The organism is Sediminibacterium sp. FW305-C-269, assembly GCF_058231045.1.
Map to the genome: position 1 here is coordinate 528548 of NZ_JBIQXQ010000003.1, position 115343 is coordinate 643890.

At 46.9% G+C, this 115343-nt stretch carries 103 protein-coding genes, 1 tRNA gene and 1 other RNA gene (2 of these 105 running past the window's edge); 60 read left to right on the forward strand and 45 right to left on the reverse strand.

The window, feature by feature from the left end:
* A protein-coding gene (locus tag ACH3Y6_RS12240; protein ID WP_490835901.1) for an L-fucose dehydrogenase crosses the window boundary here: on the forward strand, positions 1-385 show its end. The gene continues 404 nt to the left of window position 1, outside the view; the window shows 385 of its 789 coding nt (coding positions 405-789); the start codon falls outside the window, past its left edge; it ends in the stop codon at positions 383-385.
* Positions 386-457: 72 nt separating this feature from the next.
* Entirely contained in the window at positions 458-817 is a 360-nt protein-coding gene (locus ACH3Y6_RS12245; RefSeq protein ID WP_490835902.1) for a hypothetical protein, read from the forward strand.
* Positions 818-820: 3 nt separating this feature from the next.
* Here ACH3Y6_RS12245 and ACH3Y6_RS12250 read toward each other — a convergent pair whose 3' ends face one another.
* The 3 genes from ACH3Y6_RS12250 to ACH3Y6_RS12260 are packed head-to-tail and all read right to left on the reverse strand — an operon-like array spanning position 821 to position 2183.
* Positions 821-1198, reverse strand: coding sequence for a DoxX family protein (locus tag ACH3Y6_RS12250; protein ID WP_490835903.1), 378 nt, complete (start codon positions 1196-1198; stop codon positions 821-823).
* Complete coding sequence (locus ACH3Y6_RS12255) at positions 1195-1758, reverse strand: dihydrofolate reductase family protein (RefSeq protein WP_490835904.1); 564 nt, start codon at positions 1756-1758, stop codon at positions 1195-1197. The genes ACH3Y6_RS12250 and ACH3Y6_RS12255 overlap by 4 nt, the downstream gene beginning before the upstream one ends.
* Positions 1746-2183 (reverse strand): VOC family protein, encoded by a 438-nt coding sequence (locus tag ACH3Y6_RS12260; RefSeq protein WP_490835905.1) that lies wholly within the window; start codon positions 2181-2183, stop codon positions 1746-1748. The genes ACH3Y6_RS12255 and ACH3Y6_RS12260 overlap by 13 nt, the downstream gene beginning before the upstream one ends.
* A 122-nt stretch (positions 2184-2305) precedes the next feature.
* On the opposite strand from ACH3Y6_RS12260, the gene ACH3Y6_RS12265 reads away from it, so the two are divergent.
* Positions 2306-3286: a GlxA family transcriptional regulator gene (locus ACH3Y6_RS12265; RefSeq protein WP_490835906.1), complete on the forward strand. Its 981-nt coding sequence runs from the start codon at positions 2306-2308 to the stop codon at positions 3284-3286.
* On the opposite strand, the gene ACH3Y6_RS12270 is transcribed toward ACH3Y6_RS12265, so the two are convergent.
* Positions 3283-4131, reverse strand: a complete 849-nt coding sequence (locus ACH3Y6_RS12270) for a diacylglycerol/lipid kinase family protein (RefSeq protein WP_490835907.1) — start codon at positions 4129-4131, stop codon at positions 3283-3285. The two genes, ACH3Y6_RS12265 and ACH3Y6_RS12270, sit on opposite strands and share 4 nt — an antisense overlap.
* 68 nt (positions 4132-4199) lie before the next feature.
* Positions 4200-4370: a hypothetical protein gene (locus tag ACH3Y6_RS12275; RefSeq protein ID WP_490835908.1), complete on the reverse strand. Its 171-nt coding sequence runs from the start codon at positions 4368-4370 to the stop codon at positions 4200-4202.
* A 140-nt stretch (positions 4371-4510) separates the two neighbouring features.
* On the opposite strand from ACH3Y6_RS12275, the gene ACH3Y6_RS12280 reads away from it, so the two are divergent.
* Together ACH3Y6_RS12280 and ACH3Y6_RS12285 are read left to right on the forward strand one after the other, a co-directional pair.
* Entirely contained in the window at positions 4511-5167 is a 657-nt protein-coding gene (locus ACH3Y6_RS12280; protein WP_490835909.1) for a GDSL-type esterase/lipase family protein, read from the forward strand.
* An 89-nt stretch (positions 5168-5256) separates the two neighbouring features.
* Positions 5257-6456 carry an NAD(P)/FAD-dependent oxidoreductase gene (locus ACH3Y6_RS12285; RefSeq protein ID WP_490835910.1) on the forward strand — a complete coding sequence of 400 codons (1200 nt, stop codon included), beginning with the start codon at positions 5257-5259 and terminating at the stop codon, positions 6454-6456.
* Positions 6457-6927: 471 nt separating this feature from the next.
* Here ACH3Y6_RS12285 and ACH3Y6_RS12290 read toward each other — a convergent pair whose 3' ends face one another.
* Positions 6928-8430: a glycoside hydrolase family 10-like protein gene (locus tag ACH3Y6_RS12290; protein ID WP_490835911.1), complete on the reverse strand. Its 1503-nt coding sequence runs from the start codon at positions 8428-8430 to the stop codon at positions 6928-6930.
* Positions 8431-8655: 225 nt separating this feature from the next.
* On the opposite strand from ACH3Y6_RS12290, the gene ACH3Y6_RS12295 reads away from it, so the two are divergent.
* Positions 8656-9105, forward strand: coding sequence for a hypothetical protein (locus tag ACH3Y6_RS12295; RefSeq protein ID WP_490835912.1), 450 nt, complete (start codon positions 8656-8658; stop codon positions 9103-9105).
* Positions 9106-9122: 17 nt separating this feature from the next.
* Here the strand turns inward: ACH3Y6_RS12295 and ACH3Y6_RS12300 are convergent, their stop codons facing one another.
* Together ACH3Y6_RS12300 and ACH3Y6_RS12305 are read right to left on the reverse strand one after the other, a co-directional pair.
* Positions 9123-9311 (reverse strand): DUF6132 family protein, encoded by a 189-nt coding sequence (locus ACH3Y6_RS12300; protein WP_490835913.1) that lies wholly within the window; start codon positions 9309-9311, stop codon positions 9123-9125.
* A gap of 41 nt (positions 9312-9352) precedes the next feature.
* Complete coding sequence (locus ACH3Y6_RS12305; RefSeq protein ID WP_490835914.1) at positions 9353-9622, reverse strand: heavy-metal-associated domain-containing protein; 270 nt, start codon at positions 9620-9622, stop codon at positions 9353-9355.
* A 182-nt stretch (positions 9623-9804) separates the two neighbouring features.
* Here ACH3Y6_RS12305 and ACH3Y6_RS12310 point away from each other — a divergent pair, with 182 nt between their 5' ends.
* The 10 genes from ACH3Y6_RS12310 to ACH3Y6_RS12355 all read left to right on the forward strand — a co-directional run bounded on the left by ACH3Y6_RS12310 (position 9805) and on the right by ACH3Y6_RS12355 (position 24901).
* Positions 9805-10395: a hypothetical protein gene (locus ACH3Y6_RS12310; protein WP_490835915.1), complete on the forward strand. Its 591-nt coding sequence runs from the start codon at positions 9805-9807 to the stop codon at positions 10393-10395.
* A 638-nt stretch (positions 10396-11033) separates the two neighbouring features.
* Positions 11034-11474: a hypothetical protein gene (locus ACH3Y6_RS12315; RefSeq protein WP_490835916.1), complete on the forward strand. Its 441-nt coding sequence runs from the start codon at positions 11034-11036 to the stop codon at positions 11472-11474.
* Positions 11458-11982 (forward strand): T9SS type A sorting domain-containing protein, encoded by a 525-nt coding sequence (locus tag ACH3Y6_RS12320; protein ID WP_490835917.1) that lies wholly within the window; start codon positions 11458-11460, stop codon positions 11980-11982. Before ACH3Y6_RS12315 ends, ACH3Y6_RS12320 begins: the two co-directional genes overlap by 17 nt.
* Position 11983: 1 nt before the next feature.
* On the forward strand, positions 11984-15490 hold the full coding sequence (locus tag ACH3Y6_RS12325) for a WD40 repeat domain-containing protein (RefSeq protein ID WP_490835918.1): 3507 nt from the start codon (positions 11984-11986) through the stop codon (positions 15488-15490).
* 114 nt (positions 15491-15604) lie between these two features.
* On the forward strand, positions 15605-16189 hold the full coding sequence (locus tag ACH3Y6_RS12330; RefSeq protein WP_490835919.1) for an RNA polymerase sigma factor: 585 nt from the start codon (positions 15605-15607) through the stop codon (positions 16187-16189).
* Positions 16190-16257: 68 nt separating this feature from the next.
* The gene (locus tag ACH3Y6_RS12335; RefSeq protein WP_490835920.1) at positions 16258-17451 is read left to right on the forward strand and encodes a FecR family protein; all 1194 of its coding nucleotides are present in this window, start codon (positions 16258-16260) and stop codon (positions 17449-17451) included.
* Between the two features lie 259 nt (positions 17452-17710).
* Positions 17711-20992, forward strand: a complete 3282-nt coding sequence (locus tag ACH3Y6_RS12340; RefSeq protein WP_490835921.1) for a TonB-dependent receptor — start codon at positions 17711-17713, stop codon at positions 20990-20992.
* A 21-nt stretch (positions 20993-21013) separates the two neighbouring features.
* Positions 21014-22561: a RagB/SusD family nutrient uptake outer membrane protein gene (locus tag ACH3Y6_RS12345; RefSeq protein ID WP_490835922.1), complete on the forward strand. Its 1548-nt coding sequence runs from the start codon at positions 21014-21016 to the stop codon at positions 22559-22561.
* Between the two features lie 23 nt (positions 22562-22584).
* Positions 22585-23478, forward strand: a complete 894-nt coding sequence (locus ACH3Y6_RS12350; protein WP_490835923.1) for a LamG-like jellyroll fold domain-containing protein — start codon at positions 22585-22587, stop codon at positions 23476-23478.
* Positions 23479-23554: 76 nt separating this feature from the next.
* Complete coding sequence (locus ACH3Y6_RS12355; RefSeq protein ID WP_490835924.1) at positions 23555-24901, forward strand: glucoamylase family protein; 1347 nt, start codon at positions 23555-23557, stop codon at positions 24899-24901.
* 278 nt (positions 24902-25179) lie between these two features.
* Here the strand turns inward: ACH3Y6_RS12355 and ACH3Y6_RS12360 are convergent, their stop codons facing one another.
* Positions 25180-25515, reverse strand: a complete 336-nt coding sequence (locus tag ACH3Y6_RS12360; RefSeq protein WP_490835925.1) for a carboxypeptidase-like regulatory domain-containing protein — start codon at positions 25513-25515, stop codon at positions 25180-25182.
* 170 nt (positions 25516-25685) lie between these two features.
* On the opposite strand from ACH3Y6_RS12360, the gene ACH3Y6_RS12365 reads away from it, so the two are divergent.
* The gene (locus tag ACH3Y6_RS12365) at positions 25686-27236 is read left to right on the forward strand and encodes a S53 family peptidase (RefSeq protein WP_490835926.1); all 1551 of its coding nucleotides are present in this window, start codon (positions 25686-25688) and stop codon (positions 27234-27236) included.
* Positions 27237-27248: 12 nt separating this feature from the next.
* Here the strand turns inward: ACH3Y6_RS12365 and ACH3Y6_RS12370 are convergent, their stop codons facing one another.
* Together ACH3Y6_RS12370 and ACH3Y6_RS12375 are read right to left on the reverse strand one after the other, a co-directional pair.
* Positions 27249-29498 (reverse strand): bifunctional alpha,alpha-trehalose-phosphate synthase (UDP-forming)/trehalose-phosphatase, encoded by a 2250-nt coding sequence (locus tag ACH3Y6_RS12370; protein ID WP_490835927.1) that lies wholly within the window; start codon positions 29496-29498, stop codon positions 27249-27251.
* A gap of 15 nt (positions 29499-29513) precedes the next feature.
* On the reverse strand, positions 29514-30314 hold the full coding sequence (locus ACH3Y6_RS12375; protein WP_490835928.1) for a DUF4382 domain-containing protein: 801 nt from the start codon (positions 30312-30314) through the stop codon (positions 29514-29516).
* Between the two features lie 550 nt (positions 30315-30864).
* Between ACH3Y6_RS12375 and ACH3Y6_RS12380 the strand changes: the two genes are divergently transcribed.
* From ACH3Y6_RS12380 to ACH3Y6_RS12400, 5 genes are all read left to right on the forward strand, one after another.
* Complete coding sequence (locus ACH3Y6_RS12380) at positions 30865-31335, forward strand: hypothetical protein (protein WP_490835929.1); 471 nt, start codon at positions 30865-30867, stop codon at positions 31333-31335.
* Positions 31332-31850 carry a hypothetical protein gene (locus ACH3Y6_RS12385; protein WP_490835930.1) on the forward strand — a complete coding sequence of 173 codons (519 nt, stop codon included), beginning with the start codon at positions 31332-31334 and terminating at the stop codon, positions 31848-31850. The genes ACH3Y6_RS12380 and ACH3Y6_RS12385 overlap by 4 nt, the downstream gene beginning before the upstream one ends.
* 384 nt (positions 31851-32234) lie before the next feature.
* The gene (locus ACH3Y6_RS12390) at positions 32235-32786 is read left to right on the forward strand and encodes a hypothetical protein (protein ID WP_490835931.1); all 552 of its coding nucleotides are present in this window, start codon (positions 32235-32237) and stop codon (positions 32784-32786) included.
* 370 nt (positions 32787-33156) lie between these two features.
* Positions 33157-34953 carry a restriction endonuclease gene (locus ACH3Y6_RS12395; RefSeq protein WP_490835932.1) on the forward strand — a complete coding sequence of 599 codons (1797 nt, stop codon included), beginning with the start codon at positions 33157-33159 and terminating at the stop codon, positions 34951-34953.
* Positions 34954-34995: 42 nt separating this feature from the next.
* A complete protein-coding gene (locus ACH3Y6_RS12400) occupies positions 34996-35280 on the forward strand; it encodes a hypothetical protein (RefSeq protein WP_490835933.1) in 285 nt (94 codons plus the stop codon).
* Between the two features lie 76 nt (positions 35281-35356).
* Here ACH3Y6_RS12400 and ACH3Y6_RS12405 read toward each other — a convergent pair.
* Both ACH3Y6_RS12405 and hscB read right to left on the reverse strand, forming a co-directional pair.
* A tRNA-Leu gene (locus ACH3Y6_RS12405) sits at positions 35357-35440 on the reverse strand.
* Positions 35441-35566: 126 nt separating this feature from the next.
* The gene (hscB, locus tag ACH3Y6_RS12410) at positions 35567-36067 is read right to left on the reverse strand and encodes a Fe-S protein assembly co-chaperone HscB (RefSeq protein ID WP_490835934.1); all 501 of its coding nucleotides are present in this window, start codon (positions 36065-36067) and stop codon (positions 35567-35569) included.
* 179 nt (positions 36068-36246) lie between these two features.
* Here hscB and ACH3Y6_RS12415 point away from each other — a divergent pair, with 179 nt between their 5' ends.
* Complete coding sequence (locus ACH3Y6_RS12415) at positions 36247-37443, forward strand: NAD(P)-dependent oxidoreductase (RefSeq protein WP_490835935.1); 1197 nt, start codon at positions 36247-36249, stop codon at positions 37441-37443.
* A gap of 56 nt (positions 37444-37499) precedes the next feature.
* On the opposite strand, the gene ACH3Y6_RS12420 is transcribed toward ACH3Y6_RS12415, so the two are convergent.
* The 5 genes from ACH3Y6_RS12420 to ACH3Y6_RS12440 form a co-directional block, all read right to left on the reverse strand.
* Complete coding sequence (locus ACH3Y6_RS12420) at positions 37500-38216, reverse strand: tRNA1(Val) (adenine(37)-N6)-methyltransferase (RefSeq protein ID WP_490835936.1); 717 nt, start codon at positions 38214-38216, stop codon at positions 37500-37502.
* Between the two features lie 121 nt (positions 38217-38337).
* Positions 38338-39102: a succinate dehydrogenase/fumarate reductase iron-sulfur subunit gene (locus tag ACH3Y6_RS12425; protein WP_490835937.1), complete on the reverse strand. Its 765-nt coding sequence runs from the start codon at positions 39100-39102 to the stop codon at positions 38338-38340.
* 49 nt (positions 39103-39151) lie between these two features.
* On the reverse strand, positions 39152-39499 hold the full coding sequence (locus tag ACH3Y6_RS12430; RefSeq protein ID WP_490835938.1) for a four helix bundle protein: 348 nt from the start codon (positions 39497-39499) through the stop codon (positions 39152-39154).
* Positions 39500-39584: 85 nt separating this feature from the next.
* Complete coding sequence (locus ACH3Y6_RS12435) at positions 39585-41558, reverse strand: fumarate reductase/succinate dehydrogenase flavoprotein subunit (protein ID WP_490835939.1); 1974 nt, start codon at positions 41556-41558, stop codon at positions 39585-39587.
* A gap of 109 nt (positions 41559-41667) precedes the next feature.
* A complete protein-coding gene (locus tag ACH3Y6_RS12440) occupies positions 41668-42336 on the reverse strand; it encodes a succinate dehydrogenase cytochrome b subunit (protein WP_490835940.1) in 669 nt (222 codons plus the stop codon).
* A 270-nt stretch (positions 42337-42606) separates the two neighbouring features.
* Between ACH3Y6_RS12440 and ACH3Y6_RS12445 the strand changes: the two genes are divergently transcribed.
* Both ACH3Y6_RS12445 and tsaD read left to right on the forward strand, forming a co-directional pair.
* The gene (locus ACH3Y6_RS12445) at positions 42607-43854 is read left to right on the forward strand and encodes an ABC transporter permease (RefSeq protein ID WP_490835941.1); all 1248 of its coding nucleotides are present in this window, start codon (positions 42607-42609) and stop codon (positions 43852-43854) included.
* Between the two features lie 197 nt (positions 43855-44051).
* On the forward strand, positions 44052-45065 hold the full coding sequence (tsaD, locus tag ACH3Y6_RS12450) for a tRNA (adenosine(37)-N6)-threonylcarbamoyltransferase complex transferase subunit TsaD (protein ID WP_490835942.1): 1014 nt from the start codon (positions 44052-44054) through the stop codon (positions 45063-45065).
* Positions 45066-45148: 83 nt separating this feature from the next.
* Here the strand turns inward: tsaD and ACH3Y6_RS12455 are convergent, their stop codons facing one another.
* Positions 45149-45988, reverse strand: coding sequence for a metallophosphoesterase family protein (locus tag ACH3Y6_RS12455; RefSeq protein ID WP_490835943.1), 840 nt, complete (start codon positions 45986-45988; stop codon positions 45149-45151).
* 133 nt (positions 45989-46121) lie between these two features.
* Between ACH3Y6_RS12455 and ACH3Y6_RS12460 the strand changes: the two genes are divergently transcribed.
* The 5 genes from ACH3Y6_RS12460 to ftsY all read left to right on the forward strand — a co-directional run bounded on the left by ACH3Y6_RS12460 (position 46122) and on the right by ftsY (position 49720).
* A complete protein-coding gene (locus tag ACH3Y6_RS12460; RefSeq protein ID WP_490835944.1) occupies positions 46122-47747 on the forward strand; it encodes an ABC-F family ATP-binding cassette domain-containing protein in 1626 nt (541 codons plus the stop codon).
* Between the two features lie 270 nt (positions 47748-48017).
* Positions 48018-48254, forward strand: coding sequence for a 50S ribosomal protein L28 (gene rpmB, locus ACH3Y6_RS12465; protein WP_490835945.1), 237 nt, complete (start codon positions 48018-48020; stop codon positions 48252-48254).
* A 29-nt stretch (positions 48255-48283) separates the two neighbouring features.
* Positions 48284-48466 (forward strand): 50S ribosomal protein L33, encoded by a 183-nt coding sequence (gene rpmG, locus ACH3Y6_RS12470; RefSeq protein ID WP_161818574.1) that lies wholly within the window; start codon positions 48284-48286, stop codon positions 48464-48466.
* 2 nt (positions 48467-48468) lie between these two features.
* Positions 48469-48642: a DUF4295 domain-containing protein gene (locus ACH3Y6_RS12475; RefSeq protein WP_490835946.1), complete on the forward strand. Its 174-nt coding sequence runs from the start codon at positions 48469-48471 to the stop codon at positions 48640-48642.
* A 115-nt stretch (positions 48643-48757) separates the two neighbouring features.
* Positions 48758-49720, forward strand: coding sequence for a signal recognition particle-docking protein FtsY (ftsY, locus tag ACH3Y6_RS12480; RefSeq protein WP_490835947.1), 963 nt, complete (start codon positions 48758-48760; stop codon positions 49718-49720).
* Between the two features lie 87 nt (positions 49721-49807).
* Here ftsY and ACH3Y6_RS12485 read toward each other — a convergent pair whose 3' ends face one another.
* A complete protein-coding gene (locus tag ACH3Y6_RS12485) occupies positions 49808-50284 on the reverse strand; it encodes a hypothetical protein (RefSeq protein WP_490835948.1) in 477 nt (158 codons plus the stop codon).
* A gap of 114 nt (positions 50285-50398) precedes the next feature.
* Here ACH3Y6_RS12485 and ACH3Y6_RS12490 point away from each other — a divergent pair, with 114 nt between their 5' ends.
* From ACH3Y6_RS12490 to prfB, 5 genes are all read left to right on the forward strand, one after another.
* Positions 50399-51364, forward strand: a complete 966-nt coding sequence (locus tag ACH3Y6_RS12490; RefSeq protein ID WP_490835949.1) for a polyprenyl synthetase family protein — start codon at positions 50399-50401, stop codon at positions 51362-51364.
* A gap of 187 nt (positions 51365-51551) precedes the next feature.
* Positions 51552-53252, forward strand: a complete 1701-nt coding sequence (locus ACH3Y6_RS12495) for an amino acid permease (RefSeq protein WP_490835950.1) — start codon at positions 51552-51554, stop codon at positions 53250-53252.
* 135 nt (positions 53253-53387) lie between these two features.
* Positions 53388-54413, forward strand: a complete 1026-nt coding sequence (locus ACH3Y6_RS12500; protein ID WP_490835951.1) for a Smr/MutS family protein — start codon at positions 53388-53390, stop codon at positions 54411-54413.
* Positions 54414-54479: 66 nt separating this feature from the next.
* Positions 54480-54854: RNase P RNA component class A (gene rnpB, locus ACH3Y6_RS12505), an RNA gene on the forward strand.
* Positions 54855-54945: 91 nt separating this feature from the next.
* Positions 54946-56035 (forward strand): peptide chain release factor 2 gene (gene prfB / locus ACH3Y6_RS12510; protein WP_490835952.1). Its coding sequence is split into 2 segments (ribosomal slippage): positions 54946-55005 and positions 55007-56035, totalling 1089 coding nucleotides; the frame shifts between segments, so codons are not numbered across the junction.
* Between the two features lie 228 nt (positions 56036-56263).
* Here the strand turns inward: prfB and ACH3Y6_RS12515 are convergent.
* Positions 56264-57001, reverse strand: coding sequence for a hypothetical protein (locus ACH3Y6_RS12515; RefSeq protein ID WP_490835953.1), 738 nt, complete (start codon positions 56999-57001; stop codon positions 56264-56266).
* A gap of 183 nt (positions 57002-57184) precedes the next feature.
* On the opposite strand from ACH3Y6_RS12515, the gene ACH3Y6_RS12520 reads away from it, so the two are divergent.
* The 13 genes from ACH3Y6_RS12520 to ACH3Y6_RS12580 all read left to right on the forward strand — a co-directional run bounded on the left by ACH3Y6_RS12520 (position 57185) and on the right by ACH3Y6_RS12580 (position 77286).
* Positions 57185-57523: a hypothetical protein gene (locus tag ACH3Y6_RS12520; protein ID WP_490835954.1), complete on the forward strand. Its 339-nt coding sequence runs from the start codon at positions 57185-57187 to the stop codon at positions 57521-57523.
* 41 nt (positions 57524-57564) lie between these two features.
* Positions 57565-58956, forward strand: coding sequence for a TolC family protein (locus tag ACH3Y6_RS12525; RefSeq protein WP_490835955.1), 1392 nt, complete (start codon positions 57565-57567; stop codon positions 58954-58956).
* Between the two features lie 21 nt (positions 58957-58977).
* Positions 58978-62175, forward strand: a complete 3198-nt coding sequence (locus tag ACH3Y6_RS12530) for an efflux RND transporter permease subunit (RefSeq protein WP_490835956.1) — start codon at positions 58978-58980, stop codon at positions 62173-62175.
* A gap of 10 nt (positions 62176-62185) precedes the next feature.
* On the forward strand, positions 62186-63253 hold the full coding sequence (locus tag ACH3Y6_RS12535) for an efflux RND transporter periplasmic adaptor subunit (protein ID WP_490835957.1): 1068 nt from the start codon (positions 62186-62188) through the stop codon (positions 63251-63253).
* Between the two features lie 126 nt (positions 63254-63379).
* Entirely contained in the window at positions 63380-63961 is a 582-nt protein-coding gene (locus ACH3Y6_RS12540) for a helix-turn-helix domain-containing protein (RefSeq protein ID WP_490835958.1), read from the forward strand.
* A gap of 168 nt (positions 63962-64129) precedes the next feature.
* Complete coding sequence (locus tag ACH3Y6_RS12545) at positions 64130-67348, forward strand: SusC/RagA family TonB-linked outer membrane protein (RefSeq protein ID WP_490835959.1); 3219 nt, start codon at positions 64130-64132, stop codon at positions 67346-67348.
* Positions 67349-67368: 20 nt separating this feature from the next.
* Positions 67369-68928, forward strand: a complete 1560-nt coding sequence (locus ACH3Y6_RS12550; protein ID WP_490835960.1) for a SusD/RagB family nutrient-binding outer membrane lipoprotein — start codon at positions 67369-67371, stop codon at positions 68926-68928.
* 135 nt (positions 68929-69063) lie between these two features.
* Positions 69064-71103 (forward strand): TonB-dependent receptor plug domain-containing protein, encoded by a 2040-nt coding sequence (locus tag ACH3Y6_RS12555; protein ID WP_490835961.1) that lies wholly within the window; start codon positions 69064-69066, stop codon positions 71101-71103.
* A gap of 9 nt (positions 71104-71112) precedes the next feature.
* Entirely contained in the window at positions 71113-71712 is a 600-nt protein-coding gene (locus ACH3Y6_RS12560; RefSeq protein ID WP_490835962.1) for a phosphonate degradation HD-domain oxygenase, read from the forward strand.
* Entirely contained in the window at positions 71709-72395 is a 687-nt protein-coding gene (locus ACH3Y6_RS12565; protein WP_490835963.1) for an HAD family hydrolase, read from the forward strand. Before ACH3Y6_RS12560 ends, ACH3Y6_RS12565 begins: the two co-directional genes overlap by 4 nt.
* A gap of 3 nt (positions 72396-72398) precedes the next feature.
* Positions 72399-73682: a DUF5690 family protein gene (locus ACH3Y6_RS12570; RefSeq protein ID WP_490835964.1), complete on the forward strand. Its 1284-nt coding sequence runs from the start codon at positions 72399-72401 to the stop codon at positions 73680-73682.
* Between the two features lie 6 nt (positions 73683-73688).
* A complete protein-coding gene (locus ACH3Y6_RS12575; RefSeq protein WP_490835965.1) occupies positions 73689-74816 on the forward strand; it encodes a TIGR03364 family FAD-dependent oxidoreductase in 1128 nt (375 codons plus the stop codon).
* A gap of 34 nt (positions 74817-74850) precedes the next feature.
* Positions 74851-77286: a beta-propeller fold lactonase family protein gene (locus ACH3Y6_RS12580; protein ID WP_490835966.1), complete on the forward strand. Its 2436-nt coding sequence runs from the start codon at positions 74851-74853 to the stop codon at positions 77284-77286.
* Between the two features lie 114 nt (positions 77287-77400).
* On the opposite strand, the gene ACH3Y6_RS12585 is transcribed toward ACH3Y6_RS12580, so the two are convergent.
* Positions 77401-78177 (reverse strand): glycosyltransferase family 2 protein, encoded by a 777-nt coding sequence (locus tag ACH3Y6_RS12585; RefSeq protein ID WP_490835967.1) that lies wholly within the window; start codon positions 78175-78177, stop codon positions 77401-77403.
* Between the two features lie 154 nt (positions 78178-78331).
* Between ACH3Y6_RS12585 and ACH3Y6_RS12590 the strand changes: the two genes are divergently transcribed.
* Positions 78332-79456 carry a hypothetical protein gene (locus ACH3Y6_RS12590; RefSeq protein ID WP_490835968.1) on the forward strand — a complete coding sequence of 375 codons (1125 nt, stop codon included), beginning with the start codon at positions 78332-78334 and terminating at the stop codon, positions 79454-79456.
* 2 nt (positions 79457-79458) lie between these two features.
* Positions 79459-79944: a DedA family protein gene (locus ACH3Y6_RS12595; protein ID WP_490835969.1), complete on the forward strand. Its 486-nt coding sequence runs from the start codon at positions 79459-79461 to the stop codon at positions 79942-79944.
* Positions 79945-80020: 76 nt separating this feature from the next.
* On the opposite strand, the gene ACH3Y6_RS12600 is transcribed toward ACH3Y6_RS12595, so the two are convergent.
* Both ACH3Y6_RS12600 and ACH3Y6_RS12605 read right to left on the reverse strand, forming a co-directional pair.
* Positions 80021-81508 (reverse strand): dihydrolipoamide acetyltransferase family protein, encoded by a 1488-nt coding sequence (locus ACH3Y6_RS12600; RefSeq protein WP_490835970.1) that lies wholly within the window; start codon positions 81506-81508, stop codon positions 80021-80023.
* 131 nt (positions 81509-81639) lie between these two features.
* The gene (locus ACH3Y6_RS12605; protein WP_490835971.1) at positions 81640-82896 is read right to left on the reverse strand and encodes a competence/damage-inducible protein A; all 1257 of its coding nucleotides are present in this window, start codon (positions 82894-82896) and stop codon (positions 81640-81642) included.
* 42 nt (positions 82897-82938) lie between these two features.
* Here ACH3Y6_RS12605 and dacB point away from each other — a divergent pair, with 42 nt between their 5' ends.
* Entirely contained in the window at positions 82939-84330 is a 1392-nt protein-coding gene (dacB, locus tag ACH3Y6_RS12610; RefSeq protein WP_490835972.1) for a D-alanyl-D-alanine carboxypeptidase/D-alanyl-D-alanine endopeptidase, read from the forward strand.
* Positions 84331-84399: 69 nt separating this feature from the next.
* Positions 84400-84828 carry a DUF6526 family protein gene (locus ACH3Y6_RS12615; RefSeq protein WP_490835973.1) on the forward strand — a complete coding sequence of 143 codons (429 nt, stop codon included), beginning with the start codon at positions 84400-84402 and terminating at the stop codon, positions 84826-84828.
* On the opposite strand, the gene ACH3Y6_RS12620 is transcribed toward ACH3Y6_RS12615, so the two are convergent.
* On the reverse strand, positions 84825-85238 hold the full coding sequence (locus tag ACH3Y6_RS12620) for an acyl-CoA thioesterase (protein WP_490835974.1): 414 nt from the start codon (positions 85236-85238) through the stop codon (positions 84825-84827). The genes ACH3Y6_RS12615 and ACH3Y6_RS12620 overlap by 4 nt on opposite strands.
* A gap of 235 nt (positions 85239-85473) precedes the next feature.
* Between ACH3Y6_RS12620 and ACH3Y6_RS12625 the strand changes: the two genes are divergently transcribed.
* The 4 genes from ACH3Y6_RS12625 to ACH3Y6_RS12640 are packed head-to-tail and all read left to right on the forward strand — an operon-like array spanning position 85474 to position 91812.
* The gene (locus ACH3Y6_RS12625; protein ID WP_490835975.1) at positions 85474-88515 is read left to right on the forward strand and encodes a tetratricopeptide repeat protein; all 3042 of its coding nucleotides are present in this window, start codon (positions 85474-85476) and stop codon (positions 88513-88515) included.
* 13 nt (positions 88516-88528) lie between these two features.
* The gene (locus ACH3Y6_RS12630) at positions 88529-90349 is read left to right on the forward strand and encodes a hypothetical protein (protein ID WP_490835976.1); all 1821 of its coding nucleotides are present in this window, start codon (positions 88529-88531) and stop codon (positions 90347-90349) included.
* A 12-nt stretch (positions 90350-90361) separates the two neighbouring features.
* Positions 90362-90874, forward strand: a complete 513-nt coding sequence (locus ACH3Y6_RS12635; protein WP_490835977.1) for a hypothetical protein — start codon at positions 90362-90364, stop codon at positions 90872-90874.
* 38 nt (positions 90875-90912) lie between these two features.
* The gene (locus tag ACH3Y6_RS12640; protein ID WP_490835978.1) at positions 90913-91812 is read left to right on the forward strand and encodes a class I SAM-dependent methyltransferase; all 900 of its coding nucleotides are present in this window, start codon (positions 90913-90915) and stop codon (positions 91810-91812) included.
* A gap of 34 nt (positions 91813-91846) precedes the next feature.
* On the opposite strand, the gene ACH3Y6_RS12645 is transcribed toward ACH3Y6_RS12640, so the two are convergent.
* From ACH3Y6_RS12645 to ychF, 3 genes are read right to left on the reverse strand one after another with little or no spacing between them, the layout of a single operon-like run.
* Positions 91847-92656 (reverse strand): glutaminyl-peptide cyclotransferase, encoded by an 810-nt coding sequence (locus ACH3Y6_RS12645; protein ID WP_490835979.1) that lies wholly within the window; start codon positions 92654-92656, stop codon positions 91847-91849.
* 45 nt (positions 92657-92701) lie between these two features.
* The gene (locus ACH3Y6_RS12650) at positions 92702-93844 is read right to left on the reverse strand and encodes an NAD(P)/FAD-dependent oxidoreductase (protein WP_490835980.1); all 1143 of its coding nucleotides are present in this window, start codon (positions 93842-93844) and stop codon (positions 92702-92704) included.
* A gap of 52 nt (positions 93845-93896) precedes the next feature.
* Positions 93897-95000: a redox-regulated ATPase YchF gene (gene ychF / locus ACH3Y6_RS12655; protein ID WP_490835981.1), complete on the reverse strand. Its 1104-nt coding sequence runs from the start codon at positions 94998-95000 to the stop codon at positions 93897-93899.
* A gap of 259 nt (positions 95001-95259) precedes the next feature.
* Here ychF and ACH3Y6_RS12660 point away from each other — a divergent pair, with 259 nt between their 5' ends.
* A complete protein-coding gene (locus ACH3Y6_RS12660; RefSeq protein ID WP_490835982.1) occupies positions 95260-96519 on the forward strand; it encodes a nucleoside recognition domain-containing protein in 1260 nt (419 codons plus the stop codon).
* 584 nt (positions 96520-97103) lie between these two features.
* On the opposite strand, the gene ACH3Y6_RS12665 is transcribed toward ACH3Y6_RS12660, so the two are convergent.
* The 7 genes from ACH3Y6_RS12665 to pruA all read right to left on the reverse strand — a co-directional run bounded on the left by ACH3Y6_RS12665 (position 97104) and on the right by pruA (position 103176).
* Positions 97104-97823: an SIR2 family NAD-dependent protein deacylase gene (locus ACH3Y6_RS12665; RefSeq protein ID WP_490835983.1), complete on the reverse strand. Its 720-nt coding sequence runs from the start codon at positions 97821-97823 to the stop codon at positions 97104-97106.
* Between the two features lie 99 nt (positions 97824-97922).
* Positions 97923-98333 carry an EVE domain-containing protein gene (locus tag ACH3Y6_RS12670; RefSeq protein WP_490835984.1) on the reverse strand — a complete coding sequence of 137 codons (411 nt, stop codon included), beginning with the start codon at positions 98331-98333 and terminating at the stop codon, positions 97923-97925.
* A 137-nt stretch (positions 98334-98470) separates the two neighbouring features.
* Positions 98471-99190 (reverse strand): (Fe-S)-binding protein, encoded by a 720-nt coding sequence (locus tag ACH3Y6_RS12675; RefSeq protein ID WP_490835985.1) that lies wholly within the window; start codon positions 99188-99190, stop codon positions 98471-98473.
* A 13-nt stretch (positions 99191-99203) separates the two neighbouring features.
* Positions 99204-99686 carry a 6,7-dimethyl-8-ribityllumazine synthase gene (gene ribH, locus ACH3Y6_RS12680; RefSeq protein WP_490835986.1) on the reverse strand — a complete coding sequence of 161 codons (483 nt, stop codon included), beginning with the start codon at positions 99684-99686 and terminating at the stop codon, positions 99204-99206.
* A 9-nt stretch (positions 99687-99695) separates the two neighbouring features.
* Positions 99696-100364: a tetratricopeptide repeat protein gene (locus tag ACH3Y6_RS12685; RefSeq protein WP_490835987.1), complete on the reverse strand. Its 669-nt coding sequence runs from the start codon at positions 100362-100364 to the stop codon at positions 99696-99698.
* Positions 100365-100404: 40 nt separating this feature from the next.
* Positions 100405-101400 (reverse strand): pyruvate dehydrogenase (acetyl-transferring) E1 component subunit alpha, encoded by a 996-nt coding sequence (pdhA, locus tag ACH3Y6_RS12690; protein ID WP_490835988.1) that lies wholly within the window; start codon positions 101398-101400, stop codon positions 100405-100407.
* Between the two features lie 144 nt (positions 101401-101544).
* Positions 101545-103176 carry an L-glutamate gamma-semialdehyde dehydrogenase gene (pruA, locus tag ACH3Y6_RS12695; protein ID WP_490835989.1) on the reverse strand — a complete coding sequence of 544 codons (1632 nt, stop codon included), beginning with the start codon at positions 103174-103176 and terminating at the stop codon, positions 101545-101547.
* Positions 103177-103263: 87 nt separating this feature from the next.
* On the opposite strand from pruA, the gene ACH3Y6_RS12700 reads away from it, so the two are divergent.
* Both ACH3Y6_RS12700 and tpiA read left to right on the forward strand, forming a co-directional pair.
* A complete protein-coding gene (locus ACH3Y6_RS12700; RefSeq protein WP_490835990.1) occupies positions 103264-104484 on the forward strand; it encodes a putative sugar nucleotidyl transferase in 1221 nt (406 codons plus the stop codon).
* Positions 104485-104511: 27 nt separating this feature from the next.
* Positions 104512-105276, forward strand: coding sequence for a triose-phosphate isomerase (gene tpiA, locus ACH3Y6_RS12705; protein WP_490835991.1), 765 nt, complete (start codon positions 104512-104514; stop codon positions 105274-105276).
* Between the two features lie 11 nt (positions 105277-105287).
* Here the strand turns inward: tpiA and ACH3Y6_RS12710 are convergent, their stop codons facing one another.
* Positions 105288-106388, reverse strand: a complete 1101-nt coding sequence (locus ACH3Y6_RS12710) for an L-threonylcarbamoyladenylate synthase (protein WP_490835992.1) — start codon at positions 106386-106388, stop codon at positions 105288-105290.
* 51 nt (positions 106389-106439) lie between these two features.
* On the opposite strand from ACH3Y6_RS12710, the gene lepA reads away from it, so the two are divergent.
* Positions 106440-108224 (forward strand): translation elongation factor 4, encoded by a 1785-nt coding sequence (gene lepA / locus ACH3Y6_RS12715; protein WP_490835993.1) that lies wholly within the window; start codon positions 106440-106442, stop codon positions 108222-108224.
* A 101-nt stretch (positions 108225-108325) separates the two neighbouring features.
* Here lepA and ACH3Y6_RS12720 read toward each other — a convergent pair whose 3' ends face one another.
* The 9 genes from ACH3Y6_RS12720 to ACH3Y6_RS12760 all read right to left on the reverse strand — a co-directional run.
* Entirely contained in the window at positions 108326-109264 is a 939-nt protein-coding gene (locus ACH3Y6_RS12720) for a hypothetical protein (protein WP_490835994.1), read from the reverse strand.
* Positions 109265-109336: 72 nt separating this feature from the next.
* Positions 109337-109891 carry a D-glycero-alpha-D-manno-heptose-1,7-bisphosphate 7-phosphatase gene (locus ACH3Y6_RS12725; RefSeq protein WP_490835995.1) on the reverse strand — a complete coding sequence of 185 codons (555 nt, stop codon included), beginning with the start codon at positions 109889-109891 and terminating at the stop codon, positions 109337-109339.
* A gap of 1 nt (position 109892) precedes the next feature.
* Positions 109893-110591, reverse strand: coding sequence for a nucleotidyltransferase family protein (locus ACH3Y6_RS12730; RefSeq protein WP_490835996.1), 699 nt, complete (start codon positions 110589-110591; stop codon positions 109893-109895).
* Positions 110591-111166, reverse strand: a complete 576-nt coding sequence (gene gmhA / locus ACH3Y6_RS12735; RefSeq protein WP_490835997.1) for a D-sedoheptulose 7-phosphate isomerase — start codon at positions 111164-111166, stop codon at positions 110591-110593. Before gmhA ends, ACH3Y6_RS12730 begins: the two co-directional genes overlap by 1 nt.
* A 22-nt stretch (positions 111167-111188) precedes the next feature.
* Entirely contained in the window at positions 111189-112214 is a 1026-nt protein-coding gene (locus tag ACH3Y6_RS12740) for a GHMP family kinase ATP-binding protein (RefSeq protein ID WP_490835998.1), read from the reverse strand.
* 31 nt (positions 112215-112245) lie between these two features.
* Positions 112246-113379, reverse strand: coding sequence for a glycosyltransferase (locus tag ACH3Y6_RS12745; RefSeq protein ID WP_490835999.1), 1134 nt, complete (start codon positions 113377-113379; stop codon positions 112246-112248).
* A 92-nt stretch (positions 113380-113471) separates the two neighbouring features.
* On the reverse strand, positions 113472-114416 hold the full coding sequence (locus ACH3Y6_RS12750; protein ID WP_490836000.1) for a glycosyltransferase family 2 protein: 945 nt from the start codon (positions 114414-114416) through the stop codon (positions 113472-113474).
* Between the two features lie 9 nt (positions 114417-114425).
* Positions 114426-114962 carry a DUF4199 domain-containing protein gene (locus ACH3Y6_RS12755; RefSeq protein ID WP_490836001.1) on the reverse strand — a complete coding sequence of 179 codons (537 nt, stop codon included), beginning with the start codon at positions 114960-114962 and terminating at the stop codon, positions 114426-114428.
* 6 nt (positions 114963-114968) lie between these two features.
* Positions 114969-115343 carry the end of a dihydroorotase gene (locus ACH3Y6_RS12760; protein ID WP_490836002.1) on the reverse strand. Its footprint extends 894 nt past the window's final position, so the window shows 375 of its 1269 coding nt (coding positions 895-1269); the start codon falls outside the window, past its right edge; its stop codon occupies positions 114969-114971.

Consider the following 115343-nt stretch of genomic DNA (forward strand, 5'->3'; position numbering starts at 1 on the left):
TGCCATCGTGAATATCACCTCCAAAACGGCGGAAACGGGTCAGGGAAATACATCGGCGTATGCTGCTGCCAATGGAGGAAGAAATGCACTTACCCGTGAATGGGCCGTTGAATTGCTCAAATACGGAATCCGGGTGAACGCCGTGGTAGTAGCCGAAAGCTGGACGCCGGCTTATGAAACCTGGATCAATACTTTACGTGAACCCGAAAAGAAACTGGCAGAAATACGTGCCAGAATACCATTAGAGAACCGCATGACAACGCCGGAAGAGATTGCTAATACGGTTGCTTTCCTGCTCTCGCCCAGGTCAAGCCATACAACGGGGCAGCTGATCCATGTAGATGGAGGATATGTGCATCTTGACCGTGCATTGGCGAATGCCTGATCCTGTTGACCTGTATTCTTAGTTTGCGTAATGCAGTTCTTTGGTTATTATTGTAAGCGAAATTCAATACCAATGGGAGAAATCAGGATCGTAGTAGTAGATTCCGGATCTGTCTACATAGAAAAACTGAACAAAAGATTATACCAGGAAGTTGAATACGCGCATTATTACCATGAAATCATTCAACTTCCTGATGGCAAACAAAGGTCGCTGCACCTGTTCCGCGATACCCGCAATCCGGAATTCCTGCCTGTTCTCCTGAGAAGTTATGAGACCCTGGAAGGAACTTCCTTGTACGCTGGCCGGGTAGTAGCTATCAAAAAATATTATATCCATGGACAATCAGGTCCCGAAGGACGCTTGAAGATCCACGCGGATAACAAACATCTTTACGATATTACGGCCGATGCATTGGAACAGTTAGGTATGTAACCGTCATTTGCCTCCGGCGGCCTGTAACCTTTTGTGGTAAGTGATATACGACGTCATCAACACCGCCCATACAGCTATCGGGAACAGCGTAAGTCCACTGAATCCATCCGTTGCCCAGTGCGAAACAAAAGCCGAGATAAAAGTGAAACTCAGTCCTGCATAGGCCCATTCTTTCAATCTCGGCGGAAAAGCCGGGATGATAAGTACCAGTGTACCACTCACTTTAAAAATGGTCAGCATCACCCGAAAATAATCCGGATATCCCAGGTGTCGTATACCGTCGATGGCCAGTTGGGTGTGCGATGTAAGTGCTGGCATAACACCTTCAAACAGAAAGATCAGCGTGGTACAGATCCAGTAGGTTAGGTTGGTAGCTTTCATATTTTTTGTTTGGGTGAGTAATGGTGGACAACGATACCGCAGGTAAATGCAACAGATTGCTTTATTACCAGTGCTGTTTTGTCAGTGAATATGCGCATGCCGTTACCAATGGCCGTAGGGTTGATGAAGAGATAAAGATCATCAATCAGTTGTTCCTGTATCAATGCGGCAGCCAGTGCGGCACCGCCGTAGGTAATGATATCCTGCCCTTCCTGTTGTTTGATGGTCATAATCTCATCTTTCAGTTCTCTTTTGACCAAACGCGTATTGGCCCAGGGATTTTCTTCCAGACTTCGGGTGAACACAACTTTAGGTGTATTGACCATTTTTTGTGCAAATGCATCATTGGTATCCGGATTCTCCAGCGCAGCTGTCCAGTGGGGAATAAAGCCCATAGCCAGGTTCTTGCCTAACACAATGGTATCAACAGGTTCAGTAAGCTGGCTCACGAATGTTTTGATCCCGTCATCCCAGTTCCATTCCATCCAATCCATTTCGCCATTGGGGCCGGCCACAAATCCGTCAATACTCAGCTGCATTTGTAATTTTAGTTTTCGCATATAGGTGGTAAATGTTTGGTTTGATCGTATTGTAATAACCAACGGTTCCCGAATTTATCGGTTAATCCTCCAAATAACGTGCCCCAGTAGGTATTTTTCAGTGGGTGTGTGGCCTGTCCGCCGGTGGCCAATCTCTCATAACTGCACCGGATTTCTTCTTCACTGCTGCAGTCCAGGCAAATGGAAATGGCGTTGCCATGTATCAGTCCCTCCTCACTGACCATATCCGATCCCAGTAAGATCCATCCATCTTTGATCAGGGCCGCCTGCAGGATACAGGTTTTCATCTTCTCCGGAAAACCTTCTGCCATGGGTGATTCACCGAGGGTTTGCAAAGTCAGTTGACCTCCCAGCGCCTGCTGGTAAAAACGCATGGCTTCCAGGCAGTTACCGTTAAAACTCAAATAAGATTGTAGTTGTGTCATGTATGTTTGCACAGATTCTATGCATCCGATACAAAACTGTTATTAGTTTTTGATCTGTGCAAGGTGCGATGAAGACAATTAAGAGGGTTGATTACGACAAAGCTTTTTTCTACATTTAGCCTATGAAAAACGTATCCATCCTTGTGCCTGAAACAGCCGTTATCGAAGCTGTTGCGGATCCTAACTACATGTTCAAAGCTGTGAATCAGTTCCTGGTGGCCGCTGGCAGGGAACCTTTATTCCAGGTGCAACTGGTGGGATTGACGAGAGATGTCAGGCTGGATAATAGCCGTTATTCTGTACATACTGATAAACTGTTGCATGAAGTAGACAAGACCGATCTGATTTTCATCCCTGCGATCAGTGGCGATATTGTTAGGGCACTGGAGTTGAATAGAGAAATGATTCCCTGGATCGTTGCACAATACCGGTCAGGTGCAGAAGTGGCTTCCCTGTGCATTGGTGCGTTTTTACTGGCTGCTACGGGTTTGCTGAACGGGAAGAAATGCTCCACACACTGGAATGCAGCTAATGAGTTCAGGAATCTGTTCCCCGAAGTGGAGCTGGTTGAAGGCAGTATCATAACCGAAGAACAACGGATCTACTCCAGCGGCGGAGCCAATTCTTACTGGCGGCTGTTGTTGTATCTGGTTGAAAAATATACAGACCGGGATACGGCTATCCTGGCATCCAAATATTTTGCAGTGGATATTGACCGGGAAAGCCAGCGCAGTTTTATGATGTTCCGTGGGCAAAAGGAACATGCCGATACAGCCATTCTGCAGGCACAGCTTTTTATTGAAGAGCATTATCAGGGCCGCATCACGGTGGATGAACTGGCCGATCGCTATGCCATGGGACGCCGCAGTTTTGAGCGGAGGTTCAAGAAAGCCACCAGTAATACGGTGGTGGAATATATGCAGCGGATTAAGATAGAAGCGGCCAAACGCAGTTTTGAAAGTAGCCGCAAAAATATCAACGAAGTGATGTACGATGTTGGGTATACCGATACCAAAGCGTTCCGTACCGTTTTTAAAAAGATCACAGGTTTAACACCAATAGAATACCGGAACAAATACAATAAGCAGGTGGTATTGAATTAATACCGGAACCGGAATTTTCCGGGAAGCACTTCTATTGTCAACGCTTTTGCCGAGTGCAGATCACCGTCTGCCTGTATGTCAATCATTTCGTTGCAGCTGATGTGAAAGCTGTTTCCCTGGCGGTGTGTTACAAATGGCAGATGGAGGTGTTTCCCTTTCTGGATCACGGGCAGGTATCGCAGTCTTTTGAGCAGTGGTAGCGGATTGCAGAGTACCATGTCTAACTTCCCATCTTCAATAGACGCTTCCGGTGCCACAAAAAAGCCGCCACCTGCGCGGGATGAATTTACCACCATCACCAGCAAATAGGGACCTCGCCATTGTTCGGCCCCTGACTGTATGGTGAATCTTTTTTCCCGGAACCTCAAGATCTTTGTAATTACGGCAAGCAGGTAGCCGAGTTTTCCGCCCAGCATCCGTATGGAACCCATGGAACGAACGATCTCTCCGTCAAAACCCAATCCAAGGCAGTTGATGAACAGATGCTCATTGAACCTGCCGGCATCTACGCATCTTGGTGTAGCTTGCAATACCTGGGCTAATTGTTCGGCGTTTGTTTTGTTCCCATATAATTTCCAGGCAAAATCATTGCCCGTACCACTTTTGAAAATTGCCAGCGCTTTATCACAGTCGGGATATCGGTTGATGAAGTAGTTAATGGTTCCGTCACCACCGATCAGCCAGATATCTGAAAAACCGGTTAGTGCCACAGGCCACTGGTCTCTGTAGATAGTAGCCGGGATCTGTCTTTTCTGCAGCTCATTGTGCAGCCAGGCCGACAGGGCAGCGGATTTCCCCTTGCCCGCTCTGGGGTTTTCGAATATGGCAACAGCAGTTATGGACAATATTCAGTGAACTTGAGAAAAACAAGTTACTGAATATCGGAACGTAACACACCCTGAATTTTGTGCAATCAGATTTTATCACGGTTCCTTTCCTGGTTGGTATGGACTTCCTTTACAGAATCGGCTTCATCAGGTTTCATGGTTTCTCTGTCTTTTTTGTTTTGTCGTACCAGGAAAAGGATCAGTGCCAGCACCACTACTGCGGTTATGCTGATGACGAGAATTTGATTTTGTTCCATATAGCTGGTTTGAGGGATGGCCGTATAGGTTTTCTTAAAGTTATTCAGGAAAATACTGCAATGGTGTTAAGTTTTTATCAATTTCGGCCAGTCTTTGTATGTAACAGATTCCGTAATTTGCCGTATAATCTGATCTGTCTATGCGTTTCATTCCTGTATTGCTTTTATGTGTATCTCTGTTTACCCGTGTTGGTGCCCAAACCCATCCTGATTTCTGGAATGATGTACAGGTTATCAAACAATACGATAAGATCTATGCACCCCCTAAAAATCCCATCCTGTTTACAGGTAGTTCCTCTATCCGTTTGTGGGGCAACCTGGCAGAACAGTTCCGGGGATATACCGTTCTGAACCGTGGTATCGGAGGGGCGGTGACCCGTGATATTGACCGATATGTAGAAGATATCATACTGCCGTATAAACCCCGGCAGATTGTATTGTATATTGGAGAGAATGATATCCTGACAGCTCCGAATGGAGACACTGTTTTTATGGCGTTTCAGAAACTGTTCCAACATGTCCGCACTGTTTTGCCGGATGTTCCGGTGGCGTATATCTCCATCAAACCCAGTCCTTCACGTGCGCAATTCCTTCCGGTTGTTACCAGGGCTAATGAACTTATCAGGGAGTATCTCGCTACGCAAAGCGGAACTGGGTTTATTGATATCTATCCGCTGATGCTTGATAAAAAGGGCAATATGCGACCGGAACTGTTCCGTGAGGATAAGCTGCACATGAAGCAGGAGGGATATGATATCTGGTATAAGAAGATCAGGCCTTTCCTGGTAAAACAGTAAATAATTCAGGCATACAGGATACGTAACATATGTTACACAGGGGGTACTAAAGCTGTACCAACTTTGGGGTACAAACAAACACCTCATGTATGAAAATCCTCGTTGTCGGAGGTAATTTCGCAGGCTTTACCGCAGCGATCCTCCTCAAAAACAAACTCAAAGAAAACGCCGAAGTAACCTTACTAGACAGGAACGAAAAATTTCTGTTCGTCCCTTCTTTGATCTGGGTGCCCTTTAAACGCCGGGAAGTGAATGAGATCAGTGTAGACAGGCGGAATGTACTTGACCGGAAAGGAGTGAAGTTCGTTCAGACCGTTGCACTCCGTGTAGATCCCGATGAAAAGATCGTATATACCGAAAAAGGGGAAATGCCCTATGATGAACTGGTGATCGCAACGGGCCCGAAAGTGAATTTTGATGTCGCTCCTGGTATACGTGAACATGCCTGTTATATCGGTACTCCCACCGGAGCCATGGATGCCCGCGAAAAACTGGAAGAATTTAAAAAAGATCCCGGCCCGATCGTGATCGGTGCTACACAGGAAGCGGGCTGTATGGGTGCTGCATACGAGTTCCTATTCAATATGGAAAAATGGCTGCGCGAGCAGGATATCCGTAAAAAAGTAGATCTGTACTGGGTAACTCCCGAAACCTATCTGGGCCATTTCGGTATAGATGGCATGCCTTTGGGCGAGTCTATGCTGAAAGGATTCATGAAAATGTTCCATATCCATTACCGCACCAATGTGGCTATCAAGGAAGTAACGAAAGAGGGTGTATACCTGAGTAACGGCGAGTTCATTGCCAGCAAATTCAAGATGCTGATGCCACCTTTCCGCGGTGTTGATTTTGTTACCAGCTCCCCCAAACTGGAGGCATTGCCCAATGGATTCATCGATGTATTACCCAGTTATCGTCACAAAAAATATCCCAACGTATGGGTAGCCGGATTAGCGGTTCAGGTAGCCCCGCCTTTTGAAAAAGGGGCCGTGCCTTTTGCCGTGCCGAAAACAGGGTACCCCAGTGACGAAACCGGTAAGATCGTGGCAGAGAACATCGTACGTACTATTAAAGGTGAGACCAAGCTGAAAGAAAAAACATGGGGCGAAATACCCGGCGTGTGTATCATGGACGCAGGAAAAAAAGAAGTGATCATCTTATCCAATCACCTGTTCAAACCCCGCAGCATCGCTATCATGTTGCCCAATATTATCTGGGACTTTGGTAAAGTGCTGCTCGAAAAATATTTTCTATGGAAACTCCGTAATGGTTATGCGCAGCTGCCATAATCGAATGGCATTCATAAAAGTGTGGTGTAGGTTTGGGCCCATCCCTGGTTGGGATGGGCTTTTGTTGTTTAGTGCCACTAATTATGAAACAATCATATAGACATTAAAAATATAGATAGGGTATGTAACAAATGTTACACAACATAAAAATGTATTTCAGGAAATTTGCTTAACGATTCTCTGCTTATCATCAACCTTATTTACCGGCATGCTTCACCTGCGTCCCAGTAGAATGTGACCTGGTAGCTTATTGTGCCATAAAGAGACTTTCTATACAGCCCCCCAAACCGTGATGGGAAAGCGCAGTTCTCTGAACGGGTATAGAGAGTAGGTGTAGGTTTGGCCCATCCCTTAACCGGGGTGGGCTTTTTTGTATGGGCTTTGCAGGACTTGTGTAAAATAACCGCGCCCTGGTGTCTTTGCATCAGTGTTGCAGGCAAAGAAGCCAAGGCGTAGTCAGGAATAAAACTTTTATTGAGGGATCTCAGTTTCTATTTTTTCACTTTCGTTGCCTAACCGGTCAACCGCAGTTACCGCGATCTTGACGAGCTTGGTATCTTTGTTGTTCCTGTCTTTAATGGAAGTTGTGATCGTTGTGCCGTGTTCTGTCCGGTTTAGTATCTGGTAGGTCCAGCTGTTGCCATATTGTTTATACACTACCCAGCGAAATACTTTATCAGCATGCGGGTGTGTGAAACTAACCTGTATGCCATCTGTGCTCTTGCTGGTTTGTACGGCAGGGGCTTCAGGTTGTTTATTGCCCAGCCAGCGTGAGGCCGGCACCAGCGCATCCTTCTTGTATGGGCCTTCCAGCAAGGCTTTGGAAAGATTGCTGCTGCGGATCACAGACGACAGGCTCCAATGTACGGCACCGGCACTGTTAGGTAACATGCCCCGGGTAATCATGATCTGGCTCAATGTTTCATTGGTACCCTTTATGCTGCTGTCGCCCACATTCATGCCGGGCCATAAATGACGTTTTTTGGTGTTCTCTTTTTCCCACCAACCCAGCAGTATCGGGAAACTCAGCGAGATGCGGTTAATGGGCCAGTACAGCTGAGGGGTAAAATAATCCACCCATCCTTTATTCAGCCAGCGTTTGGCATCGGCATACAGGGTATTGTACTGGTCAAAACCCTCTACAATGGACGGGTAACCCGGGCGCCAGGTACCGAATGGACTGATGCCGAACTTCACATATTTCTTTTCGGCTTTGATCTCTTTGTACAACCGTTCTATCAGCGTATTCACAGCTGCCCGGCGCCAATCGCCACGGGAAAGTGTACCACCTTTCTGCTGGTAAGCTGCCCAGCTTTCCTGGTCAGGAAAATCTTCTCCGCCATTGTATTCAGGGTAAGGATAAAAATAATCATCCAGGTGTACACCATCGATATCATAGCGTTTTACCAGGTCGCGCACTACGGCCGCTGTTTTATCCTGTGTTTCTTTTCTGGCAGGATCCATCCAGTAGTAATTCTGTTTCAGTTTTACCACCAGTTCAGGATTGGTTTTTACAATAGAACCGTCACTGATATTCTTACTGGTAGGGTGATAGGCGCGGTAGGGGTTTAACCAGACATGCATTTCAAGGCCACGGTCGTGAGCGGCTTCGGTCCAGAACTGCAGGGGATCGTAATAGGGGTCAGGAGCTTTGCCCTGTTCGCCTGTAAGATAATAGGACCAGGGTTCCAGTTTACTATCGTACAAAGCGTCTGCCATAGGGCGCACCTGGAAAATGACTGCATTAAAATGGTGTTCTTTTAAGAAATCGAGTTGTGCAATCGCTTCCTTCTGTTGTTCGGAAGTACTTAACCCTGGTTTGCTTGGCCAGTTGATATTGGCAACGGTAGCGATCCAGGCAGCACGGAACTCTTTTTCTACTGCCGGCGGACCTGTCTGGATCTGCGCTACAGCAGATTGCAGCGAGGATACTACAAGTAAACAGTAAATAATTGCGCTTAAGGGTCTTTTCATAAGTACTAATTGAGGGTAACTAAAGTAGTTAAACCCTGTATCATTCCGTAAAAAAATACCTGGATTGTTATGAATGGAGGAGTATAAAACAGGGTGGGCTGTTCTCATAAAACACCGGCAGGATCCCTTATATGCGGGATTGAATCTTAAAAGTTAATTAAATTACTCTTTTTGCATATCTGTTCCTGTCAGGCACTCGTTACTACAGGTCAAGATTTATGTAAAATGTATTTGTTTTCTTCTTTAGTCCGTTCCTGGCAATGGTGTACGCTGGCAGGTATATTATTTGTACCGCTTTCCTGCAATAAAGCGTATACGATTACTCCCGATCCTTTGGCTACTAATATTATTGCTTTAACGGGAAGTGAAGGGGCCTATTCCAAATGGCGTTTGAACAAAATCGCTATTGAACAGGTAACACAACCTGCGAATACCATCAATAAGGATTATTATAAGTCTTACCAGCTCAATGGAAGTTTTGAAGATGGTGACGGACTGCGCGGCAAATGGAGTCTGGTAGCCAAAGATTCCTTGCGTGAAATAGTGACCAATACACAATCGGGTGCCTATGCCATTCAGCAATTCCATATCAACAAACTGACCCGGACAGAATTGTCACTTAGTTATTTTGTGAATGCGAAGGAAGTGAGTATCTCATTTACGGCTGAGAGATAAGGGTTGTTTCCCGACAATCATTTTTTAAACAGCCCAAAGCTGAGTGCCCCCATCATAGCGCCATATAAAGTGCTGTTGAGTGGCCGGGATGTGATCAGGCAGGTACCTGAACTGCACCCGATCTGTTGCCAGTACACATAACCGGCAATGGCACCTGCCACTGCGCCGATAAGGTAAAGTTTATTGATGAGGATCCATTTTTTCATGATGATGGGAATGCTTGGAAAATATTGATTAAAGATCGGGCTTATTTTTGGGTTAGTTCCTGGAGTTTACAGCTGATATAGGTTTTTGCCTTATCCAGGAAACTGTTCTTTCCTTTTTCGGGATAACCCAGTTGCGCCAGTTTGCTGGTAATGGCATCCCTGTCAATAGCAATGCCGCTTACAGCTACTTTTTGGGTTTTGATATCTGCGTCAACGGAAACCACACCTTCCATTTGCAGAAGGTTTTCTCGGATATTGTTTACGCAACCCATGCATTTTACATTTTCCACGTTTAGCAGGTAAGAGTTCATATACCGGTTTTCAGTAAAGTTACACAGATACCAGTGCATACTCTGTAACAAAGGTTACAAACCCCAACACCCAACCGTAATTGAGTTTCCTGAATATGAGGCATCGTGCCATTTCCCTGGTTCTGCCGTAACCCGCATACTGATTTTATCCGGTGACGTTCAAAGGTTATCTTGCATGTGTTATGTGGATGTACCTATTGGTATTTATTGCTACTTTTTTGGTAGACCTGGTGCCGTTTATCGGGCCACCGGCCTGGACGGTTATGGTGTTTTGCCAGATGCAGTTCGGGTTAAATATCTGGCTGGTACTGGTTACGGGTGTTATTGGCTCTACCTTGGGACGCTTTGCGCTCAGCCAGTATATGCCCTGGTTATCAGATAGGTATATCAAAGCAGATAAAAATGAAGACCTCAAATTCATTGGCCAGAAACTCTCCCAAAAGGGCTGGCAGATTCAGTTGTTTGTACTGGTGTATACATTAACCCCCATGTCGTCCACTCCCGTGTTTACTGCTGCAGGTATGGCCAGGATCCCGCCTATCAAAATCATTCCTGCTTTTTTTGTGGGTAAGTTCATCAGTGATATGGTGATGGTATTGGCGGGCGATTATGTAGTGCAGAATTCAAAAGCCATTTTCGCCGGCTTGCTTACCTGGAAAAGTCTGCTCACCCTGTTGCCCGGTGTATTAATCATCTTTGTTCCCTTGTTCATCGACTGGCGTGTATTGCTGGAACAAAAGAAGTTCCGGCTTAACTTTCGTATCTGGAAATAAACGGGTTATTTGTGATGGGTACCGGGTACGACTGGTCATGGGTTTTTATTTCATAAATTGACTTTTCTTTCCATTTATTTATCCCCGTACTGTGAATAACTGTCTGATTTTTTCACTTTTTTATCATGTGAAACAGCTTTTTTATCAATGTTTTATAACGGTTTTTTGCCCGGTGAAAAGAACTGACGCATGTAGTAATATTATGCCTTACGAGTAGTTTTTATCAATGATAATTTTGATGATTTTTTGTTGTTTTCCCACACTAATGCGATTGATTATACTACATTTTATAGACATCGGGCAATACGGGGATCGAACGGTTTTGTCTGTGATAAATCTTATCCAGTCGGTATTTGACCCGGTAAGCTGTGCCCGGAACTCTCTTTTTTTTTAAGCGGGTAGTAGGTATTCAGGAATTTGTGAAGGAAATTCTACGGCGCTGAGTAGCGACAGTAGCTGTTGCGTCTGTCTGAGATAGAGGTGGATTCGTTAGCATTTTCCGGAAATGTTGCTGGTGAATTTTTATATGAGAATTCGAGGGTATACTTGTGTCCCCAAAATCCAATATCACAAACTGTCCAAAGTACCCATGGAAAGTTTGTTGATATGAACTATCTGCAAACAAATTTCCTAAGACTATGAACAAAAACTTTTCCCCGGGTTTTCGTAAGGCAGCCGTGACCCTTCTTGTGACGGTAAGCAGCTACGCCAGTTGTACCAAAGGGTACGATCCCGGAAATCTGTTCAGCGACAGGATCGCCACGTTGACCGGTCAACCCGGCTCTGTGAATTGGGTACTTACTACCATTTTCGTAAACAATGCTGCTGATACTTCAGCAAAAGGTACGCGGAAGCTGTATCGTCCCGATGGAACTTTCGTGGATGATCTTGGCTTCACCGGTTACTGGACCCTGTATTCGAGGGATTCATTGATCGAGAGCACCCGTTCGTGTGTGAATACTGCTGCACCTTATTTTACTAATCATTTCCGTATTGAACGTTTGGATCAGGGCCGGTTACGACTGACCACCACTCATGCGGATAAAACCATCCGGTTCGAATATGTATCAAACAGGTAAACGTGCATGTTATGTACTGATTACCTGTTTGCTGCTGAATGTTCCTGTTGTTGCCCAGATAAAAACTCACTATCATTTTGGCTTTATCGGAGCAACCGGAGACACATCTGTCAAACTCAGCGAACCGGTAATCATCCAGTACAGTAAATGTTTTGAGATCACCAATGGGTTATCCAAATTCATAGCTCCCAAACCGGGGCCCTTTGCCATTAGCTGTAAGGAAGTGTCACCCAAGATGGAGTTACAGGTCTATGCCTATCCCAACCCTGCCGTCCATCAACTGACGATCCGTTCGTTGGTGAATTTTCCGGAAAAGGGGCTGGTACAGTATACGATCTCTTTAACGGATCTGATGGGTAATCCCATTAAAACTGTAAGGACAGATCTGGCATCAATCAACCGCGGACTGGTTATTGATGTCCGTGGGTTTCCGCTGGGATATTGTATTGTTACGTTGTATGCTAATAAGGAAAAGATACAGTCATTCAAGATTCTAAAAGCATTCTAAGATGATGAAACGGGCAAGCCATATAGCAATATTGTTGTTTGTTCTGGTACTGACGGGGGGAGATGTTGTTGCGCAGATTGTACAAACCCCCAACGGTATTTTGTTCCAGGCATCTATTACGGATGGGAATGGTAATTCAGCTTCCGGAAGGAAAGTGTATATACAGGATGCCATTGTACAAAAAACGCCTAATGGCAAAGTGGTGTACAATGAAACTTTCCAGGTAACTGCATCGGAGCAGGGTTTGGTCACTATCGTGATCGGGCAGGGCACACGTGTTTCAGGTGCAGCTTCCATTGCCGATATCGACTGGTCAGCAGGACCGTATTATTTCAGCGTGAAAGCTGCTGTGGCACCAACATCTTCCGCCATAGGCTGGGACCCCTCGCAGAATTATGCAGACCTGGGGACTTCTCCTTTCTGGGCGGTTCCCTACGCCTTATTTGCTGCGAAAACAGAGGGGATGGACAAGAAACTGAACATTACGGATACAGCTGCTATGCTGAAACCGTATGCGGACAACAGGAATGTTGTTTTTGCAACGGGTATTAACGGACTGGTACCTGCGCCCGGTTCGGTCAGAGGCCGTTACCTGGCAGACAATGGTCAATGGCTGCCTTATCTGGATACCGTTTTGTTACAGAGCAGGATCAACCGGAAACTTGATGCGGCAGATACGGCATCATTGAGCAACCGGATATTTGCCGCACAACAATCCTTGAAAGCGCATCTGGAAGAAACAACTTCCGGTCTGGCAGTCCAGATCAATGCCAAACTGAATACCAGCGATACGGCAAGCCTGAATACAAATATCCGTGAAAAACTGAACCTGACTGATACGGCTTCTATGTTAAGTGGTTATGCTAAATCTGTTCAATCTGTAAAATATTCGGATACTTCATTGATGTTGTCAAACCGGTTGAAGGTGTCCGATACGGCTTCAATGCTGAGTGGTTATGCTAAATCTGTTCAGTCTGTAAAATATTCGGATACTTTATTGATGTTGTCGAATCGTTTGAAGGTATCAGACACGGCTTCGATGCTGAGTGGTTACGCAAAGACTGGTCAGTCAATAAAATATGCTGATACAGCTTTGATGTTAAGTGGTTACGCTAAATCTGTTCAATCCGTAAAATATTCAGATACTTCATTGATGTTGTCAAACCGTTTGAAGGTATCAGATACGGCTTCGATGCTGAGCGGTTATGCTAAATCTGTTCAATCTGTAAAGTATTCAGATACTTCATTGATGTTGTCGAATCGTTTGAAGATATCCGATACGGCTTCAATGCTGAGTGGTTACGCAAAGACTGGTCAGTCAATAAAATATGCTGATACAGCTTTGATGTTAAGTGGTTACGCTAAATCTGTTCAATCCGTAAAATATTCAGATACTTCATTGATGTTGTCAAACCGTTTGAAGGTATCAGATACGGCTTCGATGCTGAGCGGTTATGCTAAATCTGTTCAATCTGTAAAGTATTCAGATACTTCGTTGATGTTGTCAAACCGTTTGAAGATATCCGATACAGCTTCAATGCTGAGTGGTTACGCGAAGACTGGTCAGTCAATAAAATATGCTGATACAGCTTTGATGTTAAGTGGTTATGCTAAATCTGTTCAATCTGTAAAATATTCGGATACTTCATGGATGTTGTCAAGTCGTTTGAAGGTGTCAGATACGGCTTCAATGCTGAGTGGTTATGCGAAGACCGGTCAGTCAATGAAATATGCTGATACAGTTATGATGTTGAGTGGGTATACTAAATCTGTTCAATCTGTAAAATATTCAGATACTTCATTGATGTTGTCGAATCGTTTGAAGATATCCGATACGGCTTCGATGCTGAGTGGTTATGCGAAGGCTGGCCAAACAATAAAATATGCTGATACAGCTTTGATGTTAAGTGGTTATGCTAAAACCGGTCTGTCTGTAAAATATGCTGATACCGCCTCAATGCTGTCGAATCGTTTGAAGGTGTCTGATACGGCTTCCATGTTGAGTGGTTATGTTAGGAATAGTCAATCAATGAAATATGCAGATACTGCTTTAATGTTAAGTGGGTATGCTAAAACCGGTCTGTCTGTAAAGTATGCAGATACTTCGTTGATGTTGTCGAATCGTTTAAAGGTATCCGATACGACTTCGATGCTGAGTGGTTACGCAAAGACCGTTCAGTCAATGAAATATGCTGATACTGCTTTAATGTTAAGTGGTTATGCTAAAACCGATCAGTCTGTAAAATATGCTGATACTGTCTCAATGCTGTCGAACCGTTTAAAGGTATCCGATACGACTTCGATGTTGAGTGGTTACGCAAGGAATGGCCAGTCAATGAAATATGCAGATACTGCTTTGATGTTAAGCAGTTATGCTAAATCTGCTCTGTCTGTAAAATATGCTGATACTGCGTTGATGTTGTCGAATCGTTTAAAGGTCTCCGATACGACTTCGATGCTGAGTGGTTACGCAAGGAATGGCCAATCAATGAAATATGCTGATACTGCTTTGATGTTAAGCAGTTATGCTAAATCTGCTCTGTCTGTAAAATATGCTGATACTGCGTTGATGTTGTCAAATCGTTTAAAGGTATCCGATACGACTTCGATGCTGAGTGGTTACGCAAAGACCGTTCAGTCAATGAAATATGCTGATACTGCTTTAATGTTAAGTGGTTATGCTAAAACCGATCAGTCTGTAAAATATGCTGATACTGCGTTGATACTGTCGAATCGTTTGAAGGTATCCGATACGACTTCGATGCTGAGTGGTTACGCAAAGACCGTTCAGTCAATGAAATATGCTGATACTGCTTTAATGTTAAGTGGTTATGCCAAAATCAGTCAGTCAGTGAAATACGCGGATACCGCGGCCATGTTACAGGCCAAAGCCCCAATATTTTCTCCTGCTTTTGCGGGATCACCCACTGCACCAACACCCGGAGCAGGTTCCAACAATTCCCAGTTAGCTACCACCGCTTATGCAGATGCTGCTGTAGCTGCAGCCACACCTGCGGGCACTTCCCTTACCGGTTCTACACTTGCTGCCAATATCACTAAGTCCTCTCTAACATCCCTGGGTACATTGAACGCCTTGTCTGTATCCGGAGAGGCAACGGTTACAGGGACCCTTCTGGCTGAAGGGGGACTGAACACTTCGGCTTCTCCGTCAGCCATGGGGATCGGTTATACATCTAATGGGGCAGTGGCCATGCAGAACACCAGTAAGTCCAGATCGATCACCATCAATGCCTATTCTGGTCGTATTACTACCGACAATGCCAGAATGAATGTAGGTGCAAATGTTTCTTTTGTTGTCAATAATTCGGTTGTCAAGGACAAGGATGTACCTTTTGTTGCAATTGCTTCCGGCGGTGGACCAGGCCGATACCAGGTTCAGGTAGATGCTGTTGCCAATGGTTCTTTTACCATTACCATCTATAATACCAGTGGTAATAATATTTCGGACAACCTGGTACTGAACTTTGTCATTTTCAGGGGCGATTAATCTTGCCGTACAAATAAGGGGGATATTAAACCTGTTATGTAACCGCTGTGAACGTATTTTTGCATATTGTTCTGAAATGACTACTTTTATTAAGGACTCAGAACAGTCGATGTTATGCGCCATTTACAGGATTATGAGGATGATTGTTTGATTCCCCTTATTATAGAAGGAGACAGGACCGCATTTGAAGAAGTCTACCATCGTTACCATATTCCCCTTTTTCAGAATATTCTTCGTTTGACCAAGGACAGTTCCGCTGCTGAAGACCTGGTTCAGGACTGTTTTATCAGTTTCTGGCAAAAAAGGGATCGTATCCGTAAAGGTAAATCCCTGGCAGGCTGGTTATTTGTGATCAGTTACCATCATTCCGTGAACTGGTTGAAACGCAGACTGGTAGATGCCAAAGCCCGGCAGAACCTGTCCCTGTCAGTGGTAGATGCTGATCCGCTGCCGGATTATGACCGACAGATGGAACTACTGGAACAGGCCATACAGTTGTTATCTCCACAGAAAAGACGGGTTTTTGAATTGTGTAAACTCCGGGGACGTACTTACCAGGAAACTGCCCGTGAAATGAATATTTCTGGTCATACTGTGAAAGAATACCTTTCCGGTGCCATGCAGGTAGTGCGGGAGTACGCTGTTTCTCACCCCGAATATACCATGCTGCTTCCCCTGATCTGGATGCTGTTTTCCTGAAAAAAAATTATTTCTTACCCCCCCCGATAGGGTAGTGTGTTTGTATTTATGAGACAAACGCTTGCCCGGTGCCGACCAAACGCTTTCAACCTGAAGAGTTATTGAACAGGTCTTCTCTAACCGAAGAGGAGCTTCGCCTGTTATTACAATACCTGCAACAAGCAGATTCTCCCATCCTTCGAAATCTGTTACTCGAAAAATTTGCAGACGATATTTCTGCAGCCGGTTCTGTGGAATTACCCGGGAATCTATCTGCAAAAATGCTGGAAAACATCAGGCTGGCGACCGATCCGGAGCAGGCGCCTGTTCAAAGCCGTTTTTGGCGGCCTGCAAAAGTGGCGGCTGCAGCCGTTATCCTATTGCTGGCATCTGCTGTTTTCTGGTTTCTCCGTCCTGACAAACAACCTGAGCCTTCGCTGGCGGCACTACAGAGCCATAGGACAGATGTGGCCGCACCATCCGGTAGCAGGGCAACCATTACTCTGGCCAATGGACAGCAGATCGTGATCGACAGTAACCAGAGTGGTACACTTGCCAGTGAAGGGGCTGTACAGATCGAGCGGGCTGCTGATGGAACCATTGCTTATCATGGTTCTGCCACAGAAACCGTATATAATACCCTGTTCAATCCAAGAGGAAGCAAACCCGTATCGCTCACCCTGAGTGATGGCAGTAGGGTATGGCTGAACAGTGAAAGTTCGCTCAAGTATCCCACTGCATTCAACGGAAAGGTTCGACCAGTGGAAATAACTGGTGAAGCTTATTTTGAAGTGGCCAGGAATCCTGCGATGCCTTTCCGCGTTTCCGTTGCGGGTAAAGGAACTGTGGAAGTGTTGGGCACACATTTCAATATCAACAGCTACGGGGATGAAACACATACGCATGTGACCTTACTGGAGGGAAGTGTACGTGTTGAATTGCCTGAAAGTCAGCCTGTGGTGATCCAGCCCGGGCAACAGGCATTTTATGCCAATGGCCTTCAGCAGGGCGCTGGTATCTCGGTAAGGAACGGGGTAGACCTGGCAGCCGTGATGGCCTGGAAGAATGGGTATTTCAATTTCGATCATGCTGATCTGTACCAGGTTATGCGACAACTGGCCAGGTGGTACAATATTCAGGTGAAATATGAGGGGAAAATACCCCATAGGGTCTTTGGTGGTGATATGCAGCGGGACCTGAACCTGTCTGAAGTGCTGAAACTGCTGGAAAAGAACAATGTGCATTTCAGGATCGAGAACGAACAGCTTTTTGTAAGACCTTAAAAAACAACTATGATATAAACAAGACGAATCATACGGTATAAAAAAGCCGCCCCGACTGCAATCAGGACGGCCATTCAGATTACCGGTGAATTTACTGTCGAGGCAAATCTTTCCATAACCCAAACATTGCTAATGTATGAAAATTAATGCGGAAAACCGGTGTTCAGCGCCGGTGGCAAGGGCTGCAACCGCCCCTGTATCTGCCCGGCTGGGAATTCCGGATTCCCCCGTCGGCGAACGATCTAAAATTTTACTTATCATGAAACTGACAACCCTGCTGCTTTTAGCGGCTGTTCTCCAGGTGTCGGCCAGAACAACTGCCCAAACGGTATCTATTTCCGGCAAGGAAATGCCCTTGGTGAAAGTGTTTGAAAGTATCAAATCTCAAACAGGTTTCGTGTTTTTCTACGATGCGGTATTGCTGCAGCAGGGAAAACCTGTGAGCCTGAAAGTAAAGAACCAGCCTCTGACGGATGTGCTGCAGCAGGTATTCAGCGATCAGCCATTGTCATGGAGCATCGTGAACAAGACGATTACCATTACCCCCAGACCCATCGAGGCAGCACCTGCAGAGAAAGCAGTGGAAGCCGTTATGGCCAATGTGGTAAAGGGTAAAGTAGTAGACGCAAATGGTTCGCCCCTGGCTGGTGCCAGTGTGCTGATCAAAGGAACCAATAAAGGCGTGAAAGCAGAAGCCGATGGAAGTTTTTCTATTGACGTGACTGCTGATGCTACCCTGGTGATCTCTTATGTTGGCTATGAGACCAGCGAGATAAAAGTGGGTAACCAGAATAATCTTACCATACGACTGAAACAAGCTGTGGTATTGATAGACCAGGCCGTTGTAGTGGTTGGTTATGGTACCCAGCGTAAAAAAGACCTTACCGGAACCATTTCTACCGTAAAAGGGGAAGCGGTAGCTAAAATGCCGGGTACTAACCCCGTGTCTTCCTTGCAGGGTAAAGTGGCCGGTCTCACCATTGCCAACTCCGGAAGGGCAGGAGCCAGTCCGGTGGTTCGTATCCGTGGTATCAACAGTACCAACAGTGCCAACCCGGTATATGTGGTGGATGGTATTTTACATGATAATATCGATTTTCTGAATCCTTCTGATATTGAAACCATCGACGTATTGCGTGATCCTTCCTCCATCGCCATCTACGGTCTTCGTGGCGCCAATGGTGTGATCGCTATCACTTCCAAGAAAGCCAACAGGGGAGAAACCCGTGTGAACTTTCAGAGTACTGTGGGTATCCAGAAAGTGAACGATCGCATCAAAGTTGCTGATGCAGCAGGTTTTAAAAAATTATACAATGCCCAGCTGGCCAATTTGGGTGCTGCGGCATTTGACTATACCAACTATACGGCCAATACCGACTGGCAGAGCCTGATCCTGCGTGATGCGGTGATGACATCCAACAACCTCAGCATCGCCAATAATGCTGAAAAGAGCAGTACATATCTGAATGTGGGGTATACCAACCAGGACGGTGTGCTGCGTAACGATAACTACAAACGTTATCTCGCCCGCCTGAACGAGGAGATCCGTTTCTCAGATAAGATCAAGGTTGGCGCTGAAGTAACCGGTTATCACTGGATCAGCAATCCGCCATCTGCTTCTATCAGTAATGCATTATGGGCTGCTCCCATAGTGGATGTGCAGAAAGACCAGAGTACCTATTACAGCATGCCCTCTTTCCAGCGTGCGCAGGTGGGTAACCCTGTGGCTGCCCTGAACAGGGGTAACGGAACCAGTATTGACAAAGGTTTCCGCGTGATCGGTAATATCTACGGTGAGATCAAGTTTGCCAAATATTTTACCTGGCGTTCAACGTTTTATGCTGACCTTGGTTTCAATACCGGAAGAGGTTTCAACAGGCTGCCTTATACATTCATCAACCTGGGTGAAGGGGCAACGCCCACAACAACCACTTACGATAATTCTGTAAGGACTTCAGTTTCACAAAACCAGAGCGAATCCAAGCGTTACCAGCAGGATCATACCCTGAATTTTACCAAAAATTTCAATGGTAAACATTCACTGACCGCACTGGCCGGTTTTACATCTATCTATAGTTACAGTTCTTATATCAATGGAACCAGAAGGGATACTTCTGTGAACATCAACGATAGTCCGGATTTCTGGTATCTCGGTGTTTCCAATGCCAATAACCCCGGCAATTTTGATGGCGGTGGTGGCGAAAGTTCCATTGCCGGTTATTTTGGAAGGGTAAGTTATTCATACCTCGGCAAATACCTGTTGAATGCAACCGTAAGAAGAGACGGAAGTTCCAAATTCGCTCCCAGAAACCGCTGGGGTACTTTTGGTAGCGTAGGATTGGGCTGGATCGCCAGCGACGAAAGTTTCTTCCGTAAGATCAAGGGTATTGATTTCCTGAAGATCCGTGGTGCATGGGGTTTGACGGGTAATGCCAACGGTTTTGCCGATAACCTGTATAAACCCGGTATTTCCAATGCTTCTACTGCTGTGTTTGGAGATAACGTGTACAGCTCTATACAGGCCGCTTATATTCCTGATCCCAACCTGCACTGGGAAACCGTGAAAGGTATCGATCTCGGATTTGACCTGCGTACACTGAACAACCGTATGAATGTTGAGTTTACCTGGTATAACAGAACCACTTCTGATATCCTTACCGCAGTGGCACTGCCCAACGACAGCAGAAGCTACTTCACCAACCTCGGACAGATCACCAACAAAGGGATCGAAGTATCACTTGGATGGAACGATAAAATAGGCAAGGACCTTACCTATGGCGCATCAGTGAACTTCAGTTACAACCAGAACGTGGTGAACTCCATCGGTAATAACTTCAATTTCTCCATCATCGGAAACGGTGGCGCCAACCTGACCACTACCGGACAGTCTATCGGTTATTTCTATGGCTACAGGCAGGTAGGTATCTACCAGTCTTCTGCTGATATGGCCAAAACAGCCACCTTCTCCAACTCACTGCCGGGCGATATCGCTTATGCAGATGTGAATGGAGATGGTATCATTTCACCTGCTGATCGTGGTTATATCGGTACACCATTTCCTCCCTACAGCTTTGGTGGAAATTTCACACTGGGCTACAAAGGTTTTGATGTGGAACTGGATGTGCAGGGAATGGCTGGTCATAAGATCTATGCGCAACGCCGCACTTCCACTTTTGCGGTGCTGAACTATGAAGTGAACCGTTTGAATGCCTACACTACCCCCGGTTCTTCCAATATCGAACCCATTCTGGACAATACCAGGGGTAATAACTTCCTGATGAGTACCTATTACCTGGAGCCGGGTGATTATTTCCGTATCCGCAATTTCCAGATCGGGTACACATTCAGCCAGGGATTCCTGTCTAAAGCAGGTATTAAAAAAGCAAGGGTGTTTGTTAACGGCCAGAACCTGAAAACATGGAGTAAGGTAACCGGTTATTCACCGGAGCCCATCATTGGTTCTATCCTGGGTGGTGGAGCTGACAATGGTTCTTATCCTGTACCGGCCGTGTATTCTTTCGGTCTTAACCTGACTTTTTAAACCTGTCAAAACATGTATACAATGAAAAAGATAAATACATTCTTACCTGCGGTGCTGCTGCTGGCCTTTGTGTCTGTGCTGTTGACGCTGACAGGTTGTAAAAAAGACTTCCTGGATACACAACGCCAGGGAGCATATGATGCAGATAACTATCCTTACCCCGGAGGTTCCGGTCCTTATGACCAGTTCATTTTCGGTGCTTATAATGATCTCAGAAGTTTTAACGTACACAGCCAGGCTTTCATCACGGCTACCAGCATCCGAAGTGATGATGCGGATAAAGGCAGTACACCGGCAGATGGTGGTGCCAACGCCATTGATATGGATAATTTTCCGGTTACGCCCAGTAATGGTTTTGCCAATACTTTGTGGCTGGGCTATTATAGCCTGATCAACAAGTGTAACACAACCATCAAGGAAGTGAATACCAATACTACGATTACGGCCACAGACGCTGTTAAAGCGCAGACGATCGGTGAAGCAAAATTCCTGAGAGGGTATGCTTATTTCATGATGGTCCGTTTGTTCGCAAATGTTCCGATTATTGATACCGTATTCGATAATCCCGCTGCACAGAATAACGTACCGCAAAGTACCGCGGCACAGGTATATGCGTTCATTGAAAAGGACCTGACCTATGCGGCCGGCAACTTACCATTGGTATGGGACAGCAAATTCGTAGGTCGTGCCACCAGTGGTGCAGCCAATGGTTTGCTTGCCAAAGTGTACCTGACCCAGCAGAAATGGGCGCTGGCGATGAATGCAGCTAACCTGGTGATAAAATCAGGCCAGTATGACCTGTCTACCTCTTTCGACAAGGTATTCCGTGAAGAAGGGGAGAACAGTAAGGAATCTGTATTTGAAGTGCAGGCAACTGCCAATGCCTCTTTTCCAACCAGCAATGGGGTACAGTATGCGCAGATACAGGGTGTGAGAGGATCCGGAGTGTTTGACCTGGGATGGGGCTGGAATACGCCCAGCACACAGCTGGAAGCGGCTTTCGAGGCCAATGACCCCCGCAAGAACCGTACGATCCTGTATACCAGTACGGCTACTACTACGTACCAGACTTTGTATGGTGAAACACTGCCGGTAGGTTTACCCAATCCGCGTTACAATAACAAAGTGTACACCAATCCGGCACTGCGTGCTTCTATTGGTAACCGTTTTGGTTACTGGATGAACATCCGTATCCTGCGTTATGCAGATGTGGTACTGATGTATGCCGAAGCAGCCAATGAACTGGGTGGAACGGATAATATCACAGCCGCCAGAACCGCACTGAACTCTGTACGTCTGCGTGCAAGGAATGGGGTGGCTGGTATCTTACCCGATGTTACCACTATCGACCAGGCAACATTACGCGATGCTATCCGCCGCGAGCGCCGTTCTGAACTGGCTATGGAGCACGACCGATTCTTTGATATTGTTCGCTGGGGAGTTGCACAAACAGTGCTGAATGCTGCTGGTAAGAACAATTTCATCAACAGCAGGGATGTATTACTGCCGATACCGCAAACGCAGATCGACCTGAGTGCGGGTGTGCTGAAGCAGAATCCCGGTTATTAATCATTGACCATTAACCTACTAACATGAAATACGATCACAAACATATACCACTACGGGAAAGCATGATGGTCATGTTCTTCCTCGTTATACTGGCAGCATCCTGCACCAAGGATGGTAACCCCAATAACCTGCCTTCTGTAAGCACAGCTGCTTATGATGGCAAGATTGACGGGTACAGCAGCTCCAATGAAGTGTTCCCCGAGAACCTGATTGCCTATTGGAGTTTTGATGATACCAAGAACGAACTGGTGAGTGGCACAGCACCCGGTTCATCCGCTAATGACAGTTATGTGGCGGATGGCGTAAGGGGTAAGGCGCTTAGTCTGGCTGCCGGTTACCTGTATTTTCCCACACAGTTCCAGCGTTTCAAAACCGATTCGCTGAAAAGCTTTACCATCAGTGCCTGGATCAGGATCCTGAACAACGGTTCTAAAAAAACCATGCTGTTCCAGTTGGCGCGTCCGGGTATTTTCACGGGTAATATCAATTTTATCCTGAACACCAATGCGAATCCTGCTACCAATACCAACCTGGTGATACAACCCACTTTCACCACCGTGGGTGGCGGTACACAGGATAACCTGAACAATGCACTGTATCCAACCATCGGTGTCACCAAGTGGACGCATGTATTGCTTACCTATGATGGAAGCAGCGGCGTATTCAATATCTGGGCCGACGGTGTGAAAATAGGTGGATATCCCAACAGGGGTACCGGTAACAACCTCTTCAAATCTTACGAGCCGAGCGAGATCATCATCGGTACCAACTACAATGGTATTCCCGGTAAAACGGTCAGTACCGATGTGAGCTTTGCGCCCATGACCGGGCAGATCGATGAAGTGCGTATATTCAATAAAAGCCTGGGTGATGCTTATATCAAAGCATTGTACAACCTGGGTAAAGCCAACAAATAATCCGGAGCAGAGGCATAACTTTTGGAGTTATGCCTCTGCTTTTAGGGAGTCTTACTAATACGATAACCGTACATGTATGCAACATAAATCCTTTATTCCTGTATTTGTTTGGGTATTGCTGGCACCATTGCTGCTGCAGGCCCAAACGGTAAAACTATCGGCTGAAGATGAAAAGATCTTTACCGATGTACAACACGCCACTTTCCAGTATTTCTGGGATGGGGCAGAACCCAATAGCGGACTGGCCAGGGAACGTTTTCATACAGATAATATGTACCCGCAGAACGATAAGAACACCGTAACCAGTGGTGGCGGTGGTTTTGGTGTGATGGCGATCCTGGTAGGTATGGAAAGAAAATTCATCACGCACGAAGCCGGGGTGAAACGCCTGGAAAAGATCGTACACTTCCTGGAAACCGCAGACCGCTTTCATGGCGCCTGGCCGCACTGGTGGAATGGCGAAACGGGTAAAGTGAAGCCTTTCAGTAAAAAAGACAATGGGGGAGACCTGGTGGAAACTTCTTTTATGATCCAGGGACTGCTTTGCGCAAGGCAATACCTGCAACAGGGAAATGCCTCGGAGAAAGCACTGGCTGCCAGGATCGATACGCTTTGGAAGCAGGTAGAGTTCAACTGGTATACACAGGGTAAAAATATATTGTACTGGCACTGGAGCCCGGAATACAACTGGGATATGAATTTTGGTGTAACCGGTTACAATGAATGTCTCATCATGTACGTGCTGGCCGCCTCGTCACCCACCCATGGCGTGGATCCGAAAGTATACCATGAAGGATGGGCACAGAACGGAAAGATCAAACTGAGTAACACAGGGGAAGCTGATGCACTGCAGTTGCGCCATCACGGCGATACGGTCAATGGAGGACCTTTGTTCTGGTCGCATTACTCTTATCTGGGACTTGATCCGCGTGGATTGAAAGACAGGTACGCCGATTACTGGAAAGAAAATACCAACCATGCCTTACGCAACTACCGCTGGTGTGTGGAGAACCCGAATCATTTCAAAGGGTATGGGCCCGATAGCTGGGGACTCACTTCCAGTTATTCGTTAAGGGGGTATTCAGGACATGCACCTGCTGCCAAGAGAGATCTTGGTGTGATAGCTCCTACTGCGGCACTGTCATCCTTCCCTTATACGCCCAAAGAGTCGATGCAGGCCATGAAACATTGGTACAAAGACCGCAAAGACCAATTATTCGGTGTGTATGGTTTTTATGATGCATTTAGTGAAACGGAGAACTGGTATACGCCCCGTTACCTGGCCATTGACCAGGGACCAATCGTGGTCATGATGGAAAATTACCGCACTGGGCTGCTCTGGAAATTATTCATGAGTTGTCCGGAAGTCAAAAATGGGCTACAGAAACTGGGTTTCTCCAGTCCATATCTCACAAAGAAATAAGGCAGGTACACAACAAGCCATAATGGCCCGGTTAGTAAGCACGGGTTCCATTATATCAGACCGAATGAACCGCATGGGTTGTTTGAAAAAGGTATAGCAATCATTATTGAACACCAGGTCATTCGCACGGCGTCTCTTCGGGGGCGCCGTTTTTTGTTGATGCGCCTCGTGAAGGCCGGAAGTGGCGGGAGGCTTTGGCCTTGGGATAGTGGCAGCTATTTTTTGCCGAAAGAACTCCCTGGCCACATGTGATCCGGCTGTTTGTTGTCATCACGCTTCTAATAGACCTTCATTGATTCCAGCCTGATAATACCTACATCGGTTGTAGTGCCATCCGTTACCTGTACACCGGATTTGGAAGTAGACCGGTAAGGCGGAACTGCTTCAATGGAAAGGTTGTACTCGCCCGGTTTTACATTGCCGATCTCGAAAGATCCGTTTACTACGTTCACGCTGAACGTGTCACTGACAGAGATTGCCTGCACTTTGGCTGCGCCATTGGAGGGCTCTATCTGCCCCTTGATTTTACCGGTGGTGACATCTGTAAAACGAAGCGACAAAACGCCTGCTGTGATGAGGAGAAGGGTCATCATGCCCCATGGAGTTTTTTTCATGATACTGGATTTAGGGTAAAAAATGAAAGAAGCAGAAATAGCCGCAAGTATTATGCCTGTAAGGGAACGTGGCGATTAATCTTTTGTGAATACGCTCGAAAAAAACTTAGCAATCCTTAAACGTTTTTCTGCACAATACTTGCAGGTGATTGTTTTCTAAAATCCAGCTTATGTCAATACCCGATTTCTCTGCAGAACCTTTTCTGGCTGTGCCTGCCAGCGCCTGTAAAATACCCCAGGCTGTAAGACTGAACACGCTTGACAAACAAACACCTATGGAAGTGAGTTTGCTGCTCTGCCATAAACTGGTTCCTGTAGCGCATGCACATTCAGTGATCAGCCGGGAGTCTTATGCAAAGAGACATGGTGCTTCGGAAGAACATATTGCCCGGGTTACAGCATTTGCACATCAGTTCCATTTATCCGTGTCGGCCATATTGCCCGAACAGCGACTCGTAAAACTGCAGGGAAAGATCGTTGACTTTGAAAGGGCGTTCCGGGTATCGCTTTCGCATTACCGGGATTCACGGGGACATGTTTTTTCTGCCAGGTCGGGCGAACTCTACCTGCCTGCATCCTTTCTCGGTTTTGTGGAAGGAGTGTTTGGTCTGGATAACCGACCCATTGCCACACCTAAATTTCTGGTAGCCAAAAAACAGGGGCGTTTTGTGAACCATGAAGCTTCTCCCTATAGTTTCTTTCCGGATCAATTACCTGAGATCTATGGTTTTCCTGCTACAGTAACTGGCGCCAAACAATGCATTGCCATCATTGAACTTGGTGGTGGATACCGCATTGCAGACCTGCGTAGGTATTTTAAAAGCATTGGGCTGCCCGTTCCCGCGGTTAGCGCCGTATCGGTGGATGGTGGCTTCAACGATCCGTCCACGGCCGACAGTGCTGATGTGGAAGTAATGCTGGATATTGAAGTGGCGGGAGCTGTGGCACCTGGTGCAGCTATTGCAGTATATTTTGCGCCGAATACAGAAAAAGGTTTCCTGTCTGCGATCAGTGCGGCTGTTCACGACCAGGTAAACCAACCTTCCATTATTTCCATCAGTTGGGGTTCTGCGGAGCGTAACTGGAGCAAACAGGCATTGCAGGGGTACGACTCCGTTTTTCAAACGGCTGCTTTACTGGGTGTTACGGTTTGTGCGGCATCGGGCGATACAGGTTCCGCCGATGGAGAAATGGATGGCCTGGTGCATGTTGATTTTCCTGCGTCAAGTCCGCATGTCCTGGCATGCGGGGGAACTAGCCTTACCGTATTGGGGACCTCTATTGCCAATGAAGTGGTATGGCATACGAATGACCGCGCCGCTACGGGTGGTGGTGTCAGTGATTTTTTTGCCTTGCCCGATTATCAGCAAAAAGTGGGTGTGCCTGCCTCATTGAATACCGGACATAAAGGACGGGGTATACCCGATGTGGCCGCCAATGCTGATCCGGAAACCGGCTACCGGGTATTGGTGGATGGACAGCAACTTGTGATTGGAGGAACCAGTGCCGTATCACCTTTACTGGCCGGACTGTTTGCAAGGCTTAATGAATTGAAAGGGAAGAAGCTGGGATTCGTACATCCCAAATTGTACAACGGCACCTATCGTTACCGGGACATCACTGTGGGCGACAATATCACCACCTATAACCGGAAGGGTTATGAAGCACAGCCAGGTTGGGATGCCTGTTCCGGACTGGGTGTACTGTCGGGGCTGAAATGAATGATCAGCTACCTATCTTTTCAGTTTGATGAAAGAGGGGTAGGGAAGGTATTTCATCACGGTATCCAACATGCGGGTCAGTATAAAACGTGCCGGTAAGAAGTTGAGCAAAGCTTTTGCATCGTCAATGGCTTCCACGCAAAAACCGGCAGCTGTGCGGTTGGTACCAACCTTGATGGAGATACCTCTTTTACCGATCGCTTTGAACATATCTTCGTCCGTAGCATCATCACCAATGGCAAGGATAAAATCATAAGATTCGTTGGAGAGATAGGGCTCAATGGCTTTTCCCTTATTTACTTCTGTGCTTTTCACTTCCACCACTTTGTTGCCGGCAAGAATGTTCAGCGGCATGTCGGCCACAAAATAACGAAGATGGCTGATGAGTTCATTGGCCCTGTATTCGCCCAGTTCTTTTTCGGCATTCCGGTAATGCCAGGCTAGTGAATGTGATTTTTCTTCCACCAGTGATCCGCTGGTTCTGCCTGTGTAACTGTGTAATATGGGCAATAGTTCCTGTTTCCAGTCGGTTTCTATTTTTGCGGTTTCTTCCCAATCGCCGTTCTCTTTTTTCTGCCACATACCATGTTCTGCGATCATGTGTACCGGTAAATGCCCCAGCCATTTTTCCAGCGTGCTGTGTTGCCTGCCGCTGATGATGGCTACGGTATTTTTTTTATCGGCGCAGAGCTCTTCCAGAATGGCCAGTAAGGCTGCATCGGGAAATGCTGCCATCAGGTTGCTGTAAAACCTGACGAGTGTACCATCGTAATCCAGCAGGATCAGTCTTTTTTTGGATTTGATGTACCGGTTGCGGATGTATGCCTGTGTAAATACGCCGATCTGCCTGGCGGGTCTTTGCTCGGGTTTGTTGGTTACGTCCAGCAAACGTTTCATGAAGATGTCGACCCAGTGATGCACATTATACCTGGACACCAGTTCGCGCATCTGTTTCATGCGTCGGTACTGTTCATCGGGCGACATATGCAGCGCCGTAACCATGGCCTCACAGATCTCAACACTGTTATTAGGGTTTACGATCAGTGCGTCTACCAGCTCTTTGGAGGCGCCAGCCATCTCGCTCAGTATCAGTACGCCATCGTGGTTCACCCTGCTGGCCACGAATTCTTTACAAACCAGGTTCATCCCGTCACGTACCGGTGTTACCAGGCAGATATCCGCCTGCTGGTACAGGGCCGACAAATGTTCCAGCGGGAAAGAGCGGTAAAAATAATTCACCGGCACCCAGCGGTTGGTGCTGAACCTGGCGTTGATGTTGCCGGTGAGTTTATCAATCTCGTTCCTGAGTTCTTTGTACAAAGGAACCATATCCCTTGAGGGTACCACGATCATGTATAGGCTTACCTGTTCCCGGTATTCGGGATGTTGCTGCAACAGCAGATCGAAAGCCTGTAAACGTTGCAGGATACCTTTGCTGTAATCCAATCTGTCAATGGACAGGATGATGCGGATGCCATTGAAATCTTTTCGAAGCTGGCTGAGGTGTTCCTGAACAGAGAGGTGATTGGTGAGTGCTACCAGTTTTTCATCGTCAATACCCATCGGAAATGCTTCGGCCACGATATTCCTTTCCTGGTAACGGATGGTGCTGAAAGTGGACTGCGTATTCAGTAAACGGCTGCAGGCTGATAAAAAATGCCTGGCATCATCGTACGTGTGAAAGCCCACCAGGTTAGCGCCCAGGATACCTTCCAGCAGTTCCGTCCGCCAGGGCAGCAGACGAAACAGCTCGAAGGATGGAAAAGGGATATGCTGGAAAAAGCCGATGATGGCGGCCGGTTTTTCTTTGCGTACCAGGTTGGCCAGTAACAGTAACTGGTAATCATGTATCCAGATGATATCACCCGGCTGGTACAGTTCAAGTAGGGCGGCACAGAATTTTTGATTTACGGCTACATAGGTATCCCAGTACTGGGTATCGTACCTGGCATAAGTTGCCATATAATGAAATACAGGCCAAAGCACTTCGTTCGAGAAGCCTTCGTAATACTGGCTGATCTCGGTAGCAGTCAGGTATACCGGGTATAGTTTTTTTTCTGCCAGCAACTGGTCTATCTCTTTCTGTTCGGCTTCATCTGCTGCACAAATGCCCGGCCATCCCAGCCATAGGGTGTTGTGTTGTGTATAAATGGCTCCCAGTCCCGTAGCAAGCCCGCCCTCACTGGTTTGCAAAGTGAAGGCGGGTGATTCTCCTGTGATCTTAACCGGTAAACGATTCGATACAATAAGAATACGGGGCATAGGCTACGGTATTTTTTACTGCAAGCTGATTTTTCCGATATCTGTTGTTACACCGTTGGTAACGGTGATGTTTGTTAACGTGGTATCCTTATAGCCACCTGCTGCAGCATGTATGGCCACTTTGTATGCGGAACCTGCGGCAATACCCTGCAATAAGAAACGGCCGGTTAAGGTATCCGCCTGTGTGGTAGCCAGGGTATCGGCCTGGTTGGCGATGGCGTACACCCATGCTTTGGATGCGGCAGGATCCACCAATCCTTTGATAGCGCCCGTAGTAGATTCGGTAAAGATGCGGATCACGGGTTTGAGGATATAATTTCCGTTACCCGTTTTCACGATCGATCTGGCTCCATCAAAGTCCATAGTGAAATGGTAATTGATACCAGCCGACAAGGTAGTGTTGATCAGCAATTTTAAACCGCTCTGTTGTGCAGAAGGCGTTTGCAGGGGAAAACTTACGCCATCTACCACCACACTGTTGTTGCTGCCGAGTACCAGCCTCAATTGGCTGACCGGACCGGCAGGTACTGAAAGGCTACCGAGCATGGTGTCAGCACCGTTCCTGTAATCAAGCAGGTTGTAAACGCCGGGTCTTACGAGGTTGATGGATTGCCAGCCGCTATCCGATCCGTCTGCGGTCAGTTTTACCTGTACGTCTTTGATGTCGATGTTCACTGCGTCAAAAAGCCCCGGGGCATCGGTCAGGTGTACATGGATATTGGCTTTGCCGCCGTTTTGTTCGGTAGTGGCGGTCTTCATACAGCTTACCATTGCGACAATAACACCGGTTGTCAGCAAGAGAATTAGCTTCTTCATGGGATATTGGTTTGATGAACCCTATCAAAAACAAATTGTATGCCGTAATGCCGCTCAACAGCCATACAGTTTTTCCCCTTTGTGAATTAGCATTTTATTAATAGGGAAATCTTGTATCGGTAAAAGATTCTTCTACAGGAGGTTGTAGCCATTTGAGGGAATCGGCCCGTTATATCCTGCTATCTTTTTGTGTACGGACCGGTATTTCCGGCCATAGCCGGTCAACCGGATGCCTATCGGAGCAGACCCGAATGAGGATCGGGTCGGACCTGGATCTGGGTAGGATGGGAGTCGGAGGGAGATCGGATAGTCACCGGTTAGTGATTGGATAGCGGACCCTATAACTTAGCTATAAGTTAACTATAAGTTAGCTATAACGTCAGTTCCTTGTAAGGTATCCAGCTGCTGGAAAGTTTTGTGCCATGCTGCATCTGGTAAGATATGATCTGTAAGAAAGCTGCATATGTGGGAAAGGATCCTTATGAATAAAACGCGATTTCCTCCTGTTTTGTAAGGGTTCTTTACAAAATTAGTAAAGTTTTTTGTATATTTGAAAATGATCATTACAGAAAGAGTTTCTGGTAATCCCAAAGATGTTTCCATTGAGTTGGCATCTGAGGAGGATTTCAAACTGCTTACTGTCAGACAGCATGCTTTTAACTGGAAAAAATATAAAGGTGCTGCTGTTTATAAGTTACAATTGGTGGGATCGGATGATATAATCGGTGTAATGTTATTGGAATTCTTTCCTGATGAACAGCGAATTGAAATTGCCCTGTTAGCTGTTTCTGCAGAAAACAAGGGATCCGGAAAGCAGTTTGAAGGAATTGCAGGATGTTTGATCGCATATGCATGTCGCATGGCAGTGCTTCAATATGGTGCCTTAGCCTGTGTATCCTTAACACCTAAGACCAGGCTAAAACCGCACTATATCAAAAAGTATGGTATGCTTGATGCCGGCAGACAGGTATATCTTGATAGCAAACCCCTGATAAATGTAATTAAACAATATTTCCCATGAAACGAAGTACAAAAGGCTTGAGTGATGCGCAAAAAGCGGAAGCTTATATTTATCCGGTAAAGCTAACTGCCTCACAAAAAACAGCAGCGGCTTCCCAGCTGGCAGCAGCGAGAAAAAAAAGCCAGGCAGCCATGTCGGCTACAGATCAGCTTATGGCTCAATTGATGCAACTGCGGTTTCAGCTTGAGGAATATATCAAAGGCGGAGAATTTCACACCGGCAAAACTTTCGGCTACTTCTTAAAAGAATATCTTTCCCTGGGTAACAAGAAGCGAAGAGCATTTGCCGCGGAAATAAATATCCACGAAACGCTATTGAGTCAACTGATCAGTGACCGGCGTGAACCCAGTGAAAGTATCATTATCAGACTGGAACTCCATTCCAACAGGTCTATCCCTGCGGTGTATTGGTATAGGGTCGTAGAAAAAAGAAGAGAATATCTTTTGGTGAATAACCGGCAGCTTCGCAAGCAGGAGGAAAAACATGTAAAACACCGGCTTGAAGTTGCGTTATAACAGGCAGGACTTTGTCTGAAGTTCACTATCAACAAAGGGTATGGCGTTTTGTAGCTGTTTGTTGTATTCCGAAGAATCGAACCTGCACTCCCTTGCGATAACCAGATTTTGAGTCTCATTTACGCATTGATAACCAATGCGCCGCGCGTCTAAAATGACCGCCAAACATGGGCTTTCAATTGCACCCCCCAATTTGTACTCTGGAAGTTCAATGCTCTTAAGTAAAATACACATGATGCTAATAACTTTTAACTTACCTAATGTTTTGATTGTTAATGAATTACTTTTTGTAAATTAAGAGTTGCGTAAAGCATACTGAAATTGGCTGATTTGCGCAACTAATTAAGGATGAGTGCGTATATTTAAGAGTTAGCCGCAATAAGTATGAAACTATCAATCCTATTTTTTGCATTCCTAATTATGCAATCATGCAGCGAGCCGTCAGCTACTCCCACTTTGGCATATTCAAAAAAAGACACAGTCTTAGTTAGCCCCGGAAAGCAGCAAATATTAGTAGACACCGTTGATTATGAAACGGCAACTAAGGCATTTTACCTTGTTGAAATAGCAGAGGGTTACGATTTCGATTCTCTGAATACTATCGCACAAGAAACAGCACTTTTCTTGGGAAGTAAAGTTAATATGCTCGGTCGGCTTTATAAGTCTGGAAAAGGAATAGTTGTTCCTGAAGATTCTGAAGATGAAATGTATCGAGGCGCATATTATCCTAGAAGACCGTTTGATGAACAAAATTTTGTAAGTGTTGAAATGAAACATGCGTATGAAGAAGATTACTCTGATACTATGAAAATGATTGTCTTCAGCAATATATTTGACTCAAAGAAATCGGCCGACAGCATGTGCACGTTACTAAAGTCGAAATTTGCTACTACTCAAGTCATTAAACGAGATCTATTTCTAGGTTGCATGCATTAATACTGCGGCCAACATTGCACAGGCAAGAGTTGGGCTTTAGTCTTTGGCCCATCGGCTGTAGGTTTTCTGATCAGACTTCAGTAATTTGGCTTTAGCTAATCGAGTCTTTAGTGGCCAAGCCAGCGACAGGAACAACTCTCCCCAACCTTCGCCAGTGCGACAACGTTGTGTAAGTCTTCAAAATCAAGTAAGGCTACACTTAAAGAAACTTATTGATAACCAACACTCAAGCCCGCATTTTGTTCCTTAGGCAATGAAATGTGGGCTTGCATTTATAAATCATATTTGTATATTTAGTATATATTTAAAATTGTATCAACTTTCTCATTTATAGTTGATGTCAAATTTGTGTGTACCAAAACTAAATTCCATGGACGAATCCTTTGAGCATTTACATGATATTGATATTTCTGAAGAATATACCAGAAGTTATGAAATTAGATATATAGCTGCTATTCGGCATGAAGGGTTAGCTACATATCGTGTTATTAAAGATAAAGACCGTTGGATTTTGAATAACAAGATTGACGCCCAATTTGTGAAATGGGACGAACAATGGTCTAAGATTGTTTTAAAAAACAAAACTCAGACAGAAAAAGAGAATAATCAAAATTTAGCAGAAGAGCGAACAGAAGAGGCACAAGAGAAGCTTCGAGAGATTGAAAACATTTTATTACATACACTTGATATAGATGATACAGTTGATTGGGATTCTTTGAAAGATAAAAAAAAGTTTGGAGTCCCCAATCCCATAAAACAATTGGGAAGCGCACTAAATAAAGTGCCAGTTCCGCCAGAGCCAATTTATAAGAATATTCCTCCTGAACCTAATTCATTAATATTTCAAGCAAAGCTTTCAATAATTGATAAGTTAATAAAATCACGTGCTCAAAAAAAAATCTTACAGAGTGAATCTCAATATGAAAGTGCAATGATTGCATGGAGGCAACTTGTAAAAAATATTACCGAGTCTAATGCTCAATTGGAAGCTGAATATAAGACCTCGAAGGTAGAATTTGAAAAACAAAAAGAGTTAGTTAAAAATAACTACCTGAAACTAGAGAAAGAATGGGAGTTGCAAAAGGAGCAGTATCAAAAAAATCAGCAAGAACACAATGAAAAGATCGAAAAACTAAAAGAGGACTATTTCAAGAACGACTCAAATGCTGTTTTACAATATTGCGAACTTGTTTTGAATAATTCTGAATATCCAGATACTTTCCCGAAGGACTTTGATCTTGAATACAACTCTGATAATAGGATTTTGATTATAGAATATATTCTACCCGCTCCGGAAAATCTACCCAAGCTTTCCGAGGTGAAATATATTGCTACAAAAAAGGAACTAAAGGAGGTTTATATATCTGATACTCAATTCTCAAAAATGTACGATACTGCCGTATATAACGTTTGTTTGAGATCATTACATGAGATTTTCGAAGCAGATAAGGCTAACGCTATTGACGTTATTGTTTTTAATGGATGGGTGGATACAATAAATAAATCGAATGGGAAAAAGATGAATAATTGTATTGTATCTGTTCAGGCAAGAAAAAGTGAGTTTGTTGAAATACAACTTTCTAATGTTGATCCTAAATCCTGTTTTAAGACTTTGAAAGGTGTAGGTAGCAGTAAACTTATTGGAATTACTGCAGTTCAGCCGTTATTACAAATGAATAAGAATGATAAAAGATTTGTTTCATCGTATGACGTTAGCAATAAAATTAATGAAGGATACAATCTTGCAATAATGGATTGGGAAGATTTTGAGCATCTTATACGGGAACTATTCGAAAAGGAATTCAGCTCAAACGGTGGAGAAGTTAAAGTAACTCAAGCAAGTCGTGATGGCGGCGTCGACGCAGTTGCTTTTGATCCTGACCCTATACGTGGAGGTAAAATAGTTATTCAGGCAAAACGCTATACAAATACAGTCGGAGTGTCCGCCGTAAGAGACCTTTATGGAACAGTAATGAATGAAGGTGCTACGAAGGGAATACTTGTTTCTACAGCTGATTATGGGCCAGATGCATACGAATTTGTGAAAAACAAGCCTTTAACACTTTTGAACGGAAGTAACTTGTTATTCCTTTTAGAAAAACATGGGCAAAAAGCGCGTATTGATTTGGCCGAGGCAAAAAAAATACAATCGGGAAGTAACGATTAAATTTTTGAACTTAAGCCCGGCTTTCTCTTAAAATTCTATGTTATGAAATATCATGAAATTCTTGTTGAAACAAATTTTTCATATTCGCACCTTGAATTAAAGAAAGAAGAGCTCAAACAGAATATTTCCTCTATTGGAGGTGTTGAAAGTGTAGCTTTAAGTCTTGTTCACAAGAATAATCCCAATTCTTTTAAAATTGTTATCTGGCCCATATCTTCACTGTATGATAAGGACGAAATGTTAAAGCAAGTGAGGCTTGTAATAACAAAGACATTTGACCCTAACTTCATTATATCATCTGATTGGATTCAAGAAGAAGCGAGTTAAAGTAACTTATTTGTTCCCCTTAAAATAAAAACTCCTTGCAAATTATTGATTTACAAGGAGTTTAAAATAATCAGGGTGCCCAGAACAGGAATCGAACCTGCACTCCCTTGCGAGAACAAGATTTTGAGTCTAGCGCGTCTACCAGTTCCGCCATCTGGGCCTTGGTTGCGGGTTGCAATATTACAGTATCGGTGCATACCCACCAAATATTTAGCCCCCTGAAACAGACTCCCCCCGAGCCTTTGTGCCTTGGCGTGAAAATATGCCCGCAAAGGCGCGAGGAAGCCTATTGCAGGCCTGCCAGCAGCCTGTCCAGGTATTTCTTGCGGAAATAGTATTCTTTTACTTGCAGCAGCTCTTCCTGGGTAGTAACACCTTCCTGATAATCTGCCACAATTTTTGCCACAGGTTCATAAATCTCGGTTTGAAGTTGTTGAATGGTTTGGGTTAGCCTGTCCTTATCCGCCTGATCCGACAGGTCCATGGCCTGTTCATTCAGTTCCATCATCTCCATCAGGAAATCGGGCGATAACTGGTATTTTTCTTCCTCTTCCAGTAAACCTTTCAGCTGTAACACGTATTTGAGAGTAGCTTCCCGGTTCTGGAATACTTTAAATGCCATGTTTACCTGCGAAGATTTCTCCAGCGCTTCGGCCTGTTCTTCCTCGGTTGACTGCCCGTAAAAATCGGGATGGTATAAGCGGCTCAGCTCATAAAACCTGGCCCGCAGTTTTGCCGGATCGGGCTGCAGGGAAATCGGGAGTTCGTATAGTTCGAAATAGTTCATGGGTGAATGGGCAATGGTGAATCGTGAGTGATGAATAGTGAGTAGTGAGTCGTCAGTAGTGAGTAGGTAGGGGGTGGAACTGGAAAGCCCTTACTTCCCACTCACCACTCACCACTGACGATAGACGTCTCACGCCTCACCTCTCCCTAACAAGGCGTATCTTGCACAAAACTACTACAATGCTAGTCATAGGGCTTATTAGAGAGGGAAAAGTTCCGGCGGATAACCGGGTGGCACTTACGCCGGCACAGTGTAAATGGCTGCTGAAACATTACCCGGAACTGCGGATCCTGGTGCAAAGTTCACCTAACCGCTGTTTTACGGATGAAGAGTACCGGCGGGCAGGTTTACAGGTGGTGGATGACCTGTCGGAATGTACCCTGCTGCTGGGTATCAAGGAAGTGCCTGTAAGCCAGCTGATCCCCGGTAAGACCTATCTATTCTTTTCTCATACCAAGAAAAAACAAGCGTATAACCAGGCATTGATGAAAGCCATGGTGGAACATAAGATCACCCTGATCGATTATGAATGCCTGGAGCATGAAGATGGACAGCGGATCATCGGTTTCGGTTTTTTTGCGGGTATTGTAGGGGCGCATAACGGCATCATGGCTTATGGCAACCGTACCGGAGCCTATCATCTGGGCCGTGTGGGCGAAGTGAAGGATTACCGGGAACTGATACATACTTATTTCGGGTTAAAACTGCCCAGGGTCAAGATCGCCATCACCGGCAGTGGCCGTGTGGCCCATGGCATACTGGAGATCATGACACTGATGGATGTACAGGATGTGGAGCCCGGCGAATTCCTTTCTCGGAATTTCGACTACCCGGTATATGTGCATCTGAAGGGTGCGCAGCTTTACCGGCATCGGCAGAACGGTTCCTACGACCGTGAAGATTTTCATGCACATGCCGCCGATTATGACTGCCTGTTCGAAGAATATTGCGCCCATACCGATATCCTGATGAATGGTATTTACTGGGAACCCACTATGCCGCGTTTGTTCTCAATGGAAACGATGCAGCGGCCCGATTTCCGCATCCAGACCATTGCCGATATCACCGACGACAAGAACGGCAGTGTGCCCTGTAACCTGGGCGATGCCACCATCGATGACCCGATCTACGGCGTGAATAAGATGACAGGAGAGAAGACCGCTCCCTATATACCCGGCTCCATCGATATCATGGCCGTAGGTAACCTGCCCAACGAACTGCCCCGCGATGCCAGCCGGTTTTTCGGCGAGCAACTGATCAAATATGTACTGGAAGATATCCGGAAAGGTGGCAGTAAGATCATTGAACGCGCCACCATTTTGCAGGATGGAAAACTCACCGCTTATTTTGACTACCTGAGTGATTATGCGTATTAAGTGATCTGTTACGCCAATCAACCAACAGCTGTATAAAAATAACCGTTATCCGCGTTTTACAGTTTCAGGTAATAGGGACGTAATAAAGTCTCGAAATCTTCCGTATAGGCCGTTCCCTCACGGATGGTCAGGGTTTGTATGACAGGTTTTGTTTTTACGCTGCCGAACAGCAATATAGCTCTGAAACAGGGATGTGCCGGTGTTTGTTTGACAGAGATCGCTTCTTCCAGATGCAATCCTTTCTCTGCGGCCAGTTCTTCAAATGCCTGTTTGCGATGGTAGGGCAGCAGTACTGCCAGTTGGCCGTGATCTGTAAGGTGAGTCAGTGCGGCTGTCAGTAATTCTTCCAACGATAAGGCTTCACTGTGCAGGGCAAGGTTGCGGCGGGTATCGCTGCTCTTCAGGTCGTTCTCAAAAAACGGCGGGTTGCTGATGATCAGTTCGTATTTTTTTCCGAGGTGCACTGTTCTGATATCGCCGCGGATCACCTGTAATCTTTCCCGCCAGGGCGATACCTCAAAATTTTCTGCGGCCTGTTCTGCGGCCTGTTCATCCAGTTCTACCGCATCGATCCTTGCCCTGTTCTGCTGTGCCAGCATCAGGCTCAGTAAACCCGTGCCTGTGCCGATATCCAGGATACTGTCGTCTGGCCCCATACGGGTTACTTTGGCTGCCATCCATGCCCCAAACAGGCAGGCGTCGGTACACACTTTCATGGCACAGTGTTCCTGGTGTATGGTGAACTGCTGGAACTGGAAAAAACTGTTCGACATGGACCTAAAATTACAATGTTTCTGCCGGTGCCACTCCGGCAAGTGTTGCATGCTAAAACAAAAGCCTGTTCCTTTTACGAAACAGGCTTCTGTAACAGTTCCTTTTCAGGAAAGTGTTGTATTATTTATCGGAGGTGAATCCGGCGCCCAGGTATTCTTTGTTCAGGCGGGCAATATTGGTGATAGAGATCTCTTTCGGACAGGTAGCTTCGCAGGCACCGGTATTGGTACAGGAACCAAAACCTTCTTTGTCCATCTGTGCCACCATGTTCATCACACGGCTCTTTCTTTCGGGGGCACCTTGTGGCAACAGGGCCAGGTGAGATACTTTGGCGCTCAGGAACAACATGGCGCTGCTGTTTTTGCAGGCAGCCACACAGGCACCGCAGCCGATACACATGGCAGCCGCGAATGAAGCGTCCGCATCGTCCTTCGGGATGGGGATGGCATTACCATCTACGGCATTGCCGGTATTCACGCTGATATAACCACCTGCCTGAATGATACGGTCAAAAGCAGAACGGTCTACCATGAGGTCTTTGATCACGGGGAAGGCATCGGCTCTCCAGGGTTCTACCACAATGGTATCGCCGTCGTTGAAAGCGCGCATGTGCAACTGGCAGGTAGTGTTGGCCTGCCAGGGGCCATGGGGTTTACCGTTGATGTACATAGAGCAGGCCCCGCAAATACCTTCGCGGCAGTCATGATCGAACGTGATCGGGTCATCCCCGTCGCGGATCAGTTGCTCGTTCAGCACATCAAACATTTCCAGGAAACTCATTTCAGAGGAAATGTTCTCTACCCGGTACAGTTTGAACTCGCCTTTTGATTTGCAGTTTTTCTGTCTCCAGACTTTCAGGTTCAGGTTCATGTTATAATGTTCCATATAGAAATTTGAGAATTTGAGAATTTGAAAATCTGAAAATGCTGACGTTTTACCTTTTTGCCGTAGTGATGATCCTGGAAAGGATCCTTATCAACTCTTCGAGGTGACAAGCTAAGGCCGGATCAAAGGGGTATGACTCACTTTTTTCACAAAGCAGCAGCCAATATTCTGTTTCACTTGCCTCTTTGGCTGCTAATTTCATTTTGTGAACGAAGTCTGCCTTGCTTTCTGCGTTTTGCGCCTCGAATATGTTTGCACCTATCGAGGTTGCGGAACGTAAAAGCTGTTTTGCAATCACAAATTTTCGGTCTTGTTCAAGAACTTCTGTGAATCGTATGATCGAGAGAGAAAACGCAACGGATTTCTCGGCAACCACATTTCTTCTATCATTAAGCATTTTATCGGATTTTGGAGTGACTATTTTCAAATTAGCACACTTTCCAATTCTCCAATTCAAATGCGTTAAATACCGGGTATAAATACTACTTGTAATTCCTCTGTGTCGGTTTGATCACTTCGTAGTTCAAAGGTTCCTTATGCAGGTTCCATTTGCTTTCGCCGGCATACTCCCAGGCAGCTACATACATGTAGTTGGCATCATCACGCAGTGCCTCACCATCTGGTGTCTGGTACTCTTCGCGGAAGTGTCCTCCACAGCTTTCATTGCGGTTCAGTGCATCAATACACATGAGTTCTCCGAGCTCGATGAAGTCGGCCACGCGGATGGCTTTATCCAGCTCCGGGTTCATTTCTTCGATCTCGCCGGGTATACGTACATCACTCCAGAATTCTTTTTTCAGTGCCTGCACTTCTGCGATGGCCTGTTTCAATCCTTGCTCATTACGGGCCATGCCACATTTATCCCAGATGATCTTGCCTAAACGTTTGTGGAAACTTTCTACAGACTGTTTTCCCTTGATGCTCATGAGTTGATGGATCCTGTCGGCAACTTCCTTTTCTGCTTCTTCAAAGGCAGGGTGAGAAGTTTCAACAGCTTTGGCATAAATCTCATCTGCCAGATTGTTACCCAGGGTGTAGGGTATCACAAAATAGCCGTCGGCCAGCCCCTGCATCAGTGCGGATGCTCCCAAACGGTTGGCGCCGTGATCACTGAAGTTTGCTTCACCCAAAGCATATAATCCGGGAACGCTGGTTTGCAGTTCGTAATCTACCCACAAACCTCCCATGGTATAGTGTACGGCAGGGTAGATACGCATCGGAACTTCGTAGGGGTTCTCGCCTGTGATCTTTTCGTACATATCGAACAGGTTACCATATTTTTCTTTCACTACTTCCTTACCCATGGCGATGATCTCTTCCTGGGAGGCATTGTCCTTACCCTCTTTGCTGGCTTCGATCTTTCCATAGCGGATAATGGCTGCGCTGAAATCCAGATATACAGCCTGCTTGCTGGTACCTACTCCATAACCTTCATCACATCTTTCTTTAGCGGCACGTGACGCCACGTCGCGCGGAACCAGGTTACCGAATGCAGGGTATCTTCTTTCCAGGTAGTAGTCTCTTTCTTCTTCCGGGATCTCGTTTGCTTTACGGTTATCACCTTTGGTTTTAGGTACCCAGATTCTTCCGTCGTTACGCAGTGATTCTGACATCAGGGTCAGCTTCGACTGGTGATCGCCGCTCACAGGTATACAGGTAGGGTGTATCTGTGTGAAACAAGGATTGGCAAAAGCGGCTCCTTTTTTATGGGCCTTCCAGGCAGCGGTAACATTACTGCCCATGGCATTGGTTGATAAGTAAAACACGTTACCATATCCGCCACTGCAAAGCAATACTGCATGTCCGAAATGTCTTTCCAATTTTCCGGTTACCAGGTCGCGGGCAATGATACCACGGGCTTTGCCATCGATCTTAACGATCTCGTGCATTTCATGCCGGCTGTACATTTTTACATTACCCAGGGCTACCTGGCGCTCCAGGGCCTGGTAAGCACCGATCAATAACTGCTGACCGGTTTGTCCGGCAGCATAAAATGTTCTTTGTACCTGTGTACCACCAAATGAACGGTTGCTCAGTAAACCACCATATTCACGGGCAAAAGGTACACCCTGTGCCACGCACTGGTCAATGATATTGGCACTCACTTCTGCCAGACGGTGTACGTTGGCTTCGCGTGCGCGGTAGTCGCCACCTTTGATGGTGTCGTAAAACAAACGGAAAACGCTGTCGCCATCGTTCTGGTAGTTCTTGGCGGCGTTGATACCACCCTGCGCGGCAATGGAGTGCGCCCGGCGGGGTGAATCCTGGAAGCAGAAAGCTTTTACTTTATAGCCCAGTTCACCCAGGGAAGCGGCTGCAGAAGCACCGGCAAGACCAGTTCCCACTACGATCACTTCCAGCTTACGTTTGTTGGCCGGGTTCACCAGCTTGCAATGCCCCTTATACTCGGTCCATTTCTCATCTAAAGTTCCGGCAGGAATTTTTGCATCTAACATATTTCTATGGTTTGGCGCCCACCTCTCGGCAGACAGGTTTTTATTTTTGATTACCCCCCAAAAAAACATTCACTCATTCTATCATCCACTCATTCACTCATTGTTATAATTATACCCATCCCATATAAAAGCTCACCGGCATCATAGCGAAGAGCAGGGCGATGATAATGGAGAACGCATATCCTACAGAGGTCAGCAGGGTATTGTAGCGTTTGTTATGGATACCCAGGGTGCGGAAAGCGCTCTGGAAACCGTGGGCCAGGTGGTATCCCAAAGAGATACAGCCCAGCACATATACGATCACTACCCACAGCTCGCTGAATTCCAACTTCATTTTTTCGAAAAGGTTGATCTCTTCACCCAGCAGAAAACCCTGGTTGGCGCGGTTGGGCAACCAGAAGTGGTAGAGGTGCAGTATCAGGAACAACAGGATCAGCGTACCCAATAAGCCCATACTTCTGCTGTACCATTTGCTTCCTTCGTTGCCATAGCTTACGGCATAACCCACAGAACGTTTGCTGCGGTTGGAGAATTCGAGCATCAGACCCTGGATGATGTGTAAGAACAATCCGGCAAAAAGACCCAGTTCCAGGATACGCGGCACCCAGTTGGATCCCATGAAGTGCGCACCTTTGGTGAACATCTCACCATTATCACCTGCCCAGATGCAGGCATTCAGTCCCGCATGAACAATCAGGAAAAGAATCAGGAAAATACCGGTGAAACCCATAACCAATTTCTTTCCTACCGACGAAGTGAAGACTTGTTTCCAGGTCATATTGCAAGTTTAAGTTTGTAAATCGCTGCAAAAATAGGATAGTATACAATGCTGTGCGTTCCGTATTCACAACTTTTTTGCACGTAGGTTCATAAGTTTTTGCGGATGGTATGCAACTGAATTCCCTGAAAATGCGCTGCCAGACTGTTGCCGGCTTTTTTCGGAAGCATCGCCTGTTGAAAGATGCCCCTGGTAACGGCTGCTGAAAACTCCACAACCGTTCACATAAAAATACTTTCCCTGAAGCAGTTACTCACTTACATTTGGTACATGTTAAAGCTATTGAGCATCTTATGGAACAGTTTCCGGATGGCCCTGCAGGAGTTACGGGTGAACAAGCTCCGTACCTTTCTCTCGCTCTTCGGTATCACCATCGGTATCTTCTGCATCATCGGCGTGCTGGCAACAGTCGATAGCCTGGAACGCAAAGTGCAGAACGATATCAAATCTTTTGGCAATAACACCATCTACATCGATAAATGGAACTATGGTGGCGGTAATGATTATCCCTGGTGGAAATACATGAAACGCCCGCCCATGCGGATTGAGGAGATGAAGTTCATCAAGACCAAAAGCCAGCTCGCCGCCAATTCGGCTATGTTTGTTTCGAGTAATGTGAAGCTGAGTTATAAAGACAATATATTGAATAATGTAAATATATATGGTGTCTCTGAGGAGTTCAACATCATCCAGACCATCGATATTGATCATGGCCGTTATCTGAATGAGTCTGAATTTCTTAGAGGTAACCCCACAGCCATTATCGGGTACCAGGTGGCCGAAGAGCTGTTTGGCAACCCGCAGATAGCGGTGGGTAAGGAAGTGACCTATAACAGCAAAAAAGTGACTGTGGTAGGGGTGATCAAAAAACAGGGGCAGAGTTTTGTGGGGGGATTTGATTACGACCAGAGCCTGATCGTTTCTTACCGTTATTTCGCCAGCGTTTACAATCCTGATAACAGCAGTCCCTTCATTATGGTGCAGGGTAAACCCAATATTGCTTCCAAGGCTTTGCAGGATGAGTTGACGGGAATCATGCGCCAGATCCGACGGCTGAGCCCGGTGGATGAAGACAATTTCTCCTGCAACGATGTGGCCATGTTCAGTGAGCAGGTAAAAGGTTTCTTTGGCCAGGTAAGCGCCGGAGGTTGGGCGATTGCCGGGTTAAGCCTGATCGTGGGTGCTTTCGGTGTGGCCAATATCATGTTTGTGACCGTTCGGGAGCGGACCAGCCAGATCGGTCTCAAAAAAGCCCTGGGAGCCAAACGCAGTACCATTCTGACAGAGTTCCTGATCGAAAGTGCTTTCCTGTGCATCATTGGTGGTCTGGTTGGACTGGCATTGGTGGAAGTACTGTCGATGGTGTTGAGTACCGTATTGCCTTTTCCGATCTTTATCGCACCGAATATCATCATACTTGCTTTGAGTATCTGTATCGTCCTGGGGATCATTTCGGGCATTATTCCGGCTTCTATTGCTGCCAGGATGGACCCGGTAGTGGCCATCCGGACGAAATAGGCCGGGAAAGAAGCTGCCTCTTGATGCTGGATGCTGGATTCTTGATACTGGATACTTGTTTCTTGATCCATGTCCCTTGTTCCTTGATCCTTGGTTTCTGCGCCGGTCTGCCTACATTTGCACCCGTTCGTGATACATGGTTATCCGGAACGGATAGTCATCGATCATAGCCATCAACCCGTAAACACCAAGTAATCTTGCCAACCATCCTCGCCATAGAATCTTCCTGCGACGAAACTTCGGCCGCTGTTTGTGCGGATGGGCAGATACTGTCCAATTTCATAGCCAACCAGACCGTACATGAACAGTATGGGGGAGTGGTGCCCGAATTGGCCAGCCGGGCGCATATGCAGCATATTGTGCCGGTGGTGGATGCTGCTTTGGCACAGGCGTTTCCGTTACTACCGACGCCAGCTGAGCGGTTACAAAAGCTCGATGCGATTGCTTTTACACAGGCTCCGGGACTGATCGGGAGTTTGCTGGTAGGGACCCAGTTCGCCAAATCGCTGTCTTTGTCGCTGAACAGACCGCTGATCGCGGTGCATCATATGCAGGCCCATGTGCTGGCCAACCTGATAGGTGAGGAGCGGCCCACATTTCCCTTCCTCTGTTTGACCGTGAGTGGCGGTCATACGCAGATCGTGCTGGCGCGTTCGCCGCTTGACCTGGAAGTGATCGGTGAAACGATCGATGACGCTGCTGGTGAGGCTTTTGATAAGAGTGCCAAATTACTGGGACTGCCTTATCCCGGCGGTCCGCTGATCGACAAATATGCGAAAGAGGGGAACCCGCTGGCATTCAAATTCGCGGAACCCCAGATACCCGAACTCAATTTCTCTTTCAGCGGGTTGAAGACCTCTGTGCTCTATTTTTTGCAGAAACAGGAACCGGGTTTCGTTCAAGACAATCTCGCAGATATCTGTGCTTCGGTGCAACATACCATTATCAGTATATTGTTGCGGAAACTGAAAAAAGCGGTTCAGCAAACCAGTGTACGTCAGGTTTGCATAGCAGGTGGTGTAAGCGCCAACAGCGGCCTGCGCAAAGCCCTGCAGGAGGCAGGTGCGAAACACGGCTGGAAAACCTTCATACCCAAATTCGAATACTGCACCGATAACGCTGCCATGATTGCCATAACAGCCTATTACAAATACCAGGCGGGCGAATTCACCGACCTCTCAGCAGGCCCCAGCGCAAGAGCGGAATGGTAGATCATTACTAATTATGTGTTGAACAACTTGCCTGCAGGAGCCGTCGTTTTTCACTACTCACTACTCACTACTCACTACTCATTCTAATATTTCATCTCGTTCAACTTCTCTGTCGGGTTCATCATATAGGTGACCATTGAGGCATCTTCCAGCAGTTCCACTACGCGGAAACCTTTGTAGGCTGTGCCCCAGTTGCCGCCAACATGTGCATCGAAGAAGAATGGGAGGTTGTTACTCATCTTCACACCGTCCTGGTCGTGCTCATGCCCGTGGAATACGGCTTTGAGATTGGGATAGTTTTTAATAAGCTCAAAAAATGCCGGTGTATCGATGGCATTTTTGGTCCATTTGGCCTGTGGTATGTGCAGGAAAAGAAAGACCTGTTTTTGCTGCTGGTGTTTGTCCAGTACCTCTTTCAGCCAGTTAAGGTCTGGTGAAAGGTATTTACCTTCTTCATTGGAAGTATCTCCCAGAACGATGCCATGGTGTTTGATGGTGACATCATGGTTCAATGGGGTACCCCATACTTCTTCCCAGTAAGCGGGACTGACCATATCGTGGTTGCCGCGGGTGACATACCAGGGCATGGTGAGTTTGTCGAGCTGTTTTTTGGCAAGCGGCAGCAGGTTTTTTTCGTTGTGGATGATGTCGCCGTTGAACACGCAGAAATCGAGCGGGCTCCCGTGGTGAAAAGCGTTGATCTGGCCAATGACCTTTTCGATCATCCCGTCAAAATCGGTCTGGGGTTGCCCGTAGTGCGCGTCGGATGCCACCACAAAACGCAGGCTCACTTTTTGGCGCAGGCGGTACACATCTTCGGCCGAAAGGGCACGAATGCCGCCACCGAGCAAAAAGGCAGAAGCAAAAGAAACATTTCTGATAAAAGACCGGCGGGAAACGGTTGGGGTATTGTTTTCTGACATGAGCTGGAATTATAGCGTAAACTTATCTTTTTTTCGGATGGAAGCAGGCTGGAACTGCATTGATAACTTTAAGTTCATCCCCTAAAATCCGCTGGTAAGCCTTACTTTTGCCGCCGAAAACAGCGTTAGAAACATGATCAGTGCAAGAAATATCACCCTGGCCTATGGTAAAAGGGTACTGTTTGATGAGGTAAATATCAATTTTACCAAGGGGAACTGTTATGGGGTCATTGGTGCCAATGGTGCCGGTAAATCCACTTTCCTGAAGATCCTCAGCGGCGAGATAGAACCCAATAAGGGAACCATCGAGATCACCCCGGGTGAGCGTATGGCCGTCCTGAAACAGAACCAGTTCGAATTTGATGATTGCACCGTTCTGAATACCGTACTCATGGGCCACAAACGCCTGTGGGAAGTCATGCACGAGCGCGATGCCATTTATGCCAAGGCCGATTTTACCGAGGAGGACGGTATGAAAGCGGGTGAACTGGAAGGTGAGTTCGGCGAAATGGGCGGTTACGAGGCGGAAAGCAATGCCGGAAGTCTGTTGAGCAGCCTGGGTGTAAAAGAAGACCTGCACCAGAGCCTGATGAAAGACATCCCCAGCACTTTCAAAGTGCGTGTATTGCTGGCACAGGCCCTGTTTGGTAACCCCGATATCCTGTTATTGGATGAGCCTACCAACGGTCTGGACATTGAAACCATTGGCTGGCTGGAGAACTTCCTGGCTGATTATGAGAATATTGTACTGGTAGTGAGTCACGACCGTCACTTTCTCGATACCATCTGTACCCATGTGGCAGATGTGGACCGTTCCAAGATCAAAGTGTTTACCGGTAACTATACTTTCTGGTATGAATCATCCCAGTTGATCGCACGCCAGATCAGCGATAAGAACAAGAAGAACGAAGAAAAGCGGAAGGACCTGCTCGACTTCATCGCCCGATTCTCAGCCAATGCGTCCAAGAGCAAGCAGGCCACTTCTCGTAAGAAAGCCCTGGAGAAACTGGTCATTGAAGAGATCGAACCGTCTAACCGTAAATATCCCGGTATCATCTTCCAGCCCTTGCGCGAAGTGGGTAACCAGATCCTGAACGTGGAGAACCTGAGCAAGAGCGTTGACGGAAGGAAACTGTTCGATAAAGTGTCATTCAGCATCAATAAGGGCGAAAAAATCGCCTTCCTGAGCCGTGACCCGCTGGCCGTGACCAATTTCTTTGAGATCATCAATGATCAGATGCAGCCCGATACCGGTAAGTTTGAATGGGGTACCACTATAACCAAAGCTTACCTGCCACAGGAGAACCAGGAATTTTTTACCGAGGGACTGAGCCTGATGGACTGGCTGCGCCAGTTTGTGCCAGCGCATGTGACCGATGCCGATGAACCCTTTATCCGTGGATTCCTGGGAAAAATGCTGTTCAGTGGCGATGATATTCAGAAAAAAACAAATGTATTGAGCGGGGGTGAGAAGGTACGTTGTATGGTAAGCCGTATGATGCTGCAGAACCCCAACCTGATCATCCTGGATCAGCCCACCAACCACCTGGACCTGGAGAGCATCCAGAGCTTCAACGAGGGCTGTCAGAGTTTCCCGGGGGTGGTACTGATCACTTCGCATGACCATACATTCATGCAGACCGTGGCCAACCGCATCATTGAACTGACCCCCAAGGGCATCATTGACCGACTGATGACCTTCGATGAATACATGGAAGACGCGAGGGTGAAGGAGTTGAGGGCGGAAATGTATGGTTAAGTAAGCGAAGTATATACAGTATATAGAGTAAATAAGTATATATAAGGGCCGGGATTCCCGGCCTTTGTTTTGGCAGAGGAGTAGGTGGGATAGGGCTGTAAAGCTCCGGTTGCAACAGAAAATGTGGATAAACCTGGGAAAATCAAATTTCCAAGCAGGTTTTCTACCCGTTTGTGAAGAAAATATTTAAAAAAAGGTTTTCTGATGTTGGTTTTTTGGAGCATTTCCTTACCTTTGCCTCCCGAAAAAATCGGAAAAAAATTCAGAGTCATGGCAAGAGTATGTCAGGTTACAGGTAAAAAGCCCATCGTTGGTAACAGTGTTTCTCACTCAAACATCAAGACCAAGCGTCGTTTCTTACCGAATTTACAAAAGAAGCGTTTCTTTTTTGCTGAGGAAGACCGTTGGGTAACCATTAAAGTATCAGCAGATGCATTAAGGACCATCAACAAGAATGGTCTGTCTACTGTGATCAAATCCATGAGAGCAGAAGGCGTTAAAATCTAACTTATTCACAAAGCAAACTACGCAATACAATGGCAAGGAAAGGTAACAGGGTGCAGGTGATTTTGGAATGTACAGAGCATAAGACCAGCGGTCAGCCCGGTACAAGCCGTTATATCACTACCAAAAACAAGAAAAACACACCTGAGCGTGTGGAGTTAAAGAAGTACAACCCGATTCTGAAAAAAGTAACTGTTCATAAAGAAATCAAATAATCATGGCTAAAGTAGCTTCTAAAAACGCGAAAGTAAAAGACCTTAAGGCTGCAGCTGAAGCAAAGAACTGGACCAAAGTGATCAAGGCTGTACGCAGTCCTAAATCCGGTGCCTATACTTTCAAAGAGCAGATCATCCACAAGGATAAGATCAAGGATTTCCTGTCTGAGAAATAATTGATTTCAGCGTATAAGATATTCAGAAAGCTTTCCCCTTTGTGTGGAAGGCTTTTTGTATTTAGGCGCAAGGGAATTTGGGAATGAGCTAATTTGAAAATTTGAAAATTCAGCTATGAGTTTTTTAGGCAAACTGTTTGGAAAAAAGGAAAAAGAGAGTTTAGACCAGGGACTGGAAAAGACTAAAGAGAGTTTTTTCTCCAAGATTACCAAAGCCATTGCCGGCAAGAGCACGGTGGATGAGGAAGTGCTGGACAACCTGGAAGAAGCCCTGGTAAGTGCGGATGTGGGCATTGAAACCACGATCCGGATCATTGAGCAGATTGAAAAGCGGGTGAAACAGGATAAGTATGTGAACACCGATGAGCTGAACAGGATATTGCAGGAAGAGATCGCTGCCATGCTGGTGGATGCGGCGGAACAGTCGTACAAAGACTTTGGCATTCCCGAAGGCAAAAAGCCCTATGTGATCCTGGTGGTTGGAGTGAATGGCGTTGGCAAGACCACCACCATTGGCAAACTGGCGCATAACTATAAAAAAGCCGGTAAAAGTGTGGTATTGGGTGCGGCTGATACATTCCGTGCGGCTGCAGTTGACCAGTTGACCATCTGGAGCGAAAGAGTGGGTGTACCCATTGTAAAACAGGCCATGGGTTCAGATCCCAGCGCTGTAGCTTACGATACCGTTGCCAGTGCGGTTGCCAAAGGAGCGGATGTGGCCATCATTGATACGGCAGGACGTTTGCATAACAAAGCTCACCTGATGGATGAGCTGGCCAAGATCAAAAGGGCGATCCAGAAGATCGTTCCCGGTGCGCCGCACGAAGTGATGCTGGTGCTGGACGGCTCCACCGGTCAGAATGCGTTGGAGCAGGCCAAACAATTCACAGCAACCACCGATGTATCTGCCATCTCCATTACCAAACTGGACGGGACCGCCAAAGGTGGTGTAGTACTGGCCATCGCCAATCAATTCAAGATCCCCGTAAAATATATCGGCGTAGGAGAGAAGATCGATGACCTGATCATCTTTGATAAAAATGAGTTTGTAGACAGCCTCTTCAATTTGAATAAATAAAAGAACAGATGAGCAAGGAACAGATGAACGGAAGTATTAGATACTGCTTATCCGTTCATCTGTTCCTTGTTCGTCTGTTCATCTGTTCTAAAAGGTATACCTGATCGCCAATCCTCCCCAGCCACCTTCAAAATAATTGTAGCCGATGATGTTGAAAGAGGGTTGCCAGTCGAAGCTAAGGTTCAACGGGGCTCCTTTGATCTTGTAATCCAGTCCCAATACACCATCCACGCCGATGGCCAGTCCGTTTTCACGGGTAGGATAACGATTTTTCCAGCTATCGCTCCAGACACCTACGTGTCCACCGCCACCTACGTACCATTTGAGTCCTTCTACGTTCCCCAGGTTATTGTGGATCTCATAAAGTCCGGTAAGCCGGAAGCCATCGGAGGAAATATAGCCCAATCCTTCAATTGCGTTCTTGTTGATAAAGTGTTTAACGGTAACGGCACCGGGATACACTTTTACACCCAGGGCGGTGCGGTAATCGGTTCCCATGTTCTGTTGTGCCTGCGCCTGTACAAAGCCTGTAAGTATCAGCGCTACTACAAATAGTCGTTTCATAAGCGAATTTTATGTCCTCTGATACAAAACCGTGCCAAAAATATAAAATGGCCCCGCAAAGAATAGTTAAGGTTCAAATGCGGCTGCTTTTGGTTTTATAATTAGGTTTGTAGCATGCATACATTTAAAGAACTGGTAGCCGGTTTTGGAGAGCGTTTTGCTATGCGGCATTTTCCGGAAACACCGGCAAGTCTGTACGAGCCTGGTGAATATTTTTTATCCTGGGGAGGAAAACGTATCCGCCCGGTCATGTGTTTGATGGGCAATGAGTTGTTCGCCGAGATCAGTAAAGATACCTGGCATGTGGCCACCGCTGTGGAATTGTTCCACAACTTTACCCTGATTCACGATGATATCATGGATGAAGCACCGCTGCGCAGGGGTATGGAAACCGTACATAGGAAGTATGGCGTGAACACTGCTTTGCTGACGGGTGATGTGATGATGATCCGCGCCTATGAGTACCTGAACCTGGTTAATCCGCAGTACCTGCCACGTATATTGGAACTGTTTAACCGTACCGCCAGGGAAGTGTGCGAAGGCCAGCAACTGGATATCGATTTTGAAAAAATGCCTGATGTGTTGCTGGATGCCTATATCCACATGATCAGTCTGAAGACTTCCGTATTACTCGCAGCTACACTGGAAATGGGTGCCATACTGGGCGGTGCCAGCGAAGGTAACTGCAGACATATCTATGAATTCGGAAAAAACCTGGGTATCGCTTTCCAGGTGCAGGACGATTACCTGGATGCTTTTGGTGATCCAGAGAAATTTGGTAAGGAAGTGGGCGGCGATATCCGCCAGAATAAAAAGACCTTCCTGCTCATCCATGCATTGGAAGTGGCCAATGCGGAGCAGAAAAAAACACTGGAAACGCTGATGCTGCAGAACCCGGCTGATAAGGTGGAAAAAGTGCTGGATATTTTCCGCCAGTGCGGTGTGGATGCCTGGGCAGTGCAACTGAAAGAAAAATACTTACAAACGGCATTGAAACACCTGGAAGATATAGCCGTCGTATCCAGCCGCAAAAAGCCGCTGGAAGAGCTGGCGTCTTTTTTAATTCAACGTGAGTACTGATGTGGGGTGACGGGGAGTAGTTAAAATGGTTAAAAGGGTTAAAATAGTTAAAGATGGAATATCGCCTGGAGCCATTTAACCCTTTTAACTATTTTAACCAGTTTAACCCCTTTTAACCCCTTTTAACCCTTCTATCCAGTTTAACCTCTATAACTTTTTCCTATCTTGATCACCCAAAACCAACTTCATGTCTGATTCTGTTTTCAGGAAAAAATCGATAGAAAAAATAGTGGCCGATTCTGCGGCCGGTTTGAGTGACGGTCACGGTGGTGGCGGTTTACGAAAAGTGTTGGGGGTGAAGGACCTTACTTTTATGGGTATTGCGGCGGTGATCGGTGCAGGCATATTCTCCACCATCGGTACGGCTGCTTATAATGGCGGTCCGGGTATCGTGTTCCTGTTCATGATCACGGCGGTTACCTGCGGCTTCAGTGCCCTTTGTTATGCAGAGTTCGCAAGCCGTGTACCGATCGCCGGAAGTGCGTATACCTATGCCTATGTTTCTTTTGGAGAGCTGGTGGCCTGGATCATTGGTTGGGCACTTATCCTGGAATATGCGATCGGCAATATCGTGGTTGCGATCAGCTGGAGTGGTTATTTCAACAACCTGCTGGAAGGGTTTCATATCGGACTTCCCGGATGGCTGGCCACCAATGCCGGCAATGCACAGGCAGGTTATGAGGAAGCCATGAAAGGGCTTGCTGCCGGCCAACCCCTGGAGTCGCTGAGCAAGAATGCCAAAATGGGATATGATGCCATCATGCATGCCCCTGTGATCGGTGGCTGGAAGATGATCCTCAACATACCGGCGCTGGTGATCGTGTTCCTGATCACCATACTGGCTTATATAGGTATTAAGGAAAGCAAGAAGAGCACCAACCTGATGGTGATCTTTAAGGTTTGTGTGATCATTTTTGTAATAGCCATCGGGTTCTTTTATGTGGATACCAAAAACTGGGATCCCTTTCTGCCCAATGGTTTTGGCGGGGTACTGGCGGGTGTTTCTGCCGTATTCTACGCCTATATCGGTTTCGATGCGATCTCTACCACTGCCGAAGAGTGTAAGAACCCGCAGCGCGACCTGCCACGGGGCATGATCTATTCACTGTTGATCTGTACCATCCTGTATATCCTGATCGCGTTGGTATTGACCGGTATGGTGCACTTCAGCGAACTGAAAGTGGATGATCCGCTGGCCTATGTGTTTGAAAAATTACACCTCAACAAGATCGGTTACCTGATATCAGTAAGTGCGGTGGTGGCTACTACCAGCGTTTTACTGGTGTTTCAGCTGGGCCAGCCGCGTATCTGGATGAGTATGAGTCGCGACGGGCTTTTGCCGAAAAAATTCGCCAAAGTCCATCCCAGGTTTCATACGCCATCTTTTGCAACGATCGTAACGGGATTTATGGTAGGGATCCCATCCCTGTTTGTATCAAGCAGTACGGTGACCGATCTGACCAGTATTGGAACCTTATTCGCATTTGTACTGGTCTGCTTTGGCGTGCTGGTGTTGCCTAAACTGACGGATACGAAACGTGCCGGCGCTTTCCGTTTGCCGTATATCAATGGCAAATACCTGATACCCCTGCTGGTGTTGCTGACGATCTTCCTGTTCCGCGACCGGATAGGTGATGCGCTTGCGAATATGGGATCGGAAAGTTACCAGGAAGTATTGTTCCTGGTATTCATACTGATTGCTGTGGTTACTGCTGTCAAGAGTTTCATCGGCAGTTATTCCGTGATCCCCGTGGTAGGCGCCTTGAGCTGTCTTTACCTGATGATCGAGATCCCCGCCATCAGCTGGTTATGGTTCTTTGCGTGGATGGGACTGGGACTGCTGATCTATTTCTTCTATGGAAGAAAGCAGAGCAAACTGGCAGCTTAGGAATATCGAATATTGAATCCCGCCTAGGCGGGAAATGATGAATGTTGAATGTGAATGTTGAATTGGTGGGAAGCGTGCCCATCATGGGTAGGGATACCGGTGGGCAAAACCACTTCTTCTTTGTAATTTCGCCGTATGAAATACCAGGTGGGTGATGAAATTATCGTACTGCTGAGCAATGAAGAGGGCAGGGTGGTAGAGATTATGAACGATCAGATGGTGATGATAGAAGTACGGGGCGTAAAGTTCCCGGCTTATATGGACCAGATCGATTTCCCTTATTTCAAACGGTTTACGGAGAAAAAACTCTTTGCTAAAAAGCCGGAGCCGAAAGTATATGTGGATCAGCTGCTCAAAGAAAAACCCCAGCCCAACCAGATCAAGCTGGCAGATGGCGTTTGGCTGTCATTTATTCCCAAATTCTCTCTTGATGATTTCAATGACGAAGTGGTTGACCTGCTCAAGATCCACCTGGTGAACAGGACCGATAGGGCCTATCATTTCGTGTATACGCAGCAGTTCCTGGGTGAGACCGATTTTGAACTTCGTGCCGATATTGCGGCTTTCCATGATTTTTACCTGCACGATATTTCTTTTGAGCGTGTGAACGACAGTCCTTCCTTTGCTTTTGATTTTTCGCTGATGAACCCGGATAAAAGGAAAGCGCCACATTATGAAACTTCTCTCAAGCTAAAACCCAAGCAGGTGTTCAAGCGTATTGAGGAAATGAAGGAGAACAACGAACCGACCCTCTCGTACCAGCTGTTCACCGAATATCCTGAAAAAACAGAAGAACCTTATTTTGAACTGGGTTCGCTGGCCGCCAAAGGATTCAAAGTGTATGAAGCTTCCAAAGCCCGCCAGCACATGGAACCGGCCCGTTCGGTGGTGGACCTGCATATTGAAAAGCTGACCCATAGCTGGGAAAATTTGAGTAACCTGGAGATACTGGGCATACAACTGAACGAGTTCCAGAAATGGTACGATCTGGCCATTGCCCATCACCAGCCATCCCTGATCGTGATCCATGGTGTGGGTACCGGTAAACTAAAGGATGAGATTCACGATATCCTGAAAACCAAGCGTGAAGTAAAAACCTTCATCAATCAATACGACCCCCGCTTCGGCTACGGAGCCACCGAGATCTTTTTCCAGTACTAAACCAGCATCCACTCATCCACTCATCCACTCATTCACTCATTGAAAAAGGTCGTACCTTTGTATTTGCTACAAACCCGAACCATCGTGGCGCTTCAGGCGCCAAGGAAAGTCCGGACAGCGCAGGGCAACCCACCGGTTAAGCGCCGGCTTTCTGCAGCAATGCAGGAACGAGAAAGTGCCACAGAAAATAACTACCACACTTCGGTGTGGAAAAGGTGAAAATGTGAGGTAAAAGCTCACGGTCTTCCGTGGTAACACGGAACACGGGTAAACCTTGGGTGCTGTAATGCCATGTATAGGATCGTTCGAGGGCGGCTCGTCCGAGTTCACGCTTCACGGCGCGGCGCGGTCCAGGGTAGGCAGCAAGATCACGGCAGTAATGCCGGGGCCAGATAAATGATGGTTTAGAAACAGAATCCGGCTTATGAGGTTTGTAGCTGTTTTAGCTACGAGCTGATAGCTGTGAGCTAAGAGCCAAACAAGCTCATAGCTCGCAGCTCATCGCTCATAGCTTTCCCTTACATTTGCACCTATGACACAGGAACAGATTAAGATTATGAGGGACCGCGTTTTGGTCCTGAGGAGGTTTCTTTGACGTCGAGAACCGCACATACAAAGTAGAAACTGACAGACAACTCTCGCTTTCGCCGGGTTTCTGGGATGATAATGCCCGGGCCACGGCCATCATGAAAGAGATCAAGGTAAATGAATACTGGTTAAAGCTGTACAAGCAGGTAGATACTGCTGTGGAGGATTTTGCCGTATTGTTTGATTTCTGGAAGGGAGGCGACGCAACGGAAGAAGAAGCCAGGGAGGCCTACGACCATGCCATACAGCAGATCGAAGACGCCGAATTCAAGAGTACCTTGAACAAACCGGAAGACGAATTGCCTGCTGTATTGCAGATCAACCCCGGGGCTGGTGGAACGGAAAGCCAGGACTGGGCCGAAATGCTGTTGCGGATGTACCGCATGTACGGCGAAAAGCAGGGATGGAAAGTGACAGAGATCGATTACCAGGAAGGGGATGGGGCCGGCATCAAAAGTGCCACCCTGCAGTTCGATGGGGATTTTGCCTATGGCTTTCTAAAAGCGGAAAGCGGGGTACACCGCCTGGTACGTATTTCGCCTTTCGATAGTAATGCAAGAAGGCATACCTCATTTGCATCAGTATACGTATATCCATTGATAGATGACAGCATAGAGATCAATGTGAACCCCAGTGATCTGGAATGGGCTTTTTACCGGAGTGGTGGCAGTGGCGGACAGAACGTGAATAAGGTAGAAACCGCCGTCCGGCTGAAACATATACCCAGTGGTTTCATTGTGGAATGTCAGCAGGCGCGTACACAGGGTGAGAACCGAGAACTGGCGTTGAAGATGCTGAAAAGCCGGTTGTATGAAGAGGAACTGCGCAAACGGCAGGAAGCCATGAATGCGACCAATGCCAATAAAAAGAAGATCGAGTGGGGCAGCCAGATACGCAGTTATGTTTTCCATCCTTACAAGATGATCAAGGACCACCGTACCGATTATGAAGTAGGTAATGTAGGTCCCGTGATGGATGGGGAACTGGATGGTTTTATCAAGGCTTATTTGATGATGGAGAAGGAAAGTAGTTAATGACGTATTGTGCTCTATTAAAACCTCTGCGGAAACTCCCTGTTCTCATGTTCTCTGCGGTGAATAACATCCCGAATAATAGCAACCGGCCTTTTTGTAAGGTTTTTTTACCGCAGCGAACATGAGGAGCAGCGTTTTCGCAGAGGGTCTCCAATTATATTAAGGGGTTAATAGGAGGACAACGTGTTAGTTAATAGTTCAATTGGAGATATGTTGTAGCTCTAACTATTAATTCCCCTTAGTCGTGATATATCTTACCAGACTGCGTTTGGCAATGGGTAAGAGGGTTTCTTCTATGGGTAAACTTAGTTCTGTTTCAACCACGTATACTGCCGGATTGGGCAGGTCGGAGCGGTTTCGGAGCAGTTCTGCTTTGATATTCTGGTAGGAGTTCACGATGTTGCGCTGCCACACATCTACGAACTCGGTTTTGATGCTCCTGTATTTTTCATCGTGTTTTTCAAAAATACTCAATCGGTACTGGTATACCCAGGTATTGCGGCACTGTCCCTCAGAAAGCATAAAATAGCCTTCGTTGTGATCAAGTGGCACCAGTCCCACAGGTTCGATATTGAGCCGGTTCTCAACAAAATCATAGATCTCTGAACCACTGGTAATGGTCCGTTTCATGGTGGAAGAAGCATAGTTGATGATGTCTTCCAGTTCCTGCATCAGTTCATCATCCTCTATCAGCGATTCGTATAATAATTGCAGTTTTTCGATCTGTATACCGGTAAGCCGTTTGGGAAACTGCTCCTGCAGGTATTTTTTGTTCTCTTTAAAAGCCACCAGGTTGTTGTAGTGAAAGATCAGGTCGGCAAACTGGGGATACAGTTTGTTCTCGCAGAAATAACGGTTGATCTCCTGCAGGTAAGCCAGTAATGTGTACTTCTTGAGCTCAAAATCAATGTACCCATCGGCAAACCAGGTCTGTGATAAGGTCTTCATATTGATCTTTTTAATCATTAATTTACTTTACTGACTTTAGAAAGTCCAATATTGTTTACTAACAGTATGTGAAAAACCCGGAGAGAATACCGGTGACCTATTTTTTAGGAGATATTTTAACGAATACCGTTATTTTTGATCATTCACCTGAATCCATTCATGCGTTTTCAAAAAAGACAACAGATTAATTGGTTTTACAAAATGCCTGTACTGGTATTGTACCTGTTGTTTTTTACGGTTCAGCTCTTTTTTAACCACGATCTTTCACAGAAAATATTCCCTTCCATTGAGCTGAACAGGGATGGTAAGAAGTTATCGGCTTCTTATGTAAAGCAAACTCCCGTTAAGGATCTGTTTAAGCAGAAAGTTCGCCTGAATAAGCGGTATGAGCCGTCAGTGCTTCCCCCCGTTCCAATTTTGGGTATGGCACTTACAGTATCCTATGCTCCGATATTGACACTGGGTATTGAATTATGCCAGTTTTATCCGGAAGTATTTCTTTCAGCCTGTTCACTCAGAGGCCCGCCGGTTGTAGTCTGATTTTAGGGCTAACAACTTTATTTCATCATTAACTTTTGTGTATGACAGCTTTCTATGCGAGAAAGCGTGTATGGGTATTGAGTACATGTATACTCCTGTTCTCTTATACGGGCATCGCTCAAAAAAAAATATCATTGGGAGAATTAGTGGAAGCCTCCCGTTTGCACCTTCCGGTATTGTTACAGAAACAGGCGCTGGTGAAAAGTGCCCAGGCTTCTGTAGCTGATGTCAAACAGTCTTTTTTACCGCAAGTAAAATTCAGCGAGCAACTGAACCTGGGTTCTGATAATTCCCTGGCAGGCAGTTTCTTCACGATGGGTATGACACCATCTACTTCTGCCGGTGTCAGGTCTGACAATACCCTGCAGGCTGCTACCGGTAATGTTGCGGTACTGTATGGTGAGTACGAACTGGTGAATTTTGGTTTGAACCGTTCCAAGGTGCGGTATGCCGAATCCATAACAGACTTACAGGTGGCTGACCAGCAGCGGGAAGAATTCCTGGTAGCCTGGCAGGTAGCCAAACTTTATTTCGCCATTCTGAAACAGCAATACCGGCTGGATGCTGACCGGCAGAATGTGCGTCGGTATGATAGCATTTTTACCGTGATAAGTGCACTGGCCAAAAGCGGGTTGAGAGCGGGGGCAGATTCTTCGCAGGCCAAAGCCGAACTGTCTAAAACCAGGATCACCTATAACCAAACAGCGGCACAGGTGGAACAACTTAGGGAACAGCTGCATTTTTATACGGGCATTCCTGTAACCGAACTGCAGGCAGATAGTTTTGCAAAACAGTTCCTGATCCATACGCCGTTACCTGTTGGTGTGACTGATTCCATAACAGCCAATCCGCTGCTGGGCTATTATATCAAACAGCGGAACCTGTTATTGTCGCGGGAGGATCTGATCCGTAAAAGTTACCTGCCCAGGATTCTGTTGTCGGGTAGCGCGTGGGGGCGAGGGTCAAGTATTCAGTACAACGATAAATTCACCCCTCTTTCCAATGGCCTGGGTTTTCAGCGATTCAATTATGCGGTTGGGGTAGCTTTTACCTATAATCTTTTCAATAGTATGTATCGCAAGTCAAAATTGACGATCAACCGTTTTGATACGGAAGCGAGTACCTATGCATTGGAACAGGAACAGGCTTTGTTACAATCAGCCAACCGGCAGACGGAAACCGTTCTGCATACACTGCAAGCCAATCTTGTTGAATACCCGGTTCAGTTGAAGTCAGCGCTTGATACCTACCATCAGAAACTGGCGCAATACCGGGCAGGGTTGATTTCACTGATCGATCTCACGAATGCTTCATTCGTGTTGTACCGTTCGCAAACGGATTATATAGAAGCTATCAGCGACTGGTACCTGGCGCAGTTGAATAAGGCCGCACTGAGCGGTGCCCTCAATCAATTCATTCAAACCCTAAACTAATCAATCATGGTGCGTAGCGCATTGAAAAGACCGATAACGGTATTGGTTCTTTTTACAGGGTTGTTGCTCTTTTCCTTCATGGCGATCCGGAAGATCCCTATTGATATTTTCCCGAAACTGAATCTGCCTACGATCTATGTGATAGAATCGTACGGGGGGATGTCGCCACAGCAAATGGAAGGTTTTTTTGCCACGCGTATGCAGGACCAGTTCCTATATGTGAATGGCATCAAAAACATGGAGAGCAAAAACATACAGGGACTGACCCTGATCAAACTCAGTTTTTATGAGAATACGGATATGGCCGAAGCTTCCGCACAGGTAGCACTACAGGTAAACCGGGCGTCCAAGTTCTTTCCTCCCGGTGCCTTACCGCCCCAGGTAATTCGGTTTGATGCATCGTCTTTACCCGTAGGGCAACTGGTGTTCAGCAGTTCTACCAAGTCGCTGAAAGAGATCTACGATATGGCGGTGACCCGGGTAAGGCCTATGTTCTCTACAGTAGCCGGTTTATCGGCACCGCCGCCTTTTGGTGCCAACTCAAGGTCGATTGTGGTGAGCGTGGATCCGGAAAAACTCAGACGGTATAATATCTCACCTGACCAGGTAGTGGAATCGATCACCCGGAACAATGCGATTACACCATCCGGCAACCTCCGTGTGGATAGCCTGATGTATGTGACCACATTGAATTCGCTGGAAGAGAAAGTGCAGCATTTTGAAGATATTCCCATCGCCACCAACGGGTCTGCCTCTGTTTTTATTCATGATGTGGCAACCGTGGCAGATGCGGCTGATATAACAGTCGATTATGCCCTGGTGAACGGCAAAAGATCTGTTTATATACCGGTGGTAAAAACCGCAGATGCATCCACCTGGGATGTGGTGCAATCCCTGAAATCCAGGATCCCGGAGATGCAGAGCCTGCTGCCGGAGGAGGTAAAAGTGAGTTATGCATTCGATCAGTCCGTATTCGTGATGAATGCTGTGAAAAGCCTGATGATCGAAGGCGTGCTTGGGGCTTTGTTGACAGGTCTGATGGTGTTGTTGTTCTTACGTGATTGGCGCAGTAGCCTGGTGGTAGTGATCACCATACCGGTTGCGGTGATTGGTTGTGTGTTGTTCCTACACCTGTTCGGGCAGACCATCAACATCATGACACTGAGTGGACTGGCGCTGGCCATTGGTGTGCTGGTGGATCAGGCAACGGTAACAATCGAGAACATACACCAGCATCTTGAAATGGGCAAAACCAAGCGGCAGGCGATACTGGAAGCCTGTGAAGAAATTTCTTTTCCGCTCCTGCTGATCCTGCTTTGTATACTGGCCGTATTTGCACCATCCTTTGTCATGACGGGTGTACCGGGTGCTATGTTCCTGCCATTGTCTTTGTCGATCGGTTTCGCCATGATCATCTCATTTGTGGCTGCCCAAACGCTTGTTCCGGTTATTTCGAACTGGTTACTGAAAGAGGAGATGTTCCATTACCATCATAACCAGGGACATGCGCATGCAGGGCTGGCTTTGGACCCGCAGGAAGTAAAAGAAGTAACCTTACATACTGAGGAAGACAGAAAACATCCGGATGAGAATGGTTTTTTTCAACGCATCAAAATGCAGTTGGCCAACCTGCTGGAAAAATGGATGGCCAGACGAAAGCTGATAGTGGTGAGTTACCTGATCATATCAATGATAGCGGCAGGGGCCTGTTTTCTGCTGATCGGGAAAGACCTGCTGCCCAGGACCAATAACGGACAGCTCCAGATTCGTATCAAACAACCTGATGGAACCAGGCTGGAGAATACGGAGAGGGTTGTGAAAGGTATCCTGACGTTGATCGATAGTTCGGTGCATGGTAATCTGGCTGTGAGTTCAGCATATGTTGGGTTGATCCCCAGCAGTTATGGATCGAGTAACCTGTACATCTTTAATAGCGGTACGCATGAAGCGATCGTACAGGTAAATCTTTCGGCAGATTATCATGAAAACCTGGATGAGCTCAAAGACAGACTCAGAAATAATATCGCCAGGACTTATCCCCAGACCAGGATCTCCTTTGAACCCATTGAACTTACCGAGAAGATCATGGCACAGGGTGCGGCCACACCTATTGAAATAAGGGTGGCAGGTAAAGATTTCGGTGAAATTAAAAGTTATACGGAACGGCTGCGGGATAGCTTGCAAAAGATTCCTTATCTACGGGATGTACAGATTGCACAGCCATTGCATTTTCCTACAGTGAAAATTACCCTCGACAGGTTCCGTTTGGCACAGATGGGACTGAACCTGTCCGAAGTGGCAAAAAGTATCACTGATGCTACTTCATCCAGCAGGTTTACCGAAAAGATCCAATGGCTGGATACCAAAGTTGCGTATACCTACCAGGTACAGGTGCAAGTGCCTGAATACCTCATGAATTCATTGGAGCAGTTGGGATCCATTCCGCTGGTGAAAGGAAAAATGAGACCGATTTTGTCGGATGTATCGCAGATGCAGGTGGATACGGTTCCGGGCGAATACGACAGGGCAGGTCCCAGGCGATTCCTGACCATCAGTGCCAACCTGCATAAAAAAGACCTGGGTACGGCCACTTCAGAAGTGCAGAAAGTGATACGGTCGTTGGGAGAGCCGCCTCGCGGATTGATGGCAGATATGAAGGGGATGTCGTCATTGCTGACAGAGACCTTGGGCTCTTTGCAAACCGGATTGTTGGTGGCCATCGTAGTGATATTGCTGTTATTGGCTGCTAATTACCAGTCGTTCGGGGTATCTCTGGCTGTACTTTCTACGGTTCCGGCTGTATTGTTGGGTGCGTTGCTGTTGTTACTCGCCACCGGTTCTACGCTCAACCTGCAATCTTATATGGGCATCATCATGAGTACCGGTGTGTCGGTTGCTAATGCCATCCTGATCGTGACCAATGCGGAAAGCTTACGGATGGAATACAGGAATCCCTATAAAGCTGCCATCATTGCCGCCAGTATTCGTTTACGCCCCATCTTGATGACCAGCCTGGCAATGATCGCCGGCATGTTGCCCATGGCCAGTGGTCTGGGTGAAGCGGGAGATCAGTCGGCACCTTTGGGTCGCGCGGTAATTGGTGGATTGATTGCTTCCACATTTGCCGCTCTGTTTATTGTGCCGTTGGTGTATGGGTGGATCAGGCAAAACGCTTCCTATCAGTCAGTATCCTTATTACCAGAAGATGTTCATCATTAAATCAATCAACATGAAATATTATATCAGCGTTTTTTTTGTGTGTGTCCTGCTGGGTTGTACACAGAAAAAAAAGGAAACGACAGATACTTCCGTAGGAAAGACAGCTGTCATGGATTATGCAAAAATTGCCATAGAAACGGGTGGTGTAGCTTCAGTGATCAAACTGCCGGCACAACTTGCCGCCTGGCAGGAAGTGAGTGTGTTCCCCAAAGTGAATGGTTATGTTAAAACCGTGACCGTTGATGTAGGCTCCATCGTCCGCAAAGGACAGCTCCTGATGACGCTGGAAGCACCCGAGCTGGAACAGGCAGTGATACAGGCCAGGGAAAGATATGCAAGAAGCAAAGCCGATTACGCCATAGACAGGGAACATTATCAACGACTACTGGATGCCGCCAAAACGGCCGGAGCGGTTTCCGTACTGGATATCTCCACTTATAAAGCAAGGGTTGAAGCGGATAGTGCCATGTGTAATGCAGAACATGCCAACTGGAAGATGCAGCAGACCATGCTGGACTATGTAAAAGTAACTGCACCATTCGATGGGGTGGTTACGGAGCGGAATGTACATCCCGGAGCGTTGGTAAGTACCACGGCCAAGGACAAACCGATGCTGGAACTGAAACAGGTAGACCATCTTCGATTACAGCTTGATGTGCCGGAAACGGTTGCAGCCAATATCAGGAACAGGGATACGGTTTCCTTTTATGTCAGCGCGTTGCAAGGTGTAAAGCTGAATGGATTTATCAGCAGAAGGTCAAACAATGTAAACGCTCAATACCGCAGTGAAAGAATGGAGATAGATGTGAACAACCCCAAAGGACAACTGTCGCCAGGCATGTATGCAGATGTGGTACTGTATTCCAAGGGAAATCTATCGGCTTTATGGGTTCCCAGATCTGCGGTGGTAAGTTCAACGGAAAGGAAATATGTACTGCTTGCCAGGAAGGGAAAAATTTCGAAAGTGGATATCAGTACCGGTAACCAGGCGGCCGATAAAACTGAAATATATGGTAATTTAAAAGCGGGGGATTCAGTTCTGTTAAAGGCCAACGAAGAGATCAAAGAAACCCATTGATCCAGTGTTTTGATCAGGTGTCCCGTTGTGCCAGGGTCGATTCGACAATCGGCAACGGGATATTTGATCAAATCCATTGGTTTTCTGTTAACTTGTCTTGAGATTTATCAAGCAGCAAATAATTTTATGAAAGAAGATATTATCATACAGATCAGTAACCGTCTTCGCGATCTGCGAAAGGAAAAGAACATCACTTTACAAGAACTGGCAGAAGCCGCCGGGGTTTCCAAAGGTATGCTGAGCCAGGTAGAGAATAGCCGGGCCATTCCTTCTTTGCCCGTATTGCTGAACCTGATCAGTTCCCTGCACGTTGATTTTAACGACTTCTTCAAAGATATCAACCTGCTTACCCCGGATAGCAAAGTGATCTTCCGGAAAAAGAGCGAATACCTGCCTTTTGAGAAAGAAAATGCGGATGGTTTTTTTTACCAGCGTCTTTTTTCTACTACGGTACACGATTATCATGTGGATTTTGTATTGTTACGCCTGGCCAAAAATGCCCAGCGTGCGCCGGTTAGTACCGATGCCTTTGAATTCAAGTACCTGATCAGTGGAAATGTCCGTTACCAGATCGGAGAGGAGTTGTTTGATATGGAAGCGGGAGACTCCCTTTTTTTTGATGCAACAGAAACACATAACCCAACCAATACCGGTGAGGGAGATGCATTGTTGCTGGTAGTGTACCTGTTTAAAGAAAGGGTGATCTGATAAGGAACTGGTTAACAAATTCTTTACAAAAGTTTAATATTAGTAGATAAATACAGTCAAATTCTTTCAAAAGTTTAACCTGACTTTACTTTTACTTAACATTAACAACATCTTCCCTTAACACTGTCCGGATAGTTTTGCCTTCATCAAACAACTAAAACCTTGTTTATGAAGTTGAAACACATCCATTACCTGAAACGGGTATTGCCAGTTTTGGTTATCCTGTTTCTTTCCGGCATGCTGCATGCCCAGACCTTCCAGGTGAAAGGGAAGGTGACCGATGCGGTTACCAATAAACCGATCGAAGGGGCCAGCGTCCAAGTAAAAAATGTAAAAGCCAGTACCAGTACTGATGCTGAAGGACAATTTACCATCAATGCATCAAAAAATGCCCAGTTACAGATCAGTTCTGTAGGTTTCCAGACCAAACAGGTAACTGTAACAGGAGAAGTGTTGTCTATCAGCCTCGAAGCTTCTGTGAAGCAACTCGATGAAGTGGTGATCACTGCATTGGGTATTAAAAAAGAAAAGAAGCTGGTAAGTTATGCTACCCAGGAAATCAAGGGTGCAGATCTGATCAAAGCCAGAGAACCCAACCCCATTAACTCACTGGTGGGTAAGGTTGCCGGTCTGTCTGTAGGCGCTTCTGCAGAATTGCTGGGACGTCCGCAGGTATTGCTGCGTGGCTCCAATATAGACCTCTATGTGATCGATGGTATTCCTATTAACTCTGATACCTGGAACGTTTCTCCGGATGATATCGAAAACATTACCGTACTGAAAGGACCTGTGGCATCTGCTTTATATGGATATCGTGGTCAGCGTGGTGCCATTATCATTACTACCAAAAAAGGTTCCAAAGACAAACGCGGTTATGCGATCGAGTTCAACAGCAGTACCATGTTTGATAAAGGATTTATTGCCCTGCCCAGAACACAGGATCTGTATGGTCCCGGCGACCATGGTAAATATGCATTTGTAGATGGTAAAGGCGGTGGTTTGAATGATGGCGACTACGATATCTGGGGCCCCAAATTTGAAGGACAGCTGATCCCGCAATATGATAGTCCCATAGATCCTGTTACCGGTGTACGCAAAGGTACTCCCTGGGTTGCCAGGGGTAAAGATAACCTGAAGCGTTATATCCAAACGGGTTTGCTTACTACTAACAACCTGTCAGTTTCCTCCAGCAATGACAAATATGATATTCGCTTTTCTCTGTCGCATTCTTACCAGAAAGGTATCGTGCCCAACACGCAGCTGAATATCACCAACTTCAACATCAATACCGGTTATCGTTTCAACGATAAGCTGAAACTGGATGCACAGTTGAATTATAACCGTCAGTATACACCCAATTTCCCGGATGTGAACTATGGTCCCAACAGTATCATCTATAATATGACCCTCTGGGGCGGTGCCGACTGGAATGTGGATGATATGCGTAATTACTGGCAGCCGGGTAAAGAAGGTGTACAGAGCATTTATGCAGAGTACCAGCGTTACCATAATCCTTATTTTATGGCATACGAGTGGCTGCGCGGACATTATAAAACCGATGTGTACGGATACGTTTCTTTAACACAAAAGATCGGAAATAACACGGAACTGGTAGCCAGAACCGCTGTGACTACTTATGATGTTCTGCGTACAGAAAAAATGCCTTTCTCTGCTCACCCTTATGGAAGAGAGGAAGGACGTGGTGATTACCGTGAAGATAAACGTAACCTGTTTGAGAACAATACTGAGCTGATGGCCAAGTACAATAACCGATTTGGACAGATCAGTGTAAACGGTTTTGTGGGTGGTAACGTGCGTAACTTTTCTTATAAGTCCAGTTTTGTTACTACCGATTACCTGAACGTACCGGGTGTCTATTCTTTTGCCAACAGCCGTAACCCTGTAAGGGCGTACAATTTTGCAAGCGATATGCGTGTGATGAGTGCATATTACTCATTTGATGTGGCTTTGAGCAAATATTTTAACCTGAACACAACCGGCAGGGTCGATAAACTGTCAACCCTGAACGAATCTTATTTCTATCCTTCTGTTTCAGGTAATACCATTCTTTCTGATTATCTGGTGATGCCCAAAGCCATTTCTTTCCTGAAAGCCCGCGCATCGTATGCGAATGTGAAAAGTGGTGGATCCAGTGTAACCTCTTATATCGGTGCAACGCCTAATGCGAGTTATCCGCTGGGTTATGGTGCAGAATACACTTCTTCGTATGATGGACCTACCTATGCCCTGGCTACTCCGTACAACACGGCTCTCGGGTATAATAACCAGCCATATGCTACCTATCCCAATAACCTGATCGATCCATCTATCAGTCCTGACAGCCGTACCACGCTGGAACTGGGTCTGGATATCAAGTTTCTGAAAAACCGTCTAGGCCTGGATATCGCCTATTATACCAATATAGACGGTCCGCAGATCTATAACAAACCTCTGTCACAGACCACCGGATACAATTCCTTCATCACGAATGCGGTGAAGAACAAAACAACCGGTATTGAAATTTCCATCAGTGGACAGGCTATCAAGAGCAAGGATTTCTCCTGGGATGTGTTGCTGAACCTGAGTAAATACCGCAGAACACTGGCCGAATTGCCAGCAGGGGTAGATGTATTGAATACTTTTTATGCAAAAGGCGACAGGCTGGATAAAATATACGGAAGAGGTTTTGTAAGAACGCCCGATGGACAACTGATCAATGATGCGGGTGGACGCCCTATTGTGAATTCAGTGAACCAATTCCTGGGTTATGCGGATCCGGACCTGGTATGGGGACTGAATAACCGTTTCTCTTATAAAAATGTAACCTTCTCTTTCCAGTTTGATGGCCGTATTGGCGGTGTTATGGAAGATTATGTACGGAAACAATCATTCCGTGGCGGACGCCATATCGAAACTACAGAAGGCGCTATGGGTGAAGCCCGTTACCAGGATTATATGGGTGTGAAATCCTATGTGGGTGAAGGTGTGGTAGTGTCTAATGGGGTAGCTATCAAATATGATCCTACCACAGGCGCAGTAACCAATTACGGTGATCTCAAGTACTCACCTAATACTACCAAAACCTTTTTACAGGATTATATCAGCCGTTATTACAATACTTCAGAGGGAAACATGATCAGCAAAACCTACCTGAAGCTGCGTGAAGTGGTTCTGACATACAATATTCCTTCGGATGTTTTTGGCAAAAAGGGATTCTTCAAATCAGCTACGGTTTCAGTGGTAGGACGTAACCTGCTTTATATCATGAAAGACGGTAATCGTTACAAAGATGTGGATATTGATCAGTATGCCGGCGGACAAACATCCTCCAGCCTGCAAACGCCTACTACCCGTCGTTATGGTTTCAACTTAAACTTAACCTTCTGATCCATTCAAATAAAAACAGTATGAAAAAGATATTAATCTGTTCATTAATGGCGGCTGCTGCTTTTACTACCGGCTGTACCAAGAAATTTGATGAACTGAAGATCGATACCAACCGGCCAGAGAGTGTGCCGCCATCACTTGTACTGAGTGGTGTTGAGAATGATTTTACCCAGGGCGCCTGGACACAGGCACATCGCTGGAACCAGTTCAGTAACTGTAATTACAATTATTATGGTAATCAGGAATATAACTGGACCAATGTTTCTTTTAATCCCTATAATACGCTGAAAAATATCGGAAAAATGGAGCAGGAAGCAGCCAAGATTGCTGCTGCACAGAATCCGTATTCAGCATTGGGTAAATTTTTCCGCGCATTCTTTTATTATGATCTTACCATGCGTGTTGGTGATCTGCCGATGAATGAGGCGGTAAAAGGCCTGGAAATGAGCACGCCCAAATACAATACACAAAAGGAAGTGTTCACACAGGTATTGAAATGGCTGGAAGAGGCCAACACAGATATGGCCGCACTGATAACTGCTGGCGACAGAACCCTGGCTGGTGATTATTACTATAACAACGATCTGAAAAAATGGCAAAAAGCGATCAATGTTTTTAAATTACGTGTGCTGATCGCTCTAAGTAAAAAAGAGGCCGATACGGACCTGGCCATCAAGCAAAAGTTTGCGGCAACCCTGGCTGATGCCACAAAGTATCCTTTATTTACTTCTATGGCTGATAACCTGCAGTATGTGTATAACAGTACGTTTAACAAGTATCCTACCAGTCCGGATAATTTTGGTTTCGATGCTACCCGTTACAATACCAGCGCTACATACCTGAATAACCTGGTAGCGTTGCAGGACCCCCGTACATTCGTTACTGCTGAACCTGCAGCCAAAAGAGTGGCCGGTGGGGCAGCACCTAATTCATTCGGCGCATTTCTGGGTGCCAGCAGCGGTGAGGACCTGGCAGATATGAGTTCAAAAGCAAACAATGGAGAGTATTCTTTTATCAACCGTAAACGTTATTACAGCACTTACACGGCAGAACCTAATATACAGATCGGGTACCCTGAAATGTGCTTCAATATTGCAGAAGCCATTAACCGTGGTTGGATAACCGGTGACGCAGAAAGCTGGTATAAGAAAGGACTTACGGCTTCCATTGCCTTTTACGGTATCGTAAACGGAAACAATACCGTGTATTTTCAAAAACCAGGCGGTACATTGAACGATTACAACACGTACGTGATCAATTACGATGAAAATACCTATTACAACCAGGCAACGGTGAAATATGCGGGTAATACGGCTGCAGGTCTCAACCAGATTCTGCTACAGAAATACCTGTCTTTTTTCCAGAACAGTGGTTGGGAAGCTTATTATAACTGGAGAAGGACGGGTGTGCCTACTTTCCTTATAGGTCCAGGTACAGGAAACAGTCAGCGTATCGCCAAACGTTTCCTGTATCCCACATCAGAAAACGCTACCAATAAAACCAACCTGCAGGAAGCGCTGCAAAGGCAGTTTACGGGAGGTGTTGATGATATCAATGCAGATATGTGGGTCATCAAGTAATAATTGAATTAGCATAGGTGCAGTTTTCAAAAGCGGAGCCCTCCGGGGCTTCGCTTACCTTATTCATGAATATAGCCGTAAAACTGAGGTCTTGATGAATGGTGTTTGTATATTGGCCCGATGAAACCACTCTTTATGCATTATATGAAACTGTTGTCTCTTTCTCTGTTGCCCCTGTTCGCTGCAGGACAGCATCATCCTGCTCAGGGAAAAGATACTTCCGGTTCCCTGGAGCCGGTTGTGGTTACGGCAACGCGTAAATTGACAGACGGATACCTGTTACCTTATTCGTATATTGTTATTGACTCGCAAACGATCCATCAATCAGGTGCCAGAACCACGCCGGAACAGTTGATGGGTGCCACAGGTGTGTTTGTGCAAAAGACCAATCATGGCGGCGGCTCGGCATTTGTAAGAGGACTTACCGGGAACCAGGCATTGATCATGCTCGATGGTATCCGGTTCAACAATGCCACTTTCCGTTATGGCCCCAATCAATACCTCAATACCATCGACCTGTATACGATAGATAAAATAGAAGTGGTTAAGGGCGCCGGCTCCGTGCAATATGGATCTGATGCATTGGGTGGGGTGATACAGTTGTTCAGTCGAGACCTGTCTTTCGGAAAAAGATCCTTTCATGCTAAAACCTTTGCCAAAATGGTTTCTGCTGACATGGAATATACGGGCAGGGGAGAACTTTCTTACCAGTCGAACGGGTTTGCTTTTTCTGCCGGTTATACCCAGCGCAAATTTGGTGACCTTATGGGAGGTGACACCACCGGTCGACAAACGCCTTCCGGATACACAGAGCGGGCTTTTGATGCGAAAATGAAGTTTCGCCTGGGTGACAATACTTTTTTGTCATTTTCTCACCAGTACGTGCACCAGGAAGAAGTACCCCTGTATCATCGTGTTAAACTGGAGAACTATGCGTACTACTTTTTTGCACCGCAACAGCGTTCCCTGACTTATCTGAAACTCGAAACCAAAACAAACCATCGCTGGATGGATCGGATACAACTGATCCTTTCGGCACAACAAAGTTACGAACGCAGGAACTACCTGCGAAACGGAAGCAATAACCGTTTTTCTGAGGAAGACAAAGTGCGCACACTCGGTGCCAGCTTTGATATCGCGTCTGTATGGAGTAAACGATGGTATAGTAATAGTGGAATTGAATATTATCGTGATGCAGTGAATAGTGTTAAATTTCAGGAGGCTCTTTCAGGTACTGCTGTACAAACCTTGCGTGGCCTGTATCCTGATGGTGCCAGTAACCAGAGTTTTTCACTATACAGCCTGCATCATGTTCAGGCAGGACGTTTTTCCGCAGAAGGTGGTGTGCGTTATAATACACTGGCTATTCATATAACCGATACCAGTAAAACACCGGGCAGTCTGGGTAAAGTAACCATACAGCCCTCTTCGCTGGTGGTGAATATAGCGTTGGGTTATCAGCTCAATACAACTTCCCGTTTATATACCGCATTCAGTACCGGTTATCGTGCACCCAATATTGATGACCTGGGTAGTTTGGGATTGGTTGACTTTCGTTATGAAGTTCCTGCTTACGGGTTACAACCTGAGAAAAGTTATCATACGGAAATCGGATACAGGTTTAAGAACAGGCGAATGTCTGCATCAGCAGCTGTTTTCTATATGCATCTTACCGATCTGATCACACGTGTGCAGGTTCCGGGTCAACAAGTGAACGGGTACAATTTGTACACCAAACAGAACAGCCAGCAATCTTACCTGAAAGGAGCTGAATTGGAATTCAGGTATCAGTTACTGTCTGAACTTACCTGCGAAATAGGGGGTACTTATCTGTTCGGTCAGAATCTGTCGGCCAATGAACCTATGCGTCGTATCCCGCCAGCAAATGGAAGGGTTGTTTTGCGTTACCAACACCTGCAATGGTATATAGCGGTTGAAAACCTGGCTGCAGGTGCACAAACAAGACTTGCGCAGGGTGATAAAGACGATAACAGGATCCCTGCTGGAGGAACCCCGGGATGGAACCTGGTGAATATGCAGGCAGGTTATTCTGTAAAACAGTTGCGGATACAGGCCGGCTTGCAAAATATCGGGAATGTTGATTACCGTACCCACGGAAGTGGCATTAACGGTGCGGGTAGAAATATCTGGCTCTCTTTACAATTTATGTTATAAATCTGAACTATGACAATACCTGATCAAAAAATCGATACGGTGGTTGATGAAGTGATTTCACTCTATGAAAAGTTTGGTGGGGAGGATTATATCGGTGAACCCGTTTCCCAGATAGAGCATATGTGCCAGTGCGCGCAATTGGCAGAAAAGGAAGGGTGTGACACGGAAGTGATCCTGGCCGCATTCTTTCATGATATCGGTCATTTGTGCGAGCATATCACCGAAGTGGAACTCATGGATGGTTATGGTGTGGTGGATCATGAAAAACTGGGAGCGGATTACCTGCGCAAAAAAGGCTTTTCTGAAAGGATCGCCAAACTGGTAGCTTCTCATGTGGCGGCCAAAAGATACCTGACCCGACGTTATCCTGATTATTATGAACAATTATCACCCGCAAGTAAAGAAACCCTTGCGTTCCAGGGGGGTATGATGACGGAAGAAGAAGCGGGGATTTTTGAATCCGACCCGCTGGCAGAATGGTACATCCGGCTGCGTAGATGGGACGAACAGGCCAAACAGGAGCATATCCCGCTGCCATCTCTTACACATTACCGCGTATTGATGCAGCAACATTTAGCCGAACAAAGAAAAATAACTGAAAACAGATGAAAACAGCATTAGTTGTATTTGATATTGCAGGAACCACCGTGTCTGATAACGGCAATGTAAACCAGGCGTTCCGCGATGCGCTGGCAGAAGAAAATATACAGGTGGCAATTGAAGAAGTTAATACCCTGATGGGGTACAGGAAGATAGACGCAATTAAGCGGATGGTGGTAAAACATGCACCAGCGCTAACTGGTTCTCGGCAGGAAGAGCTGGTCAATGCTATTCATGACAGGTTTAACAGCATGATGGTGGAATTTTACCGGAATGATACAAACCTTGCACCCCTTCCTTTCGCAGAAGAACTGTTTGCGATGTTGCAGGAGAAAGGCATCAAAGTGGCTTTGAATACTGGTTTTACCCGTGTAATTACAGATGCCATCCTGCAAAAACTGGGATGGGATAAGACTGCTTCTATCAATGCGGTGATCTGCAGTGATGAGGTTCCGGAAGGCAGACCACATCCGTATATGATCCGGTCTGTTATGCAACAGCTCCATATTACGGATGCTGCAGAAGTGGTAAAAGTGGGTGATACGGAAGTAGATGTGAATGAGGGAAGAAATGCCGGCTGTGGTTGGGTGGTATCTGTTACCACGGGTGCCTACACACGTGAACAGCTTTCTGCCTACCACCCCGATGCGATCATTGATTCATTGCAGGAATTACCTGCACTAATCCTGTAAAACATGGTTCGGTTTACTGGAAAAATATTTGCTGCTGGGAAAAAAGATACCCTGGTGGCATTGTATGCAGCATTGGTAACGTTTCTTACGTATGCTACTGTATATGCATTCCGCAAACCATTTACTGTTGGTGGCTTTGAACAGGAGCCCATGGTTTTAGGCATTCATTACAAAGATGCACTGGTGATCAGCCAGGTGTTGGGTTATATGATGAGTAAATTTTACGGAATCCGTTTCATTTCAGAGCTGAAAAAAATGGGCAGGGGAAAGGTCATACTGTTACTGGTGGCTGTTTCCTGGCTGGCTTTGTTGTTGTTTGCCTGGGTACCTGCTCCCTGGAATGTTGGATTGCTATTTGTCAACGGTTTCCCGCTGGGAATGATCTGGGGTGTCATCTTTTCTTATGTGGAAGGAAGAAAAGCCACCGATTTCATAGGAGCGGCATTGGCAGTAAGTTTTATTTTTTCTTCCGGTTTCGTAAAATCGGTGGCCAAGAGTCTGCTGATCGACTTCTCTATAACGGACCAGTGGCTGCCTTTTGCTACCGGACTGGTATTCCTCATTCCGCTCTTGCTGTTCGTTTTTCTGCTGGAGCGTATCCCACCACCCTCAACGTCGGATATTCAGGTAAGGGTTTCCCGCGAACCCATGAACCGGGTTGAAAGAAAACAGTTCTTCAGTAAGTTTAATACAGGTATTATATTACTCATACTGATCTACGTGTTCCTGACCCTTTTCCGGGATATCCGCGATAACTATGCCGCTGATATGTGGAAAGAATTGGGTTATGGAAGTCAGCCTTCTGTTTTTACAGCAACTGAAATACCCATCACTATTGCCGTACTGGCCCTGATCAGCAGTATGATGCTGATCAGGAATAACAGAAAGGCTTTTGTTGTGACACACTGGATCATTGTGGCCGGATTCCTGGTGGCAGGGGTCAGTTCCCTGTTATTTGTATCGGGTGTATTATCCCCTTTTGCTTGGATGACATGGGTAGGGATGGGGTTATATATGGGGTATATCCCTTTTAACTGTATCCTGTTCGACAGGATGATTGCGACTTTCCGTCAAACAGGTAATGTGGGTTTTCTGATGTACCTGGCCGATTCTTTTGGTTACCTGGCCAGTGTAGCAGTCATCATTTCTAAAACCATTTTTAATCCCAGTTTGTCCTGGACAACTGTTTATAGTAATGGCGTTATCCTACTCTCTGTTGCTGGTATTGCCGCTACTGTTTTTGCCTTGGGTTATTTTAATAAAAAATATGCTCTCTTATTTAATTAAACAACTATGAAACAGCCATCAGCGATCGTGATCGGAGCTGGTATTGTGGGATTGGCCACAGCCAGGGCGCTTGCCGCACAGGGGTATGGTGTAACCGTGATCGAAAGAACAGAAAAAGCAGTAGGGGCGTCTATCCGAAATTTCGGGATGGTATGGCCTATTGGGCAACCCGATGGGAAATTATACAACCGTGCTATGCGCAGCCGGCAGATATGGAAGGAGATCGCAGACAGTATAGGTCTTTGGTACGAAGAAGCCGGTAGTCTGCATGTAGCCACCGAATCAGATGAATGGCAGGTATTGCAGGAATTACATCACCATTTCTCCGGTAATGGAAGAAATACGCAATTGTTATCGCCAGACCAGATCAGTCAAAATTTTTCCGGCATACAGACACAGACATTGCTGGGCGGTTTGTACAGCGATACCGAACTGATTGTAGACCCCCGCGAAGCTATCTCGTCCATACCCACTTACCTGGAAGAATATTTAGGGGTAACTTTTCTCTGGCAAAAGCAGGTGAACCGGGTTGAAGCCGGTAAGGTATACCTTGGGCAGCAGGTACAGCAGGCAGACCTTATATGCATTTGCAGCGGTGCTGATTTTGAGACCCTCTATCCTGAACTGTTTGCAAAGACAGAGATCACAAAGTGTAAACTGCAAATGTTGCGTTATCTATCTGATCATGCGAACCAGCGTATCGGTACTTCGGTATGTGGAGGTTTGTCTCTGATACATTATCATAGTTTTCAGTCAGCGCCATCTTTGCCTGCGCTGAAAAAAAGATATGAAACAGACATGACCGAATACCTGAAATGGGGTATCCATGTCATGGTTTCACAAAACAGAGGAGGAGAACTGACCGTTGGTGATTCACACGAGTATGGACACACGCTGGATCCATTTGACCGGGCAGAAGTGAACCGGTTGATTATGGACTACCTGGAACGTTTTATGATTACCAACGACTGGAAACTGGTGCAGTCATGGAATGGTATCTATCCTAAAATGACAAATGGACAAACAGAAGTATTGCTGAATCCCGAGCCGGGAGTATATATCCTGAATGGTTTGGGTGGAGCAGGTATGACACTTTCTTTTGGATTGGCGGAAGAGTTTGCTGCCAGTCTCTGATTATTTGGTTATTTTATTATTTTATAATTCGTATATGAAAAAAATAAGTTTCGTTCTGATGCTTTGTTGTGTGGCAGTTCTCCGTATGCATGCACAAAGTCTTGCTTCCCTTGAAGCAAAGCGTATCGGTCTTCCCAATGGCTGGAGCCTGACGCCGGTAGGCAAATCATTGCCGTTGGGTGATCTGCCGTTGAATATAGCCGTTTCTCCTTCTCAGAAATTATTGGCAGTTACCAATAACGGCCAAAGTAAACACAGTTTGCAATTGATTGATGTGGTTACTGAAAAAGTATTGGACCATCTGGAATTGCCCAAAGCCTGGGTGGGACTGGAATTCAGTTCGGATAACCGGTTCCTGTACGTATCTGGTGGCAATGATAACCGTATCTGGAAATATGCAGTCAGTAACCGGAAACTTTTGCTGGCAGACAGCATGCTGTTAGGTAAACCCTGGCCTGAAAAGATTTCGCCTACCGGGCTGACCATTGATCACAGCAAACAGATCATGTATGTGGTTACCAAAGACAATAACCGTTTGTACGTGATTGACCTGGTTACCAAGAAGATCAAAAAAGAACTGGCATTGCCTGGTGAAGCTTATACCTGCCGCCTCTCGCCTGATAAAAAAGAGTTGTACATTTCTTGCTGGGGCTGCTCCAGGATATTGGTATATGGCATAACGGAGCATGCGATCCTGTCGGAAGTTGCAGTGGGCAGTAATCCGAACGATTTTTGCATTACCGCGAACGGACGCTGGTTGTATGTGGCCAATGCCAACGATAACTCCGTATCGGTGATCGATACCAAACAACGTAAAGTTGTGGAAACACTCAATACGGCCCTGTATCCCGATGCACCTGCGGGTTCCACTACCAATGGCGTGGCCCTGAGCAGTGATGAAAAAACGCTCTACATCGCCAATGCCGATAATAACTGCCTGGCGGTATATGATGTGAGTCAGAAAGGAAGTAGTGTATCGAAAGGATATATTCCTGTTGGCTGGTACCCGACCGCAGTAAAGACCATCGGCTCGAAAATATATGTGACAAATGGAAAGGGTTTTACCTCGAAAGCCAATCCGTTTGGTCCTAATCCCATCAGTAAGAAGATTCAGCTTGGATTTCAGAAAGGAGATACTTCCAAACCCAAGGAAGTGCAATACATCGGTGGCCTGTTTAAAGGAACCCTGAGCATATTGCCAGTTCCTTCGGCCAGCCAGTTGAGCGTGTATTCGCAGGCGGTTTACCGGAATTCACCTTACAGTAAAACCAGGGAACAGGTGTCGCATGATGCGATCGGCAACCCCATCCCACGGAAAGTGGGAGATTCTTCTCCTATTAAATATGTTTTTTACATCATCAAGGAAAACCGAACCTATGACCAGGTCTTGGGCGATATGCCCGAAGGCAACGGGGATAGTTCGCTTTGTTTGTTCGGGAGAAAAATAACTCCTAACCAGCATGCATTGGCCAAAGAGTTTGTATTACTGGATAATTTCTATGTTGACGGAGAAGTCAGCGCCGATGGCCATAACTGGAGCATGGGCGCTTATGCTACGGATTACCTGGAAAAAACCTGGGTAACCAGTTATGGTGGTCGCGGGGGTAATTATGATGCAGAAGGTAACCGCGCCATCGCCAACAACAAGAACGGTTTCATCTGGGATCACTGTAAACGGGCCGGCGTAAGTTATCGGACCTATGGTGAGTTCGCCGATGATTACAAACCCAATATCCCGGTGTTACAGGATCATTTTTGTCCGTATTACACCAGTTGGGATGAGAGCGTACGGGATACCACCCGGGTAGGTCAATGGAAACGGGATTTTGATTCATTACTTGCCAACAATGCCCTGCCAAGGTTAAGCACACTACGTCTGATCAACGATCATACCGAGGGACTGCGGTTGGGAAAACCCACTCCTTTTGCCCATGTGGCAGATAACGACCTGTCGGTAGGAATGTTCGTGGAATACCTGAGCAAAAGCCCTATCTGGAAAGAAAGTGTGGTATTCATCCTGGAGGATGATGCACAGGATGGCCCTGATCATGTAGATGCACACAGGAGTACGGCCTATGTGGCAGGCGGAATGGTAAAAAGGGGATTTGTGGATCATACCATGTATTCCACATCTTCGATGCTTCGCACGATTGAACTGATACTGGGTATTCCACCTATGAGCCAGTACGATGCGGCAGCCACACCCATGTGGCGCTGTTTCACCAATGAAGTGAATCTGACACCATTTACAGCAAGACCAGCAGGAGTGGACCTGAATGAAAAAAATACAGGTATGAATGAATGGCAGCGGAAAAGCGAAGCTTTTGATTTTTCAAAAGAAGACCGTATTCCGGACCGTGCATTCACAGAAGTGATCTGGAAAGCGGTAAAAGGATTGGATGCGGTTGTACCTGCACCTAAAAGAGCCGCTTTTGTAAAACTGAATACAAAAGACAGGGATGGAAAGTAAACTGAAAACTGTTTGTACAGATTCAAATAGTCATTAGAAAAGGCAGGGCGCATATACAGATGCGCCCTGCTCTTTTGGGTCTGACACAGGATATCCTTATACGTATACAACCTGTTACCGTGGGTGACTGGTTTCAGTTGTTGTCAGGATATCGTTTTTCCGCAAGACCAGGTTCCAGAAACAATCCTGGTATTTTTTATTCACTTCCCAGAAACCGTTGGCCTGGTAACGGCGTGATGAGGATTGCTGCACCAGTGAGGGTAGATAGGCAATTGTTCCGAATTGGGCGAGTCGTTTACCCAGATCAATATCGTCGCCATAAAAAGTCAAAGCAGTATTGTATCCGCCGGTTTTTTCCAGAACCGAAGCGCGCACAAATGCGTTACCTCCGATCAGAATGGCGGCCCTGCCGGCAAGTTGTGCCAGATTACTGACCAATGGATAGGTTAGCTGTTGCGAGAGCAGCGAGAAAAAACGCATTTGCCTGTTGGCGTCAAAATAATCATAAGGGCCTGTTACGGCAACACGATAGGGGTTGTGTAATAATCCCTTTACTCCTTTACGCAACCAGCTCGAAGCAGGAATACAATCTGCATCCATCTGCGCAATGATATCGCCTGTAGCCAGTTTCCGGGCAGCTTCCCTGGCAAAATTAGTTCCCTTTTGTTCCTCGTATTCCATTCGGATGGGAGGGATACCTGTTGCGGGTTGCCTGTCGATAAACTGTTGTATCAGCAATGCAGTCCGGTCGGTTGAAGCATTGTTTGCTACAATAACTTCATAGTCTGGGTAATCCTGTGCAAGTATCGCTGTCAGTGTGCGATAAATGTACTTTTCTTCATTGTAAGCAGGTATCAGCACGGATACTTTGGGGAGGCTGGCTTTTTTCATACATGATCATTCTGGTATGAAATAACTAATCGTATGTTACCTGGCTATATCCTGCCGTTAAATTCATAGTAGCTTAATGTTTCGATAACTTTTGCTTAACCCGTTGTTCATGTTGCGGATATAGTGACAGGGTTTCTTTGTAAAACCCTTTGGCATGAAACCCGTTATCGTAGTCTTATTTTGTCTTTTGGGTGTACGCTCCGTTGCCCAGTCTGCTCCTCCCCGTAATGTCTTTATCATTACTACTGATGGTTTCCGCTGGCAGGAAGTATTCAGGGGAGCCGATTCATTGCTGATCAGGGATACGGCCTGTGTAAAAGACACAACCCTGCTCTGTCAGCAGTTCTGGAGCGATGATCCTGAAGAAAGAAAGCGTAAACTGCTTCCCTTTTTCTGGAATGTGATAGCACAGAAAGGCAGGTTATCAGGTAACCGCAGTTATGGCAGCGAAGTAAATGTGGCCAACCTGTACAAAATATCATATCCCGGATACAATGAAATACTCACGGGGTATGCCGATACACGTTTCATTCCCAATCTTACCGTTAGCAACCGAAATACCAATATTCTGGAGTACCTGAATACTACGGAAATATATGCCGGCAAAGTAGTCGCATTCAGTTCCTGGAACCTGATGCCTTATATTCTGGCAGAAAACAGAAGTGGGTTGCCCGTGAACAGTGGCTACGAAATGCTGGAAGAGGGAGATGATATATTGAATATTCTGATTAACGAAGTGCAGAAAAATGTGGTGCATAAGGGCAATACCCGCCAGGACCTGCTTACCTATGCCAGTGCCAAAAATTACATTGAACAACAACATCCAAAAGTGGTTTTCCTGGGTTTGGGCGAAACGGATGAATATGCGCATAAAGGCCGGTACGATCAATACCTGCAAAAAGCCCACCAGGTAGACAGAATGCTGGCTGAACTGTGGTATTTTGTTCAAACCGATCCTTTTTATAAAGACAACACGGTGTTTCTGATCACAACTGACCATGGCAGAGGCAGCAAAAGAAACAAGTGGAGCCAGCATGGTTTCTGGGTGAAAGGCTCAGGCGAAGCCTGGATGGCCATGATCGGTGCGGGAATTGCTTCTGAAGGTGAAATAAAAACAAAAGAGCGTTTGTATCAGAAGCAGATCGCTTCTACTGTTTCGCTATTGTTGCATGAAAAATTCGAAGTACCCGATCATACAGTAGCCGGGCCGCTGAAATTAATCGCGAACGAGGTAACAACAGGACAACAGTATTCTAAAACGGTTACTGCAAATAAATAATCATGGAGGAAATACTCGTCAATTATTTTGTCGTGTATGGCTACCTGGCCGTCTTTGCCATGGTGTTATTGCAGGAGCTGGGTATGCCGGGGCTTCCGAACGAATTGGTACTCTTGTATTTTGGTTACCTGAGCCGCCAGGCCGGGCTTTCGTATCCCCTGGTAATTGCGCTGGTGGTAATGGCCGATATGCTGGGTTCTGTGATTCTTTATTTGCTGTTTTATTATGGGCGCAACTGGTTGATACAGATAAAACCCAGGTGGGTGAAATTGCCGGAGAAAAAAGTCTTTTCCCTGAAACAAAAAATAGCATCAGGCGGGGGACGCCCCATTTTTATTGCCAAGCTTACTCCTTTTGTACGCAGTTATATTCCGGTAGTGGCTGGTTTATTACAGATAGAACCTGTTTTATATGGCCGAATCATTGTTGTTACCGCTATCATCTGGAGTGGGGGATGGGTTACTGCCGGTTGGTTACTGTATTTTTAACCGGTCAGTACCGGCAATAAAAAAAGCCATTGGGGAATGGCTTTGTAAAATCAATTTTCCTGCAAGAAATTCAGCGTTACAGGTACTGGAACCATTGTTTGTTCAGGTCCCATTTTTCAAATTCCAGTGCCACTTCTGATAAGAATTTGGCACCGATGCTTCCATCCACGATACGGTGATCATAACTCATGGAGAGATACATCATGTGACGGACGCCAATCGTATCACCTTCCGGTGATTCGATCACCATCGGGCGTTTTTTGATCGCACCAACGGCCATAATGGCTACCTGCGGCTGGTTGATGATAGGAGTGCCCATCAGGCTTCCGAAAGTGCCTACATTGGTGAGGGTGAAAGTACCTCCCTGTGTGTCTTCGGGTTTCAGTTTGTTGTTACGGGCTGCATCGGCCATATTGTTAACGGCTTTGCTTAATCCAACAATATTCAGTTGGTCGGCCCCTTTGATCACAGGTACGATCAGGTTACCGGTCGGTAATGCCGTAGCCATGCCGATATTGATGTCCTTTTTAAGGATGATATTATCACCTTCCAGTGAGCAGTTGATCAGCGGAAAACGTTTGATCACATTGGCAATACACTCGATGAACATCGGTGTGAATGTGAGCTTGGTTCCTTCGCGACGCTCAAATTCATCCTTTACTTTCTGGCGCCATAATACCATATGGGTCACATCGGCTTCGGCAAAACTGGTTACGTGCGGACTGGTCTGTTTGCTGTTCACCATATGTTTGGCGATCAGTTTCCGCATTCTGTCCATTTCCACGATTTCTGTAACACCGGATAGTGTCACCATGGAAGGATCGGATAATCTGCCGGAACTAACCGGTGTGAAACTGCCCGTTACAACAGGCTCAGTAACGAAAGCTACTGCAGGTGTAATATTGATCTGACCAACAGCAGGAACGGAAACAACCGTATCTGTGGCAGGTGTATAGACCGGCAGTTTTCCGGCTTTTTTATCAGCAACATATTGAAGGATGTCTTTCTTGGTCACCCTTCCTTCATTACCACTGCCTGGAATTCTTTCCAGTTCGCTAAGAGCAATGCCTTCACTATTGGCAATGTTAAGTACCAGCGGAGAATAAAAACGATTAACAGCAGCTTTGGCTGGTTCTGTTACCGCAGCCGGGATAAAAGGCACTTCCGGTACTTCCGGTGCAGCATAAAAGGCCTCTGCAATTTCAGTGGCAGCCGGGACAATGGCAGCTTCGGTCCCAGGTTCTTCCGCAGCCGGAGCCGTTTCGGCTACAGTGATGGGTGTTGCAGCTGATCCCTGCGATGCACCATTCTCACTGGCTTCCTGGCCGGTACGTATGCGGGCGATCACGGTTCCGATTGGCACTACATCATTAATGTTGAACAATATCTCGGTAATCACACCTTCGGCGGTAGAGGGAACTTCACTGTCCACTTTATCGGTAGCTATATCCAATACGGTCTCGTCCTGTTTTACAGTGTCGCCAACCTGTTTGTGCCATTTCAGGATCGTGGCTTCCATAATGCTCTCGCCCAGTTTGGGCATAACCAATTCAGCAATTGCCATACTATCGTGCTGTTTTAATTCGGATAGGTTCTATACGCTCTCGATCCGTTTTTCTTTCAATACACCGGTAAAATACACACAGAAAAACGAAAGTGCAAATGTATCGTTTGCCAGGCAAATACGAACACCTGTTAGCGGGTTTCATTGATAAAGATACGCAAAAGGTTGAGCGCATTGGTAGCAGTCAGCTCAATGTTGCGTTTCCTGTCGTAACGGAAATGAAATAACCGGGTTTCCGTTCTTTTTGCACCGGCCACGGCCACCCAGACCATACCTACAGGTTTTTCAGGAGTACCGCCATCCGGCCCCATAATGCCGCTTACGGCAATGGCATAATCTGTTTGCATGATCTCCCTCACCGATATGGCCATCTGCACCACGGTCGCTTCGCTTACTGCTCCCACGGTCTGCAGTGTTTCATCCGGTACCTGTAATACCTTTTGTTTGATGCGGTTATCATAACTCACCACACTTCCCGTAAAAATGGCGGAGGATCCCGGATAACTGGTGAGTACATGGGCAATATAACCTCCTGTGCAGCTTTCGGCTGTGGACAGGGTCTGGCCTCTTTCTTTGAGCATACGCGACACTACCTGTTCCATCGTCAGGTCCTCGGCTACCACCAGGTGCTCTTTCACTCTTTCCTGGAACAGGTTAAAATGATGTGTGACTTCAGCGGCCAACTCAGTTTTATTGAATCCGAATGCCGTTAAACGTAGTCTTACCATGCCATAATTGGGCAGGTAAGCCAGTTTGATATGGGCTGGTAAGGCTTCTTCCAGGTCTTGTATGAGGTTGGCAAGGAAAGATTCGCCAATGCCGGCTGTCAGCAGGGTACGATGTTCAATAAAGCCTGTCTGGAACAGTTCAGGTATCCGTGGAAGTACCTCATGGGTCATCAGCCATTTCATCTCATGCGGTACACCCGGAAGAGAAACGAATACGGTGTCTTCTTTGGTGAAGAGCATACCGGGCGCAGTACCCTGTTGGTTCAGCAATACGGTGCACACATCCGGTACTTCGGCCTGTTTGGCATTACGCTCAATCATCGGCCGTTTGAGCAGATTTTCGAATATATGGGTGATATGGTCCAGCGTAGGCTGGTGCACTACCATCTTGCCTCCAAAATAATCGCAGAGCAGGGGTTTGGTAATGTCGTCTGCCGTGGGGCCCAGTCCACCGGTGATGATCACCAGTTTTACCTGCCGGCTTTCCTCATCAAGCGCCTGCCAGATATCCTCACGTACATCACCTACGGCTACCCTGTGCTTGAGCAGGATCCCCATTTTGTTCAATTCCTGGGCTATCCAGGCACTGTTGGTGTCAATGACCTGTCCAATCAATAATTCATCTCCAATGGTAATGATCGACGCAAAAACTTTTTCCATAGTCTGCTTACGCTTAATTTTAGTGCAAGGTAAAGGGCAAATATGAAAACAGCTTATTGGTTGATAGGTTTATTGGTCTGTTCATTTTCTGTGACAGCACAACCGGTACAGGAACGTCTGGCCAGGGCAGTGGAAAAACTGCAGGCCGATGCGCAGATGAAACATGCCCTGCTGGGCTTACGCGTGGTGAATGCAAAAACGAGGGAAAAAATATTTGAGGTAAATGCGCAAATAGGTTTAGCACCAGCAAGTTGTCAGAAAATTATTACCAGTGCAGCTACCCTGGAATTAATAGGTCCTGCTTATCGTTATGAAACGGTGTTGGGCTATACCGGACGTATTACCCGTAACAAGCTGCATGGTGATCTGTACCTGCAGGGCAGTGGCGATCCCAGCCTGGGCAGCTGGCGGTACGAGCATACGAAAGAAGACCGGCAACTGCAACAGGTACTGGCACTGCTGCAGCAAAAAGATATCCGGAAAATGGAGGGTGGTCTGGTAGGACTGGCAGGTAAATGGGAGCAGGAGACCCTGCCCGGTGGATGGATCTGGGACGATATCGGGAACTATTACGGGGCTGGTTCTGCGGCTTTGAACTGGCGTGAGAACCAGTACGACCTGGTATTACGATCAGGCAGTAGCATCGGCGATACGGTTGAGGTGGTGGATGCGAGACCTGCTCCGGTGGGGGTAACCCTGCAAAGCCAGGCGCTTGCTGCGGCTAAAGGCACGGGCGATAATGCTTATATCTATCTTCCCCCGTTTGCGAGTCAAGGTTTTGTGCGGGGTACGATACCGGTTGAAGAAAAATCTTTCGTAATAGCAGGGTCATTTCCTGATCCCGCACTGCAAATGCTGTCAACCGTGAGCGATTTTCTGGGCAAGGTTGGTATTACACCTGCCGGTTATAGGGTATCATACGACAAAACCATTCCAGGAGGACAGGAACTGGGAAAAATATATTCACCGCCGCTGGACAGCCTGAATTACTGGTTCCTGCGGAAAAGCATCAATTTGTATGGAGAAGCTTTTCTGAAAACGATCGCCTTTGAAAAAACAGGAAAGGGATCTACGGATAAAGGGGTTGAGCTGGTTAAAAAATTCTGGAAAGAGCGGGGCATTGAGTCTTCGGCTTTACGCATCATCGACGGTAGCGGCCTTTCTCCGCAGAACCGTGTTACAGCCGATGCGTTGGTGGATGTGCTGCAATATGCCCGGGGCCGCGACTGGTTCCCCGCTTTTTATGAGGCGTTGCCCCTTTTCAACCAGATGAAACTGAAAAGCGGAACCATTGGAGGGGCTAAAAGTTTTGCCGGATACCATACCGCAAAGGATGGCACTACTTATACCGTGGCCATCATTGTCAACAATTACGATGGTTCGGCAGGGGAGATGGTCCGGAAGATGTTCCAGGTACTGGATGAACTGAAATAAACAGGTATTGCCTGCAGCGGCAACGTCCCGACGGAAAAGAAAAAAACTAAACCAAACAAATACATCCCCATGAAAGAACAAAACTACCGTAATCACACGCGTTATGTGCCTGGGTTTCATTTTGTAACGTCACTTGCCATGCTGGCATTACTGATCGGTTCCTTTATCAACCTGGCCCATTCTGCCAAAGAGAACCTGTATTCGGCTTCCCTGATCTGTCTTGTCAGCGTGATCTTCTGTTTCCTGTTCTGGTATACCCGTTCTTTTGCGTTAAGGGCGCAGGACAGGGCTATCCGGGCAGAAGAGAATTTCCGGCATTTTATCCTTACGGGTAAACCCCTGCCTGCAGGTATCCGCATGAGTCAGGCCATTGCATTGCGTTTTGCCAGCGATGCGGAATTGCCTGCACTGGCGGAAAGAGCTGTGAAGGAAAACTTAAAAAACAGTGAGATCAAACAGGCCATCGTTAACTGGCGGTCTGATCATCACAGGGTCTAATCCGTAAAAAAAGGCGCTAATTTTTGTTTCAGGTGCTCCGGCATAACACTTCGTTTGCCGGTGTGGCTGTCTATAAAGAAAAGAACTACTTTCCCTGTGGTGAGTAGCTTTTTTCTTTCATTGTATACCTCATGGTGAAACTCGATCTCATGTTGGGCTGGCAGGGTTTTCAGTTGTGTTTTAATGGTAATCAGCTCATCGTAATGCGCTGGTCGTAAAAACTTTGCTTCCATAGACACTACTGGCATACGTACCCCCATCTCTTCCATTTTTTTATAGGTAAAACCCAGTTCCCGGATGCATTCTGCACGTCCCACTTCAAAATACTGGGCATAGTTGCCGTAATACACGATATCCATCTGGTCTGTTTCGGCATAACGTACCCTTACTGTGGTGGTATGTTCGTACATGGGATCTTAATTTGTTGACAAACTTACGCCGCTTATCTGTTTTTCCACAAATCATGGAATGATGTTTGCTTACAAACCCCGAATACTACCTTTAAAACAGGTTTTCGCTTTTCATTAAGAAACTAACTGAAATCTTTGCCAGGCTGTTATCGTTTCCATAAACGGGAACGCTGGCAGCCGATCGGATGAGACGGGTCACCGTTACTATTTAACAGATGTAAACCTTCCTTGCTCTATGAAGAAAAGTTTTCACATATTTCTCCTGGTGCTGGTTTCCGGATTCAGTGTGCAACTGCCGGCTCAGTTCACCAAGATACACCTGGATGCAGATGCGGAGTTCAAGAATGCCAAAGAACTATACCAGAAAGAACAGTTCAGCCTGGCGTATCCCGTGTTCAAGAAACTGTACAGCAATGGAACGGGGCAGGGACTGTTATCCGAAATGATCCGGCTGGAGTGCAGGTACTATTATATTATCTGTGGTCTGCAGTTGAACGATAGTACGGCAGTACCCATGGCCCTGGATTTTATGGAACAGGAGAACCATCCTGCCCGGTTACAGATGATGCGTTTTCATCTGGGCGAATATTATTTCCGCAAACAGGATTTTGCGAGTGCGCAGGCGCAATATGCGGCCTCTAATATTGCCAACCTGAGTAACCATGAGATCGCGGACATGAAATTTCACCAGGCCTATGGTTATTTCATCACGCAGCAGTTCGATAAGGCCAAACCCCTGTTCAATGCCATCAGACAGTTGCCGAAAGACCCGAATTATATCGATGCGAACTATTATTTCGGATTTATTTGCTTCAATGATAAGAACTATGCTTTGGCGCTGGAAAGTTTTCAGATAGCTGAAAAACTTCCCGAATACCAGCCGGTAGTTCCTTTTTATATTGCCGAGATCTATTATTTCAAAGGGGAGCGCGAAAAAGCCCTGGAATATGGATTGGCGGCCTTACAGAAGAAAGGGTCTTTTTATGACCTGCAGCTAAAACAACTCGTGGGACATCTCTTATTCGAGAAGCGTGAATTTGCGCGTGCCCTTCCTTACCTGCAGGAATATGTTTCTGCCAACCAGAAAGTAAGAAGGGAAGACCTGTATGAACTTTCTTACTGTTATTATGAGGCCAAACAATGGTCGCGTTCGATAGATGGTTTCAAACAATTGGGTGGTGCACAGGATTCACTGGCGCAGAACAGCATGTACCTGCTGGCCGATGCCTACCTGAAAACCAACGATAAGCCCAATGCACGTACCGCCTTCCAGTTCTGCGCCGCCAATAACAGCAATGCGGTGCAGAAAGAAGTATCGGCCTATCACTACGGTAAACTTTCCTATGAACTGGGTTATATGGACGCGGCTTTGCAATCTTTTCAGTCCTTTATCGCAGCGTATCCTAAGTCAAATTATATCCAGGAAGCCAGGGAGTTGGTGGTGAATACTCTGGCCAATACCAGCAATTACAAGGCCGCTCTGCAGCTTTATGAAAGCCTGGGTACAAAGAGTGATCAGGTGATTAAACTCTATCCCAGATTATTGTATGGCAGCGCTGTGGAACTGATCAATGACCAGCAGATAGACCAGGCAGATGCTCTGCTGACCCGCGTGCTGCAGGCACCTTATAACAATGCACAATTGCCATTTACCTATTTCTGGAAAGGAGAGATTGCTTACCGGAAAGGACAGACAGAAGCTTCTATCGCTTTTTTCCAGAACTACCTGAAGAACCCGGTGATCAATGGTGAAGTGAACCTGGTAAATGCCAAATACAGCCTGGCATATGGCTATCTGAAAAATGAACAGTACACCATGGCCCGCAACTATTTTGAGCAGATCGCCAGAACGGTCTCTGCTGCTTCAACGGCTATTGAGCAGGATGCATATCTGCGTACTGCAGATTGTTATTTCATGGGGAAAGATTTTAAACAGTCTCTGAAAATGTATGAGCAGGTGTTGGCGCAGCAATTACCTTCAGCCGATTATGCCCTGTACCAGAAAGGAATCATTGCAGGCGCCACTAATAAGAACTCCGAAAAGATCAACCTGTTGCAATCGCTGGAAAGGGTTTATCCGAATTCAGCGCTGGTACCCGATGCCAACCTGGAAATGGCCAATACTTATCTTGCCGATGAGAACTTTCAACAGGCGATCGTACCGTTACAGAAACTGGTCAAAGACCCCAAAGCCTCCAACATGGGCCCGCAGGCTTACCTGAAACTGGGTGTGGCCTATTTCAATATGGATAAGAATGAGGAATCGCTCGCCAGCTTCCAGAAACTGGTGACCACTTATCCGGATACACAGGAGAGCAACGATGCCATCGAGTATATCCGCAATATTTTTATAGAAAAGCAACAGCCGGGTGAATTTGCTTCCTTCATGAAACAGAATGGCAAACCGATCACGCATTCGGAAGAAGATTCGCTTACCTTCCGCTCCTCCATGCTCCGGTATGAAGCCAGGGATTTTACTGCTGCGCGAACCGGCTTTGCCGATTATCTTACAAGATTCCCTGATGGCAGGTATTCGCTTGAAGCCAGTTATTTCACCGCTGAGATACAGGTGTCCAATAAACTGAATACGGAAGCACTGCCTTTTTACAAGGCAGTTGCAGACAGGGGCCAGAGCAGATACGCGGAACGCAGTGCCCTGCAAACGGCCCGTATCTATTATTTTGACCTGAAAGATTATCCCAATGCAGCCAGGTATTTCGCACAGTTGAAATCAATAGCTGTACAGCAGGAGAACCGTTTGGAAGCTATGCGTGGATTGTTACGCTGCCAGTTCAAGGCCCAGCAATGGAAGGAAGCGTCGACGAATGCAGCTGAACTGTTGCAGGAAAAAGGCATTGCCACCGATGATCGTATGATGGCCAGTATGGTAGTGGCCAAGAATTACCAGCTGAGTAATGAAACAGATGCGGCCATCTCTGCCTATAAACAGGTGATCGCTGCCGGTAAATCAGAATATGCTGCAGAGGCCCAGTACCGGATTGCAGAGATACAACTCCAGCAGAACAAACTGGCCGACGCGGAAAAATCGGCATTCGAAGTGATCAAAAAAATGGGCTCCTATGAGTTCTGGGTGACCAGGAGTTATATACTGCTGGGAGACCTGTTTGTACAGCAAAAGGACTGGTTCAATGCGGAAGCCACATTCAAAAGTATCGTAGAGAATGCCACTATTGCAGAACTGAAGACAGAAGCGCAGCAACGTCTGGACAAAGTGCTTGCAGAGAAGAATAAAACCAATCAAGTTGAACAACAGTAAAGCGGATCCATACATGAAGTACATCATCAGAACCCTGCTGATCTTTTTACTGGTAGCTGTTGCTGCTGGTTCTGTGCAGGCACAGAAGAAAAAGAACCGCAAGAAGGCAAAAACACAGAAAACGGTTTCCCAGAAAAAAAAGAAAGTACGTGGCAAGACCGCTGCGGTGAAGCCGGCTGCCAAAAAAACGGCAAAGACAACTGCCGGTAGATCACAGGTGCAGGAAGCTGTATCCGATAAGGGTAATGTATTACAGGGGTTGGGTGATACCGCTTCTCCCAAAATGGTCACCATCACTTCTGCCTTCAAGCCTTACCTGAAGAATGCGGCCAAAGTGAATTTTACAGCTGCTACACCGGTGATCGATTCATCCCGTATGGCGGTGAGTTATACGATCCCGTCACAGAACCTGTTCTTTTCTTATCAACCGGTCCCCATCAAACCCTTAGCATTGGCGGTGGACTCGGGATATCTGTGGGAGAACAACCAATACCTGAAAGTAGGCGCCGGTAATTTCAGCTCCTACCTGGCTGAAGCAGGCCTGTCGTTCGGCGATGGTAAGACCAATATCACCAATATCCGTGGAAATTTTCTTACGTCCACAGGCCATTTGTTTGCACAGCAGACAGCCAAATGGGGACTGGACCTGGTATCCATCCTGAATACCCGTACCGATCATGAATGGACCACACATGCCTACTACCAAAGCAGCACTCAATACCAATATGGATATGAACCTGCAACCCTGAACTTTAATAAGGAAGACCTGCTGGAGCGGTATTCTGCTATCGGTATAGACCTGGGCATGCAGTCCAAGAAAGCCAATGCATTCGGGATCACCTACCATCCGCAACTGAAAGTGTACCGTTTCTTTGATAACAGGGAAGCGCATGAGAACAGTGTATCGTTACAACTGCCTGTCAACAAAACATTCGGTAAGAACCTGGCTTTGGACCTGGGCCTGACGGCCGATATGTCGACTGCCCGTTTTCCTTTGATACCCACAGAGCGCGTACTGAAGAATAATCTCTATTACGTGAACCCTTCCGTGCAGTTCCACAGTGGTTCAGTAAAGATCAATGCCGGGGTACAGCCGTCCTGGGATAATAAAGCATTTTCATTATTGCCTAACCTGACGGCGCAGACAAGACTGGCCGATCTGAACCTGATACTGGAAGCAGGATGGGTAGGTTATTACCAAAAGAATACTTTCCGTTCGCTCGCGGGTTTTAACCCCTGGATTGGATCGTTGAACAGTTTGGCCAATACCCGCATCACTGAACAGTATGCAGGTATCCGTGGGGCTACGGGAGATCATTTCACCTACCAGGTAAAAGCTTCCTTGTTGAAACTGAAGAACCAGGCTTTGTTCCTGAATAATACCACAGATGGTAAAACCTTTGACGTGGTGTATGAACCCGAAATGAATGCGGTCCGTTTGCATGGTGAAATCGGGTATACGGTTCAGGAGAACGTATCTTTTTCAGCCGGTGCCAGTTTTACGGAATACAGCAATCTTTCTGTCAACAGCAAAGCATGGGGATTGTTACCCCTGGAAGCCAATGGCTCGGTTAAATGGAAACTGCTGAAAGACCTGCAGGTGAAGGCTGATGTATACCTGTGGGATGGCAGTCAGTATCGCGACAAATCCATGCAGGCCAAAAAAGGAGCAGCCGTGGCTGATCTGAACCTGGGGGCTGAATTTGCCGTGATGCCGCGTTTGAATCTCTGGTTGCAGATGAATAACCTGCTCAATACCCGTTACCAGCGCTGGAATCAATATAGCGTATTGGGTTTCACTGTTTTGGGAGGAGTTGTATATTCGTTCCGGTAATTCAACACGATAATGGAGCAACTCCTGTATAAATACCTTGTTTTACACGGACAACTGGCCATACCTGAGCTGGGTAGGTGGTACATTACAAACATGCCCTCAGAGCTGGATCCCCAAACTGGTATGCGCATGGCGCCCCGACCCGTGGTGATGTTCACTTCAGAGAATCTGCCTGCTTCCGATAAAACATTGTATGATTTCCTGTCGAGGGAAACAGGATGTGATGAAGCCACCGCTGTCCATGATTTTCAGAACTTCGCCAACCGTTTTACTGCCGGGTTGCGGCAGGAGCAGAGAGCTGTATTACCTGGTGTAGGAACCCTGTTCTCTGAAGAGAATGGGCATATCCGGTTTGAAGAAGCTACTGACCTGTCAACATTGCTTCCGCCGATTTTCCTGCCGGATGCGTCTTCTTTGTCAGAAGTGGAGCAGGAGGAGGTTTTGGCTGAAGATGACAATTGGTGGTACTATGCACTGATCCTGCTGATACTGGGTATGGGTGCACTTATTTATTATTATATATGAACCTATAGGGCCGGTTGATCCTGTCCTTACCGAAAGCTATGCCTGAACTGATCACTTATCATCAATGCCCTCTTTGTGGATCTGCTTCCGTATATCCGGCTTTATCGGCCAAGGACCACACGGTTTCCGGTGAACAGTTTGAGATCTGGCATTGTGATGATTGTACCGGCCGTTTTACCCAACGGGTACCGGCAGCAGCAGCTATTGGCGCCTATTATCAATCTGCCGGTTATGTGTCTCATTCCGATACCGAAAAAGGATTGGTGAACCGGCTGTATCACCTGGTTCGGAATTATACGCTTACCACCAAACGCAAACTGGTGCAGGATGTAACCGGCAGCACAACCGGTGCATTGCTGGATGTAGGTGCCGGAACCGGCGCTTTCTCCAATACCATGCGCATGGCCGGCTGGCAGGTAACCGCGTTGGAGCCGGATGAAACGGCCCGTCAGAATGCTAAGAAAAAATATGGGTTGGAACCTTCGTCGCCCGACCAGCTGTTTTCCCTGCAGCCGGATCAGTTTGATGCCATCACGCTCTGGCACGTGCTGGAACACGTGCACGACCTGCACGGGTATCTGTCTCAGTTTCACCGCCTATTGAAACCCGGCGGACGTTTGCTCATCGCTGTTCCCAATTATACCAGTTATGATGCCAAAGTATATGGCGGCTTCTGGGCTGCGTATGATGTGCCCAGGCACCTGTACCATTTCTCACCCAAAAGCATGGAAATGCTGGGAAATGCCAAAGGCTTTGATCTGAAAACCACAGAGCCGATGTGGTTCGATAGTTTTTATGTATCAATGCTGAGTGAACAATACCGTAATGGCAGTGCAAATATTTTCGGTGCACTCTGGAATGGACTCATCTCAAATATGAACGCACTGGGCGACCGTAAGCGGTGCAGTTCGGTGATCTATGTGTTTGCCAAAAAATAGCGGCAGTATGCGTTGTTTTGATCACTGCCGCTGCTTACTGGAATTTCACTTCGAACAGTTTGGGCCAGTGTTTACCCGTGATGAAAAATCGTTTACCAACACTATCGTAGGCAATGCCGTTCAATACTTCGTCGGATGACTGTGATTCTGCGCTGATGACCCCTGGTGCATATTTGTCTAATACATAAGAGAAATCAGCCTGTGCCACCACTTTACCGGTGGCAGGATCAATCTTGACGATCTTGTTAGTCAACCATACGTTGGCATAAATAAACCCGTCCACGTATTCCATCTCATTGATGTTCACCAGGGGGCCGTTATTGTCTGTGACAGCTACGGTTTTTACTACCTGGAAGGTTTCCGGATCGCGGAAATACAGGTTATTGCTCCTGTTGTTGTTGATGAGGTATTTGCCATCGTTGGTCATACCCCAGCCTTCACCCTCGTAGGAGAACTCCCTGATCTTATTGAACGTTTTGAAATCGTACACGAAACATTTACCATGTTCCCAGGTAAGCTGGTAAATTTTTCCATTGAATACAGTGATGCCCTCACCAAAATATTCTTTGGGCAGATCGATCTTTTTGATATCCTTCCCGGTGGTTAACGATACACGGGCCAGTTTGCTCTTGCCTTCGTGCCCGGTGCTTTCATACAATGTGCTATCGTGCCATTCCAGTCCTTCGGTATAGGAGCCGGTATTGTGGGGATACACATTCGTGATAGTATAATTCAGCACAGCCGGCATATCTGTGGCAGGAACGGCTGTTGCATCTTCTGTTCCGGTATTCTGGCAGGCAGCCAGCATCAACAGTGAACCAATAACAGGTAGCAGTTTCTTCATACAGGTAAATTGCGATAAAAATAGATAAGTTGGGCCATCAGTCCGTTAAAAATAATCCAACAACTGCTGTGATAATTTTTCGGCCACAATGGGGGTCAGGGCCACACCCATGCCGTTACAGGCGATGGCAGCGGTAACCCCTTCCTTGACCTGGGCTGTGTATGGGCGTTTGTCGGCAGTGAATCCCATGATACCGCTCCAATGATGGTCTATGCGATATTGAAAGGAAGGATGCAGGTGTTGCACAAGAAAATCTTCCAGCACTTTGCGAACAGACGCCGATCCGGTAAGGTCGGTAGTAGCTTCCGCTTCAAAAGCGGTATTGCGGGCACCGCCCAACAGGATCCGATCACCCAGGTTACGCCAGTAATAAAAACCTTCATCAAAATGGAAGGTACCTTTCATGGGCAGACCCGGAATGGGAGAGGTGACGATCACCTGTCCGCGTGCCGGTTGTATCGCCGCCTTTGGTGCCAGTTCATTCGTAAAGGCATTGGTGCAAAGCAATACATGAATGGCTGTAAACTGGCGGTTTTGCCGGGTGGTAATGCAAACCGAACTGTTTTGTTTTTCAATAGTACTGACTTCCAGTCCGGATAAGATGGTTACGCCTGCTGCCTGTACTTTCTGTGTAAGCAACTGCATCAGCTTGCCACTGTGTAAAGCAGCTTCTGTTTCGTTTTCCACCAGGGTATCAAAACCCCGTAGCCCCATCGCCGCCAGTTTGTGGTTTACCTGTTGAAATAATGCCGGTTTACCTGTGATCCCCTTCAATAATCCGTTCAGCCAGTTGAGCCGGTCAGGCAGTTCCTGCCAGTGGGTATCATCCTGGTTAATACACTCATAACCACCACAGGCATCAAAACCGATAGCTGTATCGGTGAAATGTGCACGGATCTTCTCTATGCCCCTGTAACGCATTTCGGCAATAGACAGCATGTCATCGGTGCCTTGTGTATCGGCATCGTGCAGGAGTTCGGTGGGACTTCCAAAGCAGGCAAAACCTGCATTACGGGTAGAAGCGCCCAGTGGAGTGGTGTTTCTTTCTAGAATGGTCACCCGCAGCGAGGGGCGCAGTTTTTTCAGTTCAAAAGCAGTCCAGAGCCCCATGAGACCAGCCCCCACAATGATGATGTCTTGCGGTGCGTAGAAACTTTCTTTTTCCCATATCGACAAAACAACAGACATACTGATCGATTGAGCATGATGGGGATGGCTGCCAGGCAGGAGCGATCCTGTGTTATACGTTAAAACGGAAGTGCATCACATCTCCGTCCTGAACCACATATTCTTTTCCCTCAATGCGCAAACGGCCGTTCTCGCGACAGGCGGCTTCGCTACCGTATTTCACAAAATCTTCATAAGCGATCACTTCCGCTTTGATGAATCCTTTTTCAAAATCGGTATGAATCACACTGGCAGCCTGTGGGGCTTTCCAGCCCTTGTGGATGGTCCAGGCACGCACTTCCTGCACGCCAGCGGTGAAATAGGTATCCAGATTCAATAATTTATAGGCAGAATGAATCAGGCGATTCAGGGCAGGTTCGGTCATCTTGTATTCTTCCATGAACATCTGCTTGTCTTCCTCGGCATCCATTTCAGCGATCTGTGCTTCAATATTGTTGCACATCACGATGACTTCAGCGCCTTCGGCTTTCGCAGCTGCAGCAAGGGCTTCTGAATATTTGTTGCCGGTGTGCATGCTGGCTTCGTCTACATTGGCTACGTACAGCACGGGTTTGTCTGTCAGCAGGAACAGGTCTGCTACTGCAACTTTCTCTTCCTTGCTCAGGCCGAGTGTGTGTATGTTCTTTCCTTTGTCCAGGTGCTCCTTGCAACGGGTCAGTATCTCAAATTCAGCTTTGGCTTTGGTATCGCTACCCACGCGGGCCATTTTTTCTACGCGCTGCATCTTTTTCTCCACACTTTCCATGTCTTTCAGCTGCAGTTCGGTCTCGATGATCTCTTTATCGCTGATCGGGTTGATGGCGCCTTCTTCGCGTAATACGTTCTCGTCTTCAAAACAACGGATCACATGGATGATAGCATCCACTTCACGGATATTGCCCAGGAATTTGTTTCCCAGTCCTTCGCCTTTACTGGCACCTTTTACCAGACCGGCAATGTCTACGATCTCCATCTGTGTGGGTACGATACGGTCGGGCTGCACCAGTTCGGCCAGCTTGTTCAGTCTGGCATCGGGCACATCCACCAATCCAACATTGGGTTCAATGGTACAGAAACGGTAATTGCTTGCCTGCGCTTTGGCGCTGTTGCTGACCGCATTAAATAAGGTTGATTTACCCACGTTCGGTAATCCCACGATGCCTGCTTGTAAAGCCATAATTCAGTGTTATAAGTTAGATGACAGGTGTGTACTGTTACCCAGTTTACCCCTGATTTTAGAGCCGCAAATATAGCCTGATTTAGGGGTAAAACGCAGACTATTTATGCCGGCTGCCAGCAAGACTGGCTGGCCATGCCTGGAACTGGCAGGCATGTTTTTCCAGGCGGATTGCTGACTGGTGATTCCTGTAGTTTCCCTATTCAAAAAATCCGTTTTACCTGCTGAATTCGTTATTTTCACTTCACAAACTACCCCTATGGCGCTGAATTATGTCTGGATCGTATTTTTCGTGGTTGGCCTGGTGATCGCCCTGTTCCGTCTGATCGTTTTTCATGACTATGAGATATTTAAGAAACTGGTTGAAGGCATATTCGATTCGTCCAAATCTTCTGTCATGGATATCGGTCTTCCGCTGGCCGGGGCTATGATCTTTTTTATGGGATTGATGAACATAGGGGAGAAAGCCGGAGCGGTCAATTTCCTGGCCCGTATCCTGAATCCTTTTATGAAACGCCTGTTCCCCGAAGTGCCCGACAAACACCCGGCCATGGGAGAGATGGTGATGAATTTCAGTGCCAATATGCTCGGCCTGGACAATGCGGCCACACCTTTTGGCCTGAAAGCCATGGAGAGCCTGCAGACATTGAATCCCAATAAAGAAACGGCCAGTAACTCGCAGATCATGTTCCTGGTACTGCATACCAGCGGACTCACCCTGATACCTTTGTCGATCATTGCCTATCGGGCCAGTGGTGGCAGTACCAATCCTACCAGTGTATTTGTGCCGCTGATGCTGGCTACCACGGTGGCAACGGTGGCAAGTATCATCATTACGGGCATTTATCAGCGTCTTCGGTTTGATAAAGTGCTGGTATTATGGCTCGGCGGGATCATTGTGAGTATCGGGTTATTTGCGATGTTCATCAACAGCCTGCCTTCGCAGAAGAACGTTCCGGAGCCAAGCCTGTTTACCAAAGAGACCTTCAGTAATGTACTGGGTAACTGTATCCTGTTCTTTATCATTTCCGCATTCATTATCGGAGGTTTTGTACGTAAGATCAATGTGTTCGATGCATTCATCGATGGTGCCAAACAGGGATGGGATGTGATCATCAAAGTGATCCCTTACCTGGTGGGTTTACTGGTGGCCATCCGTGTGTTCCGTGACAGCGGTGCGCTGGATGCGATCATCAATGGTATCAGCTGGTGTTTTATACAGGTGGGTATCACCAGTGATTTTGTGCCAGCGTTACCCGTGGCTATCATGCGTCCATTCAGCGGGGGCGGAGCAAGAGGTCTGATGCTCGATATTTTCAAAGTGCATGGGGCCGATAGTTTTATCGGTCAGCTGGCATCTACTTTCCAGGGCAGTGCTGATACTACTTTTTACATCATTGCCCTGTATTTTGGTAGTGTGGGTATTAAAAAAGTGCGCTATGCCATCTGGGCGGGTATGCTGGCAGACCTGTTAGGGGTTATTTCAGCCATCATGATCGCGTATATCTTCTTTGCATAATAACGGGGGGATGGGGCGGATTGGGTAGTCGGTTCGCAAATACAAGACAGCTACAGGTGATTATACCATAATTTGTAGTAAATCAATACTTCACTCGTCTTCAGGTTTGAGTAAGTCCACATTAACCTCACAGTAAGCCCACATTTCAGCACATTTTTGTGCTAAACTGTGGGTTTATTGTGGGGTAACTATGGGTAATATACATCGTTAACTAAAAACACTTATATAAATACCATACAAGGAGTGAGAATACAGCGCACAAAACGGGATTAATATAACCATCATGGCCCTGTTTATGAGAGTTGTTATCCGGCGCGAACTGCTAAATGCTTATGTGTTCCAATCATTTATCAGAGGTTAGGCTTAAAGCGGAAGAATGGTGAATGGATTACAACTGCTCAAGGCCACACGCATCGCTCGGTTATGTACCACCAGCTGAATATATTAAAATCCAAATCCTATAAAAACTGAAAAAAAAGAAGAATTTTATACTTTTAAGTGTAGCGGATTTTTGGGGAGCTTACAGAAACACCTGTTCCCCTGTTGGCCGAAACCGGATAATAGCGTAGCAATTCTATACAGGGTTATACCATCTTCAGCAGCCGCTCTGTAAGCAGTTGTACACCCACGGTTGCTGGCGCTTCAATGGCTGTAAGATGTGCAATTGATCCTGTTTGCGGGATCGATTTGTCTACGATGAATTTGGGTATGGATGCCGGTGCATAGCGCAGTAATCCTGCGGCCGGGTACACAGCCAGGGATGTGCCAATCACCACAAAAATATCCGCCATTGAACTGATATCCGCAGCCAGTTCAATCATGGGCACCGGCTCTTCAAACCAGACGATATGTGGTCTTAACTGCCCGCCATCCGGCGCAAGGTCTCCCAAGCGGATATCGCCCCTGATCTCGTACACTTCCGAATCGTATCCAAGCTGCAGATCATGACCCGATACCAGGCAGCTCCGCATTTTAAAGATCTCTCCGTGCAGGTGTACCACTTTTGTACTGCCCGCCTTTTCATGCAGGTTATCGATGTTCTGGGTAATGATGGTCACATCAAACTGTTCTTCCAGCGCTGCCAATCCGGTATGTGCTGCATTGGGTAATGCCCCGGCCACATCTTTTCTCCGCATGTTATAGAAATCCAGTACCAGCTGCGGATCTTTGGCCCAGCCACGCGGAGAAGCCACTTCATACACATCGTACCCTTCCCAAAGACCATCACTGTCTCTGAAAGTGCGTAGGCCGCTTTCAGCACTGATGCCTGCGCCGGTAAGTACCACCAGTTTCTTTTTTTCCATTTGCCAAAATTACAAATAGCTGCAGGTTGTCAGCTAAAGAAAACTGCCGGGCAACCTAGGGTGTCCAGCAGTTTTGGAATTGCATTCGTTCGATATAAGTCATTTGGTGCCCGCCATTTCCATAATGATCTTCCATTCTTCTTCCCGAACGGCACCTACCGATAGCCTGCCCAGTCTTACCAGGTCCATATTAGCCAGCCTTTTATCTGCTTTGATCTGTGCCAGTCCAACGGGTTTTTGTAATTTTTTATAGGGTTTAAAATCCACCACCACCCAGGCCTCATCGTCGGTAGTGGGATCCTGGTAGGCTTCTTTCACCACTTTGGCTATACCTACGATCTCCATTCCTTCATTGCTGTGGTACCAGAAAGCGAGGTCGCCTTTTTTCATCGATCGCAGGTTGTTGCGTGCCGCGTAGTTGCGTACGCCGTCCCAGAAGGTCTGTCCGTCTTTTTCAAATTGCTCCCAGCTGTACTTGAACGGTTCTGATTTAATGAGCCAATAGTTCATAATAATTTAGTAATTAATAATTTGTAATTAGAAATTAGAGGGGGATCATAGGGCTGCTTTTCGACAGGAGGCAGGGATCAACGCTTCAAACAATTAGTAATTATCAACTACTAATTACTAATTGCTAACGACAGCCATCACCATCCACTTGCCAGCACATCGGCCAGGTGCATTACCTGTAGGCCGGTATTCTTGTGTTTATTACATCCGTCGATATGCATCAGGCAGCTCATATCCGTACTCACGATGTATTCGGCACCGGTAGCGGCGGCATTGGTCACTTTCTGGTCGCCCATGGCAATACTGATGGGCTCGAATTTCACAGCGAAGGTTCCGCCAAAACCGCAACAGGTTTCCACATCATTCATCTCTATCAGTTCCAATCCCTTTACCTTACTCAGCAATTGCCGTGGTTCGTTTTTGATCTTGCATTCGCGGAGGCCGGCGCAGCTGTCGTGGTAGGTCACTTTTGCGGGGAAACTGGCACCCAGGTCATCGACCTTCAGAATATGTATCAGGAATTCAGAAAACTCGAAGATCCTTTCTGCTGTCTTTTTGGCGAGGGCGCTTTCGGGGGCATTCTCGAATAGTCCGATGTAGTAGTTACGTACAAAACCGACACAACTGGCGCTGGGGGCAACAATATAATCGGACCCGGAAAAATCACTGAGGAATTTACTGCATACTTCTTTTGCTTCGCCCCAGAATCCGGCGTTATAGGCAGGTTGGCCGCAACAGGTCTGGCCGGTGTTGTACGATACGGTACATCCTGCTTTCTCCAGCACTTTTACCATATTGAATGCCACAGAAGGATACAACTGGTCAATGAAACAGGGGATGAATAACTGAACGTTCATGTGTGGAAGAAAATTACTGTTTGAGTTTCCTGTTTAAAGCTATCATTTTTATGGCAGTAATAGCTGCTTCCTCACCTTTGTGTCCGTGTTTGCCGCCAATGCGTTCAATGGCCTGCTGTTCGTTGTCAACGGTGAGCACACCAAAGATAACGGGACTATCCAGCGAAAGGTTGAGTTGCACTACACCATCGGTGACTGCTTTGCACACATAATCGAAATGTGGTGTGTCGCCGCGGATCACTGTACCCAGGGTAATGTATGCATCGGGTAGCTTGTCTGCATAGGTGTAATGATTCTTCACTGCAAATGGCAGCTCGAATGCACCTGGAACGGTGAGTGTTTTACAGACGACATTATGTGCTTTCAGTACTTTTTTTACGCCTGCTTCCAGTTTATTGATGATATGCGCGTTCCACTCGGTCTTCACGATTACAACAAAGGCATCCTTGATTGCCGGGATGCCTTTGTTTACGTTTGTATTGCCTTTGGTAGCCATGTTATGGGCCTAGTTTTTTTCGATACTCAAACGATAGATGTATTTATCTGCCTGGAATCCTTTTTCTGTTCTGGGGAATTTTTCTTTCAGTTCTTTATACAGATCCAGTGCTTCTTTGGTTTTACCGGTGGTTTCCTGTAAAAGGGCCGCACGGAAAAGATATTCGGCAGAATTGCTCTCATCCTTTTCAAAAGTATGGGCCGCTTTTTTATAACTTTCTACAGCTTCCTCTTTTTTGTTCAGTTCGGCATAAGCATCTCCCAGGCAACCATAGGCCATCAGTTGCACCTGTTTGGCATTGGTTGTAAAATCCTTCAGGTATTTAACGGCGTTGTTGAAATCGCCCAGTTTCAGGTAACTCACACCGGCATAGTAATTACACAGGTTAGCTGCTTTGGTTCCGCTATAGTTTTTCAGTACATACAATACGCCCTTGCTCCGGCCATCGCCTTCCAGCACCAGCTTGGAAGAGTCCATGGCAAAATATTCCTGCGCTTTGAACAGGGCATCAGCTGCTTTTTCTTCTTTGGGTTTCAGAATGTATTCATTGTATCCGAACCAGCCTCCTAATACGACCACAATAGCGGTCACTACGATCAGAACCGGTTTTTGAAATTTCTGCCAGAATCCCTGCGCTTTTACCAGGGCCTGGTTCGTTTCTTCGTGCTTCTCAGTCATACTGTATTTTTAGATTTGTAGTTGAAAATGGGTTAGGTGATCAGTCCTGTTCAAAAACGTATTCTGTATCCAGGTAAACGTCTTTCAGCAGTTCGCTGTCGTCCGGCCAGGGGCTTTCTTCCGCAAAACGAACGCTCTCATCCACTACCAGTCCGATACGGTCATCAATGGCTTTCAGATCGGCCTCAGATGCGAATTGGTTCGATAAGATGGTGCTGCGCACTTTGCTGATCGGATCCTGGTCCTTATACTCATCCACTTCTTCCTTGGAGCGGTATTTCTGTGGGTCTGAGATGGAATGTCCTTTGTAACGGTAGGTCTTCAATTCCAGCAGGGTAGGACCATCGCCGGAACGGGCCCTTTTAACCGCGCGTGATACGCTTTCGTGCACGGTCTCAGGTGTCATACCATCCACCATGTCTGCCGGCATATCGTAGGCATCGGCCAGTTTATAAATGTCCACCACGTTACTGGTACGTTCCACAGAAGTACCCATTGCGTAGTTATTGTTCTCGCAAATAAAGATCACCGGCAGTTTCCACAACATGGCCAGGTTGAATGTTTCGTGCAGGATACCCTGACGTGCGGCTCCGTCTCCGAAAAAGCAAAGTACCACGTTCTGTGTGCCTTTGTATTTTTCAGCAAAAGCCAGTCCGGCACCTGTACCGATCTGGGCGCCCACAATACCATGGCCTCCGAAAAAACGGTGTTCTGCACTGAAGAAGTGCATACTGCCTCCTTTTCCTTTTGAACAACCGGTTGCTTTACCGTACAGTTCTGCCATACAGGCGTTGGCCGACATACCCTTTGCCAAACCCAGACCGTGGTCGCGATAGGCCGTAATGAACGGGTCATCGGCCCCGGTGGCGGTCATACAACCGGCAGCAATGGCTTCCTGGCCCACATAAGCATGGAAGAATCCACGGATCTTACCGGCCATTTTATACATTTCTTCGGCCTTTAACTCGAACTGACGGATCAATTGCATCAGTTCATACCAATACAGATAGGTTTCTTTTGAGAATTTGGTTGCCACGTAAGCTGAATTTTAGAGGGGCAAATATAGGGATAGAATGATGAATATTGAACAAGGAATGTCGAAGGGGTAAGTATAATACCACTTATCCTTCGACATTCTCTGATTTTTACCTGAACCAAGGGCAGGTCGGTAGTATCATTTTTAGGCTTCCTGTAAGAAGGGGTATTTATAATCTACCGGCGGATTATAGGTTTCCTTGATGGTCCGGGCGCTTAACCAGCGGTACAGGTTCAGCATACTGCCTGCCTTATCGTTGGTGCCCGATGCCCTGGCGCCCCCAAACGGTTGCTGGCCTACCACAGCCCCGGTAGGTTTATCGTTGATATAAAAGTTTCCTGCTGCATTCCTGAGCCTGTTTGTGGCCAGTTCTACCGCGGCCCTGTCCTGGGCCAGTATGGCGCCGGTAAGGGCATAAGAGGAGGTATTGTCCAACAGTGTCAGGGTCTCTTCAAACTTATCCGCATCGTACACATACAGGGTGAGCACCGGCCCGAAGATTTCTTCGCACATGGTCACATATTTCGGATCCTTGGCTTCGATCACGGTCGGCTCTATGAAATAGCCTTTGGCCTTGCTGTAGGTGCCGCCAACTAAAATTTTAGCTTTTTTGTCCTTTTTGGCATTGTCGATGTATTTCGTGATGCTGTTAAAGGCTTTTTCATCGATCACGGCGTTGATGAAATTGCTGAAATCTTCGACGGTACCCATTTTCATCGATTTGATGGCGGCTACCAGCTTGGTTTTCACTTCTTCCGCCAGGTTGCTGGGTATATAGGCCCTTGATGCGGCTGAGCATTTTTGTCCCTGGAACTCAAAAGCCCCCCTGGCCAACGCAGTAACCACTGCATCCACCTGGGCACTCTTGTGTGCGATCACAAAATCCTTACCACCGGTTTCTCCCACTATGCGGGGATAAGAGCGGTATTTGGCCACGTTCTCGCCGATCACTTTCCACATATTGTTGAACACACCGGTTGAACCCGTAAAATGCACGCCCGCAAATTCACGGTGCGCAAAACATACTTTACCCAGGGTTGGGCCATCCACATAGATCAGGTTGATCACACCATCCGGCAAACCGGCTTCTTTCAGAATACGCATGAACATCTGCGCAGAATAGATCTGCGTATTGGCGGGTTTCCATACCACGGTATTGCCGCACATGGCAGCAGATGTGGGCAGGTTACCACCGATAGCGGTAAAGTTGAATGGGGTAATGGCCAGCACAAACCCTTCCAGCGGACGCCATTCCATGCGGTTGTGCATGCCTGGTGAGGATACGGGTTGCTGCTTGTAGATCTCACTCAGGAAGTGAACGTTGAAGCGCAGGAAGTCGATCAGTTCACAGGCACTGTCGATCTCGGCCTGGAAAGCATTTTTGCTCTGTCCCAGCATGGTGGTACCGTTCATATGAAAACGGTACTTGGTGGCCAGCAGGTCGGCAGCTTTCAGGAAGATATGCGCACGGTTCTCCCAGCTCATGGCTGCCCAGGCTTCTTTGGCTTTTAATGCAGCATCAATGGCCTGGTGTACATGTTTTTCCTCACCTGCATGAAAATGTCCCAGTGTGAAACTGGTCTCATGCGGGGGATGTATCGCCACTTTTTTCCCGGTTTTCACGGCTTTGCCGCCGATGTACATCGGGATATCGATCTCTTTCTTTTTCAGTTCGGCCAGTGTTTTCTTTAAGGCCGCTCTTTCTGGACTTCCGGGTGCATATTGCAGAACGGGTTCATTGGCCGGTAACGGGTATGAAAAGTATCCAAGACTCATACAGTATGATTTTATCAGTTTGAGTGCGCAAGGTAAGAAGTTTTTGGTAGGTTACTGCGGTCCGGGGCCTGTTGAAAAGTGGTATGAATGACCACTTCAGGCACAGCATCTGCCACACCTGCAACAAAACATTTTCAGTTACTTTGCAAGATGGCCATCATACTGTTCGATAACCATAACCGCAAGGGATTGTTTCCCTTCACCTTAACCAGGGCATTGCCTGATCTGCGTTTCGGAGTTTTTACCATCAAAGAACGATGGGAGCAACTTTCCGGTCAAACTGTATATGTGGCAACGGTTCCCTACCTGCAGGTGTTGTATCCGGACATACCTGCTGGCGACCATACATGGGTGGATGCGTCTGTCATGCCCATCCGGTCTTTGCTGGATGCGGTGTTGTCCCTTACGCCCGGCTGCTGTCTGGCGGATGAAAGGGGATTGATCGCGGGGAGAACAGATCAGTTACTGAAAATATCAGATAACAACCTGCTTGCTGCTTTTGAGAATATCGCTGATCACGCAACGGCAGAACGCCTGGAACATCCCTGGCAACTGATGCAGTGGAACGACCGCATGATACGGGAAGATATAACCCTGCTGATCAAAGACAGACAGTCACAACCCATACCGGCAACTGTACAGATGATACAGCCTGAAAATATTTTCATAGAAGAAGGTGCTAGGTTGTCATACTGTATCCTGAATGCCGCTACAGGCCCCATATACATTGGCAGAGATGCAGAGATCATGGAAGGCTCTGTGGTCCGGGGACCTTTTGTGCTGGGACAGAGCGCTGTATTGAAGATGAACAGCCGTGTATATGGAGCCACAACGCTCGGACCCTTCTGTATGGGAGGAGGGGAGATCAAGAATACGGTGATGATGGGGTATAGCAACAAAGCCCATGATGGGTATCTGGGCGATTCCGTGGTGGGGGAATGGTGCAATTTTGGTGCAGGCAGTACCAACAGCAATATCAAGAATACAGCAGGAGAGGTGAAGCTTTGGGATATGGGTGCGGAAAAGTATGTAGGTGTTGGACAAAAATGCGGGGTTATCATGGGCGATTACTCACGCGTGGCAATCAATGCTGCCATCAATACCGGTTCCATGATCGGGGTGAGCTGTAATGTATTCGGGGCGGGACTATTACCTACCATCATCCCCAATTTTGCCTGGGGTACAGGCGGCACCCGTTATGAACCCAAGAAAGCGCTGGAAGCCATTGATAACTGGAAACGGCTGAAGGGCCGGCAACTGAGCGATTCGGAAATTGCTGTGCTACAGCATATCTTTGCGCATTATTAACCAACAAACGACCAATTTTTTTCAAGCATGAGAACACAGATCGCAGCAGCCAACTGGAAAATGAACCTGACCCTGCAGCAGGGAGAAGCTTTGTTAGACGCTATCATCGCACAGCCGCATTCCCTGAACGCCAACCAGCAGGCAGTATTTGCCGTTCCTTTTCCATACCTGGCCATGGCACAACAGAAACTGGCAGGTAAGCAGCATGTGTTCGTGGCTGCGCAGAACTGTTACAGTAAGAAAAACGGTGCCTATACCGGTGAGACTTCTGTAGAAATGTTACAGTCGCTGGGTATCCAATATGTGGTACTGGGGCATTCTGAACGTCGCGAATATTTTAGTGAGAGCAACCAGTTCCTGGCCGAGAAAGTGAATATCTGTCTTGAATACAAGATACGTCCCATCTTCTGCTGTGGTGAGCCACTGTCCATCCGCGAAGCCAATACACAGAACGAATTTGTGGCCAAACAACTCGAAGAATCCCTGTACCATCTTTCTGCAGAACAGCTGCAACAGGTAGTGATCGCCTATGAACCCATCTGGGCCATCGGAACCGGTAAAACTGCCACCAGCGCACAGGCGCAGGAGATGCATGCTTTTATCCGGTCGCAACTGGCTGGTAAATATGGCACTACAGTAGCTGATTCTATTTCTATTTTATATGGAGGTAGCGTAAAAGCTGCCAATGCAGTGGATATTTTCGGTCAGCCCGATGTAGACGGCGGACTGGTAGGCGGCGCCTCTCTGGTTGCCGATGAGTTCGTGGCCATCATCAACGCACTGAAAAAATAGTAAGTTCCCGGTCATTTGTACATGGCCTGTGCGCGGTTCAATCTGTCGTTGATGGCAAGTCCGATACCGCTATCAGGGAAGTCTTCCGCCAGTATCAGGTCTACATCCATTTCGTCGATCTGACGCATGGTGGCGAATAGTTTTTGTGCGGCCTCACTGATATTACCCGTAGGAGAAAGTACAAAAAGATGGGAACCGGTAGTTACCGGGTAGGATTTTGTAAAACTGATCACAGCCATTCTTTTATCCTGAAACTGCTTCATCAGGGCAGGTACATCTCCCTTGTATAAAGGGATTCGGGTGGCGTAATGACTTTTTAATTGTCCGGGTGTGGCGGGTGCCGCTGTGTGAACGCCGGTAATCACAGGAAGCCCTGTCGCAGCGGTGATCATTTCTGCCGAAATACCTCCGGTCCTGTGCAGGATCACTTTGTCGCCACTGACTTCTGCAATACTCGATTCTACCCCTACCTGGCAGGGGCCTCCATCCAGTATGTAGGGGATCTTGCTATTCAGTCCTTGTAATACATGTGCAGCAGTGGTGGGACTTACATACCCGAATGGATTGGCACTGGGGGCCGCCAGCGGGAATCCAACCAGCCTTAGCAGCGCCCTGGTAACTTCGTGTGCCGGGATCCGGATGGCTACTTTGTCACTACCTGCCGTTACCAGATCAGGTACGATCTCTTTTTTGCGAAGCAATAAGGTGAAAGGGCCTGGCATAAAAGCCTGGGCGAGTTGCCGGCTGACCAGATCCACAAAAGCATAGGTTGCTATGTCCGGGATATCCGCCACATGTAATATCAGGGGGTTGAACCTGGGCCGGTTCTTGGCTTCATAAATGGCTACCACAGCTGCTTCATGCAAGGCATTGCCTGCCAGCCCGTACACGGTTTCTGTGGGTATGGCCACCAATGCATCCTTACGGAGATGGTCGGCAGCTATTGCAATATCATGTCCAATGGTCGTCTGCATCAGGCTAATAGGCTGTATGGTCAATAAGGTTGGATGTATCCGGTTTGCCCGGTTCCGGAACAGGATCATCCATGGTGCGAATGTAGCACCCTCATTGAAATTCCCGAAATGAAGGATAGCGGGAGCTAAACGCGCCACTGTGGAAAATCATACCGCTTACTTCATGCTTCGCACTTATCTTTGCAGACTATGAAGCATATCAGGAATTTTTGCATCATCGCGCATATTGACCATGGTAAGAGTACCCTGGCCGACAGGTTGCTGGAGCATACCCAGACCATTACCGAGCGGCAGATGATGGACCAGGTACTGGACGATATGGACCTGGAACGTGAAAAGGGGATCACCATCAAGAGCCACGCCATACAGATCAACTATCCTTACAAAGGAGAACAATACGTATTGAACCTGATTGATACACCCGGACACGTGGACTTCAGCTATGAGGTCAGCCGTGCCCTGGCGGCCTGTGAGGGGGCTTTGCTGCTGGTAGATGCTTCGCAGGGTATTCAGGCCCAGACCATCAGTAACCTGTACCTGGCCATCGATAATGACCTGGAGATCATCCCTGTGATCAATAAGATCGACATGGACGGTGCCAAGATCCCGGAAGTGACCGACCAGATCATTGACCTGATCGGTTGTAAGCAGGAAGATATCCTGCTGGCCAGTGGTAAATCGGGCATCGGGATCGAAGAGATCCTGCAGGCCATCATTGAACGCATACCTGCCCCTGAGGGAGATCCGGAAGCGCCATTGCAGGCGTTGATCTTCGACAGCGTGTTCAACAGTTTCCGCGGTATCATCGTTTATTACCGCATCATGAACGGCGTGTTGCGGAAAGGGGATAAGATCCGGTTCGTGGCTTCCGGCCAGGATTATTATGCGGATGAAGTGGGGGTTCTGAAACTGAATATGACACCCAAGGAGGAAGTGCGTGCGGGAGATGTGGGATATATCATCACCGGTATCAAAAATGCCAAGGAAGTGAAAGTGGGTGATACCATCACCCTGGCCGGTAACCCTGGCGAAATGATCCATGGTTTTGAAGAAGTGAAACCCATGGTATTTGCCGGTATCTTCCCGGTGAATACGGATGAGTTCGAGGAGTTGCGCGATTGTATGGATAAACTCCAGCTCAACGATGCCTCGCTTACGTTTGAACTGGAAACTTCACAGGCCCTCGGTTTCGGTTTCCGTTGCGGTTTCCTTGGATTGCTGCACATGGAGATCATCCAGGAGCGACTGGAACGTGAGTTCAACCAGACCGTGATCACCACGGTGCCGAACGTAAGTTTCAATGCCTACACCACCCGTGGCGAAAAGATCACCGTGAACAACCCGGTAGAGATGCCGGATCCCGTTAAGATCGACCGCATTGAAGAACCTTTTATCAAAGCGCAGATCATCACGCTGCCTGAATATATCGGTAATATCATGACCCTCTGTTTGGGCAAACGGGGTATACTCATCAACCAGAGTTATCTTACCCCGACCCGCGTGGAGCTGATCTTCGAAATGCCGCTGACAGAGATCGTATTCGATTTCTATGACAAACTGAAAAGTTCTACCCGCGGATACGCTTCGTTCGATTATACGCCGATCGGCTCAAGGGATGCGGATATCGTGAAGATGGATATTTTGCTGAACGGAGATAAAGTGGATGCTTTGAGCGCTCTGATCCACCGCAGCCGTGCCCAGGATTTCGGTCGTAAACTTTGTGAAAAACTGAAAGAGCTGTTGCCGAAACAACAGTTCCAGATCGCCATCCAGGCTGCCATCGGCGCCAAAGTGATCGCCCGTGAGAACATCAGCGCCATGCGTAAAGATGTGACAGCGAAATGTTACGGAGGTGATATCAGCCGTAAACGTAAACTGTTGGAGAAACAGAAAGAAGGTAAAAAACGCATGCGCCAGATCGGTAACGTAGAGATCCCGCAGGAAGCTTTCCTGGCGGTGTTGAAACTGGATTAGGGCTGTTGGTTAAAATAGTTAAAAGGGTTAAAGTGGTTAAAAGGGTTAAAGTGGCTTTACTGCCTCGACCCTTTTAACCACTTTAACCCTTTTTAACTTCCCTATCCCTTCCCGTTTTTCTTCCTCGTATCCGGAAAGCTGTTGCCGCCTCTCTCGGCGCCAGGCTGTGGTGGGTTGATGTTGGACCTGGGATCGGCCTCCTTTACAACGGGTACGTGCACCCACTTACCATTGACCCACCTGAATCCTTCATAACTACCCATGGGGATCAGTGTGTGCCGGTTTTCGGGTTCACCCGTTTCGCTGGTGAGATGGGCGAAAGTGATCATGCCCAGTTCCTCGTCGTAATTCAAGCGCGCATTGGCCTGTTTCTTGAATTCCAGGCAGAAACGATAGGCAGGCTGGGCCGGTTTTAGCGGGTCATTGGCATAGGTAAAATACCGACCACCGAAGAGGGGACGGTTCTGCTCGTCAAAAGTCAATACTTCCATCCATTTCTTGGTACTTCGGGCATCGTTCTCATCGTAACCAAACAGGGTATAATAGGTTTTGTTGTTATAACTGTTCTGGATGATGTTATAGTACACGGCACCGATCCACTGCTGGTTGGTGCGGACAGAATCTACCGGGTTATCGGTAAAAGGGGAATAGTCGTACAGCGGTATCAATTTCAAAGAACCATCCTTTGTGCGGAACTGGATAGCCCCTTTCTGGCGGTAATAGGAGAAATCCTTCATCACCTGCCAGGTGAATATGCGGAAACTGCTGTCAGGCGCATAGATATGCGAGATCGTTTTCAGGGAGTCGAAAGGGTAGGAGAACGAGTAAGGGATCTTTAATGCCTGTACCAGGGCCCTGGTAAAAATGCTGTCGGCCGTGGTGCGGTCGCCCACTTCTTCTCCGTTCACGATATCATTGGCATAATTCCGCATATTCTCTTCCAGTTGCATCAGTGCCTGGACAGAAGCAGGTAACTTCTGTTGTGCGTTAGCTGTTATGGCCAGACAAGAAAATAACAGGGAAACCAATACTTGCTTCATACACCAATATTACATCCTATCTGCGAGTGCCGGACAACTCTGGCATTCAGGCGAATGAATTTTAAGGTTTTCTTAGCCCTGAACTGCTTTGGCAAAACCCAGCAGGTCATCAAAACGCAGATCGATCCTGGGATCAGGGAACGGCGTTTCCGGGTGGGTGGATGCGATAAAGACCGTGTGCATGCCTGCATTGCGGCCGAATTCCATATCGCTGGTACGGTTGCCTGCAACGAGGCTCCGGGTAAGATCTATTTCCGGGAAATCGGTCTTGGCCTGAAAAGCCATGCCAGGATTGGGTTTCCGGTTGATGGAATCATTGTCGAGGTCGGAGCAGAAGTATATCTTGTCAATACGTCCGCCATGCTGGATAACTGCTTCAAGCATATTCTTATGGATCCGATGTAGGTCTTCCAGGGTCATTAGACCTCTGCCAACCCCTTTCTGGTTGGTAACGATCACGATACGTGTAAACTTTTTTGCGAGAATGGCCAGTGCTTCCAGGGTGCTATCGTAAAAACGGAATTCTTCCCAGTTACGGATATAGTCATTGTCCTTGTCGTGATTGATCACGCCATCCCGGTCAAGGAATAAGGTCCAGTCTTGGTTGATCTTTGTCAGGTCCAGCATCTTAATACAGTAATTCGGTTTGAGCCCGTTGATAATCTTCGGGTATGCCAATATCAATAAAATATCCTTCCTGTTCTATGCCATAGATGTTGCCATCTGTATAGAACCGTTGCAGGAAATCTGTTTCAAAGGAAAATTTCTGCGGCAGCTGTTTGCTTACCAAACAGGGCTTGTTGATCAGGTATACCCCACCATTGATCAGTCCTTTCTCGAAGAATTGTTTTTCTCTGAAACGGGCAATGCTTCCGTTATCGGCCAGTTCTACCGAACCGTACCTGCTTACGTTCTGCATGGCTTTCAGTGCCAGTGTACAACAGCTTTTATGGGCAAAATGAAAAGCTGCCTGTGCGGGAATATTTGTCTGGAAGAGGCTGTCGCCATTCACCACCACAAGATCATCCTGTTTGGCCTTCTGCGCTGCGTATTGCATGGCGCCTCCTGTTCCGAGTGGTTCTTCTTCCACCACAATATCATAAGACCCTGCCGGCAGTTCTTCGGAAAGGAACCCGATAAAGGCTTCGGATTTATAGCCCAATGAAAAAATAAAATGCGTGATACCCTGTTGCAACAGGTGACGGATTAAATAGGCGACAAAGGGTTTGCCATTTACCGGTGCCATACATTTGGGCAATTCCGGAACGGCTTCCCGTAAACGGGTGCCTAAACCGCCTGCCAGTACAATTGCTTCGGTCACCTGCATCAGCCGAATATTTTAGCTTCCACCAGTTCGCAGATGATATGGCCTACCATGATATGGCTTTCCTGTATCCTGGGCGTATCGGAAGAGGGCACATTCAGCAGGTAATCACCGGCATCCTTCATCTTGCCGCCACTGGCACCGGTAAAACCGATGGTGATCACTTTTTTGGCTTTGGCCGCTTCAAAGGCATTCAGGATATTTTTAGAATTGCCAGAAGTACTTAAGCCGATCAGTACATCACCTTCTTCGCAGATGCCTTCCACCAGGCGCGAGTAGATCACATCGTAACTGTAATCATTGGCCACGGCCGTCAGGTAAGATGAGTTGCAATGCAATGCTTCAGAAGGCAATGCTTTCCTGTCTTTGTAGAACCTGCCCGAAAATTCAGCGGCCAGGTGTTGTGCGTCTGCAGCACTGCCTCCATTACCGCAGAACAGCACTTTTTTCCCGTTCTGAAAAGCGTTGGTGACCACTTCAATTACCTGCTCAATGGTCTGCAGAAATGCGGTATCTGCCAGTATCTGTTGTTTTACATCGATCGATGCACTGATGATGCTTGCTATCTTCGGGTTCATGCTCAGTTATTTCGCCGGACCATCACTGCGCGGTCCAGCTGGTTAAACCATGTTGTGTGAATTGATAAGGGTTGATCTTACCGCCAAAGGTATTTAATGTCTCAATTACCTTGTACCTGGTATTCCCTGGGCAATAAAAGATCATAAATCCGCCACCGCCGGCACCGCTGATCTTACCTCCTGTAGCACCGGCTTGTATGGCGGCTTCATAAATGGCGTCAATGGAACTGTTGGATATATTGGCAGCCATATTCTTCTTCTGCCTGAAACCGTAGTCCAGTATCTCGCCAATGGCGCCCAGTTTACCTACCAACAGGGCTTCTTTCATCATTCTTGCCTGCTCCTTTAACTGGTGCATGGCTTCAATGCTTTTGGTATTGTTCTCCTTCACGTTCCGCTGTTGTTCGGTGATGATCGAGGCCGATTCACGCGTGGTAGCTGTAAAATACAATACCAGGTTGTTCTCCAGTTCATTCAGGTATTCCTGTTTGATGCGGAGCGGGTTCACGATCACTTTATCATTGCCATAGAACTCCATGAAATTGAAACCGCCGAATGTGGCCGCATACTGGTCCTGTCTTCCTCCGGCCAGTTGCAGGTCACTGCGTTCGATCTCATAGGCATAATGTGCCATATCGTATTCTCCCAAAGGTAGTTTCAGCATTTCGGCAAAAGCCCCGATAATGGCCACCACCAGGGTAGAGGAAGTGCCCAGCCCACTGCCGGCAGGTGCATCTACAAAAGTGGACAGCCGTAAACCCGGCAGGGTAAACGGGTGGTCTTTCTGGATGCGGTTGTACACACCTTTTAACAGGTCTAACTCTCCTGTGATCGGTAACCGGGTCGCCCAGTCAAAGCTTTGTTGCTGTTGTTTGTCCACCGAGAACAGATGGATCTTTCCATCAGTGGTCGGTTCTAGGGTAGCATGGGCGTGGAGTGACAGGGTTGCGTTCAGGATGGCGCCGCCAAATTGGTCGCAGTAAGGACTTACATCCGTTCCGCCACCAGCCAGTCCGATGCGTAAGGGAGCTTTGCTGCGGTAGATCATTACTTGCCAGATTAAAATCGCTGGAACCTGCTTAAACTGATAATTGGGCCATTTCTTCAATGGCTGCGACCAATTGGTTCCAGCTATACTTTTTCTTTTCTTCGCGAAGATGGGGCAAAAAATAATCTTCACCTAATTCATAGAGGCGCAGGATGCCGCTGGCGATCGAGCCGGGATCAGGCTCTGTAACAATACCCACTTTGCCATCCGGAACCAGGTCGGGCAGGCCACCCACATTGGTCACCAGCATGGGTTTTTCAAAATGATAGGCCAGCGGGGTCACACCGCTCTGGGTGGCATTGCGGTAAGGTTGTATCACAAAATCAGCAGCGCTGAGGTAATAACGCACTTCGCTGTCGGCAATGAAATCGGTCCGTAGGATCAGTTGATCAGCTATACCCAGTTTCTCGATCAGGGAGTCGTATTCTTCGCGTTTCTCATAGAACTCGCCCGCCACCAGTAACCGGATGCCTGCCTGTTGGATCCTCGCATCCTGCATGGCTTCGAAAAGTAGGTCCAGGCCCTTGTATTTCCGGATAAAACCAAAGAACAGGATGATCTTTTCTCCGGCAGGCAGCGATAAATGTTCGCGGGCCTGGTTCTTGGCAACGGCCCCCCCAAAATTATCATACAGCGGGTGTACCACTTGTTTGGCAGCTTTATCCGTAAACAGCGCCAGATCCTTCTTCACTTTCTCACTCATGGTAATGAAAGCGTGGATCGGCTGAACAAAATACTGGGTAAAGGCTTTGTCGCCCGGACGGTGTTCATGTGGGATCACATTATCGGCGATACAGATCACTTTGGTGAAGCCGTTCTTACGAACTTTTCGCAGGATGGTTCCCAGACAGGGTCCCATCAGCGGAAGCCAGTAACGTACGATCACCAGGTCGGGTCTGAGCTTCTTCAGCTCATTACCCACTTTCAGCCAGTTCAGCGGGTTCACGGAATTGATGCAGACCTTGATCTTCAGGTCTGCCGGTGCCGGTTCAGTGGAATATTGCGTGGTTCCCGGGAACAGGAAATCCGGATATTGTAAGGAAAAGGTATAGATGGCAGCATCGTAACCCTGTGCCATGAATTCGCGGGCAAGCCTCTCATCAAATGAGGCAAGACCGCCACGCAGTGGCCAGGCAGGTCCGATGATGATGACTTTTTTCGACACGATGTAAAAGTTAAAATTCAAAAGTCAAAATTCAAAAGGATAGGATACTTGTTTAAATTTTTATTTTTGAATTTTGACTTTTTACTTTTGAATTATGACAATCCTAATTTGGTTTCGATCAGGTAACTGTTTCTTTCCGGGGCATTACGGGCGATCAGTTCGGCAACGAATCCGGTGAGGAACAGTTGCATACCTATGATCATGGTGGTAAGGGCTATGTAGAAAGAAGGGCGGTTGGTAAGACTGAAATCCTCTGCCATGAATTTGGCCGCGATCAGGTAAATACTTGAACCCAGGCCGATCAGGAAGAACAGGGTACCCAACAGTCCGAAGAACTGCATGGGTCTTTTGCCGAATTTGCCCAGGAACATGATAGTGGCCAGGTCAAGAAACCCATTTACAAAACGCTGCCAGCCGAATTTGGTGACACCGTATTTGCGGGGACGGTGCTCCACCACTTTTTCACCGATCTTACGGAAGCCGCTCCATTTGGCCAGTATCGGTATGTAACGGTGCATCTCACCATATACTTCGATGCTCTTGATCACTTTGCGTTTGTAGGATTTCAGGCCACAATTGAAATCGTGCAGTTGTATTCCCGAATTGAAACGGGCGGCTGCATTGAACAGTTTGGAAGGCAGGTTCTTGGTCAGGGTATTGTCGTAGCGTTTCTTTTTCCAGCCGCTGACCATATCGTATCCATCCTCAATGATCATCCGTCTTAACTCGGGTATCTCATCGGGAGAGTCCTGCATATCTGCATCCATCGTGATCACCACATCGCCATGGGCGGCTTTGAAACCTTCGTTCAAAGCGGCTGATTTACCATAATTGCGCTGGAATTTGATACCCTTGAAATTCGGGTTCTCCCGGGATTTCTTTTCAATGAAAGCCCAGCTGTCATCCGTACTGCCGTCATCAACCAATATCACTTCATAGGACAACTGGTTGCTCGTGACAACCGATTCTATCCAGCTGCATAATTCCGGCAGGGACTCGTCCTCGTTGATCAGGGGTATAACGATTGATACATCCATAATACTAAGTTAGTCGACAAATTTTTCTTCCTTGCGGATCACCAGTGAGATCAGCAGGCTTTTGATGAAATCCCAGATCAGGAACAGGCCTGTGCCGAGTAAGATCTTGCTGAACCCGGTGCCTTTGGCACCTTCTTCCATGCCCGACTTCATGGCTTTTTCGATATCATCTTCTGATGCACCGAATTTCTCCATCATTGCGCGGGTTTTTTCCAGGCCTACCTGAACCGATTTTTGTGTCAGTTCTTTGTCGATCAGGTTATACAGCACATAAGTGGCAATAGCTGTAATGACCGCAACCACCACATAACTCAGAAAAGTGAATTTCAACGCCTGAGAAAAAGGAAGGAGTCCATCGTTCTGTTTTTTGATCTGCAATCCCGCAAAGATCAGGATGGCAATCATGAAGGGAGCAAAGTTGCCCCAGAACTGGAATGACACAAAAGTGTTCAGTCCTGCAGCCCAGGATCCGTACATGAGCAATACGGCGATCAGGCCGTTAATGCTTCCCCATTTGAGGCCTTCGTTGACAATATTGACTTTCATATGGTATCAGTTTTGGTTGATGGTGAGTTTTCCTTTGTGTACAATACCCAGTACTTTTCCGTTCAGTTCCCTTTCGAGGAATGGAGTGTTGGCCGATTTTGTTTTCAACTGTGTGCGGGAAAGCAGGGTTTGTGCTGATCTGCTGAAGATCGTCAACTCTGCAGCAGCGCCCTCTTTGATTGGCGTTGCCGGCAGGTGAAAAAGGTTACGGGCCTGCAATGAGAACAGGCGTACGAGTTGATCTGCCGGTAATTCGGGTAACAGGTGATTCACTACGGCAAAACTGGTTTCCAGGCCGGTCATGCCGTTTTTAGCGTATTCAAATTCACAGGTCTTATTGTCCCAATCCTGGGGGATATGGTGCGATGCGATACAATCCAC

What these genes read in the sequence shown, in the direction of transcription:
- ACH3Y6_RS12275 (WP_490835908.1), bottom strand. Translation starts at nt 4,370, where the DNA reads ATGGAACAAAATCAAATTCTCGTCATCAGCATAACCGCAGTAGTGGTG.
- ACH3Y6_RS12315 (WP_490835916.1), top strand. Translation starts at nt 11,034, where the DNA reads ATGAACAAAAACTTTTCCCCGGGTTTTCGTAAGGCAGCCGTGACCCTT.
- ACH3Y6_RS12265 (WP_490835906.1), top strand. Translation starts at nt 2,306, where the DNA reads ATGAAAAACGTATCCATCCTTGTGCCTGAAACAGCCGTTATCGAAGCT.
- ACH3Y6_RS12320 (WP_490835917.1), top strand. Translation starts at nt 11,458, where the DNA reads ATGTATCAAACAGGTAAACGTGCATGTTATGTACTGATTACCTGTTTG.
- ACH3Y6_RS12560 (WP_490835962.1), top strand. Translation starts at nt 71,113, where the DNA reads ATGACAATACCTGATCAAAAAATCGATACGGTGGTTGATGAAGTGATT.
- rpmG (WP_161818574.1), top strand. Translation starts at nt 48,284, where the DNA reads ATGGCAAGGAAAGGTAACAGGGTGCAGGTGATTTTGGAATGTACAGAG.
- tpiA (WP_490835991.1), top strand. Translation starts at nt 104,512, where the DNA reads ATGAGAACACAGATCGCAGCAGCCAACTGGAAAATGAACCTGACCCTG.
- ACH3Y6_RS12295 (WP_490835912.1), top strand. Translation starts at nt 8,656, where the DNA reads ATGTATTTGTTTTCTTCTTTAGTCCGTTCCTGGCAATGGTGTACGCTG.
- ACH3Y6_RS12535 (WP_490835957.1), top strand. Translation starts at nt 62,186, where the DNA reads ATGAAATATTATATCAGCGTTTTTTTTGTGTGTGTCCTGCTGGGTTGT.
- ACH3Y6_RS12440 (WP_490835940.1), bottom strand. Translation starts at nt 42,336, where the DNA reads ATGACCTGGAAACAAGTCTTCACTTCGTCGGTAGGAAAGAAATTGGTT.
- ACH3Y6_RS12590 (WP_490835968.1), top strand. Translation starts at nt 78,332, where the DNA reads ATGAAACCCGTTATCGTAGTCTTATTTTGTCTTTTGGGTGTACGCTCC.
- ACH3Y6_RS12425 (WP_490835937.1), bottom strand. Translation starts at nt 39,102, where the DNA reads ATGGAACATTATAACATGAACCTGAACCTGAAAGTCTGGAGACAGAAA.
- ACH3Y6_RS12665 (WP_490835983.1), bottom strand. Translation starts at nt 97,823, where the DNA reads ATGGAAAAAAAGAAACTGGTGGTACTTACCGGCGCAGGCATCAGTGCT.
- ACH3Y6_RS12725 (WP_490835995.1), bottom strand. Translation starts at nt 109,891, where the DNA reads ATGCTGGACCTGACAAAGATCAACCAAGACTGGACCTTATTCCTTGAC.
- ACH3Y6_RS12400 (WP_490835933.1), top strand. Translation starts at nt 34,996, where the DNA reads ATGAAATATCATGAAATTCTTGTTGAAACAAATTTTTCATATTCGCAC.
- ychF (WP_490835981.1), bottom strand. Translation starts at nt 95,000, where the DNA reads ATGGCTTTACAAGCAGGCATCGTGGGATTACCGAACGTGGGTAAATCA.
- ACH3Y6_RS12730 (WP_490835996.1), bottom strand. Translation starts at nt 110,591, where the DNA reads ATGCAGGTGACCGAAGCAATTGTACTGGCAGGCGGTTTAGGCACCCGT.
- ACH3Y6_RS12650 (WP_490835980.1), bottom strand. Translation starts at nt 93,844, where the DNA reads ATGTCTGTTGTTTTGTCGATATGGGAAAAAGAAAGTTTCTACGCACCG.
- ACH3Y6_RS12250 (WP_490835903.1), bottom strand. Translation starts at nt 1,198, where the DNA reads ATGAAAGCTACCAACCTAACCTACTGGATCTGTACCACGCTGATCTTT.
- ACH3Y6_RS12345 (WP_490835922.1), top strand. Translation starts at nt 21,014, where the DNA reads ATGAAAAAGATAAATACATTCTTACCTGCGGTGCTGCTGCTGGCCTTT.
- ACH3Y6_RS12475 (WP_490835946.1), top strand. Translation starts at nt 48,469, where the DNA reads ATGGCTAAAGTAGCTTCTAAAAACGCGAAAGTAAAAGACCTTAAGGCT.
- ACH3Y6_RS12640 (WP_490835978.1), top strand. Translation starts at nt 90,913, where the DNA reads ATGCCTGAACTGATCACTTATCATCAATGCCCTCTTTGTGGATCTGCT.
- ACH3Y6_RS12555 (WP_490835961.1), top strand. Translation starts at nt 69,064, where the DNA reads ATGCATTATATGAAACTGTTGTCTCTTTCTCTGTTGCCCCTGTTCGCT.
- ACH3Y6_RS12645 (WP_490835979.1), bottom strand. Translation starts at nt 92,656, where the DNA reads ATGAAGAAACTGCTACCTGTTATTGGTTCACTGTTGATGCTGGCTGCC.
- lepA (WP_490835993.1), top strand. Translation starts at nt 106,440, where the DNA reads ATGAAGCATATCAGGAATTTTTGCATCATCGCGCATATTGACCATGGT.
- pruA (WP_490835989.1), bottom strand. Translation starts at nt 103,176, where the DNA reads ATGAGTCTTGGATACTTTTCATACCCGTTACCGGCCAATGAACCCGTT.
- ACH3Y6_RS12325 (WP_490835918.1), top strand. Translation starts at nt 11,984, where the DNA reads ATGATGAAACGGGCAAGCCATATAGCAATATTGTTGTTTGTTCTGGTA.
- ACH3Y6_RS12740 (WP_490835998.1), bottom strand. Translation starts at nt 112,214, where the DNA reads ATGATCTACCGCAGCAAAGCTCCCTTACGCATCGGACTGGCTGGTGGC.
- ACH3Y6_RS12575 (WP_490835965.1), top strand. Translation starts at nt 73,689, where the DNA reads ATGAAACAGCCATCAGCGATCGTGATCGGAGCTGGTATTGTGGGATTG.
- ACH3Y6_RS12280 (WP_490835909.1), top strand. Translation starts at nt 4,511, where the DNA reads ATGCGTTTCATTCCTGTATTGCTTTTATGTGTATCTCTGTTTACCCGT.
- ACH3Y6_RS12700 (WP_490835990.1), top strand. Translation starts at nt 103,264, where the DNA reads ATGACCACTTCAGGCACAGCATCTGCCACACCTGCAACAAAACATTTT.
- ACH3Y6_RS12670 (WP_490835984.1), bottom strand. Translation starts at nt 98,333, where the DNA reads ATGAACTATTGGCTCATTAAATCAGAACCGTTCAAGTACAGCTGGGAG.
- ACH3Y6_RS12455 (WP_490835943.1), bottom strand. Translation starts at nt 45,988, where the DNA reads ATGTCAGAAAACAATACCCCAACCGTTTCCCGCCGGTCTTTTATCAGA.
- ACH3Y6_RS12600 (WP_490835970.1), bottom strand. Translation starts at nt 81,508, where the DNA reads ATGGCAATTGCTGAATTGGTTATGCCCAAACTGGGCGAGAGCATTATG.
- ACH3Y6_RS12545 (WP_490835959.1), top strand. Translation starts at nt 64,130, where the DNA reads ATGAAGTTGAAACACATCCATTACCTGAAACGGGTATTGCCAGTTTTG.
- dacB (WP_490835972.1), top strand. Translation starts at nt 82,939, where the DNA reads ATGAAAACAGCTTATTGGTTGATAGGTTTATTGGTCTGTTCATTTTCT.
- ACH3Y6_RS12300 (WP_490835913.1), bottom strand. Translation starts at nt 9,311, where the DNA reads ATGAAAAAATGGATCCTCATCAATAAACTTTACCTTATCGGCGCAGTG.
- ACH3Y6_RS12635 (WP_490835977.1), top strand. Translation starts at nt 90,362, where the DNA reads ATGGAGCAACTCCTGTATAAATACCTTGTTTTACACGGACAACTGGCC.
- ACH3Y6_RS12290 (WP_490835911.1), bottom strand. Translation starts at nt 8,430, where the DNA reads ATGAAAAGACCCTTAAGCGCAATTATTTACTGTTTACTTGTAGTATCC.
- ACH3Y6_RS12435 (WP_490835939.1), bottom strand. Translation starts at nt 41,558, where the DNA reads ATGTTAGATGCAAAAATTCCTGCCGGAACTTTAGATGAGAAATGGACC.
- ACH3Y6_RS12285 (WP_490835910.1), top strand. Translation starts at nt 5,257, where the DNA reads ATGAAAATCCTCGTTGTCGGAGGTAATTTCGCAGGCTTTACCGCAGCG.
- ACH3Y6_RS12525 (WP_490835955.1), top strand. Translation starts at nt 57,565, where the DNA reads ATGACAGCTTTCTATGCGAGAAAGCGTGTATGGGTATTGAGTACATGT.
- ribH (WP_490835986.1), bottom strand. Translation starts at nt 99,686, where the DNA reads ATGGCTACCAAAGGCAATACAAACGTAAACAAAGGCATCCCGGCAATC.
- ACH3Y6_RS12720 (WP_490835994.1), bottom strand. Translation starts at nt 109,264, where the DNA reads ATGAAGCAAGTATTGGTTTCCCTGTTATTTTCTTGTCTGGCCATAACA.
- ACH3Y6_RS12350 (WP_490835923.1), top strand. Translation starts at nt 22,585, where the DNA reads ATGAAATACGATCACAAACATATACCACTACGGGAAAGCATGATGGTC.
- ACH3Y6_RS12485 (WP_490835948.1), bottom strand. Translation starts at nt 50,284, where the DNA reads ATGAAACGACTATTTGTAGTAGCGCTGATACTTACAGGCTTTGTACAG.
- ACH3Y6_RS12355 (WP_490835924.1), top strand. Translation starts at nt 23,555, where the DNA reads ATGCAACATAAATCCTTTATTCCTGTATTTGTTTGGGTATTGCTGGCA.
- hscB (WP_490835934.1), bottom strand. Translation starts at nt 36,067, where the DNA reads ATGAACTATTTCGAACTATACGAACTCCCGATTTCCCTGCAGCCCGAT.
- ACH3Y6_RS12255 (WP_490835904.1), bottom strand. Translation starts at nt 1,758, where the DNA reads ATGCGAAAACTAAAATTACAAATGCAGCTGAGTATTGACGGATTTGTG.
- ACH3Y6_RS12625 (WP_490835975.1), top strand. Translation starts at nt 85,474, where the DNA reads ATGAAGAAAAGTTTTCACATATTTCTCCTGGTGCTGGTTTCCGGATTC.
- ACH3Y6_RS12605 (WP_490835971.1), bottom strand. Translation starts at nt 82,896, where the DNA reads ATGGAAAAAGTTTTTGCGTCGATCATTACCATTGGAGATGAATTATTG.
- ACH3Y6_RS12595 (WP_490835969.1), top strand. Translation starts at nt 79,459, where the DNA reads ATGGAGGAAATACTCGTCAATTATTTTGTCGTGTATGGCTACCTGGCC.
- ACH3Y6_RS12540 (WP_490835958.1), top strand. Translation starts at nt 63,380, where the DNA reads ATGAAAGAAGATATTATCATACAGATCAGTAACCGTCTTCGCGATCTG.
- ACH3Y6_RS12305 (WP_490835914.1), bottom strand. Translation starts at nt 9,622, where the DNA reads ATGAACTCTTACCTGCTAAACGTGGAAAATGTAAAATGCATGGGTTGC.
- ACH3Y6_RS12565 (WP_490835963.1), top strand. Translation starts at nt 71,709, where the DNA reads ATGAAAACAGCATTAGTTGTATTTGATATTGCAGGAACCACCGTGTCT.
- ACH3Y6_RS12310 (WP_490835915.1), top strand. Translation starts at nt 9,805, where the DNA reads ATGTGGATGTACCTATTGGTATTTATTGCTACTTTTTTGGTAGACCTG.
- ACH3Y6_RS12340 (WP_490835921.1), top strand. Translation starts at nt 17,711, where the DNA reads ATGAAACTGACAACCCTGCTGCTTTTAGCGGCTGTTCTCCAGGTGTCG.
- gmhA (WP_490835997.1), bottom strand. Translation starts at nt 111,166, where the DNA reads ATGAACCCGAAGATAGCAAGCATCATCAGTGCATCGATCGATGTAAAA.
- ACH3Y6_RS12330 (WP_490835919.1), top strand. Translation starts at nt 15,605, where the DNA reads ATGCGCCATTTACAGGATTATGAGGATGATTGTTTGATTCCCCTTATT.
- ACH3Y6_RS12660 (WP_490835982.1), top strand. Translation starts at nt 95,260, where the DNA reads ATGGCGCTGAATTATGTCTGGATCGTATTTTTCGTGGTTGGCCTGGTG.
- ACH3Y6_RS12430 (WP_490835938.1), bottom strand. Translation starts at nt 39,499, where the DNA reads ATGCTTAATGATAGAAGAAATGTGGTTGCCGAGAAATCCGTTGCGTTT.
- ACH3Y6_RS12395 (WP_490835932.1), top strand. Translation starts at nt 33,157, where the DNA reads ATGGACGAATCCTTTGAGCATTTACATGATATTGATATTTCTGAAGAA.
- ACH3Y6_RS12615 (WP_490835973.1), top strand. Translation starts at nt 84,400, where the DNA reads ATGAAAGAACAAAACTACCGTAATCACACGCGTTATGTGCCTGGGTTT.
- ACH3Y6_RS12675 (WP_490835985.1), bottom strand. Translation starts at nt 99,190, where the DNA reads ATGAACGTTCAGTTATTCATCCCCTGTTTCATTGACCAGTTGTATCCT.
- ACH3Y6_RS12445 (WP_490835941.1), top strand. Translation starts at nt 42,607, where the DNA reads ATGTTAAAGCTATTGAGCATCTTATGGAACAGTTTCCGGATGGCCCTG.
- ACH3Y6_RS12260 (WP_490835905.1), bottom strand. Translation starts at nt 2,183, where the DNA reads ATGACACAACTACAATCTTATTTGAGTTTTAACGGTAACTGCCTGGAA.
- ACH3Y6_RS12750 (WP_490836000.1), bottom strand. Translation starts at nt 114,416, where the DNA reads ATGGATGTATCAATCGTTATACCCCTGATCAACGAGGACGAGTCCCTG.
- ftsY (WP_490835947.1), top strand. Translation starts at nt 48,758, where the DNA reads ATGAGTTTTTTAGGCAAACTGTTTGGAAAAAAGGAAAAAGAGAGTTTA.
- ACH3Y6_RS12390 (WP_490835931.1), top strand. Translation starts at nt 32,235, where the DNA reads ATGAAACTATCAATCCTATTTTTTGCATTCCTAATTATGCAATCATGC.
- ACH3Y6_RS12580 (WP_490835966.1), top strand. Translation starts at nt 74,851, where the DNA reads ATGAAAAAAATAAGTTTCGTTCTGATGCTTTGTTGTGTGGCAGTTCTC.
- ACH3Y6_RS12685 (WP_490835987.1), bottom strand. Translation starts at nt 100,364, where the DNA reads ATGACTGAGAAGCACGAAGAAACGAACCAGGCCCTGGTAAAAGCGCAG.
- ACH3Y6_RS12550 (WP_490835960.1), top strand. Translation starts at nt 67,369, where the DNA reads ATGAAAAAGATATTAATCTGTTCATTAATGGCGGCTGCTGCTTTTACT.
- ACH3Y6_RS12360 (WP_490835925.1), bottom strand. Translation starts at nt 25,515, where the DNA reads ATGAAAAAAACTCCATGGGGCATGATGACCCTTCTCCTCATCACAGCA.
- ACH3Y6_RS12490 (WP_490835949.1), top strand. Translation starts at nt 50,399, where the DNA reads ATGCATACATTTAAAGAACTGGTAGCCGGTTTTGGAGAGCGTTTTGCT.
- ACH3Y6_RS12585 (WP_490835967.1), bottom strand. Translation starts at nt 78,177, where the DNA reads ATGAAAAAAGCCAGCCTCCCCAAAGTATCCGTGCTGATACCTGCTTAC.
- ACH3Y6_RS12570 (WP_490835964.1), top strand. Translation starts at nt 72,399, where the DNA reads ATGGTTCGGTTTACTGGAAAAATATTTGCTGCTGGGAAAAAAGATACC.
- ACH3Y6_RS12495 (WP_490835950.1), top strand. Translation starts at nt 51,552, where the DNA reads ATGTCTGATTCTGTTTTCAGGAAAAAATCGATAGAAAAAATAGTGGCC.
- ACH3Y6_RS12520 (WP_490835954.1), top strand. Translation starts at nt 57,185, where the DNA reads ATGCCTGTACTGGTATTGTACCTGTTGTTTTTTACGGTTCAGCTCTTT.
- ACH3Y6_RS12415 (WP_490835935.1), top strand. Translation starts at nt 36,247, where the DNA reads ATGCTAGTCATAGGGCTTATTAGAGAGGGAAAAGTTCCGGCGGATAAC.
- ACH3Y6_RS12515 (WP_490835953.1), bottom strand. Translation starts at nt 57,001, where the DNA reads ATGATTAAAAAGATCAATATGAAGACCTTATCACAGACCTGGTTTGCC.
- ACH3Y6_RS12245 (WP_490835902.1), top strand. Translation starts at nt 458, where the DNA reads ATGGGAGAAATCAGGATCGTAGTAGTAGATTCCGGATCTGTCTACATA.
- ACH3Y6_RS12375 (WP_490835928.1), bottom strand. Translation starts at nt 30,314, where the DNA reads ATGAAGAAGCTAATTCTCTTGCTGACAACCGGTGTTATTGTCGCAATG.
- ACH3Y6_RS12385 (WP_490835930.1), top strand. Translation starts at nt 31,332, where the DNA reads ATGAAACGAAGTACAAAAGGCTTGAGTGATGCGCAAAAAGCGGAAGCT.
- ACH3Y6_RS12620 (WP_490835974.1), bottom strand. Translation starts at nt 85,238, where the DNA reads ATGTACGAACATACCACCACAGTAAGGGTACGTTATGCCGAAACAGAC.
- ACH3Y6_RS12365 (WP_490835926.1), top strand. Translation starts at nt 25,686, where the DNA reads ATGTCAATACCCGATTTCTCTGCAGAACCTTTTCTGGCTGTGCCTGCC.
- ACH3Y6_RS12420 (WP_490835936.1), bottom strand. Translation starts at nt 38,216, where the DNA reads ATGTCGAACAGTTTTTTCCAGTTCCAGCAGTTCACCATACACCAGGAA.
- ACH3Y6_RS12460 (WP_490835944.1), top strand. Translation starts at nt 46,122, where the DNA reads ATGATCAGTGCAAGAAATATCACCCTGGCCTATGGTAAAAGGGTACTG.
- rpmB (WP_490835945.1), top strand. Translation starts at nt 48,018, where the DNA reads ATGGCAAGAGTATGTCAGGTTACAGGTAAAAAGCCCATCGTTGGTAAC.
- ACH3Y6_RS12630 (WP_490835976.1), top strand. Translation starts at nt 88,529, where the DNA reads ATGAAGTACATCATCAGAACCCTGCTGATCTTTTTACTGGTAGCTGTT.
- ACH3Y6_RS12500 (WP_490835951.1), top strand. Translation starts at nt 53,388, where the DNA reads ATGAAATACCAGGTGGGTGATGAAATTATCGTACTGCTGAGCAATGAA.
- ACH3Y6_RS12755 (WP_490836001.1), bottom strand. Translation starts at nt 114,962, where the DNA reads ATGAAAGTCAATATTGTCAACGAAGGCCTCAAATGGGGAAGCATTAAC.
- ACH3Y6_RS12370 (WP_490835927.1), bottom strand. Translation starts at nt 29,498, where the DNA reads ATGCCCCGTATTCTTATTGTATCGAATCGTTTACCGGTTAAGATCACA.